Source organism: Bradyrhizobium tunisiense (assembly GCF_042263385.1).
Lineage (GTDB): Bacteria > Pseudomonadota > Alphaproteobacteria > Rhizobiales > Xanthobacteraceae > Bradyrhizobium > Bradyrhizobium tunisiense.
The window spans coordinates 799,265-911,763 of the sequence record NZ_JBHLEV010000003.1 but is presented as its reverse complement, the minus strand read 5'-3'; the positions used below and the strand labels follow the sequence as shown (position 1 = coordinate 911,763).

Genomic DNA, 112,499 nt, shown 5'->3' with positions numbered 1-112,499 from the left:
CACCCGGCATCACCACCACGCGGGTACCGACCTTGACGCGATCGAACAGGTCGGAGACGTCCTCGTTCAGCATGCCGATACAGCCCGAAGACACGAACTTGCCGATGGTCGAGGGCTGGTTGGTGCCGTGGATGCGGTAGACGGTCGCGCCGAGATACATCGCACGGGCGCCGAGCGGATTGCCCGGGCCGCCGGCCATGAAGCGCGGCAGATAGGGCTGGCGCTCGATCATCTCGGTCGGCGGATGCCAATCCGGCCACTCGGCCTTGCGGGTGATCTTCTGCACGCCGGTCCAGGTGAAGCCGTCGCGGCCGACGCGGACGCCGTAGCGGATCGCACGGCCATTGCCGAGCACGTAATAGAGGTAGGTGTTGGGCGTATCGACCACGAGCGTGCCGGCCGGCTCCTTGGTCTGGAACGCGACTTCCTGGCGGCGCAGGTTCTGCGGCAACTGCACCGGCGCAGCATCGGGCTGCTCCTCGGGCGGTAGCGCGGCCAACGTCAACGGCCGGCCATCGGCACCGACGGGCGGCTGGCCGGACTGGACCGTTCCGGTTGCGGCGGGACCACCGATGGACTCCGGCGGACGCATGCCGTCATTGGCGGGTGCCTGGCCCTGACCCGGGCGATTGGCATAGATCACCGGCGGCGGACCGGCGGGGCGGCCATAGCGGGGATCGTCGGGCGACATCACCGGGCCCTGCGGCGGAGCGGCCGAATAGACCGGGCTGCCCGCCGGGCGGCCATAACGCGGATCATCCGGCGACATCACCGGACCCTGGGGCGGCGCTGCCGAGTAGACCGGAGGCGCGCCGAGCGGACGGCCATAGCGCGGATCGTCGCCCGGGCCGGGCGGCGGCAACGATGCCTGCGGCATCGCGTCGTCGTCATCTTCGAGCGCGTCGAAACTCGGTGTGCGATCGCCGGGCCGGTATTCAGCCGGGGCGCCGTAGCTCGGCACCTGCTGGATCGGATAGCTCTGAGCCTGCGCGAGCGAGGTTCCCGCCGCAGCGACGGTTGCGGCAGCGCATATCGTCAGAAAATGTTTGATCATCATCGCTCTTGTATAGTCCTCAAGCCCGATCGGACCGTTAACGGCCAGATGGCCGAAGATAGCGGCACATTCAAGACATATCAGGCTTATTTGCGCCGGATTTGCCGATTTGTGATCCGCAAGACTACCGTTGCCCCGTTGCATCACGGGGCGGAAATCGCATCGCGCGGTGGATTGCCTGACACAACGGCCCCGAATTTAAGGAAACGGGTCGGAATCGTTGCGGTATGTTCGAATCAGCCTGATTCGCCATCAATTTGAGCTCCGATCCCCGCGTGGCGAACGCGGCAAACAGTACCGTCACCGCGTTCAGATGGCTCATGGGCCCTGGCACCTTCGCCGCCGGGGCGGAAATTCGCAATCCCTCGATGCTTCCCGGCTTTCGCTTCCTGTTTGCCGCGATCCTGCTGTCAACGTCCCTCCTGGTGTTCGGCCTGGGCGCCGCCGCGCTGCTGCGGGCGAGCCATGAGCAGTATGCCAACAACCCCTCCTGGCGGAACGGCCCGCAGGAGCAGAGGTTCGCGCAGGCGCCCGAGCCCGCCCCGCCGGTGCTCGCGGTCCTCCGTGTAGAGCCGGAGGTGACGGCCGAGCCCGAGCCTTCATTGCGCGACCAAGTGCCGACCATCGGATTGCCGGGCACCGAGCCCGAGCAGATCGCCGCGCTGACAAGCGAGGCTGACGTACCGACGCAGGCCGCTGCCCCCGCAAGCGATCCCGTGACCGCCGAACCGGCCAAGGCCGAGACGGCGACGGAAGCCACCGCACCGGCGCCCGCCGCCGACACGCTCACGCCCGCCGACACCACGGCCTCCATTCCCGAAGCCAGGCCTGACCTCGCGCCTGCCGCTGTCGCAACCGCCGGCGAGCCGGCGCCGGCTGACTCCAGCGCGGCCCTGGCCTCCTCTGCGCTCGACGTCGCCGCAGCCAAATTGGCTGCACTGAACGAGCCGGCGACGACGACTGTGAAGGATCAGCCGGTGAAGGCCAAGGCTGTGAGCAAGGCCGACGATAAGGCGGCCAAGCGCAAGGCGAAGGCGAAACACCGCGTGGTGCGCCGTCCGCCGCCTCAGCAGCTGCAGCAACAGCTCGATCCGTTCGGGCAGCCGCAGACGTTTGCGACGACGACGGCCACGAGGTCCCGGCAGTAGGCTAGGCCGGCCCGGTCGCGATGGCCGGGCCCTTTTCCTGGCCCCATTCCGACCATGAGCCGTCATAGAGCGCGGTGTCGGTGATCCCGAGGCGATAGAGCGCGAGCGTCAGCACGCCGGCCGACACGCCCGAGCCGCAGCTCGTCACGATCGGCGCGTCGAGCTTGACGCCGGCGCCCGTGAAGGCGGCGCGGAGATCGTCGAGCGGCTTCATCTCACCGGTCGCGGCATCGAACAGGAGATTGTAGGGCACGTTGCGGGCGCCGGGGATGTGGCCGGAGCGGATGCCCGGCCGCGGCTCGGGCGCGCGGCCCTCGAAGCGCTCGGCGGCGCGCGCATCGATCACCTGCTCCTTCCTGCTTTCGACGTTGGCGATCAGCTGCTGCATGCTGCGAACGCGCTTTGGATCGTAGCTCGCCTTGAAGGTTTGCGGCTTCGGCTTCACCTCGCCGCTCTCGACCGGACGTCCTTCGGCGCGCCACTTCTTCAGGCCGCCGTTGAGGATGCGCACATTGCCGTGGCCGAAGGCGAGGAACATCCACCACGCGCGGGGCGCCGCGACCCAGCCGCCGGCATCGTAGAGCACCACGGTATCGGCGTTGGAGATGCCGAGATTGCCGATGTCGTGGCCGAATTGCTCGGCGCTCGGATACATGTGCGGCAGCGGGTTGGAATGATCCGACACCGCATCGACGTCGAAGAAGGCCGCGCCGGGCAGATGCGCGGCGAGATAATCGTCCTTCGGCAGCGGCAGCACGCCCGGCAGCTTGAAGCTGGCGTCGAGGATCTTGACGTTGGCGTCGTTGATATGAGCGGCGAGCCATTCGGTGGAGACGAGGGGGTCGGGGGCGGTGGTCATGTGATCAGTCTCCGATTGGTCATTCCGGGGCGTGCGCGGGAGGTCAGAGCCTTAGCGCGTCAAACTCCACTGCCATCGCCCGGCTCGTCCGGGCGATCCAGTATTCCAGAAGCAGTTGTGATTGAGACGAGAGGGCGCGGCGTACTAGATTCCCCGCTTTCGCGGGGAATGACGGCGGAGATTGGCGCGACAGCGCAGCACACCTCACCCCTTCTTCTTCGGCTCCCACTGCTCAGTCGGCCCGCCGGCATCGCGCCAGGCGGCGTAGCCGCCGGCGATGTGGGCGACGGGCTTCAATCCCATGTCCTGCGCGGTCTTGGCCGCGAGCGCGGAGCGCAGGCCGCCGGCGCAGTGGAAGACGAACTTCTTGTCCTCCTGGAAGATCGGCTTTGCATACGGGCTCTGCGGATCGATCCAGAATTCGAGCATGCCGCGGGTGCAGGCGAACGCGCCGGGGATGCGCCCCTCACGCTCGATCTCGCGGGGGTCGCGGATGTCGACGATGACGACGTCGCCGTTCTTGGAGATCTCGATGGCGTCCTTGGCGTTGAGCGTCTCGATCTCGGCATTGGCCTCGTCGATCAGCGCCTTGATGCCGCGGGTGATGTTCTGGGGCATATCCATTCCCTTCTCTTTCGTCATTCCGGGGCGATGCGCAGAATCGAGCTACGTTGCGCAATTGCGCACCTGAGAATCCATTTGTCCACCGACGCTGCCGCCCAATGGATTCCGGGCTCTCGCTTCGCGAGCCCCGGAATGCCGACGGAAGACATCAGTGCGTCAACTCCTTCATCGCACCTTCCAGCCCCTCGATCGTGATCGGGTACATGCGGTTGGCGAAGATGCGTTTGATGATGGTGGTCGATTCCGAATAGTCCCAATGCTTCTGCGCGACCGGATTCAGCCACACCGAATGCGGATAGGTGCGGATGATGCGGTCGAGCCAGACCGAGCCGGGCTCCTCGTTGACGTGCTCGACCGAGCCGCCGGGCACCATGATCTCGTAAGGCGACATCGAGGCGTCGCCGACGAACACGACCTTGTAGTCGTGCGGGTATTTGTGCAGCACGTCCCAGGTCGGCGTGCGGTCGGTGAAGCGGCGCTTGTTCTGCTTCCACACGCCTTCGTAGAGGCAGTTGTGGAAGTAGAAATACTCCATGTGCTTGAACTCGCTCTTCGCCGCCGAGAACAGCTCCTCGACCTGCTCGATATGCGCGTCCATGGAGCCGCCGATATCGAAGAACACCAGCAGCTTCACCGCATTGCGCCGCTCGGGACGCATGTGCACGTCGAGATAGCCGTGATTGGCGGTCTCGCGGATGGTGGTGTCGAGATCGAGTTCATCCGGCGCGCCGGTGCGGGCGAATTTGCGCAGGCGCCGCAGCGCCACCTTGATGTTGCGGATGCCGAGCTCGACATTGCCGTCGAGGTCCTTGAATTCGCGTTTGTCCCATACCTTGACGGCGCGGTTGTTGCGGTTCTTCTCCTGGCCGATGCGCACGCCTTCGGGATTGTAGCCGTGGGCGCCGAACGGCGAGGTGCCGGCCGTGCCGATCCACTTGTTGCCGCCCTGGTGGCGGCCCTTCTGCTCCTCGAGGCGCTTCTTCAGGGTCTCCATGAGCTTGTCCCAGCCCATGGCCTCGATCTGCTTCTTCTCTTCTTCGGTCAGGTATTTCTCGGCGAGCTTCTTCAGCCACTCCTCGGGGATCTCCGCCTTCTCCATGGCGTCGAGCAGGTTTTCCAGCCCCTTGAACACCGTGCCGAAGACGCGGTCGAACTTGTCGAGGTTGCGCTCGTCCTTCACCAGCGCGGTGCGCGACAGATAGTAGAAATTCTCGACCGAGTAGTCCGCAAGGTCGGCGTCGAGCGCCTCCACCAATGTGAGGTATTCGCGCAGCGTCACGGGGACCTGCGCGTCGCGCAGAGAGGTGAAGAATTGCAGGAACATGGGTGACAGATTGCCCGTCGGATGGCTGACGTCAAGGGGCGGAGGCCATCCCTCTGCGCTGGACCCGGGTGCTTTTTGCTCTAGAATTGGCGCCCTCAGGGGTTTGTTTTGGGAACGTTTGCAATGGGAATTGTCGCAGCGCTCATCATCGGCGCGATCGCGGGCTGGCTTGCGGGCAAGATTGTCCACGGGGCGGGATTTGGGCTGATCGGCAACATCGTCGTCGGCATCATCGGCGCGCTGGTCGCAAGCTGGGTGCTGCCCCAGCTGCACATTCAGCTCGCCACCGGCACGATCGGCGCGATCGTGGACGCCACCATCGGCGCGGTGATTGTGCTGGTCATCCTTTCGCTGATAAAACGGGTCTGAAAGCCTGACCGAACCAGGAACGGCCGCCGCGAGCGGCCGTTCGCTTGTCGCGACGGGGCGACAGCCTTCTCGCCGACGATGACCCAAGGACACGCAATGAAATTTACCGGCACCAAGGACTATGTTGCGACCGACGATCTCAAGGTCGCCGTCAATGCCTCGATCGTGCTCGAGCGCCCGCTGCTCATCAAGGGCGAACCCGGCACCGGCAAGACGGTGCTGGCGGAAGAAGTGGCGAAGGCGCTGAACGCGCCGCTGCTGACCTGGCACATCAAGTCCACCACCAAGGCGCAGCAGGGCCTCTACGAATATGACGCGGTGTCGCGCCTGCGCGACAGCCAGCTCGGCGATAGCCGCGTCTCCGACATCAAGAACTACATCAAGCGCGGCAAGCTGTGGGAGGCCTTCACCGCCGAGCAGCGCCCGGTGCTCCTGATCGACGAGATCGACAAGGCCGACATCGAATTCCCGAACGACTTGCTGCTCGAGCTCGACCGCATGGAATTCCATGTCTACGAGACCGGCGAGACGATCAAGGCCAAGCAGCGCCCGATCATGATGATCACCTCCAACAACGAGAAGGAGCTGCCGGACGCGTTCCTGCGCCGCTGCTTCTTCCACTACATCAAATTCCCCGACGCCGACACGATGGGCCGCATCGTCGACGTCCACTTCCCCGGCATCAAGAAGCGCCTGGTCGAGGAAGCCTTGCGCATCTTCTTCGAGGTCCGCGAGGTGCCCGGCTTGAAGAAGAAGCCCTCGACCTCGGAGCTGCTCGACTGGCTCAAGCTGCTGCTCAACGAAGACATGAGCGTCGAGCAACTACGCGAGCGCGACCCCCGCAAACTGATCCCGCCGCTGCACGGCGCCCTGCTCAAGAACGAGCAGGACGTGCACCTGTTCGAGCGGCTGGCGTTTTTGAGCCGACGGGAAGTGTAGGAAGCGAGCGAGCCTGCGAGCGCGCTCCGCTGCGGCCCCAACCACCGCCGTTATTCCCCGCGAAAGCGGGGAATCCAGTACGCCGCGGCGTCTCGATTGAATCGTTCCTGTCTCGGAGTACTGGATCGCCCGGTCAAGCCGGGCGATGACAGTGAGAGTGGCGCACGTCCGCTTCCACGTCGTCATTGCGAGGAGCCTTTGGGACGAAGCAATCCAGAATCCCTCCGCGGAAAGACTCTGGATTGCTTCGCTCCGCTCGCAATGACGGAGTATGAGGCGACAACTTCGCTCTTCCCATTCGCAGCTGAATTGCAGACACACCTTCGCAGCCTCGCGGCTCATCTCGCCCGAGCTTTGTTCTCTCCGTCGCCCCAAAACAAAGAGGGCGCAGGGAAGGCCGGGTGCTGACCTCGCACCCGCGGTCTGCTGCGCGAAACGCACGCGCAGAAAAACCGCACAGCAGCATACAGGTGGTGCCGAACACACGGCCTTCCCTGCGCGATGGTCGGACGGCTTATGCCGTGCTCTCCCGGGAGCCGAACTTTCCTTCTGGCCTCCCTCGCCCTGCGAATTGACGATGCCGTCTGCCCGGTTGAGCTCGCGCACATCTCCGCAAAGGCTTGACCGTAGCAACGACGGCCAGGACCACACGGTTTTGCCGTACGCACGGCCCGCCATTCGCCGCAGTTTTTCCAGCCCTGTCGACGGAGCCGGAAACTTACACGCGAGACGAAACCTAGCAGCGCCGCTCGTCACACGCGGGGTTCAGGCTCACAGGGACTACCCGCCCTGCCCGTCCCATCTCGTGCCGACGCTGCCGCGTCCACCGCAACCCGGCCCGCGCTTCGAACGACTCGCGAACCGCCCCTCTTCGTCGGGCCGGGCTGTGTCGATCTATGCCGCAATTCCGAATTTCGGTAAAGTGGAATATTTTTGCGGGGAGGGGTTGACCGGGTGGCGGGTGTTTTGCCCGACGGGCAACGAAGGGGCGATTGTCCGGACGTCAAGCCACCGAATGGCGAGGCCAGCGCCTCTGCTTGGCCGATACGAAAAGAAGCTCCACCGTCATCGGGGCCTTGGTGCTCCGTTCGGCAATGACAGACTTGATCAGGCCAACCAGGTCAAACCCTTCTCCACCAAAATACCTGTCAAAATCGAACTCCGACATGTCGACCTTGAACTGATCCGCAAATCGACAGATGAACTCATGCGCGTCGTCTCCATCGACGCCCAAATCGCGGGCGATGTCGGTGGCGAGAGTGATTTGCCTGCGCGTCAACGTCTCTGCCCGGACAAAAGACAGCAAGCTTTCCAGAAGCCCTGCATCGCGCGTTCGCTTGATGTGATTCACGACGTCCGGATCGCTCAAGTCCGTATGCCACCAATGGTTTATGTGATCCAGCGGCTGCTCCTTTCGTCGCCTGCCGTCTGCAGCGGCGAGCAACTTGATGAGCAGCCGAAACACGCGAGGCAGCTCAAACTCCGGAAGCGTCGCAAGCTTCGCCAATTGAACGGGGAGGTTGGGCATTGCGATCAGGACGCACGGCGTGAGCGTCGGCTTCAGCTGCGATTCCGCGATTGCGGCTGCCACATCTTCAGGCTTAGGGCTTGCCTGCAATATGAAGCTATTCAAGCCACGAAGCAGCCTGCGCTTGTTGTCGTCGCTCTGCGCGCCAAACCAGGCCTCCCCCTCTGAAGCGCTTGCGATTCCCTGCGCCAATTGGTTCAACAGGATCTCTTCATCGACATTCAGCATCGTGCCCGCGATAACTCGTAGCTGGTGGGGTGGGTTAGCGTCAGTAACCCACATCTTCTGTTTCGTATCGGAAGAAGTGGTGGGTTACGCCAGCGGCCGCGCTTTGCGCAGCCGCTCGCTAACCCACCCTACCACAACCTCACGCCACCGCGGCGTCCGGAATGCGCGCGGCTTCCATCGGAAGCTTGCCGCGGATGAGATCCGAGGCGCGGTCGGCAATCATCATGGTCGACGCATTCAAATTCGCCGAGATCATGCGCGGCATGACCGAGGCGTCGATGACGCGGAGTCCTTCCAGCCCGTGGACGCGGAGATGGTCGTCGACCACTGCCCAGGTGCTGTCCGCCGGGCCCATGCGGCAGGTGCAGCCGGGGTGGAAGGTGGTGGTGCCGCGTTCAGTGGCGGCGGCCAGGAATTCGTCGTCGGTGTTGACGTTGGGGCCGGGGAAATCCTCGTAGGCGTAATAGGGCGACAGCGGTGCGGATTTCAGCAAGCGCCGCGCCAGCTTCATGCCGCCCACGATGACGCGGCGGTCGAGCTCGGCGTCGAGGTAATTGGTCTGGATGATCGGCGGCGCGAACGGATCAGAGGAGCGGATGCGGACATAGCCGCGGCTCTCCGGACGCTGCTGCCAGGAGGCCACGGTCATGCCGGGCTCGTCCTCGAGCTGACCCTGCACGCCTTCCTTGTAGGACGCCGGCGTGAAGGTGAGCTGCAGGTCGGAGCTCTCCGCGCTCTCGCCGGAATGCCAGAAGCAATAGACCATGGTCGGCGACAGCGAGAGCAGGCCCTTGCGCTGAGTCGCCCATTTCAACGCCTCGATCCACAGCGAGAAGCCGCGGCGGAGCTCGTTGATGGTCTTGATGTCCTTGACGCGCGCCACCGTGCGCGGGGCGTAATGGTCCTGCAGGCCTTCGCCGACCGGCAGCGCGTGACGCACGGCGATGCCGTGCTGCTGCAACAGATCGGGCGAGCCGATGCCGGAGAGCTGCAGGAGCTGCGGCGAATTATAGGTGCCGCCGGACAGGATCACTTCCTTGTTGGCGCGGACTTCCACCGGCGTGCCGCCGCGGCCGCCCTTGGTGTAGCGCACGCCGACGGCGCGCTTGCCTTCGAAGATGATCTCGGTCGCATGCGCGTGCGTGTGCACATGCACGTTGGGCCGCTTCATCGCGGGCTTGAGGAACGCGGTCGAGCCGGACACGCGCAGGCCCTTGTCGATGGTGCGCTGGCAGTAGGAGACGCCTTCCTGTATGGCGCCGTTGTAGTCAGGGTTGCGGGGAATGCCGAGCGAGACCGCGCCTTCCATGAAGGCTTCGCAGAGCGGATCGCGCCAGTCCATGGTGGTGACGGTGAGCTTGCCGTCGCGGCCGCGGAAGGTGTTGTCGCCCTCGCCGACCCTCTTCTCCAGCCGCTTGAAGTAAGGCAGCACGTCGGCATAGCCCCAGCCGCGATTGCCCATCTGCGCCCAGGTGTCGAAATCCATGCGCTGGCCGCGGTTGTAGATGTGGCCGTTGATCGACGACGAGCCGCCGAGCGTCTTGCCGCGCGGCGCGTAGATGCTGCGCCCGCCGGTCCAGGGCCCCGGCTCCTGCTGGTAGGCCCAGTTGATGCTCTTCATGTGGAAGGTTTTTATGAAGCCCGCCGGCAGATGGATGTAGGGGTGCCAGTCGGATGGGCCGGCTTCGAGCACGCAGACGCTGGTGTCGGGGTCTTCGCTGAGCCGGCTGGTGAGCACGCAACCGGCGGAGCCCGCGCCGACGATCACATAATCAAATCTGTCCATGGTGCCTCGGCCGCCCCTAGCGCGGTTTGTCGTTGAGCTGGAATTCGAGATGCGTTTTCACCGTCGGCCATTCGGCGGCGGTGATGCTGTAGACGACCGTGTCGCGCAGCGTGCCGTTCGGCGCGACCTGGTGGCTGCGCAGGATGCCATCCTGCTTGGCGCCCAGGCGCTCGATGGCCCGGCGGCTCTGGTGGTTGAAGAAATGCGTGCGGAATTCGACCGCGATGCAGTCCAGGGTCTCGAAGGCGTGCCGCAGCAGCAGGAGCTTGCACTGCGTGTTGAGCGGGCCGCGCTGCGCGCTCTTGCCATACCAGGTCGAGCCGATTTCGACGCGGCGGTTGGCGGCATCGATGTTCATGTAGGTGGTCATGCCGACGATGTTGCCGCCGGCATCGAACACGGTGAACGGCAGCATCGAGCCCGCGGCCTGCAGGCCGAGGCGGCGGTCGATCTCCTTGTCCATGTTCTCCGGCAGCGGAATCGCCGTGTACCAGAGTTTTGACAGCTCGCCGTCCTTCACGGCCGTCACCAGCCCGTCGAGATGCTGATGCGACAGCGGCTCGAGACGGGCGTGCTGTCCACGCAGGGTGATGGGATCAGGCCAGGGCATCGAAACTTTCTCCTTACGTCATTGCGAGCGAAGCGAAGCGACGCAATCCAGACTGCCAACTCCTCATCCTGAGGAGCGCGACTTCGCGCGTCTCGAAGGATGAAGGCCCGGCTGGTGGCCTCGCCCTTCGAGACGCGCGGAGGGCGCGCTCCTCAGGGTGAGGGTCTGGGAGTTGCCCCCGCCTCCCGTGCAATGACGGCTTGGCTCACTTATTCAAGAAATTCAACGGCAATCCGCCGCGCGGCCAGTCCATGGCGACCAACTCGCCCTTGCCCGACAGTGTGATGTACGCCGTCTTCAGCCCGGGGCCGCCGAAGGCGATGTTGGTGGTGACGCGGTCGCCGGTCGGGACCTGCTCGACCAGCGTGCCGTCGGGCGCGATCACCGAGATGCAGCCGGAGACGAGGGTGGCAACGCAGACATTGCCGCTGGCCTCGACCGCGAGCGAGTCGAACATCTGGTAGCCGCCGAGGCCGCAGATCGGCTTGCCGCGCTCGCCGCGATAGATTGGATCGCGCGGCTTAAGCGTGCCGGGCGCGGAGAGCTCGTAGGCCCACAGCCGGCCGGTCGGCGTCTCCGCAATGTAGACGGTGTTCTCGTCCGGCGACAGCCCGATGCCGTTGGCCGGCAGCACGCCGTGCACGATCTCGACGAGCTCGCTCATGCCGGGCTTGAGGTAATACATGCCGCCGACGTCCATCTCGCGGGCGCGGCGCTTGCCGAGATCGGAGAACCACAGACCGCCCTGCTTGTCGAACACGAGATCATTCGGCCCGCGCAGATCATGCGCGCCGCATTTGGTCACGACGGTCTCGATCTTGCCGGATTGCAGGTCGACGCGCTGGATCGAACCGCCGAGATAGTCGTCCGGCTGCGGGCCCGGCATGATCATGTTGCGGGTCGGAATCCAGGAGAAGCCGCCATTGTTGCAGATGTAGATCTTGCCGTCGGGGCCGAGGGCCGCGCCGTTCGGGCCGCCCGGAATTTTCGCGACGATCTCCTTGCGTCCGTCGGGATAAACGCGGGTCAGGCGCTGGCCGCGGATTTCCACCAGCACGACCGAGCCATCCGGCATCACGACCGGCCCTTCGGGAAATTCGAGGTCGGTGGCGAGAACGCGGACGTTGGACATGAGGGGACCCTCCCGGCTGCTTGTTATGGCTTGCACGGGATGTCCGGCACGGGCCCCGCAGGCAAGATTTGCCTGCGGTTATGACAAAGTCGCTCGGGCTTGCCAAGCAAGGCGGACGGTATGCCAGCGTTGCGTGCTACTCCTTCACCGGCACCCAGATCTCGAAGCCGCCAATTCCGGTCGCCGAATCGAACTTTTCGTCATAGCGCTCGAAGCTCGGTGCGTCTGCGGCCTTCAGGCCGGATGCCGGCAGCCACTGATTCCAGATCGTGTTGACGGTGCGGCGGACCGAGGCGACGTGATCGGTGTGGGTGAAGACGGCGTAGCGCTGCTCGGGGATGCGGATGCGGCCGAAGCGGCGCGGCAGGTCGGAGAAATCGGCGACCTCGACGCCGGCGATGTAGTCGAAATTGCCGGCATCATCGCCGTTGCAGCAAACACCATAGGCGACTTGATCTTTCTCCTGGCCGACACGCGCAGGAATGTCGGCGACCGCCTGATGGAAGCGCTGCCACAGGCCGGGGATCATGGCGCCGTTGTCGCAGGTGATGCGCTCGGCAGGACCGGCGACGAGAAAGGCCTTGGCGGTTTCGAAGCGCGGCGGGGCGAGATGGTCGAGCATGGTGGAGTCCATGAGGATCGGCTCCTGTAGCTTGAGCTGGCTGACGCACGTTGTCGCCCTCACCGCTTCGGGCGTGGCGCCGAACTGATCGCGGAACGCGCGGGTGAATGCTTCGTGCGAGCCGTAGTCGGCCTCCAGCGCGACGCGGAGGATGTTCGGCGCGCCGTTCGCGAGAAGACGCGCCGCTTCCGTCAGCCGCCGCGCGCGCGCGTACCGCATCACCGGAAGTCCGGTTGCCGCGGCAAACGCACGCACGATGTGGAACCGCGACACGCCCGAGATCGCAGCGATCTCGTCGAGCGTCATCGGCTCGGCCAGATGGCTCTCGATATACCAGAGCGCGCGTTGGGCCGGGTTCATGGCGGTCGTCCTCGTTCGAAGCGCCGTCATGATGCGCGGCATGCGGCCGCGTCGCTTGATCGGCGTTGCTGTCCGCGCAGGAGGATAATCCGGGAATGGCCACTGGCAACGCCCTGGCGTTCGTGGCTAAACTCCGGCGAACCGCTCACGAGAAAGGGGAACCGCGCCATGGAAATCACCGATGTGCGTGCGCACCATATCCGCATCCCCTATGACGCCGGCGTCGCGAGCTTCCGCCAGGGCGCATCCGCAATCACGGCGCTCGACATGGTGCTGGTCGAGGTCTTGACCGATGCCGGGCTGACCGGCTGGGGCGATGCCTTCGCCTATGTCTGCCCGCGCACCACGCGCAGCGCCGTCGAGGAGATGATCGCGCCGCAGGCCCGTGGGCTGAAGGTGCCCGATGCGGCCGGCATCCCGGCAATGATGGAGCAGATCCAGCGCAACCTGCATCTGTTCGGCCGCTACGGCATCACCATGTTCGCCATCTCCGGCCTCGACATCGCGCTCTGGGACCTTGCTGCGAAGATCAAGGGCGTGCCCCTGCATCGCCTGCTCGGCGAGACCAGGCGCACGGCCATTCCGGCTTACGCGAGCCTGCTGCGGATCGGCTCGCCCGAGAACATCGCAGCCGAATGCCGGAAGGCCCTCGCGCTCGGCTATGGCGCCATCAAGCTGCACGAGACCACGACGCAGGCGGTGTTCGCCGCACGCAAGGCGATCGGCCCCAGCATTCCGCTGATGGTCGACATGAACTGCCCGTTGATCCGCGAGCAGGCGATCGCGTTCGCGACGAGCTGCCGCGACGCGCAACCGATGTTCCTGGAGGAGCCGGTGTGGCCGCCGGAGGATTTCGCCGGACTCGCCGAGGTCCGCAGCAAGGGCGGGCTCGACATCGCCGCCGGTGAGAATGCCTGCACGGAGTATCAATTCCGCCAGATGATGGAAGCGGGCGCGGTGAGCCACGCCCAGCCGTCGGTGACCAAGGTCGGCGGCATCACCGAATTTCTGAAGGTCGCGGAGCTGGCCGATCGGCTCGGCGTCAAGATCGTCCCGCACTCGCCGTACTTTGGTCCAGGCCTGCTCGCGACACTGCACTTGCTCGCAACGCGCGACGACGGGCTCGTCGAGATGTTCCATCTGAATCGCGAAGCGTGTCTCTGGGGCGGACGCGCGGACAGCGACGCCACCGGCCATGTCGCGGTGCCCTCAGGCGCGGGACTCGGCTATGAGCCGGATCGCGGCGTGATGGAGCGATATCGCGTGACGTGAGCGGGAGAGGTGAAAAGCCCGCGGCGACATCGAGTCAAACGACCAGATCGTCACTGCGCAACACCGGCCTGCTGCAACGCAGCGGCATGGCGCCGCTGCGAAAGCACGAATTGACTTCGTCGAGATCGTTGCGACAGATGAGCGCGGGTCCGCGGTGATGACCGCTGGTCCAATGCAAAGCTCCGGGAGGGGACAGATGTTCGATCGGCGCGACCTGCTCAAGGGAGCGGGCTTTGCCGCGATTGCGGCCACACTGAATCCTACCAAAGCTCTGGCACGCGACACCGTCACGCTCCCATTCGCCAATGGCGAACGGCCGCTGGTGAAATACCCGCAGAAGCGGCCGCTGATCGGCCTGACCAGCCGGCCGCCACAGCTCGAGACGCCGTTCGCGATCTTCAACGACGGCCCGATCACGCCCAACAACGCGTTCTTCGTGCGCTATCACCTCTCCGACCTCCCCTACAATCTCGATCCCGACACGTTCACGCTGGAGGTGAAGGGCAAGGTCGACAAGCCGCTGAAACTTTCGCTGAAAGACATCCGGAAGATGAAGGCGACGGAGCTCGTCGCCGTCGCGCAGTGCTCCGGCAACAGCCGTGGCTTCGTCGAGCCGCGCGTCGCCGGCGGCCAGCTCGCCAACGGCGCCATGGGGAATGCGCGCTGGCGCGGTGTGCCCCTGAAGGCGGTGCTCGACATGGCCGGCGCGCAGAGCGGCGCCAGGCAGGTCACATTCAACGGCATGGATGGGCCGGTCAGCGACAAGACGCCTGACTTCGTCAAGGCACTCGATATCGATCACGCCAGGGATGGCGAGGTGATGCTGGCCTATGGCATGAACGGCGAGGATTTGCCGTTCCTCAACGGCTTCCCGCTGCGCCTGATCGTGCCCGGCTATTACGGCACCTACTGGGTCAAGCACCTCAACGAGATCACCGTCATCGACGATGTCTATAACGGCTTCTGGATGAAGTCGGCCTATCGCATTCCCGATACGCCCAACAATGCGATCGAGCCCGGCACGGCGCCGAAGGCGACGATCCCCATCAACCGCTTCACCATCCGCTCCTTCATCACCAGCCTCCCCGACGGCGCCAAGCTTAGGGCGGGGGCTGTGACGCTGCGCGGCATCGCCTTCGACGGCGGCAAGGGCATCAAGGAAGTCGCGGTCTCCACCGACGGCGGCAAGAGCTGGACCAACGCAAAACTCGGCAAGGATCTCGGCAAATATTCGTTCCGCGAGTGGAAGCTGCCGGTGAAGCTTGCGGCAGGCAGCCATGAGCTCAAGGTGCGCGCCACCGGCAATGGCGGCGAGACGCAGCCGGACACGCCGCGCTGGAACCCGGCGGGTTATCTGCGCAACGTCGTCGAAACCGTCCGCGTGACCGTGGCCTGAAGGAGCATGAGCATGCAGCGCACCATTCTTCTCGCCATCCCCCTTGCCCTCGCCATGGGTTCGGCCCCTGCAGCGCCGGTCAATTACAAGACCCCCGATGAAGTCGCCGCGTTCAAGCCCGGGCCCAACCTCGAGGTCGTGCAGGGCAATTGCAGCGCCTGCCACTCGGCGGATTACATCGCCACGCAGCCGCCGATGAAAGACAAGAAAGGCTTCTGGCAGGCCGAGGTGACCAAGATGATCAAGGTCTATGGCGCACCGATCGACGATGCCGATGTCGGCAAGATCGTCGATTATCTGGCCGCGACGTATTGACGGAGGCGCGCAGCATCGGGCCATTTGACCGCAAAACGGGCAAAACCGGTAAAAGCGCCGCGAAGTTGAGCGGAATTCGGCGAAATGCCGATGTGGTTTGAGCTACCAAGCCCGCCACATTCCGCGTATCCTGTTAGGACCGAACCGGCCGGTTGGCGGGGACTGGCGGTTCGAGATCTCGGAGGAAGACCCGCGGAGAAGTCGTGATGGCTAAAGGTACGGTCAAGTGGTTCAACCCGACGAAGGGTTATGGATTTATCCAGCCTGCGTCGGGCGGCAAGGATGTGTTCGTGCATATCTCGGCAGTGCAGAAAGCCGGTTTGTCCTCCCTCAATGAGGGGCAGACGGTGGAATACGAAGAGATCGCAAACCGGGGCAAGACCTCCGCAGAGAACCTCAAAGTCTAAGCCCGCCAGCTTTTGCTGCCTCCCGGAATTGTCCGGGAGCCGGGCCAAAAAAATTTAGAAGACGGTGAGTGCATTCGACGACAGGCGTTGCGATTGCACACGGTGAACTATTTTTCGCATGAAGACCGCTCGTTCAACGCCACAGCAATGACAATCGCGACGGCATTTCGTCAGCCCACCGGCAACGGTGCGTCGCGCTTGATCTCCTCCATCACCGCATAGGTCCGCGTCTCGCGCACGCCCGGCATCGACAGCAGGGTCTCGCCGAGGAAGCGTCGATAGGCGGTCATGTCTGCCAGCCGCGCCTTCACAAGATAGTCGAAGCCGCCGGCAACCATGTGACACTCCAGCACTTCCGGCGCGAGTTTCACCGCGCGCGCAAACCGCTCGAAATTGTCCGGCGTGGTCTTGTCGAGCAGCACCTCGACAAACACCAGGAGCCCGAGGCCGAGCCGGTGCGGATTGAGCCGCGCGCCATAACCCTCGACGAAGCCCTCCCGCTGCAACCGCTTCAGCCGCTCGCCGATCGAGGTGGGCGACAGACCGATGCGCTCCGCGAGATCGACATTGGCGATGCGCCCGTCCTCCTGCAGAATGGAGAGGATTTTCCGGTCGGTTCGGTCGAGTTCCATGATTTATCTGGTCAAGTGGCTCATACTCTTCATTTTCTAAGGCAGATTTGATAAATTGTCTATCGAGCTACGGTAACACCGGCATTATCCTGGATTTCAGCCACAGGACACGCCATGCCGAACATCCCGCCGCCCTTCACCGCCCCCTACGCACCCGATGACGCCGAGATCGCCGCACTCCTCTTGTCGACGCATCTGGCCCCGCCGCAGGAGGCGCGGATCGACCGCACCGCGACGCGGCTGATCGAGGCGATCCGCAAGCGCGACGACCGGCTTGGTGGGGTCGAGGACATGCTGCGGGAGTTCGCGCTCTCGACCAAGGAGGGGCTCGCGCTGATGGTGCTGGCCGAAGCGCTGCTGCGCGTGCCCGACGCGCGCACAGCCGACCAGTTCATCGAGGACAAGCTCGGCGAGGGCGATTTCATCCATCACGAGACCAAGTCCAGCGCCTTCCTGGTCAATGCTTCGGCCTGGGCGCTCGGCCTGTCGGCGCGGGTGATCCAGCCCGGCGAGACGCCTGACGGCACCATCGGCCGCCTCGTGAAGCGGCTCGGTGCGCCGGCGGTGCGCACCGCCACGCGCCAGGCCATGCGGCTGATGGGCAATCATTTCGTGCTGGGCGAGACCATCGAGCAGGCGCTCGAGCGGGGCCGGCCGCGCTCCGGCCAGCAGCCGCGCTATTCCTTCGACATGCTGGGCGAAGGCGCGCGCACGGCGGCGGATGCCAAACGCTATTTCGAAGCCTATGCCAGCGCCATCGAGACCATTGGCAAGGCGGCCGGCCCCCATCCCCTGCCCGGCCGGCCCGGCATCTCGGTCAAGCTCTCGGCCTTGCATCCGCGCTTCGAGGCGATCAGCCGCGAGCGGGTGATGGCCGAGCTGGTGCCGCTGCTGCTGGATCTGGCGCAGCGCGCCAGGGCGCACGACCTCAACTTCACCGTCGATGCCGAGGAGGCCGACCGGCTGGAGCTGTCGCTCGACGTGATCGCGGAGACGCTTGCCGATCCCTCGCTTGCCGGCTGGGACGGATTTGGCCTCGCGATCCAGGCCTATCAGAAACGCGCCGGCGCGGTGATCGACTATGTCGACGAACTTGCCCGCGCGCATGATCGCAAGTTGATGGTGCGCCTCGTCAAGGGCGCTTATTGGGACACCGAGATCAAGCGCGCGCAGGAGCGCGGGCTCGACGGCTATCCCGTGTTCACGCGCAAGGCGATGACGGATCTGAACTATGTCGCTTGCGCGACGAAGCTGCTGGCCTTGCGGCCCCGCATCTTCCCGCAATTCGCCACCCACAATGCGCTGACGGTCGCAACCGTGCTGGAGCTTGCCGGGACTAGCGGCGGCTTCGAATTCCAGCGCCTGCATGGCATGGGAGAAGCGCTCTACGAGCAGCTTGCCAAGGACCACCCCGAGGTCGCCTACCGCACCTATGCGCCGGTCGGCAGCCATCGCGACCTGCTGGCCTATCTGGTGCGGCGGCTGCTGGAGAACGGCGCCAATTCCTCGTTTGTGGCACAGGCCGCAGATTACCGCGTGCCGGTTCCGGCGCTGTTGCAGCGACCGGCGGATGCGATCGTCCGGCCGCAAGCGGCGGCCCATTCCAGGATTCCGCTGCCCCGCGATCTCTTTGCGCCGGAGCGGCGCAATTCGCGCGGCGTCGAATTCGGCGAACGGGCCGCGCTCGGCCAGCTTCTGGCTGACGTAAAGGCCGAAGCCGCGAACCTCGAGCCCATCGCCGACGCAACACCGGATCAGGCCAACGCGGCGGTGACGGCTGCGCGCGCCAGCTTTGCCGCCTGGAGCCGAACGCCGGCAGCCATGCGCGCAGCAGCGCTGGAACAGGCCGCGCATCTGCTGGAGAACCGCGGCGGTCATTTCATCGCGCTGCTGCAGGCCGAGGGCGGCAAGACGCTCGACGATGCGCTGTCCGAGCTGCGCGAGGCCGCCGACTTCTGCCGCTATTATGCCGCAGAGGGCCGCACGCTGTTCGGAAGCGATGCCGCCATGCCGGGCCCAACCGGCGAGAGCAATGTGCTCGCGATGCGCGGCCGCGGCGTCTTCGTTGCGATCTCGCCGTGGAATTTTCCGCTGGCGATCTTCCTGGGCCAGGTCACCGCCGCGCTGATGGCCGGCAACAGCGTGGTGGCAAAACCCGCCGAACAGACGCCGCGCATCGCGCGCGAGGCCGTAGCCCTGCTGCACGAGGCCGGCATCCCCCGAAGCGCGCTGCATCTCGTCACCGGCGACGGCCACATCGGCGCAGCCCTGACGGCACATCCCGATATTGCCGGCGTCGTCTTCACCGGCTCGACCGAGGTGGCGCGCCTGATCAACCGGACGCTCGCCGCCAAGGACGGTCCGATCGTGCCGCTGATCGCGGAGACCGGCGGCATCAATGCCATGATTGCGGATGCCACCGCGCTGCCGGAGCAGGTTGCGGACGACGTCGTGACCTCCGCCTTCCGATCCGCTGGCCAGCGCTGCTCGGCGCTGCGGCTGCTGTTCGTGCAGGAGGACGTGGCCGACCGCATGATCGAGATGATCGCGGGCGCGGCACGCGAGTTGAAGATCGGAGATCCCGCAGATGTCGCGACCCATATCGGCCCGGTGATCGACACGGAGGCCAAGCAGCGCCTCGATACGCATATTGCGCGGATGAAGAACGACGCGCGGCTGCACTTCGCCGGCCACGCACCGCAGGGGTGCTTCGTCGCACCGCACATCTTCGAGCTGAAGGAGGCCGCCCAGCTTACGGAGGAAGTCTTCGGTCCGATCCTGCACGTTGTGCGCTACCGCGCGGAAAGTCTCGAAGGCGTGTTGCAGGCCATCGCGCGCACCGGCTACGGGCTGACCCTCGGCGTCCACTCCCGCATCGACGACACCATCGAAGCCATCATCGACCGCGTCCAGGTCGGCAACATCTATGTCAACCGCAACATGATCGGCGCCGTGGTCGGCGTGCAGCCGTTCGGCGGCAACGGCCTGTCCGGAACTGGCCCCAAGGCCGGGGGCCCGCACTATCTCGCGCGCTTTGCGACCGAGCAGACGGTGACGATCAACACGGCGGCCGCGGGTGGCAATGCGGCGTTGCTTGCGGGAGAGGAGTGAGGCCCTGCGCCAGGCGCCGTTGCATCCCCGCAAAACATCGGTCTAATTGCGCCCACCACCTGCCAGCGCCAATTCCAGCGCGCGGGAAACGACAAGAGCGAGGGAGCGACGCCGCGATGGAAAAAGGCATCTTTTCAGGCCTGAAAGTTCTGGACTGCGCGAGCTTCATCGCAGCGCCCGCGGCCGCGACCGTGCTGTCGGATTTCGGCGCCGATGTGATCAAGATCGAGCCGCCTGGCACTGGGGATCCCTATCGCAACCTGCCGAACCTGCCGGGCTATCCCTCAGGCGAGCACAATTTCGCCTGGCTGCTGGAAGCCCGCAACAAGAAGAGCATCGCGCTCGATCTCTCAAAGCCGGACGCGCAGGCCGTGCTCTACAAGCTGGTCGAAGAGGCCGACGTCTTCATCACCAACATGCCGCCGCCTGTGCGCGCCAAGCTCGGCATCACTTATGACCACCTCGCCCATCTCAACGACCGGCTGATCTACGCCTCCTTCACCGGCTATGGCGAGAAGGGCGAAGAGGCCAACAAGCCCGGCTTCGACAGCAACGCCTATTGGGCGCGCTCGGGCCTGATGGACCTCGTGCGCGCCGACACCGACACGACCCCGGCCCGCTCGGTCGCGGGCATGGGCGATCATCCCTGCGCGATGGCGTTCTACGGTGCCATCGTCACCGCGCTCTATCAGCGCGAGAAGACGGGCAAGGGTTCGCATGTCGCCTCCAACCTGATGGCGAACGGGGTGTGGGCGGCGAGCGTGCTGGCGCAGGCAAAGCTCTGCGGCGCCAAGTTCGGCGAGCGGCGTCCGCGCGAGCGCGCGCTCAACGCAGTCGCCAACCACTACCAGTGCAAGGACGGCCGCTGGCTGATCCTGTCGCTGCTGAGCGAGGAGAAGCAGTTTCCGACGCTGGCCAAGTGCCTCGGGCGCGAGGACCTGATCAATGATTCTCGCTTCGCCACCAAGGCGGATCGCCACGCCCGCTCGGTGGAGCTGATCAAGATCCTGGACGACACCTTCGCCACCAAAGATCTCGCCGAGTGGCGCAAGATCCTCGACGGCAGCGGCCTCGTATTCGGCGTCGTCGCCATTCTCGACGACATCCCGAACGACAAGCAGATGCTGGACAACGAGGTGCTGGTGCCGTTCGAGAACGACACCATGCTCACCATCAACAGCCCGATCTGGATCGACGGCGCCAAGAAGGTCCAGCCGCGCAAGCCGCCCGCCGTCGGCGAGCACAGTGACGAGATTCTGCGCGGGGCGGGATACGACGAGGCGGCGATCAAGCAGCTGCGGGGATCAGGGGCGGTGGGGTAGGCCGGCGGGCCGGCGTTACTTCCGCGCGATCAAGCCGCGCACCAGCTCCAACAGCTCCGCCTTCGCCTCACGGCGGAAGCCGGCTCTGGGCGTGGCGAGTTGGCGAAAGAGCAAGCCAATCAGCACCGAGACGAACAACTCGGCGTGGCGGCGTGGGTTTGGTGACTTCGCAGCTTTCAGCGCAAGCTCCGCACTCTGCCGCCACGTGTCAAACCACTCGGCGACCACGGGCCGATAGTGCTCTTGCCTCGCGGAGGCCAGGAAGGCCTCATAGCAGGCGATATGCGTCTCGGCTTCCGTGCCGAGTTCGCGGACGTAGAAATCGACCAGCGCGTCGATCCAGGCCTCCACCTCGAACGCCTTGTCCTGAAGGCTGAGAGCCAACGCACGCAGCCTGCCGACTTCGCGCGCCAGAGCGAACTGCAGAGCCGCCTCAACCAGCGCATCACGGGTTCCGAAATGATGCGTGACCGCACCGAGCGAAACCCCGGCCTCGGCCGCGACCGCGCGGTGGGTCACGCCGTCGAGCCCATGTCGCCCGATGATGCGCAGCGTTGCCTGCATCAACGGCCGCTCGCGCTCGCCCGACTCTGTTTTTGAATCCCTGCTCATCCGGCCCAGCATCCAGCTCTTGACCCGCGACAGAACAAATGTTCTGTTATGCGGATCATATGTATTATCGTGATCCAGGCCCCCGAAGGCAAGGAGCGTTCAATGCCCAGCTACCGCCTGCACTACTTCCCCGAATCCGGCAACAGCTACAAGCTGGCGCTGATGCTGACGCTCTGCGGCGAGAGGTTCGAGCCGGTCTGGACCGACTTTGCCGGCGGGGTCACGCGCACGGCGGGGTGGCGCAAGGCCGTGAATCCCATGGGCGAGATTCCCGTGCTCGAGGTCGACGGCGTGAAGATGACGCAGACCGCGCCCCTCCTGCTCAAGCTCGCCGAGCAATACGGCCGCTTCGGCGCCGAAACAGAGGACGAGAAATTCGAGCTGCTGCGCTGGCTGTTCTGGGATAACCACAAGCTCACGGGCTACATGGCGACCTATCGCTTCATGCGCGCCTTCACAGAGACAAACGATCCGCAGGTTCTGAAGCATTTCCGCCGCCGGCTCGAGGATTTCCTCGGCATTCTCGACGGACATCTCCAGCACAACGCCTTCGCGATCGGTGCGAAGCCGACGGTCGCGGACATCTCGATGATGGCCTATCTGCATTATCCCAGCGACGAGCACGGCTTTGACTTTGCGGCGAGCCATCCCGCCATCCACACGTGGCTGGGGCGCATGGCCGCACTGCCCGGCTGGAAGCCGGCCTATGAACTGCTGCCGGGGAAGCGGATGACGAACTACGCGACGTGAGGGCTACCTCATCGACAGCCAGCCGAGCGTAAACAAGACTCCGCCGACGATGACGGCCATCGCGATCGCCCAGATGCTGACGCGGGCGCTGCCGGTGACCTGCTTGGCTTCCTCATTGCGCGCGATCTCGCGATTGCGCGCCTTGTTGGCGTTGCCTGTATCCGTCATGAACCATCCAAATCGCTTGGTTAGGCCTAACGCGTCTTGATGAAGCACATGCCGATGCGGCGTGAGGCCGCGGCAGCCTGACAAGTGAGACCGTTAGCACAGCTCCATGACGTAAAACTCGCATCTCGCGTTCCCGATCCCGCATCCTGGAGGGAACAATGCGCGCCCCAGCCGTCCTGATACTCGCTCCCGGCGAGCTCCCGGCTGCCGCGGGTCTGCGGCCGGCTGGCAAATCCGCGTGAGAAATCAGGGCGTTTGCCCGCGGCGAATGCGGCCAGGATGTCGCGCCGGCGGAGCTGGTCACCGACAAAATGCGGCGAGGCGGGCACGATGGTGGAATTCGACGGCGTGTTCGCGAGCCAGTCGACACCGGGGAAATGGAAGCCGCCGACGCCGCGGGTCTGGTGGCAGCCTGAGCAGGTGACGTCGTTGAGACGGCGCTGGAACCCTGCGATCGAACGGATGTTCTGCATCTCCCCGCGCGCGGCCGCCTGCTTGAGCGCGCCAACCACATCGTTTTCGGTGAAGACCGGGTCGTCCCGGCCCTCGCCTTTCCCTTCTCCTTGCACCATGCCGAACTCCGGCTGCAGCGCCGAGGCATCGAGACCGGCGGGTGTGGGCACCACCGCAGCCTTGGCGAGGAATTTTTCCGGGATCAGCACCGTGCCGCGATCGAATTCGCGCAAATTCCCGGGTGCGAGCAGCCAGGCCTTGAAGTCGCGCCGAAGCGCATCGTCGGAGAGGATGCGGTCGCGGTCGATCTGGTTCTCCAGCACCGTTTCGACGAAGCGTTTCGTCGCCGCATCGTACTTGAACACCTTGAGCAGATAGTCGGAGCGGAAATCGTGCAGCGCCGACTTCGCGGCGACCGAGAGCTGGATGTTGGTCTCGATGCTATCGAGCCTGGCGTCGTCTCGGCCGCGGATCAGCTCCTGCCAATCGCCATTGTCGAGCCAGCGTCGGGCGATCTCGGCACAACTGACCGGTTTGCCGTTCGTAGCCGTCTGGCGCGCATCCCTCGCCTTCATCACCAGATTGAACGTCATCGGCAGGCGCGTCGCGGTCTTGCCGCCGTCGAAACGCACGAGCCGGTAGATCAGCCGGATCTCGCCGCAGGACTCTTCGGCGACATAGGCGCGATCCATCCGGTTGACGATGCCGGCGAGCACGAAACGCGTGTTGGGAGATGTCAGCACGGTCCGGTCGAACAGTTGCACGTCAAAGCCTTCGCCGACGCCGACGGTCTCGGTGGGATATTCCGCCTTCCGCCTGATGATGTAGCGGTCGAGCTCCGCATCGATTGCCGGCGGAATATCCTTGAGCTGCGGCAGCTCCGAAAACAGCAGGTCGGTCGTCAGCGGACGGCCCGCCTCCCGTTCCGGCGACAACAGGCGCGGGATCGTGAGCGCGTCGCCCTCGTCGAGCCTGCGCAGCAACTCCGGATCGGTGATGGCCGTGCCGCGCGTCAGCGGCGCGATCTCCGCTGCCGACAGCGAGCCGGCGCCGCCAAACAACACGGCGGCAGCAACGAGAATTCGCAGCGCGCGGCTCATGCCTCAGGTAACACCGCGCGAGGACACCTATTCAAGCGAAAAGGCGCTTCACATCGCGGTGAAGCGCCTCTTTGGCGACGAATGTCGAACGCTCAGCGCCCGACGATCAGGCCCTTGCTGGTGACGACCACCCAGCGGCCGTCCTGGCGGCGGATCGCGTCGACGCGGCCAACGCCGGGGATGGGATCGCCGGGATAGACCTCGTAGAGGCCGTCGCGGCCCTCGATTAACGCGCCGCCATTGCCGGCATTGCGCAGCCTCCAGCCTTCGATCGTCGGAAGGCGACCGACCTCGGTCTTGGGCGCGGCCGGCACCGGGGCCGGTGCGGCGGCGGCGGTCGCAACCTGGGTTGGCGCGATCGAGCCGGTGGTCTCCTTGGCGGGTGCGGCGGCCGCAGCCTGCGCCGGGGCGGCAGCCGGCGTGGCACGGAGCTTGTCGACGGTCTCGGACAGTTTTGCGATCTTCGCCAGCGGCTCGGCCTGCGCCTTCTCAAGCTTGTCGAGGCGGTCGTTGGCGCGATTGAACTGGCTGACGCCGGTTTTCGAGCTTTGCTCGACATTGGCCTTCAGCGCGACGAGATCGGCATCGATCCGCGCGACCGAAGCATCCAGCGCGCTCGCGTCGACGACCTGGACCGGCGCCTGGGCCGGGGCGGCGAAACGCATCATGCTGGCGGTCGCAAGCGCGCCGCTGATCGCGCCGACGCAAGCGGCAATCACCACCACCGCGGCCATCGCCGACAAGCGCCGCTTGCCGCCGGTCTCGCGCGGCTCGTCCGCCTTCACATGCGGGGCAAAATCCTCGCGGTCCCAGCTACGCCCCGAGGGCGCCATGACGATGAGCTTGCCGGGCTTGGTCTCGGGCTGGGTTTCGACCTTGGGCTCAACCTTGGGCTCAACCCTGGCTTCGATCTTCGGCGGCTCGACCTTCACCGGGTCGGGTTTGGGCGGAGCCTCGTGGTCGGGCGCGATCGAGGGGGCATCGATCCCGGCAGCCTCGACAGCCTGCGGCGCGGTCGCTGCGGCTTCGACGACGCCGGTGTTCTGGGCAGCCTGCTCGGGCATTGGTTCGCTCACGGCTCAAATACTCCAGTCGGGGTTGACCTTTTGGTAACTTTCATTGCTTGCGAAATCCTTACTTGCGGACCCGCTTACCGAAATTTTAGGAAGTCATCAGGGGCTGAATTGAGCCGGGAAGATGGAACCGGTGTGGCGGGCGTGAAACAATTTGTAACCGGGACAAGATGAACGGCCGCGGAATGAGACGCAATGACGCTCCCTCACCGTCATTGCGAGCGCAGCGAAGCAATCCAGAGTCCCTCCGCGGAAATACTCTGGATTGCTTCGTCGCAAGAGCTCCTCGCAATGACGGAGCGCGCGACGTGCGCTCCGTCACATCACGACCGGCGCATCCGGCAGCTCGTTCGGATGCGACGCGCCCGGCGGGAAATGCCGCGCCAGCTCGCGCGACACTGCTTCGATGCCGGCGATGACGCCGCGTTCGAACTGGCCGGCAGCGAACTCGGCCTCCATGGCGCGGCAGATGCTTTCCCAACCTTCGGCACCGACCATGGCGTGGATGCCGCGGTCGGCGACGATCTCGACGTCGCGATCGGCAAGCAGGAGATAGATGAGGACGCCGTTGTTGTGCGCGGTGTCCCAGATGCGCAGCTGCGAGAACACGTCGATCGCGCGCTCGCGCGCCGGCTGGTTGCGGAAGAGCGGCGCGCCGTCGAGTGCGCCTTCGACCACGAAGCGGACCTGGCCCGAATGGGTGGCCTCGCCCCGCTTGATCGCCTGCCCGACGCGTTCCAGCACGGCTTGCGGAAAAATCTGCTTCGCCCGCCAATGATGCTGCAGGAGATGCCTGGCAATGCGCTTGATGCTCATGACCGCTACCAGCTCCCCGAGGCGCCGCCGCCGCCAAAACTGCCGCCGCCGCCGCTGAAGCTGCCGCTGTCGCTCGACGATCCGCTGCTCCAGCCGCCCGATGAACCGCTCGACCACGAGCCGCCGCGCGAGCGGCCGGTGCCCGGCGTGATCGCCGAAAACAGATCAGCGACAAATCCGATGATGAAACCGAGCACTCCGACGGCCGCGGCAAGCGCGGCGGAGCCGAGAATGAGCCAGGTGATCGCGGCGATGATGCCCCCCGTCACCAGTGATCCGAGCAGCCGTCCCAGCATGGCCCGGAAGAACCCGCCGACGCCAATCGAGGCAAACAGCGACACGGCAAGCACCGGCGCGATGTCGTCCAGATTGTGAGAGAAGTTGACGCTGCGCGAGGGGGACGGCAGCGGCTCACCATCAACCACCCGCATCATGCGATCGACGCCCGCGCCGATGCCTGCGGCGAAGTCACCGCTTCTGAACTTGGGGGTGATGTCCTCGTCGATGATCCGCCGCGAGGTGACATCGGTCAGCGCGCCCTCGAGGCCGTAGCCGACCTCGATGCGCAAATGCCGGTCGTTCTTGGCGACGACGAGGATCGCGCCGTCGTCGACCTTCTTGCGGCCGATCTTCCAGGCCTCCGCGACGCGGATCGAGAACTGCTCGATCGTCTCCGGCTGCGTGGTCGGCACGATCAGGACGGCGATCTGGCTGCCCTTGCGCGCCTCGAAGTCGCGCAGCTTTTGCGTGAGCGAGGCGACGTCGCTGCTGGAGAGCGTGCCGGTCTGATCGACCACGCGGCCCGTGAGCGGGGGCACGGCGACGTCGGCGGAGGCTGGGAAAGCGAGGGCGAGCAGGAATGCGACGGCAACTACCGCACGCCACAAGTTCGCTGTCATCGCCCGGCTTGACCGGGCGATCCAGTATTCCAGCGACGCCAGCGAAATACGGAGAAGCCGCGGCGTACTGGATTCCCCGCCTTCGCGGGGAATGACGGCGGTGGGTGGGGCGTGCATCCGGGACGAACGCTTACTTCGACGGCGCCGGTGCCGGGTTGAAGTCCACTTTCGGCGCGGTCGAGATCTCCTTCTCGTTCGCGACCGAGAAGTTCGGCTTCTCCTTGTAGCCGAACATCATCGCAGTGAGGTTGCTCGGGAAGGAGCGGATGGTGACGTTATAATCCTGTACCGCCTTGATGTAGCGGTTGCGCGCCACCGTGATGCGGTTCTCGGTGCCCTCGAGCTGCGACATCAGGTCCTTGAACAGGGCGTCCGACTTGAGCTGCGGGTAGTTCTCGGTGACGACCAGCAGCCGTGACAGCGCGCTGGAGAGTTCGCCCTGGGCCGCCTGGAATTTCTGGAACGCGGCGGGATCGTTCAGCACCTCCGGCGTCGCCTGGATGCTGCCGACCTTGGCGCGCGCATTGGTGACCCCGAGGAGCACGTCCTTCTCCTGTTGCGCAAAACCCTTCACCGAATTGACGAGGTTGGGCACGAGGTCGGCGCGGCGCTGATACTGGTTCACGACCTCGGACCAGTTGGCCTTGATCTGCTCGTCCTCGCTCTGGATCGCGTTGTAGCCGCAATTGGTGAGGCTCAGCGAGGCCAGCGCCGCCAGCACGGTCAGGATCTTGCGCATTAAATTTCTCCCGGTGGAATCTGCCGCAAACTACCAGATCGGACACGCGGAGTGTCGAGATTTGTTCCATCATTCCGGGGCACGAAGCGAACTATGGTGCGCAATTGCGCGCACCTGAGAATGTCGGGATTTCCGGGTTCGGTTCGCGTCCCGGAATGACGGCATGGATGAGCGCGTCCAGCCGGCTGACGCAAGCCTCTTGCCTATCGCAGGCCGACATAGTCAACTCCGGCAAAACATAAGCGGAAGCGCCAGGGAAAACGCGATGAGCTCGTTCGAGACCATCCTCGTGGAACGGCCGGACCCGGCAATCGTCCGGGTCGTGATGAATCGGCCTGAGGCGCGCAACGCGCAGAACCTGCAAATGACCTACGACCTCAATGCCGCCTTCGACGCGGCGGTGCAGGACGATTCGGTCAAGGTGATCATTCTCGCCGGCAATGGCCCGCACTTCTCCTCGGGCCATGATCTGCGTCCCGGCGGCAAGAATACCGCCGGCGTCGATTTTCCACCCATCGGAAATTGGGGCGGTTTTGCCGAGCCTAATGCCCATGGCCGCTTCGCCCGCGAACAGGAGATTTATCTCCAGATCACGCGGCGCTGGCGCAACCTCGCCAAGCCCACGATCGCCGAGGTCCACGGCAAATGCATCGCCGGCGGGCTGATGCTGGCCTGGGCCTGCGATCTCATCATCGCCAGCGACGACGCGCAGTTCTGCGACCCTGTCGTCACCATGGGCGTCTGCGGGGTCGAATGGTTCGTGCATCCCTGGGAGCTCGGGCCGCGCAAGGCCAAGGAGTTCCTGTTCACGGCCGACAATTGGAGCGCGCAGGAAGCGCACCAGCTCGGGATGGTCAATCAAATCGTACCGCGCGCGGAGCTGTCGTCTCGTGTGTTGGAGCTGGCCCGCAGGATCGCGGCAAAGCCGTCCTTCGCGCTGAAGATGACCAAGGAAGCCGTGAACCGCTCGGTCGACGTGATGGGCCAGCCCGCCGCGATCGACCAGGCCTTTGCGCTGCATCAGCTCTGCCACGCGCACAATCTTCAGGAGTTCGGCATGATCGTCGATCCCTCGGGCCTTCATCCCTCCGTGCGCAAGCCGCCGGCGGTGGCGGAGTAGACAACATGGACCTCAATCTCAGCGACGAGCAAAGGCTGCTGCGCGAGAGCGCGGAGCGCTTCGTGGCCGGAAGCTACGATGCCGATCACCGCCGCAGGATGGCGAACGATCCGCTCGGCTTCAGCCCTTCGGTGTGGAAACAATTCGCCGAGCTCGGCTGGCTGGCGCTGCCGCTGCCCGAAGAATTCGACGGGCTCGGCGGCGGCGCGGTCGAGATCGGCATCCTGATGGAGGCCTTCGGGCGCGGACTGGTGTCGGAGCCCTACGTCGCGACCGTGGTGCTGGGAGCCGCACTGATCGCCAGATGCGGCACCAATGAGCAGAAGCAGGCGAGCCTGCCCAAGGTCGCCGACGGATCACTGAAGCTTGCGTTTGCACATTCCGAGCGCGCCGCACGGTTCGACCTCGCCAAGGTCGCCACCAGCGCCACCAAGACCGCGCAGAGCTGGCGCCTGTCAGGCAGCAAGATCGCCGTACTCGACGGGCATGCCGCCGATGAGATCATCGTCTCCGCCCTCATCCATGATCATCACGGCCCTTCGGGGCGGATCGGCCTGTTCGTGGTGCCGGCGACGGCAGATGGCCTCGCCATCTCCGACTATGCGCGTCTGGGCGGTGGACGCGCCTGCAACATCGAGCTCTCCGACGTGCATCTGCCCGAGGACGCCCTGCTCGGCGACGGCCATGATGCGCTGCCCGCGATCGAATGGGCCGTCGATGGCGCCATGGCCGCGCTGGCTGCGGAAGCCGTCGGCATCATGCAGACGCTGCTCGACACCACGCTCGAATACACCAAGATCCGCAAGCAGTTCGGCCGGCCGCTCTCGGCCAACCAGGTGATCCGCCACCGCCTCGCCGACATGGCGATGCAGGTCGACGAGTCGCGGTCGATGGCGCTTCGGGCCGCGCTGAAAGCCGATAGCCCGCCGGTCGAGCGCGCGCGGGCCGCTTCCGGCGCGAAGGCGAAGATCGGCAGATGCGCCCGCTTCGTCGGCGAGCAGTCGATCCAGCTCCATGGCGGCATGGGCGTCACCGAGGAGCTCGAGGTCGGCGCCTATTTCAAGCGGCTCGTCGCCTTCGATACGCTGTTCGGCGGCAGCGCGCACCACTACGCCCGCCACGCCGAGCTTGGCCGCAGAGCCTGACACCCGGAGAGCCTCATGGACCTCACGTTCAATGCCGAGGAGCGCGCCTTCCAGAGCGAGGTGCGCGCTTTCATCGCGAAGAATCTCACCGAGGAGATGAAGCGCGCGACCGCGCTGACGCCGTCGGTGTTCTCCGACCCCGACATCGGCATGGCCTGGCAGCGTGCGCTGCACCGGCAGGGCTGGGGCGCGCCGGGCTGGCCGGTCGAGCATGGCGGGCCGGACTGGACGCCGGCGCAGCGCTGGATCTTCGAGACGGAGTCCGCACGCGCCGGCGTGCCCAATGTCAACGTGATGGGCGTGAAGATGGTCGGGCCCGTGATCATCGGTTTCGGCAGCCCTGAGCAGAAGAACTTCTACTTGCCGCGGATACTCTCCGGCGAAGACTATTGGTGCCAGGGCTATTCCGAGCCGGGCTCCGGCTCCGATCTGTCCTCGCTGAAGACGCGCGCCGTGCGTGACGGCGACGATTACATCATCAACGGCACCAAGATCTGGACCACGCATGCGCATCATGCCAACCGCATGTTCGCGCTGGTGCGCACAAGCGACGGGCCACGGCAGCAGGACGGCATCAGCTTCATCCTGATCGACATGAAGACCCCGGGCATCACCACGCGACCCATTCTCACCATCGGCGGCGACCACGAGGTCAACCAGGTGTTCTTCGACGACGTCCGCGTGCCCGTCGCCAACCGCGTCGGCGAGGAAGGCAAGGGCTGGACCTACGGCAAATACCTGCTCGAATTCGAGCGCGGCTCGGGCATTGCGTCGGCGAAACTTCGCGAAGGCTTGAAGGCGATCGCGGATCTCGCTGAATCCGACCTGACCGGCCGTGCCATCGACAGCCCCGACATCGCGACGCGCATCTCGGAGGTCGAGGTCGACATCGATGCGCTCGAGATGACGGAGCTGCGCGTGCTCTCGGCGCTGCAGACGGGACAAAATCCCGGCGCGGTATCGTCGATCCTGAAGCTGCGCAACAGCGAGATCCGCCAGGCCGTGACGCGGTTAGGGGCCGACGTGATCGGCCACGACGCTCTCGCGGTCGAGCCGATGCGCCCGCTCTACAAGCTCAATCACGAGCCGCCGACGCCGGAGGAGATGCTGACGGTGGTGCCGGAATATCTCAACGGCCGCGCCTACACCATCTTCGGCGGCACCTCGGAGATCCAGCGCGATATCATCGCGAAGATGATGCTGGGGATTTGAGAAACGAAGTTCATGCGAGCTGACGCGGCACTCTCCGCTGTCATCCCCCGAAGGCGGGGATCCATAACCACAGGGAGATGTGGTTACTGGGGCTCGGGGTTACCACTTTGCGCCAAACCACTTCCTGTGGTTATGGGTCCCGGGCTCGCGCTGCGCGCGCCCCGGGACGACGAGTTGAGTTTGAGGCAGCAGCCTGCACAACAACGCGCAACGCTTACCCCGCCGCCTTCGCGTCCCGGATCGCCTGCCAGATCTTCTGCGGCGTCAGCGGCGTGTTCAGCTGGCTGATGCCGAGCTCGGCGAGCGCGTCCATCACGCCGTTGGTGACGCAAGGAGGGCCGCCGATCGCGCCGGATTCGCCGCAGCCTTTTGCGCCGAGCGGATTGGTGCGGCAGGGCGCGGAATCATCCAGCGTCACCACGATCGGCGGGACGTCGTCGGCGCGCGGGATGCAATAGTCCTGGTAGCTGGCGGTGAGCAGCTGGCCGTCGGCATCGTAGGAGACGCCTTCGTAAAGCGCCTGACCGATGCCCTGCGCGACGCCGCCATGGATCTGGCCGGTGACCAGCATCGGGTTCACGGCGACACCGACGTCGTCGACCGTGGTGTAGCGCACGACCTTGGAGACGCCGGTCTCGGGATCGATCTCGACCTCGCAGATATGCGTGCCGTTCGGCCAGCTCGGACCGTCGACCTCACCCTCGGAATCGACGCTCAATTTAGCGCCGCCTTCCTTCTCGGCGAGATCGAACAGGCTGATACGGCGGTCGGTGCCGACCACGGTAAGCATGCCGCCCTGGTATTCGATGTCCTCGATCGACGTTTCCAGCACGTTCGCCGCCTTCTCGCGCGCCTTCTGGATCAGATCGTTGGACGAGACCGCAACGGCCGTGCCGCCGACGAACAGCGAGCGCGAGCCGACGCTGCCAAAGCCCTGCGCGAGATCGGTGTCGCCCTGAACCACGTCGATCTTCTCCATGGGAATGCCGAGCGTGTCGGAGATCATCTGCGTGTAGGTGGTCTGCAGCCCCTGCCCCATCGCCATGGTGCCGGAATGCAGCACGACGCGGCCTTGCGAGGTCGCATGCAGGCTGACCTTCTCGGTGTGCGCACGACCGCCGGTCCATTCGATGTAGGAAGTGAGGCCGCGGCCGTAGAGCAGGCCCTTCTTCTTCGCCGCCTTCTTGCGCGCGGCAAAGCCGTCCCAGTCCGCGAGCTTGACGGCGCGGTCGAGCATGTGGGCGAAGGCGCCGGAATCGTAGACCTGGCCTGCAGCATTGGTGTAGGGCAGCTGCGCCGACTTGATGTAGTTGGCTTTGCGGATCGCACGCGGATCCATGCCGATCTTTCGCGCGGCAGCGTCGAACAGGCGCTCGACGATGAAGACGGCTTCGGGCCGGCCGGCGCCACGATAGGCGCCGACTGGGGCGGTGTGGGTCATCACCGACTTCACCTCGAAATGCACCAGCGGCAGATCGTAGACGCCGGTCTGCACGAACGGCCCGAGCACCAGCGGAATGATGTTGGCCGCGCCCGAGGAATAAGCGCCGGTGCAGCCGATCGACTTGACGCGATAGGCCAGCACCTTGCCCTTTTCGTCCAGCGCGAACGAAGCGGTGGAGGTCAGATCGCGGCCGTGGGTGCCGCCGACGAACTCGTCGGTGCGGTCGCCGCGCCAGCGGATCTTCTTGTTCAGCTTGGTCGCCGCGTAAGCGACGATACCGTCTTCCGGATAGAGGTTGGTCTTCTGGCCGAAGCCGCCGCCGATATCGCCCACCAGCACGCGGACGCTGTCCTTGGGACGCTTCAGCACCGCCTCCGCCAGCACGTCACGGGTCGAGGCCGGGGTCTGCGACTGAACGTGCAGGAGAAGACGTCCGGTCTTCTTGTCGATCTCGGCAATGGTCGAGCGCGGCTCCATCGCGGACGGCACGAGGCGCTGGCTGACGATGTCGAGCTCGACGGTGTGCGCGGCCCTGCCGAAGGCCTCGTCGACCTTGGCCGCATCGCCATAGCTCATGGCGCCGACGATGTTGTCCGGCGCCTCGGGCCATACCACGGGCGCACCGGACTTGACGGCCTCCACCGGATCGACCACCGCGGGCTGCACGTCATATTCGACCACGATCGCCTCGGCCGCGGTCTGCGCCTCCACGCGCGACGACGCCACCACGGCAGCCACGGCTTCACCGGCGTAGCGCACGACCTCGTAGGCCAGCAGCCGGCGCGGCGGCACCGTCATCGGCTTGCCGTCGGGGCGCTTGAAGATGCTCAGCGTCGGAATTGTGCCGATATCGTCCTTGACGAGGTCGGCACCGGTGTAGATCGCGGTGACGCCGGGCATCGCGGCCGCCGCGCTGGCGTCGATCGAGACGATCTTCGCGTGGGCGTGCGGCGAGCGCAGCACATGCAACCACAGCGCGCCGTCCTGCGGCTTGTCGTCGATGAACTGTCCCTTCCCGGTGAGCAGCCGCTGGTCTTCCAAACGCTTGACGGGCTGCCCCGCACCGAAACGCAAATTGCCGGGAAGAATGTTCATTCCGCTCTATCCTCGAAATCCGGAAAACGACCGCGGGGGTTTTAGCGGATTTTACGGATGAGACAACCGAGCCGCGGCACATCTGCAATGCGCCTCAAGGCCCTTGCTGGCGCAGATTGCGGGATGTCAGGAACGCTCGATGTCGATGATGCCCACGTTCACGTCGCGGCTGTCCGAGCCCCGCTTGACCGTGATCCGAACGGTCTTCCCGGCACCGGCCTGCTCCAGCGCATCGGTCAGGTCGGCGAGGCGCCGCACCGGCTTGCCTTCGACGGCAGTGATGATGTCTCCGACCGCGCCGGTCGTCATGTTGACACCACGAATCCCCGCCCGCTCCGCGGGGCTGCCGGGGGCCGTGCGCACCACGATCACGCCCTGGACGCCAAGCCGCGTCGCAACGTCCTCGCCGGCCGCCACGATGCCGATGCCGGGCGTCGGCACCCGGCCGTTGCGGATGAGCTCGGGGACAATCCGGTTCACGACATCGACCGGCACCGCAAAACCGATGCCGGCGTTCGAACCTGAGGGCGATATGATCGCCGTCGTGACGCCGATCAACCGGCCAGCGGAATCCAGCAGCGGTCCACCCGAATTCCCCGGATTGATCGCGGCATCGGTCTGGATGACATTGGCGATCTCGCGGCCGCCATGGGTCGGAAGCCTGCGCTTGAGCGCGCTGATGATGCCGCTGGTCATCGATTGATCCAGCCCGAAGGGATTGCCGATCGCAAACGCGGACTGTCCGACCTTCAGGTCATTCGAGCTGCCGAGCGCCACCGGCTGCGGCAGCTCGCGCACACTCCGGATTCGCAGCACCGCGAGGTCGTAATTGGGAGCCGTGCCGACAAGGTCCACTTCGGCGACCTCTCCCGACGCAAAGCGTACCGCGATCTCGCCGCCATTGGCGACGACGTGATTGTTCGTCACGAGGTGGCCGTCGCGATCCCAGACGAATCCCGTGCCGGAAGAGCCGCCCTGGCCTTCCTCTCCCATGAGGGGACTGGCTGCTGATTTCGCCGCAACCTGGACCACCGAAGGCGAGACGCGTTCGAAGATGTCGATGGTCGCCTTTTCGCCATCGGACAGCGGCCCGCGCTGCTCGACCGCACGCGCGGAGGACGCCGCCCATGGGACATGTAGCATCGGGACATGCAGGATCTTCGCGGCGGTGACGGCGAGCAGCAGGGCGGCAAAGGCTGCCGCGCCGATTGCGTAGCGACGATTCATGGATGATCACCGCGATGCGTGCTGAAAATAGTGTTCGGAATGCACATGCATGGATTGCGGACCTCGCTCACGCAGCAACGTCGCAGACGGCTGGAAGTTTCCTGATCGAGGCAGATAGGGCCCGGTTTGGCTTTCCGCAGGATATTCAGGGACATATTGCCGCGTGACACTCGGCTACGCGACCTCGCGCAGCGCCCCCTCCACCACCTTGCGCGCATCCGCCGTCAGCGGGGCCTGCGGGGGAACGGGATCGCCGACGTCATAGCCCTGGATCGAAAGCCCCGCCTTGATGCATGCGGCGAGGTTGAAGCGGGCGAAAGCCTCGTTGATCCGCCATAGCCGGCGCTGCAGCGCCATGGCTTCATCCCAACGACCCGCCTTGCAGAGGTCGTAAAGCGCGACGCTCTGGCGCGGGATGATGCAGGCCGGGCCCGCCATCCAGCCGAGCCCGCCGATCAGCATCACCGCAGCCGGGATATGGGCGGAGGCCGAGAACACGCGCAAGGAATCGCCGCAGCGGTTCATGATCGAGAGCAGCCGGCCCGTGTTGGTCGAGGCGTCCTTGATGTAGCCGATGCGCGGATGCTCGGCGAGACGTGCGATGATGTCGAGGGTGAGATCGGAGCGCTGGAATTGCGGATTGGTGTAGATGACGACGGGAATGTCGACGGCATCAGCGATGGCGCGGAAATAGGTTTCGACCTGGGCGTCAGTGAGCGGGAAATAGGCCTCCAGGATCGCCAGGATGCCGTCGGCGCCGAGCTTCTGATGCGCCTTCGCCTGGGCGACTGCATCCCCTGTCGAGGTCGAGGCGACACCCGCGATCACAGGCACGCGGCCCTTCGCGGCCTCGATCGTGGTCTGCACGACCGCGGTCCGTTGCACGGCATCGAGATAAGCGAATTCGCCGGTCGAGCCCAGGGGCGTCAACCCATGCACACCGGCCCCGATCAGATCATCGCAGAGCTTGCCGAGAACTTCGGTGCGGACCGCGCCATCGGCATCGACGGGCGAGACGAGATAGGGAAAGACGCCGTGGAATTCGGACATGTCGGTGAGGACCCCGCAGCGCTGGTTTGCGCCCGACCGGTCTTACCAACGCGCGCGCCGGCGATCAAACCCTGAGCAGCCGCACCTTCGTGCCCCAGGGATCGGCGGCCTCCACGCCGCCTGCGATCGTCGCCATCTGCACACCGCCCTTGCGCAGGCGCTCCTCCTGCGCGGCGAGAATGTCCGGCTTCTCCGTCACCAGCGAGAACCAGGCAAGGCCGGTCATCTGGTCGTCGCGTTGGCCCGCGCCCTGGCTCTGCCAGACATTGATGCCGAGATGATGATGATAGCGGCCCGACGACAGGAACGCGGCACCGCTGCGGCTGCGGGTCGGATCGAGGCCGATCGTGCCATGATAGAAGTTTCCGGCCTGCGTGAGATCGCCGACACGCAGATGCATGTGGCCGATGCGCGCTCCGTCCGGCGCCTTGGCGTAATCAGGCACGCGCGTGTTGGTCAGTGACAGCAGATCGGGAATGTTGAGCTCGTCGCTCGCCATCTTCACGCTGCCCTCGCTCCATTGCCATTGCGAGGGATCGCGGTCCGCATAGACCTCGATGCCGTTGCCTTCCGGGTCGTCGAGATAAACGGACTCGCTGACGAGATGGTCGGCAAAGCCCGACAGCTTCACGCGGTGCGAAGCCGCGTGCACCAACCACCGCGCCAGGTCCTTGCGGGTCGGCATCAGGAAGGCGGTGTGATAGAGGCCGGCGGCGTTGCGCGGCTCGATTGCCGCATCGGGGCGGGCCTCCAGCACCAGCAGCGTAATGCCTGATGTGCCGAGCCTTGCGGCGGCCGCCGATCGCTCCATCACGGTGAGCCCGATCACGTCCCGGTAGTAATCCGCAACCTTGTCGAGATTCTTCACCCGGAGCGTCACCATGCCGACCCGCATCGGCGTGCGGCTGGCATAGGTCGGCCCGCTGCCCTGCGGTGTCCCCTCGGCACGCGCTGCGGCCGCGGCTGCCATTGCAAGCGAGGTGGCGCCGGCGAGTTGCAGCAAGGTGCGGCGGGTGAGATCGATGGTCATCGGTCGGGACTCGCTGAAAAGGCTCGAGGCCGTGGGGCGCAATGTTCTGCCGATTGCTACACGTTCCCGTGAAGCGCTCCCAATCACATGTTCGTCGGCCGCTCATGCGGCGAGCCGCCCTGGTCCTGGCCACCCGGCCAGTTTCGCAATCGCCCGCGACATCCCAGATTGAGGACAACTTACAGGAGCCCACCATGACTGACCTAACCGCCCTGTCCTCGCTGCTCGCGGCAATGGTGGCGCGCACCGCGCCCTCAGTCGTCGCCGTGCACTCGCATCGCTCCCGTGCGACCGGCTTCGTCTGGAAGGCAGGCCTGATCGTCACCGCCGACGAGGCGCTGGCCGACGAGGGCGAGGTCGAGATCGGCCTTCCCGACGGCAGCCGCGTGGCCGCCACGATCGCCGGCCGCGACCACACGACCGACATCGCGCTGCTCCGCGCCGACATTGCGACGACCCCGGTCAAGCTCGCCGCGACCGTCCCGCCGCTGGGCGCCTTGTCGGTGGTGGTCGCGACCCACCGCGATACGCCGAGCGCGGCGCTCGGGATGGTATCGGCGTCCGGCAATAGCTGGCGCTCGTTGCGCGGCGGCGACATCGATGCGCGGATCGAGCTCGACGTCCGCCTGCGTCCCAGCCAAGAAGGCGGCGTCGCGCTCGACGCATCCGGTGAGGCGTTCGGCATGGCCGTGCTCGGCCCGCGGCGCGTGCTGGTGATCCCGACAGCGACGATCGAGCGCGTCGCCGCGCAGCTGGAGGTGCGCGGCCGCATCGCGCGCGGCTATCTCGGCCTCGGGCTGCAGCCGGTCCGGCTCGACGACGGCATCGGCGCGATGGTGATGAATGTGGACAAGGCCGGACCTTCGGCCGCCGCCGGCATCCGCCAGGGCGATGTGATCGTCGCGGTCAACGATCAGAAGCTGTCCGGCGTGCGCGCGTTGTCGCGGACGCTGGGTCCGTCGAGCGTTGGCACCGTGGTCGATGTCGCCGCGCGCCGCGGCGGCGAACCGGTCAGCTTCAAGGTCACGGTCGGCGAGAGGCCGGAGGCGTGAGCGAGGACAAGATGCCAGAGATCGTGCTCGCCTTGGAGATCGACGACCCCGCGCTCGCCGATCGCCTGGCGGCGTTGCTCGGCAACATCGCCGGGCTTCGTCTTGCCGGGCCCGGCGAGCAGGCCGCTGCCGCGATCGTCGCCCGCGATCCGCGCCGCATGCCCGAGGACATCGCGCTGACGCAGCGCGAGCTCGACGTGCTGGCGCTGATGGCCGAGGGCGCCTCCAACAAGATGATCGCGCGCCGGCTCGGCATCTCCGTGCACACCGTCAAGTTCCACGTTGGCTCGCTGCTCGACAAGCTCGATGCCACCGGCCGCACCGATGCGGTCGCACATGCGGCGCGGCGGGGCGTGATCGAGCTCTAAGCGGGTCTTGGCATCCAGACAGTGCGATCGGATCGCATTGAGGGCTGCCTTACATCCGCTTGCCGCCGTTCTTTTCCGCCGCGCGGCGCAGCGCTTCGGCGAGTGCGCCGCCGCCTGACGATTCCTGCTTGCGCGGTGCGGACGACGTCATTCGGGCAGGGTTGCGTGAGCTGTTGTCGCGCTGCATGCCGGGGGCGTCCTTCTTGGCGCCGACCTCGTCGTCGAGGCGCAGCGTCAGCGAGATGCGCTTGCGCGCGACCTCGAAGTCCAGCACCTTCACCTTGACGATGTCGCCGGGCTTCACCACCTCGCGCGGATCCTTGATGTAGGTCTTGGACATCGCCGAGATGTGCACGAGACCGTCCTGGTGCACGCCGATGTCGACGAAGGCGCCGAAGGCAGCAACGTTGGTCACGGTGCCCTCGAGAATCATGCCCTTCTTGAGATCCTTGATCTCCTCGACGCCCTCCTTGAACACCGCGGCCTTGAACGCCGGGCGCGGGTCGCGGCCAGGCTTTTCGAGCTCTCGCAGGATGTCGGTGACGGTCGGCAGACCAAAAGTCTCGTCGACGAAATCCTTCGGCTTGAGCGTGCGCACGATCTCGCTGCTGCCGATCAGCGCCTTGATGTCGCTCTTGGTGGCGCTGAGAATGCGCCGCACCACCGGATAGGCCTCGGGATGCACGCCGGAGGCGTCGAGCGGGTCCTCGCCGCCGAGAATGCGCAGGAAGCCCGCGCACTGCTCAAACGCCTTCGGCCCGAGCCGGGGCACGTCCTTGAGCGCCTTGCGGGACTTGAACGGCCCGTTGGCATCACGATGCGCCACGATGCTCTGCGCCAGACCAGAGCCGACGCCGGACACGCGCGCAAGCAGCGGCGCCGAAGCGGTGTTGACGTCGACGCCGACCGCGTTGACGCAGTCCTCGACCACGGCATCGAGCGATTTGGCCAGCTTGGCCTGGCCGAGGTCGTGCTGATACTGGCCGACGCCGATCGCCTTGGGCTCGATCTTGACGAGTTCGGCGAGCGGATCCTGCAGACGCCGGGCGATCGAGACCGCGCCGCGCAGGGTGACGTCGAGACCCGGCAATTCCTCCGAGGCGAAAGCCGAGGCCGAATAAACCGACGCACCGGCCTCCGACACCACGATCTTGGTCATCTTCAGCTCGGCCAGACCCTTGACGAGATCGCCTGCGAGCTTGTCGGTCTCGCGCGAGGCGGTGCCGTTGCCGATCGCGATCAGCTCGACGCGATGCTTCAACGCGAGCTTGCCGAGGATCGAGAGCGACTCGTTCCACTGCCGCTGCGGCTCGTGCGGATAGATCACCGCGGTATCGACGACCTTGCCGGTGGCATCGGTGACGGCGACCTTGACGCCGGTCCGATAGCCGGGATCCAGCCCCATGGTGACGCGGGTGCCGGCCGGCGCGGCCAGCAGGAGATCGCGCAGGTTGGAAGCGAACACGCGCACGGCCTCGGTCTCGGCGGCGTTCCACAGCCGCATGCGCAGGTCGATGTTGAGATGCACCTGGATCTTGGTGCGCCAGGCCCAGCGCACGGTGTCGATCAGCCAGCGGTCGCCGGCGCGCTTGAGGTCGGCGATGCCGAACCGCTTCATGATCTTCAATTCATAGGCGCTGGGCACGCCCGGCGGCGGTGCCTCAGCCTCGGCCTGAATCTGGAGGTCGAGGATCTCTTCCTTCTCGCCGCGGAACATCGCGAGGATGCGGTGCGACGGCAATTTGGTCAGCGGCTCCGAGAACTCGAAATAGTCGGCGAATTTCTCGCCCTCGGCTTTCTTGCCGTCGCGCACCTTGGAGGCCATGCGCGCATTGGTCCACATCTCCTCGCGCAGCGCGCCGATCAAATCGGCGTCCTCGTCGAACCGCTCGACCAGAATGGCGCGGGCGCCATCCAGCGCAGCAGCGGCATCGGCAACCCCCTTCTCGGCGTTGACGAAGCTTTCGGCCACCACCTTCGGATCGTTGGTCGGCTCCGCGATCAGCTGATTGGCGAGCGGCTCGAGGCCGGCTTCCTTGGCAATCTCCGCCTTGGTGCGGCGCTTCGGCTTGAACGGCAGATAGATGTCTTCGAGACGGGCCTTGCTGTCGGCGGCGAGAATGGAGGCTTCGAGCGCGGCATCGAGCTTGCCCTGCTCGCGAACCGATTCGAGGACGGCCTTGCGGCGGTCTTCGAGCTCGCGCAGATAGACCAGGCGCTCCTCCAGGGTGCGCAATTGCGCGTCGTCTAGCGCGCCGGTCGCTTCCTTGCGGTAGCGTGCGATGAAGGGAACCGTGGCACCGCCGTCGAGCAGCGTCACCGCCGCCTCGACCTGCTCGGCGCGAACCCCAAGCTCCTGCGCAATCTTCTGGTTGATGTTTGCCACGCGCGAATTCCCCTATCCAAGCACGCAATACGGCGGCGAACCGCCGACCACGGGACGCCGCTTATGGACCAACCGGGGTTGATTCATCAAGGTGCGGCTGAGCACCGTCGACAGAGGATTTTTTGTCGGACCGATGCGATCTCGCCACATTCGTGCGGATGTCGGCGTATGCCAATGGCTTGACAGAAGGCGCTGTTCCACGGCTGGTTGGCCGGCCGGACCAGCAGACTTCCTACGAGGACACTCCATGCGCGCCACATCGGTCGGCGTCTTCAAGCTCGTTGCCAAGGGCCCCGGCGACGTCTCCGGCCTCATGGCTAGGATCGACTCCGGCGCGATCGATCCCAAATCGATCCTCGCCATCCTGGGCAAGACCGAGGGCAATGGCGGTGTCAATGATTTTACGCGCGAGTATGCGGTGGCCGCGCTGTGCGCGGCACTGGCGCCGAAGCTCGGCCTGACCGCGCAGGAGGTCGAGCAGCGGATCGCCTTCGTGATGTCAGGTGGCACCGAGGGCGTTCTCAGCCCGCACATCACCGTGTTCACGCGCCAGGACGTCCCGCAGCGGCCTGCCGCTATCGCAGGCAAGCGCCTGAGCATCGGCATGGCACACACCCGCGATTTCCTGCCCGAGGAGCTCGGCCGCTCCGCGCAGATCACGGAGACGGCCACGGCCGTGAAAGCCGCGATGGTAGATGCCGGCATCACCGATCCCGCCGACGTCCATTTCGTGCAGATCAAGTGCCCGCTGCTGACCAGCGATCGCGTCGCGGCGGCAAACGCGCGCGGCAACAAGACGGTGACGACGAGCGCCTACAGCTCGATGGCCTATTCGCGCGGTGCGTCCGCGCTCGGCGTTGCCGTTGCGCTCGGCGAGATCGCCTTTGATGTCCGCGATGAGGACGTGCTGCGGCGCTACGATCTGTTTTCGAAAGTGGCCTCGACCTCGTCCGGGATCGAGCTGATGGGCAACGTCGTCATCGTGCTCGGCAATTCGGCGGCATCAGTCAGCGACTTCGAGATCGGTCATGCCGTGATGGACGATGCCATCGACGCCGCATCGGTGATGTCGGCATTGACGAGCGTTGGACTTGGCGTCGCGCCGCAAGCGAACGCGGGCCGCAAGCTCGTCAACATCTTCGCCAAGGCGGAGGCCTCGCCCGATGGCAGCGTGCGCGGCTTCCGCCACACCATGCTGGAGGATACCGACATCAGCTCGACCCGCCACGCGCGCGCCGCCGTCGGCGGCCTGATCGCAGGCCTCGCCGGCACCGGGGCGGTCTATGTTTCCGGTGGCGCCGAGCATCAGGGGCCGGCGGGCGGCGGCCCGGTTGCGGTCATCGCACGGCTCTCGGGTTGATGCGTGCGCGTGTAGCATGGGTTTGCAGCCGACCTCTCCATCCGACGCAACCCTGCCCTTCGCCCTGAATCAGTTGATTAAAGTGTTCCTGTGCGAAACTAAGGTGGCGCCGCACGAAGGGATTGGACCACATGACTTTGCCGATGAGCTGGAACGAATGGGCGCAGCACGATGGCGTGGGCCTCGCGGCGCGCGTCCGCAAGGGCGAGCTGACGGCGAAGGAGCTCGCGCGCCAGGCGGCCGCGGGTGTCGCCAAGGTCAATCCCGCTCTGTCGGGCGTGGTCGAGCTGTTCGAGGACGTGATCGCCGATCCCGCCAAGGATGGTGCCAATCTCGCAGGTCATTTCGCCGGCCTGCCCTTCCTGATGAAGGATCTCGGGCCGACCATGAAAGGCCGGCTGCAGGAAATGGGCTCGCTGTTGATGCGCGGCAATCGCGCCGCGGCCGACACCTTCCTCACCGGTAAATTCCGCCAGGCCGGGCTCAACCTGATCGGACGGACCACGACGCCGGAATTCGGCGTGTGCTCTTCGGCCGACAATCCTGCCGTCTACGTCACCCGCAATCCCTGGAATACCGATTATACCACTTGCGGCTCGTCGGCTGGCAGCGCCGCGATGGTCGCGGCCGGCGTGGTGCCGATCGCGCATGCCACCGACGGCGGCGGCTCGATCCGCATTCCCGCCGGCGTCAACGGCAATATCGGGCTGAAGGTTTCGCGCGGCGTGTTCTCGCTGGCACCGCACATGTCCGACCTCACCGGCCTCGTCTCGATCCAGGGCTGCCAGTCGCGCTCGGTGCGCGACACCGCCGCCTTCGTCGATCATGCGAGGGGACCCGCGCCGGGCGAGTTCATGCCGTTCTGGACCACGGCGCAGCCTTATTCCGAGATGATCAAGCGCGATCCCGGCAAGCTTCGCATCGCATTGTCGCACACATGGGGCGACTACACCGCGACGCCTGAGCTCGCAGCCGAGCTGGAGAAAGCCGGCCGCTTCCTCGAAGGCCTTGGCCATCACGTCGATTACGCACTGCCGGAGATCGACCTCCCCGGCGCCTTCGAGGCGCAGACCACCTGCTACATCTCGAACTTCGCGGTGGTGATCTCCAACATGCTCGCCGCACGCGGGCTGGAGAAGCCGCCGGAGGATCTAATCGAGCCCATGAACATCCGGATCTGGGAAGCCGGCCGGCACACGACCTTTGCCGAGCGGGCGAAGATGCAGGGGGTGTTCAACACGACGTCACGCGGCTTCGGCGCTTTCTTCGAACAGTGGGACGTGATCCTGACCCCGATCACCGCGCTGCCGACGCCCAAGGTCGGCACGAAGGAGTATCTCACCATCTCCGACAATCCCGATGTGCGCGACTGGTTCGGCAATCTCTGGCGCTTCTTCGCCTTCACGCCGCTCGCCAATCTCTGCGGCATGCCGGCGATCTCGATGCCGATGGCGGCTCAAGACCACGGCCTGCCGCTCGGCATCCAGGCCATCGCCAAGCAGGCCAATGACGGCCTGCTGCTGCAACTCGCCGCCCAGATCGAGCGCGCGCTCGACGGCAAGTGGAACGGCGGCAAGACCGCGAAGGTGCATGTGACGAAGGCGTAGGCGAAGGCCACGCGCTCCTCTAGCCCTCGTCCTTGGCACTCGCTTTCGCAATGGCCTTGTCCACGCGCCAGCGTGACACACCTTGCTCGGCGAGCAGGCGCGCCGCGAGGCTTCGCGTCTCCGGAAGGAGAGCGACGAGCGCATTGGTGCCCGTCACGGCCGGATTACCAATTTCCTGAGCGTGCAATGCGGCGCGGCGGTCGACGCGCCGGAACGCGGCGGTCGGCGCCGCTGTTCCCGTCTCGATCACCGTGTGCGCGAGCCCCTTGTCGAGATGGTCAGCGAGGTTTCGCCTGAGCACGCCGAGGTCGGCGTTACTGGCCTGCAGGACAGGTGCGGCATCACCGTCTTCGGTCAGCGCCAGCAACAGGTGCTCCAGCGTCGCAAACTGATGGCGGCGCTGATCGGCAAGAGCCAGGGCCCGGCGTCGGGTCGCATCATAGGCCACGCTGAATGGGCGAGACGACACGTCCAGCAGCCCGTCGATCTTCTCCAGCCGCTTTACGGGATCGAGCATGGCCAGTAGCTCGTACTTGTCCTTGATCGGCAACTTCATGCGCATCGCCATCGTGTCGGCTATGCGGCCAACGTCGCGCGTCTGATCGAAGAACAACCAGATATCCGGCATCAGCAAGCCGTGCGCGGCTGCGTAGTCCTCAAAACGCTGAATGGCCCGGCGGATCAGTTCGGGCGAGTCGACCGGCGTCCCCTCGGGCAAGTCGGATGCCTCCGACCGATACCCGCTCGATAGCGCTGTAAAGCTGCGCAGTGCGACGCGGCGGAGGACACGCGATAGCACCCTGATCGAACCATTCTGGAGTCGTTCGAGCTCGACCAGCTGCACGAGCACGCCGACCTCGTAGAGGTCGGCAAATTGCGGCTCATCGACGGCCGCATCGCGCTGGATCGCGCAGACCATCTCGCGCTCGCCCTCGAATGCATGGTTGAGGGCCAGCACCGTGTTCTCGCGGCCAACGAACAATGGAAAGGTCGCGCCGGGAAATGGCACGAAATCGCGCAACGGGACCGCCGGATAGACCGCGGTCGAGCTCTTGAGCCTTGCGATCGGCACAGACGTGTCACGACGCCCCGTCTGGAGCATTGCCGACAACGTATTCCAGTCGGCAACGCCCAACATCCTCGACACCATGCCGAGGCTTTCGCTGTGGCTGATGATGACGGCTTTGGTGGTCAGAGATTCGCGCAGGGTCTGCGCCATAGCCTTGGCATCGCGAAAATCGCGCATCGGTTCGTCCTCTGCATGAGCGATCCAGATGTATCAGGCGGTTGCGCTGCTGACCCGGACGCTTGGGCAAAGGGGAGGGCCGATGAAGGCTCGATACGTTCACCATTCCACGAAGGGTGCAACCGGCAGGTCGTATCAACCAGCGCGGAGGGTGACGCAAAGACAAATGCCTGTCAATTCCGAACTCAGTTCTTCACCGCCGGAATCTCTTCCGCCGCCGGCTGCTGCTGGCCCTGCTTGTACATCGCCAGCGCCTTTTCGAGCGCTTCGCGCAGCGCCAGCGCCGCGGCGACGCTGCAACGCAGGTGCGCGGTCTGGACCACGTCGACCCTGACGGCGGCGCCGACCGGCATCAGGAGGTTCGCGGCGAGCTCGATCTGGATCGCGCCGTTGTGATGGCCGAAGCAGGACGCACCGTCGAAATAGATGATCGGCGCCCGCTCCGAGCTGGAGCTCGAAATGGTGACGGGCCCCTGATTGGCGGCGGGCGTTTCGGGGTCGGCCATGGGCGCTCCTTGCAGCTAAACGACGAACGAAGCGCCCACCATCGACGCTTCGGCCCGCTCTGTCGAGGCCCCTTCAGGGGTTTTGCGCGGCGCCCGACACTGGTCTAGAACGTTCCCATGAGCACCACACCGACCACGCTCCAGTTCGAGGAACTCGCCGAGGCGATCCGGGGCCGGCGTTCCGACTACGGCCATATCAGCGGGCTCCAGCTCGACCGTTTCGCGCCGGCTGAAGCATGGTCCAGCCTGCCCTACCGGCCCGTCTTCGTCGGCGACACCGAGACCGGCGTGCTGCACGGAGGCGTCGTCACCGCGATGCTGGACGAGAGCTGCGGCATGGCGGTGCAGCTCGCGCTCGACGGCACGCGCGCGATCGCGACCCTCGACCTGCGCATCGACTACCAGAAGCCGGCGACGCCGGGCCTCGACATCAAGGCGCATTCGGTCTGCTACCGCACCACGCGCTCGATCGCCTTCGTGCGCTCCACCGCCTATCAGGAGTCCGAGGACGATCCGGTGGCGACCGCGACCGCCTGCTTCATGATCGGCGCCAACCGCACCAACATGCTCGCCGATCGCAGGATGAATGCGCTGGACATACCGGCGCTGGAGACGCCGGAGGATCCGGACGGGCCGTTCGCGCGCAGCCCGTTCGCGCGTTGGCTCGGCATCCGCGTCAACGCCGACGGCACGCTGACGATGCCGTTCTCGCCAAAGATCATCGGCAACCCAATCCTGCCCGCGATCCATGGCGGCATGACCGGTGCCTTTCTCGAGACCACGGCCGTCATCGGCGTCGGGCGCGAGCTCGGCATCGCCGCACCGCCCAAGCCGATCGGGCTCACCGTCAACTACCTGCGCTCCGGCCGCGCACTCGATACGTTCGCCGATGTCTCGATCGTGAAGCAGGGCCGGCGCATCGTCGCATTCGAGGCGCGCGCCTGGCAGGACGATGCGAACAAGCCGATCGCCACCGCCTTCGGTCACTTCATGCTGCGCCCGACGCCGGGAAGTGACGAGGAATAAGCGGCTTTTGACTTGACGGCCGCAGTTCCGGCCACAACGATAGCGCGTCCCTGCGAGAGGTATTGGATTGCGGCACCCGCTCGACATCGTTGCCATGTTCGCCGCACTCTGGCTGCTGGCCTCGATGATGCTCGACGCGCTGACGCCGAAGGAGCTGACCGCGATCATGATCGGCGTTGCGATCGGCCCCGCGATGGTCGTCACCGCCGTGTTCTACTATTTGCGGTGCGCGCGAACCGACTTTGCGGTGATGTTCTCAGCACTCTGGCTGATCTCGGACATCGCCATCGCCTTTGTTTCGCCGACGCAGCTCCCGCATTTCCTGATCGTGCTCGGCTTCCTGCCGGCGCTGCTGATCGGCAGCGTGCTGCACTGGCAACGCTTCCAGCACCGCCATGAGCAACTGCCCGCGCCTTCAGTGAAGCGGGGCTAACGGGGCAAGAGGTTCGTCTTCGCGAGATCCAGCACCTCGTCGCCGCGTCCGTTCATCACTGCGCGCAAGACCCAGAGACTGAAACCCTTGACCTGTTCGGCCGTGATAGTCGGCGGCATCGACAGTTCCTGCTTGGCGGTGACGACGTCGAGCAGCGCCGGCCCGTCATGCGCGAGCATCTCCTTGACCGCACCGGGAAGCTCGCCGGGATCCTCGACGCGTTTGGCAAAGATGCCCATCGCGCGCGCCATGGCCGCGAAATCCGGATTCTCCAGGTCGACATTGGTGTCGACGAAGCCGGCCGCCTTCATTTCCAGCGCGACGAAGCCGAGCACGCCGTTGTTGAAGACGACCACCTTCACCGGCAGCTTCTCCTGCGTCAACGTGATCAGATCGCCCATCAGCATGGTGAAGCCACCGTCGCCGGAGAGCGAGATCACTTGTCGGCCGGGCTGCGACGCCTGCGCGCCGATCGCCTGCGGCATCGCGTTGGCCATCGAGCCGTGCACGAAGGAGCCGATCAGCCGTCGCCGGCCGTTCATGCCGAGATAGCGAGCGGCCCATACCGTCGGCGTGCCGACATCGGCCGTGAAGACGGCGTCGTCCGAAGCATGGTCGCTGATGACCTTTGCGAGATATTGCGGGTGGATCGGCTTGCTTCCCGGCGTACCCTTGGCGAGCGAGTCCAGACCTTCGCGCGCCTTCTTGTAATGCGTGACCGCGTCGTCGAGATGCTTGCGCTGCGTCTTTGATTTCAGCAGCGGCAGCAGCGCCTCGATGGTGAGCCTGACGTCGCCGACGAGGCCGAGATCGATCTTGCAGCGCCGCCCGAGATTTTCCGGCCGGATGTCGATCTGCGCGATCTGGCAGTCGGTCGGGAAGAATTGCTTGTAGGGAAAATCGGTGCCGAGCATCACCAGCGCGTCGCAGGCATGCATGGCCGCGTAGCCCGAGGAGAAGCCGATGAAGCCGGTCATGCCGACGTCGTAGGGATTATCGTATTCGACATGCTCCTTGCCGCCGAGCGCGTGCACGATCGGGCTCTTCAGCGCCTCCGCCAGCTGCATCAAGGGCGCGTGCGCGCCGGCGCAGCCGCGGCCGCAGAACAACGTGATGCGCTCGGCGCCGTTGAGGAAATCGGCGAGCGCCTGCAGCTCGTCCGTCTGCGGCACCACCTTCGGCGCCGGCACGTTGAGGCCGCGCGTCGTCGACAGCGCGCGCTTCGGGGGACTGCGGAACGCGACGTCGCCGGGCATGGCGACGACGGCGACGCCGCGCAGGCCCACCGCCGCGCGGATGGCGTTCTCCAGCACGAAGGGAAGCTGGCTCGGATCGGAGACCAGCTCGCAATAATGGCTGCATTCGCGGAACAGGTTTTGCGGATGGGTCTCCTGGAAATAGCCGCTGCCGATCTCGGCCGTCGGGATCTGCGCGGCGATCGCGAGCACGGAAACGCGGCTGCGATGCGCATCGAACAGCCCGTTGATCAGATGCAGATTGCCGGGGCCGCAGGAGCCCGCGCAGACCGCAAGGCTCCCGGTCATCTCCGCTTCGCCGGCGGCGGCGAACGCGGCGACCTCCTCGTGGCGGACATGGATCCATTCGATCGTGCCGCGGCGGCGCAGCGCCTCGGTCAGGGCGTTCAGGCTGTCGCCGACGATGCCATAGATGCGCTTGACACCGGCCTGTTCGAGCGTTGCCACGAACAGATCGGCCACGTTGTTGATCGCCATGTCGGTCTCCTGATCTCGCTGGTCCGGCAAGGTAGGATAACGCGCGACCGTGACGGCATCACGGCTTGTTTATTGCCGGCTCAGTCTTTCGCGATCGCCCGATCGTAAGCCGCGATCGTCACCTTTGCGCGAGCGGCTACATCCGTCGCGCTCATGCCGGGCTTGTAGAGGCTGGAGCCCAGCCCGAACGCGGTCACGCCGCCCTTGATGTATTCGGCGAAATTCTGGTCGGAGACGCCGCCGACGGCGGCGATCATCACGTCTGACGGCAGCACCGCCCTGATCGCGGCAATGCCGGAGGCACCCAACACGCTCGCCGGAAAGAACTTCAACCCCGACGCGCCGGAGCGTGCGGCAAGCAGCGCCTCGGTCGGCGAAAACACGCCGGGCAGCGTCACCATGGCGTACTGATGGGCACGCACGAGCACCTGGGTGTCCACATTCGGCGAGACCATCAGCTTGCCGCCGACGTCGTTGAGGCGATCGACATCCGCGGTGGTCAGCACCGTACCGGCGCCGATCAGCACGCCTGCCGGCGCCTGCTTCACGGCCGCCCCGATGGAGCGGAATGGATCGGGCGAGTTCAGCGGGATCTCGATCGCGGTCATGCCGGCTTCGATCAGCACGCCGACGATGGCCTCGGTCTCCTCGGGCTTGATGCCGCGCAGGATCGCGACCAGCGGCCGCTGCATCGGCGGAAAGGGAACGGTCATCTCGAGGATCCTTCTATTTCATCCAGATCGCGGCAGCCGCCATCGACAGGCCGCGGCGGACCGCTTCATCCGCATCGACCGGATGCGCGGTGACCGACAAGGCGTCGAAGGCGTGGCGGTACAGCATCGCCAGCCGCCCCGAGGCAATCAGCTTGACGCCCGCCTGCGGCACGGTGCCGGAGAGCCCGGCCGCGAGCTCGACACCGATCAACGTGCCCGACAGCGTCTCGCGCGCAGCAGCCGGCGTGCCGCCGAATAGAAGCTGGCGCGACCGCGCACCGAACAACAGATTGGCGGTGAAGGCCGGCGCCGCGTATGCGGCCTTGACCGCCGCCTTGAAGCTCGCCACGTCCTCGGCTTCGTCAGCGCCCGCAACCGCGAACGACAGGATGGTCTCGCGCGAGACCACGCTGAAAAGCTCACCGGTCATGAAGGTGGAGAAACGTTCGACAATGCCGCCTTTGACGCGCACCCATTTCGAATGCGTGCCGGGCATGCACACCAGCGCCTCGCCGGCGGCTTCAAAGCCGAGCGCGCCGAGCAGTTGCGTTTCCTCTCCGCGCATGACGTCCGGCGCGCCGGCGTCGCGCTGCGCGATGCCCGGCAGGATCCGGATGTCGCGGGCTTCGCCCGGGACGCGTACGGCCTGCTTCAAGACTGTCGGGAGCGGCGCCGGCGTGTCGACATAGCCGGCTTCGACCCAGCCGGTCTTGGCACCGGCCATGCCGCAGACGAGAACCGGCAGATGATCCGGCGCTTCGACCGCCGCAAGATGCGCTTGCAGCACGGCAGGAAAGCCGGTCTTCGCCGCCGCCAGCATGCCTTCATCGCTGCGGCGCTCGGCCAGCACCTGGCCGGCTCGATCGACCAGCCACAAGCGAAAACTGCTGGTGCCCCAATCCACCGCGACATAAGCGGGTTTGGTCATCTCAACGCGTGTCCTCGTCTCAACGCCAAATTCTTGTCTCACCGACAAGACGCCGTCTCGCGACAATGAGACGGACGCTTGGCAAATCCGCCCCGGGATATCGGCTATTGCCGCCGCAAACCAGCCTTTTCTGGCAGGCCGGAGACGCTGCCGCGCTGGCACACCGCTTGCTCATGGGTCGGCACTGACATCCGTCAACGCGCGACAAGACGCGTCAACACCAGATGAGGAAACCCATGGAGATCGGCTATTTCACGATGCCTTCGCATCCGCCGGAGTGCGGCCTGAAGGAAGGACACGACTGGGACCTGCAGGTCATGCGCTGGCTCGACGAGCTCGGCTATCAGGAGGCCTGGGTCGGCGAGCACCACACCGCGCCCTGGGAACCCAATCCCACACCGGACCTCTTGATTGCGCAGGCGCTGATGCAGACCAAGAAGCTTCGCATCGGGCCGGGCGGGTTCCTTTTGCCCTACCATCACCCGGCCGAGCTCGCCAACCGCGTCGCGATGCTCGACCATCTCTCCGAGGGCCGGCTCAATTTCGGCGTCGCAGCGTCGGGCCTGCCGAGCGACTGGGCGATGTTCAACGTCGACGGCATGAGCGGGCAGAACCGCGACATGACCCGCGAGGCGCTGGAGATCATTTTGAAGCTCTGGTCCGATCCCGCACCCTTCACCTACAAGGGCAAGTTCTGGACGGTGACCAAGCCGGACACGATGTTCGACTTCCTCAAGCCGCACATCAAGCCGTTGCAGGCGCCGCATCCGCCGATCGGCGTCGCTGGTCTCTCGAAGAACTCGGACACGCTGAAGCTCGCGGGAGAGCGCGGCTTCATCCCGATGAGCCTCAACCTCAACCCGGCTTATGTCGGCAGCCACTGGGACTCCGTCGAGATCGGCGCCGCCAAGACCGGGCGCAAGCCGAACCGCGCGGACTGGCGCCTCGTGCGCGAGGTGTTCGTCGCCGACACGGATGAAGAGGCCTGGAGGCTCTCGACCGGCGACATGATGGGCCGGATGATGAGCGAGTACTTCCTGCCGCTGCTAGGTCATTTCGGCTTCAAGGACTATCTGAAGCACGCGCCAGACGTGGCCGACAGCGACGTCACCGTCGAATATTGCGCCAAGCGGAACTGGATCGTCGGCTCGCCCGCGACCGTCGCCGAGAAGATCGAGAAGATCTACGACGAGGTCGGCGGCTTCGGCGTGCTCCTGGTGTTCGGCTTCGACTACAAGCACAAGGCCGAGGCCTGGCACCATTCACTGTCGCTGCTGAAGAACGAGGTGATGCCGCGCCTGAAGCATCTCGGCTCCGCGAAGAAGGCGGCTTGACCCGACGCGGGTGCGGCACGATCGTGCCGCACCCGCAGCAATTTCGGAGATTTCCGTGGACGCCAAACCTGTCGACGCCAAGGATTTCAAGCAGGCGATGCGCCAATGCGCCGGCGCCGTCGCGCTGGTCACGGTGGGCGCCGAACACGGCAAGCGCACGGGATTGACCGTGACCTCGGCCTGCTCGCTGTCGGACTCGCCGCCCTCGCTGATCGTCTGCGTCAACCGCAACGCCAGCGCACATGCACGCATCCGCGAGGAAGGCGCCTTCGCGATCAATTTCCTGCACGAGGATCACGCGTTGCTCGCGCTCACCTTCAGCGGCCAGAAGGGCGTCAACGGCGACGACCGCTTCACCTTCGGGCAGTGGACGCGCGGCGCGACCGGTGCCCCGATGCTGGCCGACGCCGTCGCCGCGTTCGATTGCGTTCTGGCGCGGGAGTTCGAGACCGCGACGCATTCGATTTTCGTTGGCGAGGTGCGCGGCGTGTCGCATGAGGAGGCGGCACGGGCGCTCGTGTACCTGCGCAGCAGTTTTCACACGCCGCAAGAGATGCGCGAGACCGTGACGGTCGGCGACATCGATTCGCGCCATCTGAGCTGGACAGATTTTTCGTAGGCCTTGCCCGGCATTGTAGGGTGGGCAAAGGCGCACTTGCGCCTTGCCCACCATCCGTCAGACACCACAATAAAGGTGGTGGGCACGCTTCGCTTTGCCACCTGCGATATCCGCGTTTCGCGGAAGAGACCCTGCTTCCGCAAGGGGAAAGCGTGCCGCATGCAATTGGCCGCTACTGCGCCGTCTAGATCTTCAGTTGCTTGATCTTTCGGTACAGCGTGGCGCGGCTGAGCTTCAGGGCGCGCGCCGCCTCAGTGACGCGGCCGCCATGCTGGCGCAAGGCTTCGACGATGGTGGCGCGTTCGGCACTCGCAAGATCCGGCTCCGTCGCCTGTCCGCCGAACGGCGGCAGATCGAGGTCCGCATCGGTGATGACGCCGTTCTCCGCGGTGCAGCCGGCGAGCCGCAGCACGTGGCGAAGCTGGCGCATATTGCCGGGAAAGGGATATGCCGAGAGCTGCGACCACGCTTCGTCCGAGAAGCGGCAGTTCGATGCCTCCTCGCGCGCGATCTGGCGAATGATCCCGTCCCGGTCGGCGCGCTCGCGCAGCGCCGGCAAACGCACCTCCAGGCCGCGCAGGCGAAAATAGAGATCGGCGCGGAAGGCGCCCTCCTCCGCCATGCGGCCGAGATCGCGGTGGGTGGCGCTGATCAGGCGGATGTCGACGGCGACCGGCTTGAGCGCGCCGAGCGGCCAGACCTCGCGGTTCTCCAGCACGCGCAACAGACGCGTCTGCAGTGCGATCGGCATGTCTCCGATCTCGTCGAGGAACAGCGTGCCGCCGTCGGCCTGCACGATCAGGCCCTTCGAGCCGTCGCGCCGCGCGCCGGTGAAGGCGCCGGCCTCGTAGCCGAACAGCTCGGCGTCGATCAAGCTCTCGGGCATCGCCGCGCAATTCAGCGCGACATAATGGTTGCGCGCCCGGTTGCTCGCCGCGTGAATCGCGCGCGCGAACACGTCTTTGCCGACCCCGGTCTCGCCCTGCAGCAGCACCGGCAGATTGTGATCGCCGATGCGCTTCAGCCGTCTCACGCTTCCGATCAGGCCGGGATCGCCGCCGGCGAGCCGGTGCAGCGCATCGAAGCGATCAACGGGCGGATCGCGGCGCTTGCTGAGCGGCCGCGCGCGCCGCGGCGGCGCGATCTGCCCCCGCCCCATCGGACTGCCATCGGCGCGGCGCAGCTGGACGATGTCGCCCTCGTCGCGCGCAGCGTGATGGTCGAACTTGATGTAGCGCGACAGGTCGATGCCGGAAGCGATCAAGCCGTCGGTGAGGCCCAGCAGTGCGCGGGCGGACCGGCAGGCGCCGACGACGCGGCGGTCGTCGTCATAGGCGAGCAGGCCACTGCCGCCATCACCGGGCACAGTGGCGATCCAGGCGTCACGAAAATGGTCGCGAAAGATCGCGCCCTCGATCCGGCGCGTGGCCTGCATCGTGATCGCGAGCGCGAGCTGATGCGCGGCGCGGCTGAGGTCGTCGCGACAAGAGGTGATGTTCACGGCGCCCGCGATGCGGCCGGCCTGGTCGAACAGCGGCGTCACTGCACAGGAGAAGATGCCCCACTGTTCGCGAAAATGCTCATCGCGGTGAACCAGGATCGGCTTTTGTTCTGCAAGGCAGGTGCCGAGCCCGTTGGTGCCTTCATGGGCCTCCGAGAAATTCGAGCCGGTGTAGACCTTCCAGCGCAGGAAGATCTCAGTGTCGGCCTCGCCCGGCAAGCGGCTGAACAGCATGGTCGCGTTCGCATCAGCAAGATTGACGCAATAGCCGGCCTCCCGCAGCACTCGGGCGAGATCCTCGAGCTCGGACGTGGCGAGCCGGATCGTCTGCTCCATAGGCTGGGCGACATGCCGGAACTCGGCTTCAGTCAGCGTCTGTGGCGGGCCCTGGCGGGCGGGATCGAGCTTGTGGCTGATCAAGGAGCGCCGCCAGGAATTGGCAATCCGCGAAGACGCATCGACGTCGGCCACATGATTGGCGACGGACAAGACCCGGGCGACATGGTTCGAGGCCGACAGGCTGGCCATCGCAGACGTCTCCACCCTGTATTATTGTGCAAAGTCTGGCAGCACGGGCGGGGATGTCAATCGGGAACCGGGAGGCGATACTCTCTCCTCCTCGTCATGGCCGGGCTTGTCCCGGCCATCCACGCGTTACCGCGCGTGCGAAAGAACGTGGATGCCCGGGACAAGCCCGAGCATGACGGTATGGAAGCGGCTCGCCCGGATAATTGGCGGGCGTTGCTGCACCGCCCTCACCACGTATCGATACACGGCCGCTTCTTTCCCGTCCTGGCGGGCGGCTTCGGCACGGACCGCAAGCCGGCCATGATCCAGCGCCGCGTCTCGGCGGGGTCGATGACGTTGTCGATCTCGAACACCGAGGCGATCGAGACCGCCTTGCCGTTGGCGTAGAGCTCGGCGACCTTGTTGCGGTAATAGGTCTCGCGCTCCTCGGGGTCGGCGATCGCCTCCATCTCCTTGCGGAAGCCGAGGCGGACATAGCCTTCCAAGCCCATGCCGCCGAACTCGCCGGTCGGCCAGGCCGCGGTGAAGAACGAGGCATGGAAGCCGCCGCCGATCATCGACTGCGCCCCTAACCCATAGCCCTTGCGCAGCACGATACCGAACAGCGGCACGGTGAGGCTCGCGCCCGTCACGAACATCCGCGAGACATGGCGCACGATCGCAGTCTTTTCGGCCTCCGGGCCGACCATGAAGCCGGGCGTGTCGCAGAGCGAGACGATCGGAAGATCGAAGGCATCGCAGAGCTGCAGGAAGCGCGCGGCCTTGTCGCCGGCATCCGCATCGATCGCGCCGCCGAGGTGGCGCGGGTTGTTGGCGATCAGGCCGAACGGCTTGCCCTCGATCCGGATCAGCGCAGTGACCATGCCGACGCCGTAGTCGCGCCGCAACTCCAGCACGCTGTCCTTGTCGGCGACCAGATCGATGACGCTGCGGATGTCGTAGACGCGCAGCCGGTTCTCGGGGATCGCGCGGCGGAGCAGGCGCTGATCGGCGGCCTGCCACTCCGTCACCGCACCCTGGAAATAGGACAGGTACTTCTGCGCGATGCGCGTTGCCTCCTCCTCGTCCTCGACCAGGATGTCGATGACGCCGTTCGGCGACTGGAACGTAACAGGTCCGACCTCGGCCGGATGATAGACGCCGAGCCCGCCGCCCTCGATCATGGCCGGGCCGCCCATGCCGATCGAGGCGTTCTTGGTCGCGATGATGACGTCGCAGCAGCCGAGCATCGCGGCGTTGCCGGCGAAGCAATAGCCGGAAACCACGCCCACGACCGGGACCAGGCCGGAGAGCCTCGCGAACTGCACGAAGGACGGGCCGTCGAGCCCGGTCATGCCGAGCCGATCGGTGTCGCCGGGCCGCCCGCCGCCGCCTTCGGCATAAAACACCAGCGGCACGCGCCAGTCTTCCGCAAGCGTCAGCATGCGGTCGATCTTCTTGTGGTTCATGTGGCCCTGCGTGCCCGCGAGCACGGTGTAGTCGTAGGCCACGACGATGCAACGCGCGCCTTCCGGGCCGAACTTCTCGCCATTCACCGTGGCGACGCCCATGACGAGGCCATCGGCCGGCGTGTTCTTGATGAGATCGTCGAGCTTGCGCCGGCGCCGCTGCGCCGCAATGGCGAGGCTGCCATATTCCATGAACGAGCCGTCGTCGACGAGCTGCGCGACGTTCTCGCGCGCAGTACGCTGGTTGGTGTTGCGGCGGCGCTCGACCGAAGACGGGCGGCTCGCATCCAGCGTATTGGCCTGGCGGGCGATCAGCTCGGCGAGGTCGGGACGGATGTGGTCGAGATCGACGTCGGCTTCCGCAGCCGTGCTGTCGGCCGCAACGTCGAGCGGCTCGAGATACATGATCGCCTCGCCATGCATCAGCGTGGCGCCGTCGCCGGCGACGAGCTTCATGACCCGGCCGCCCTGCTCGGCCATGACGAGATGCTCCATCTTCATGGACTCGATCACGGCGAGCTGCTGGCCCGGGCGCACGATCTCGCCCTCCTTCACCTGGATGGTGACGATGGTTCCTTGCAGGGGCGCGGCGACCATCACCGTGCCTTCGGGCACGATTTGCGCAATTTGCGCCTCCGCGCTGTGGCCACCGCTTCGCTCGGTCGCGGCGAAGTAGAGCGGCTTGGCCGCGCCGTCCGCCGCCTCGACGAGCTTGGCGATATTGCGATCGATGAAGTCGGTCGCGATGCGGTTGGTCCTGAAATCGGGATGCGCGAGCACGGCCTGGAGGAAGGCGATGTTGGTGACGACGCCGTCGATCCGGAACTCACGCAAGGCGCGCGAGGCCTTGGCAACGACGTCATGCCAGGCCTCGCCCGGGCTATGCACGATGACCTTGGCCAGCAGCGAATCGAAGGCCGCGCTGGTCTTGTAGCCGGCGTAACCAAAACTATCGACGCGAACACCGGGCCCCGACGGCGGCTCGAACACAGCGAGCACGCCGCCGGTCGGATGCGTCGCGCCCGTCTCGTCCAGCGTTTCCATGTTGACGCGAAGCTGCATGGCATGGCCGCGCGGCTTCGGGATCGCGCCTTGTGCAAGGCCGAGCGAAGCCAGCGAAGCGCCCGCGGCAACCGCGAGCTGGGCGCGGACGAGGTCGAGCCCGAGCACCTCTTCGGTGACGGTGTGCTCGACCTGAAGCCGCGGATTGGCCTCGATGAAGGCAAAACTGTCCTCGGCGGTGCCGTCGACCAGGAATTCGAAGGTGCCGAGATTGTCGTAGGACGCCGCCGTCGCGAGCTGCTTCGCAGCCTCGATGATGCGGCCGCGCAAGGGATCGCTCAGCGAGGGGCTCGGCGCCACCTCGATCAGCTTCTGGTGCCGGCGCTGGATGGTGCATTCGCGCTCCCAGAGATGGGAGATCGCGCCAAAGTGGTCGCCGATGATCTGCACCTCGATATGGCGCGCCTGCCGGATCAGCCGTTCGGCATAGACGCCGTCGAAGCCGAACGCGGCCTTCGCCTCCGACTGGCAGCGCGCATAGGCTTCCGCGAGGTCGGACGCGTTCTCCACCACGCGCATGCCGCGGCCGCCGCCGCCGGCCATCGCCTTGATCACGATTGCCGCATTGCCACCGAGCGACGTGAAGAACGCCGAAATCTCCTCCAGCGAGGACGGCCCGCTGGTGCCGGCGATGATCGGAACGCCGCAGCGCTTTGCCAGTTGCCGGGCCGCGACCTTGTCGCCAAACAGGTCCAGCGCCGCAGCTTTCGGCCCGACGAATACTATGCCTGCATCGCCGCAGGCCCTGGCGAACGCCGCGTTCTCGCTGAGAAAACCGTAGCCGGGATGCACGGCGTCGCAGCCGACGCTCTTCGCCGCCTTCACCACCGCATCGATGTCGAGATAGGCCCGGGCGCCGCGGCCGGGGATTTCGACCGCGTCATCGGCGACACGCACGTGCAGCGACAGCGCATCGTCGGCGGGATGGATCGCAACGGTCGCGATGCCGGCATCGGCCGCCGCGCGCGCGATGCGGATGGCGATCTCGCCACGATTGGCAATCAGGAGTTTCTTGAACGACATGCAGCGGTCTCCATGCCCGCGAGGCCGGGCGCGGGGCGGCAGGTTCGATGATCCTGCTTCTCCACTTTAGCCGTAGCCGTCAAGAGCGAGGTAGCCGGTCGCGATGACCGCTCCCGCAGGCCGGAATTTCCCTTCGCCGCACGTGCCGTGACGAGGCCAATAATCCACGTCACGGCAGACGGGATTGGCGTCGATCAGGCCGCGCGCACGCCAGCAACGAAAGTGCTCACCTCGTTCTCGAGCGATTGCAGCTTCTGCGTCAGCCGGCCGCTCGACTGCAGCACGAGGCCGGCGGCCTGTCCGGTCTCCGCGGTCGCATCGGTCACGCCGGAGATGTTCTGCGAGACCTGGTCGGTGCCGGACGCCGCCTCCTGCACGCTGTGGGCGATCGCCTGCGTGGCGGCGCCCTGCTCCTCGACGGCGGCGGCGATCGAGGAGGAGATCTCGTTGACCTCCATGATGGTGGCGCGGATGCTCTCGATGTTGCCGACGACCTGATTGGTCTCGGCCTGGATCGCGGTGATCTGGGCGCCGATCTCGTCGGTCGCCTTCGCGGTTTGGCTCGCCAGCGACTTCACCTCGCTCGCGACCACCGCAAAGCCCTTGCCGGCTTCGCCGGCCCGCGCCGCCTCGATGGTAGCGTTGAGTGCGAGCAGATTGGTCTGCGAGGCGATCTGGTTGATGAGGTCGATGACCTCGCCGATCTTGTGCGCGGCCGCAGCCAACCCCTGCACGGTGTCGTTGGTTCGCTGTCCGTCGGCGGCGGCCTTGTCGGCCACGGTCGCGGCCTGCGCCACGCGCTGGCTGATCTCCGAGATCGAGGACGATAATTGTCCGGCGGCGGAGGCCACCGTCTGCACGTTGGTCGAGGCCTGCTGGCAGGCGGTTGCGACGAAGCTCGCGCGGTCGCTCGCTTTGTTCGCGGTCTCCGACATGCCCTGCGCGGCCTGCTGCATCGCGCGCGCTTCGCTGAAGACCTCGCGAACGACGGCCTGGACGCTCGCCTCGAACTTGCCGGCGAGATCGGCCATCGCCTTGCGCTTCTCCTCGTCGGCCCGCTGCTTCAGCTCCTGCTGCTCGGCATGCATCCGGCCGACCGCCGACGCGTTGTCCTTGAACACGGCAAGCGCCTTGGCGAGCCCGCCGACCTCGTTGCTGCGATCGGTGTAGGGCACCTCGAAGGCGCTGTCGCCGGCGGCAAGGCGCTCGGTCAGCGCGGTGATCTTTGCAAGCGGACGGGTCACGCTGCGACCGATCACGAAGGACGCGCCGAGCACCAGGACCAGCACGGCCAGACAGACGTAGCCGAACGTCGTCGCGGCCTGGCGGAAGACGGCGTCGACGTCGTCGAGATAAATGCCGGTGCCGATGATCCAGCCCCAGGGCGCAAAGCCCTTCACGTAGGAGATTTTCCCGACCGGCTGGTCGAAGCCCGGCTTCGGCCAGAGATAGCCGTAGAAGCCCGCGCCGTGCTTTTTGACGACGTCGACGAAGCCCATGAACAGCGCGTTGCCGGCGGGATCCTTCATGCCGGAGAGATCCTTGCCGTCGAGTTCGGGCTTGATCGGATGCATGACCATCTTCGGGGTCATGTCGTTGATCCAGAAATACTCGACCTTGTCGTAACGCAGGCTCTTGATTTCAGCCATTGCGGCGGCCTGGGCCTGCTCGCGCGAGAGTTTTCCCTCGCTCTCGAGCTTCTGATAGTGGGCGAGGATGCCGTAGCCGACATCGACCATGTGCTGCGTCTTGACCTGGCGATCGGTCACCATCTGCGCACGCAGGGTCGACAGCGCGATCGGCGCCAGCGCGATCATGCCGAGGAGGCTGATGCCGACAATCAGAACCAGCTTGAAACTGATGCGGGAGAAAATCATCGGGGCTCGCAAAATTGGCGGTACAGATATGCCAATTTATCCCGATCCTCTTAGCAAAGCCTTAAGCATTCCGGTTCCCCAAGCGCCCGCCGAAGGCGCTCCGCTTCGTCCTCCTCCAGCACGGCCTCGCATCGGAGATGCGAGCTCTTCAAATCTAGAACACCTCGATATCGCCCTTCCGCGCGTTGACTTGGAGAGGGCTCTGGCAGAACGATCGATGCAGACATCAGCGCGAGCTGTGGCGTGCGCGCAGCCAAGGGCCAGAGGCTTCATGCATTCATCGACATCACAGAGGTCTCTCGACCTTCCCGCACTCAGCGCGGCGGAACGGCTCTTCATCTGGGGTTTCAGGGCGAAGGCGCGCAGCGGAGGCGCCGTTCCGACAGCCGCCGACATCCAGCAGGTGTACGACCATTTTCGCGTCGGCGATGCGGTGCTCTCGCTGGAAGCCATCATCGAGATCTTCGCCTGCACGGCCCATACGGCGATCGAAGTGCACTGCCCGACTTGCCCGCGCATGTCGGACAGCGAGCACGCCATCTTACACGCCATTGCCGCGGCACAGCAGGATCGCCTCGAAATCGTGCGCGAACGGTTCGAGAGCTGGCTGCCGCCGGTCGGTGCCGACTGGGCGCTCGCGCCCGTGCGGGGCCTGGCGACGATCTTCCGCATGGCAGGTCTCATCCTGCCCGACCGGCACGTCCGCCCCTTCGACCACGACCGGACCATGGCGATGAAGAGCTGGCTGGTCGGAAGTCCGACGTTGCATTGACGAGATCGTTCATGGTTCCAGAAGCTTGCGGTTCTGCGGCGATCCCGGACGCCGGCCAGATGCGGCTCTGTCCGCTCCAGGCCGCGCTTGCGTCGCGCCCCTGCGTCGACAGCTATGATGATTTCTGCCGCGTCGCGCTGTCGTTGTTCCGGTTCATCGGGGCGGCCTATACGACCGGCGCGTCCGATTGCTGGGAAGCTGCCTATCGCTTTGCCGACGAGGCGCCGGGCATTTCCGATAGTCCGCTGCTGGTGGCCCGGACAGCCGCGCTCGTCAGAATCCTGCGCAGCGGCCGGCCATGCGGGCTGTGCTTCATGCCGCCGTCCTGCCGCCGCCTGTCGAATGACGAGGCTGAACTGATGCGCTTGCTGGCGGTCGCGCGCCGCAAGCAGCCGGGCGAACTCGAATCCATCGTCTGCCAGCTCGTCGGCTCCGGCGAGCAGGATGCGGCGACGCGCGCGGTCAACGCGCTTGCCTTCTGCTGAGGCTTTGAGCGGTTCTAGTCGCATCCGGAGCAGCCTTGCGCTATCAACGCCCCATGGAGACGCAGAGCTCGATGCCCTCCATAAAACCTCCAGACGATCCCGGCGCAACCACCGCTGGGATCGTCGTTTTGGATGGCGGCGACCAAGGTGCGATGGAGCTGGTTCGATCCGCCGTTCGGGGGCACTTCTCCCCGGCGGGGAGAGAGTCATCCAAATCCTATCCGCCTTCAGAGCCTTTCTTGCCCGCAACGCACGCCTCCATGATTTCGTCGAGCTCCGCCTTCGAGAGCAGCCCGAGTTCGGCAATGAAGACGATCCGTGATCGCGGTACGCCTGCTGCCGGCGCATCGCCCGGGGCAAGCGTGGCGCGGCCGGCGGCAAACTGAAACACCATCTGGCGCCCGGGCTGCTCGACGGTCTCGAACAGGCCTTTTGCGCGCGCGAGCTTTGGCGCAAGCCGCCCGATCGCCTGCTGCAGGCGCGGCAGCGAGAGCGGCTGGTCCGAGGTCCAGCTCAGCGTCTCGAAGCGGTCCTCCGCCGGGCGTTTCGGCGGGGCCTCGCGCAGAGTGGGCGCGCGATCGACATGCGCGGGAAACAATAGCGCGGACGGAATCTCGCCATGTGGCGCATCGACCACCACGGCGGGAACGCGTTGTGCGCGAATGGCCGCGCGCATCCGGACATTTGCGCCCTCCTCCGCCAGATCCAGCTTGGTCAGCGCCACGATATCGGCGACGCGCAGCTGCGACCGCTGGAGGGCATCGTCCAGGGCGGCTGGCGGCGCTGCCGCGTCCATCACGCAGAGCACCGTCTCCAGCGGCGCCTCGCGCAGGATCACGGGGTCCATCAGATTGCGGACGATGTCGGCGGGATCGGCGATGCCGCTGGTCTCGATGACGATGTACTCCGGCTTCGGATCCCGCCGCAGCAGGCTTGAGAGCGTGCGCAAGAGATCGCCTTCGAGCGAGCAGCAGATGCAGCCATTGGCGAGACTGACCACGCCGTCGCTGGCGCCCGCGATCAGCTCCGCATCGATGTTGATGGCGCCGAAATCGTTGACGACGGCGGCAATGCGCCGCCCCTCCGCGTGCGCCAGCAGATGGTTCACCACCGTGGTCTTGCCCGCCCCCAGAAAGCCCGTCACCAGGAGAATGGGGACCGGCATGGTCAACCCTCGACGACGGGACGGCGCACGGGCTTTCCGGGCCGCGCCGTCACATCGAGCACGCCATCGCCGATCAGCACCTGGCCGCTGACAACGAGATGCCGCACGCCTTCCGACGGACGGTTCATCGCCGTGAAGGTCGCGCGATCCGAGAGCTTCTCGTAGTCGAACACGACGATGTCGGCGTCCGCGTCTTTCGCGAGCCTGCCCTTGGCGCGCATCGCGGGCGTGCTCTGCGACAGGATCTCTGCCGGGATCAGCGCGCATTTGCGCACGCCTTCGAGCAGCGACACGGCCTTGCGCTCGCGCACCCATTCGCGGATGAATTTCGTGAAGCAGCCGGCCGAGCGCGGATGCGAGGTGGCATCGTCAGGCAGCGGCCAGGCATCGCCGGTGTAGGTCTTGCCGTCCGAGGTCGTCCACGGCATCGCGTCGGAAGCGATGGCGCCGCCGGGATAAAGCACCGACATGTCGAGCAGGTCGCGATGATGCGCATTGTTCTCGGTGTCGAGGATGTGCCAGAGCACCAGCGAGGACGGCTCTTCGGCCTGCGCCTTCAACAGCTCCTCGCGGTCGTGGAAGCGATAGCCGTCGGTGACGCGCTGCACGGAATCGTAACCGGTACCGTTGCGCTCGACGAATTCGGGGTCGCTGAAGAAGGCGGCGGCGAGCACGGTGGAGCCGGTGCCGTAAGGATAGGCCTCGACGGTGATCGGCAGGCCCTGTCCTTGCGCCTTTGCGATCAGCGCGCGGCAACGCTCGACGTCGGTCTTGCTCGACGAGTTGAAATGGCAGATGTGCATGTGCGCACCGGTGGCGCCGGCATAGCCGATCAGGCGGATATAGGCTTCCACCGCGCTTTCGGGGTCGATACGCGACATGAAGGCGACATGGGTGAAGGTCGGCACGTCCTTGGCTGCAGCGAGCTGACACACCGCCGTCAGCTCCTGCACGCCGGCGCCCGGCGCATAGGCGTTCAGGATACCGATGCCGATGCCGCCCTCGTCGAGGCCGCGCGAAAGCCGATCGAGGATGCCGGCGACCTCCGCGTCGGTCGCGACGTTGTCCATCCAGCGGCGGTCGCGCATGGCATTGCCGAACGCTTCCAGCGAGCTCTCCGCGTTCGAGCCCGTCATCGCGCCGATGCGCGCAAAGGCCCAGTTGGTGGCCGCGCCGTAGTTCAGCACGCGTCCCTTCCGCGCCTGGAGTTCATACCAGGAGGCGACCGGCAGCACACCGGCCTCGAGATCGAGCGTCGTCGTCACGCCGTCGAAGGCCTGCATGCGGTCGGCGGGAAGCGACTGGCCGTGTGCGTGCAGATCGATGAAGCCGGGCGCAACCACGAGGCCCGCGGCGTCGATCACCCGCTCGGCGCCACCAAGGCCCGTGCCCACGGCAACGATCTTGCCGTCCGCCACCGCCACGTCCCCGACAGCATCCATCCCGCTCGCGGGATCCACCACCCGGCCGCCAGAGATCACCAAACCGCTCATATCAAGACTCCCGAAAGCAGAGATCGCATCAAGGCAGATTTTGGGAGCAGCGACTACCTTCGCCAATGCCGACGCAGCATGCTCGCAAGGGAGGTCAATTCGCAGGCACATCGCAAACACGCGTTCGCGGTCTCGCGGCATGGTCTGCCCGAGCTTTGCTTTTCTCCTTGCCCTCTCGGAAAGAAAGGGCGCAGGGAAGGCCGGGCGCCGGCTGGCACCCGTAAAGACCCCCGTGCTGAACAGATGCACACGCAATGCACAGGGGAGACACAGGGCAGCCGAAACCAGGCCTTCCCTGCGCGATGGTTTGACGGCCTATGCCGCGCTCTCCCGGGAGCCGACCTTTCCTTTGGCCTCCCTCGCCCCGCGGATTGGATGATGCAGTCTGCCCGGTTGGGCTCGCTGGCATCTCCGCTAGACTTGACCGTAGCAACGACGGCCAGGACCACACGGTTTCGCTGTACGCAGGGGCGCCGTTCGTCTTCGCAGGCCACGCATGCTCACGAGGTTCATCCCGCCCTGCACGCGCAAGCTCCGCCTTCAACGCCGCCCGCGTCCACCGCAACTCCCAGCCCGCGCTCGAAACGACGTACGACCGCCCCTTTGGTGGGCTGGGATGGCCGACACATACGACAAATCCGAATTTCGGTAAAGTGGTATATTTTTGACAGAAGGGGTTGACAGCGGATCGGGGTGTTTCGCTTGAAATCAGGAACTCCCCGTCGGTGCCGGCACGCACTCCAGGCTCGGCGAGCTTCCGAACCGGCGCGGGGCGCGGATGCCAGTCGCATGCGTCCACGACGCTCCTTCGCCGTCTTCTCGCCCCCATTGTCATTCAGGGACGAGGCGGGGCGGCGTTATAGTGGGCAAGTTCCCGAAGGTTCCGTGTGATCGTGCAAGATCTTCCGCAACGCGACCCCCGTCATTCCATGTCGCGCCGCGCTCTGCTCGGCGGACTCATGTCGGCAGGCAGTGCCCTCGCGCTCGGCGGATGCGCCGGGCTCGGTGCGACCGGCGCGCGCTACGATGCATCGTCGCTCTCCGTCGACTCCACATTGCTCGTCGCGACCACGCGCAAGCCCGTGAACGGCGCCCGCGCCAAACCCTGGTTCGGTCCGGAGCGCGCGACGAGCATGACGGTGGCGCGGGCCAAGCTGGTGGCGCCCGATGAGAGTCGCCTGTCTCTCGCCTCGGTTGGACTTGGCGGCTGGCGTCTTGATCGGATTGAAACCGCGCCGGCCGACGCCGGCGATCTTGCAACGCAGGCCGGCGGTGGCGACGTGCTGATCTATGTGCACGGCTTCAAGCAGACGTTCGAGACGGCCGTGCTGGATGGCGCCTATCTCTCCGATGCGATCAAGTTCCGCGGCCGGACCATGGTGTTCGCATGGCCCTCCAAGGCCGGACTGTTCGACTATGCCTATGACCGCGACAGCGCGATGTGGTCACGCGACGAATTCGAGCGCGTGCTCTCCGCGCTGGTGTCGGCGCCGGGAGCGGGCCGTGTGCACATCGTGGCGCACAGCATGGGAACCATGCTGACGTTGGAGAGCCTGCGTCAGCTCTATGGGCGATACGGCGACACGGTGACGAGCAAGATCGGCGCGGTGGTGTTTGCCTCGCCTGATATCGACATGGACGTGTTCTCGTCGGCGGTCCAGCGCATCGGCCCGCTGGCCGGCAAGATCACCGTGATCGCGTCGACGAACGATCGCGCACTGGCGCTGTCGGGACAGCTCGCAGGCGGCATGACCCGGGTCGGCGCCGCCGAAAAGGCCGCCATCGCGCGGCTCGGCGTGCGCGTCGTCGATGCGTCAGCGGAAGGCTGGGGCATCATCAACCACGATCTGTTCCTGTCGAATGCGGAAGTGCAGCGGGTGATCCGGCGGTCGATCGATGGGACGACGGCGTAGGGGAGCGCCAGAACCCTAGGCGATCAAGCGCTGCACCAAGGCGGACTCACTCGAATACGTCAGAAGTGCCTCGTGCGTGGCGCGGGTCACGCCGACATAGGTCAGCCGGATACATTCCTCGATGGTCTCGCCGTGGCGGCCGAGCAAACCCAGGCCGGCGATGGCGACGCAGGGAAACTCTAGCCCTTTCGCGGTGTGCATGCTCAGAAACCGCACAGCCACCCGCTTGACCGAAATTCTGTTGCGATTGTCCTTGGCCAGATCGATCGGCACGTCGTGCCTGGCGAGGATCTGCGCGACCCGCCCGCCGATCCAGTGCTCGGGGTAGAGACACGCCATCTGCGACCATTCGTACCCGGCCTTTCTCCGGTCCAGGAACCACTCGGCAACGCAGTGAGCTTCCGCATCGATGCTCACGCACCGCCGCACCGCCGGCTCCAGTCCCTGCCGGCCCGCATCTTCGGGCAACAGGATGGCGTGCTCGTCGTCGGCCGTGACGCCGGGAGCGCCAATGACGTCTGCAGCGAAGCGTCTCGCGAAGGCGACGATTTGCGCGGTGTTGCGGTAGTTGACCTTCAACACGGTCGTTCTGCCCTTGGCTTCGATTCCGAGCTGGCTCCACACCGGGCGTTCGCGTCCTTTGTAGATGGCCTGAATGTCGTCATAGACGACCATCAGCGCCCTGGTGCGCGGGTTCACCATCTTGGCCGCGAGCGCGAGCCATTGCGGCTCGAAATCGTGTGCCTCGTCGATCAGGACCGCGTCGTACTGCTCCATGGGGATATGGCCCTGATCCACGGCCTTCACGACCTCCGACACGCTTGCAGCCAGTCGCGTGGCGCAGTCCGGATAGTCTCGCTCGGACGGGGCGGGAATCCCGTAAGTCCGCAACATCCGGTAACACCATGAATGAAAGGTGAGGACCTGAACGCGGTTCTCGACGCCCCGGCTCTGCATGGCATCCTCGAGCCGCCCGGCGATGCCATTGGCGTAACACAGGATCAGCACCGGCTTCGCCGCCGCCCGCGCGAGATACTCGGCGCGGAAGGCCAGGATCAGGGTCTTGCCCGATCCGGCGACGCCGCGAATGATCCGATGCCCCTCTCCCAGACTGCGCGCGAACTGCTCCTGATGCAGGTCCATGACGGCGAGCGTCCGGTCCGAAGGATCGGCCGCAGGCGGCTCGTCCAGAGGCAGGGCAATCTGCCGGATGCGGATCTCCGGAAACAGCAGCGCCCGCAGCCGGTCGAACTGCGGCATGGACAGCGGCTCTCCGAGACGCGGATGCACCATGCGCCACAATCTGGACCGGAATTCCTCGGGATCCGCGCCCTCCGTCATTTCGTCCTTGAACAGGCAGAGCTGCTCGGAGAACACCTCCTTAAGATCGGTCTGGTCGAACTGCTTGCGGGTGATGTTCGTGAACACGGCCCCATAGCCGAACGGCACGATGGCTTTGCCCATGAAGCGATGCCCCGCCGGAAACAGCAGCTGTCCATCCCGCTCCAGCGTGCGCACGACGTCGAAGGTATATTTGCGAGCCTGCTCGAGCGGATTGCTCTCGCGCACGACGCCACGATTTGTCAGCAGCTCGACCTTGGTCTTGTCCGCCGAGACGATCGTTTCCAGACGCCAGTCCTTGACCTCGAGCACCAGCAGCCCGTTCGCGGGATGAACGATGATGAAATCCGGATGCCGGTTGAGAGGACCAACGGGCAGGTTGTGCCAGACGACGGCGTTCTCTTCGAGGAAGTCCTTGAGCCGTTCGGCGAGTCGAAGCTCCCCGCGGCTGTCGAAGCGCGCGAAGCCCAGGCTGGGGATCAGGATTGCCATTGCACGACCGATGCGGACCGCGTGAAGGGCTACCGGCGCAGCCGAGCGGTTCTCCGGGCGATATGGTTGCCCAGAGCGTACAGGTTTTCAATGGCTTGGGATGTGTCTGGCGCTCCCTAGGGGACCGGGTGTTTCGAGGTAATTCAAATCCTTAGGTCAGTGTTTGGGGAGATTCATGGCATTGTGATTCATGACATTTCAGCGCCGCGCCCCAAACCCGAGGCTACTCGCCCTGTTTGTTACCAGGCAGAACACAGCCGACGAAGAAAGCTTGCGACGCGCGCGAGCTCGTCACCTTGTCTCGTCATTCGGCTCGTTGACATTTTGACATCAGAACATATAGTGAACATCAGCGTCTAAACGGAATGATCTTCGGTCCAAGCGGCAGGACCAGCTGCTGTTGGGAACTCCCCTCGTCGGGATCGATGGCGAGGGCTGCCCGCAATTCCGCGATGACGGGAGCGATACGGACCATGGCGAGCGACGTACTGTCCGGCATATCCGTGATGTTCGTCAGCCTCATTTCGGTTTGGGTAATGCAGAGGACGTAATCGTCAGTCATCCGGAGTGGATCAATGCCGTCGAAGAGTTCGCGGGCGAAAGTGGTAAACCGCGAAATCGGGACCGAAAGATCGTGGACAGCGCGCGCGATGACCGCCATCGCCGCAAGTTCGCGGAAAGTATAACCTTCGGAACGACCGTCTCTCGCCCGGATTGGCGGAAGTGTGCGCTTCCAATGCCGCAGCGTTTCTGTTGAGATGTTGACGCCGGAAAGCACTTGAGACGTAAAAAAACGCATGGAGAGCTCTCAGAAGTGTGGTCGTCCACATTTACAAATGGGGTTAACCCCATTTAAGTATCGAATCGATAATGTATTGACGTTCATCGGGAAGAATATCATGGCCAGCCGTTTCGACTTAGCGGCCCTCATCGCAGCGCTTTGGCGATTGGGTTCCGACGGTAAGCGGATGCCGACATCTCACGGAATTCTGGATCGTGCTCTCAAAGCGTGCTTGAACGATCTCCCGGGCGCCCTTTCTTCGAATTTGACCTTCGGCAATACGGCCGTAGGCCTCCGGTGCTATGAACTACCGGACATTCTACTTGCCGCTCAGGAAGCGCTGATCACCAGCGAGCCGAATCCGACCTATTTGTCGACCGACGTGACGCTCGGAGTAAGCGAGGCACGCCAGATCGCTCTATCGTGCGGCCTCTCCACGGCTCAAGCCAAAGCCATCGGCTCCCTCCTGGTCGACGCCGCGACCGAGATAGAAACTCAGTTCGCAATCGACCCGGATCGGCCGGCCGCCGCCTAGGTAGGGCTCATGCAGCGCCAGGTCCGAACCGAACTTCGGGGACTGGCGCCAGAGCTCGCGGCCGAGGTGGACGAACTCGCGGCCGCCTGGCTTAAGACCCTGCTCGAACGGCTTGGCAGCACCAATCACTGGGAATTCCGACCTAAACAAATCAATGATCCCATCTGGGGCACGATCGAACTTGCTCCATGGGAAGTGGCGCTGCTCGATACGGCGCTGCTCCAGCGCATGCGGGGCGTGCGGCAGCTCGGTCTGGCGCAACTTGTATTTCCGGGAGCCGGCCACGATCGACTGGAGCATATCCTAGGAGTCGTCGGCGCGGTCGAGCAGTGCGTTCAGTCGCTCGCGCGTCAGATTGACCGGTGGAATCGAGATCACGCGACCACTCCTCTACCTGCGATCGAAGAAGCAGATCGCTATGCCCTGCGGCTCGCCGCTCTTCTGCACGATACGGGTCACGGACCGTTCAGCCACGCTATAGAGCCGGTAATGGAGATGACGACGCTTCTCGGGCGCGACTCGGTCGAGGCGGGCTGGCGGGTCGAGATAGGCAAGCTGCAGAGGGCGTTGAAGGGAAAATATACGCTCAACGCGCCGCCGTCCGCATCCGAGGTCGTCGCGGTGATGATAGTCCTTTCCGAGGCGATGACGCGGGTGTTGGCCCACGACAAGCTGATGATGTCCAAGGGGCGATCGGGCGACGATCTTCAGGAATTCATCGTGTCGGCGATCATCGGAGCGGTCGAAGGGCCGGGAGCCACGTATCTGTCGAGTCTCATCAGCAGCCAGATCGATGCGGACAAGCTGGACTACCTTCCGCGCGACGCGCATCACGCGGGTCTCGATATCGGATTCGACACCGACCGTCTTCTCTCGCGTCTGGAAGTGCTTCGGGTCACGCCGGCCAACGTCGATCGCGCGTCTCTGAAGGAACTGCACGAACGCGCGAGCGCGTCGAAAGAACAGATGTTCCTTCAGCTCGGCATCGCCGCTTCGGGTTTCGGATCGTTCGAGCAGATGCTCATCGGCCGGACGTTCCTGTACGATCGCCTCTACCACCATCACAAGGTCAGGTCGGCCGAAGCCATGGCGCAGCGACTGCTCCTAGTTGCTGAACGCGACCGCGGACGACGCTTTACCCTGAAGGAGATATTTCTCGGCGTCGGTGACGACACGATGCTGCGCATATTAGCCGGAGAGGTTACGCACAGCGGCTTCGCGATCGCCCCAGGAAAGGCAACCGAGCTGGCCAAGGGCGTGCTCGAGCGCAGCCTCTTCCACCGCGCGTTCGCCTTCAGGGCTAGGTTCATCGCGGATACGCCGGGCCTTTCGAAGGACACGCTCGAGCAAAACCGGCGCACTCTCTGGCGGAAGATCGAGAGCGAACTAGAAACGCTCCCTCAGCGCTATGATCTCGGTCGAGTGATCTTCGACGTCGCCACGGAATGCGCGAAGACGATCCTCGGGCAGAACGTCGAAGCCGACAGGATGCGTTGGATGATCGACGAACTCGCACGCATGGGGCCGGAGCAGATCATCGTCGACCTGCCCAAGAACAACACCCAGCGAATCAGCACGTTGGCGCGCTACCCTAACGGCGCCATCAAGATCCCCGAGTTCTCATTCAATCCGCAGAAATGGTCCGACGCGTACGAACTGCAGAAGCGCACCGGCTACGTGTTTTGTCCGCGCAGCATCGTCGAGATCGCCGGTCTCGCCTCGAAGATCGTCTTCCTGAAGCGCTTCGGGGTGATCATGGGCAACGACGCCGACGGCTATATCAAGGCCCCGTCTGAGATCCCGCCGGGTTGGATCGAAGCGCTGTGCAAGGGTGGCCTTCTCGACGAGGCTGCCGCCGAGCGCCTCGTGACGCGACGTCAAAGCCTGCTGGCCGTCGCGGCGGAAGATCTCGCGGTCCCTGAAGACTGGATCAAGGAGGACGCCGACATCCCGTACAGTCTGGCGGCGGACATCGGCAAGCATTTGCGCGGCGGGCTGACCGCAGAAGACAAGGCGAAGCTCACGACAGTCCTGCAGGGGATGTACGCGTTCGTGGACCTTTGGTTCGCCGGCCACGTTACGACGGATATCGAAGACGAGGCCGCGTTGCAGATATTGTTGCGGGACAGCCTGCGCGCTCGAGGACTAGAGGTGGATGAGGGATCCAGAGTGGGCGGCGGTAACCTTGATCTGTGGGTCGAAGATGCTGTCCTGATCGAGAACAAATTCCATGGACCGACGAAGCATCCCACACGCGTCGCCGCACCCGCCGGCATGCAGGGCCGCCGCTACGCGATTTCTCTCGGATCCCAGGTCGTCGTCGTGGTCGTGGGTCACAAGCTTTCGGGCGGCGACCTTCCCAACAAATCGGCCACGCTCAGCATCCACGGCATCAGCTCGATCGACCCCAACAGGGTCGAATTCCGTTTCAGCCTACCCTATGGCGCGCCGTTGCCGTCCCGGGAAAGCGAAGACCCGAAGGCGCGGCGATCGGAAAAATCAGACCGGCGGAAGAAGGGCTAGTGGGCAGCGGACGCTGGCTACTGGATGATCCGCAAATGTGATCCGCGCGTCTTCTCTTGGCCAGGCAGATCGATTGAATAGGTTCTTGCCACCTCCGTCTCGTTCATCATCAACACCTTCGCCAGGTCGGCTACCGAATAGCCCATGTCGTTGAGATGTAGCGAGACGAGATCAGAGAGCGTACGCGGCTCCTCGATCGGAAAGTCGAGCTCGGGCGGCTCGCGGAGCCGGATCTTGTGGATGTTGAATTGCTTCCAAATGTACTGCGCCTGGGTTTCATTCAGGAATCCGGCGCGCTTGGCGGCGAACACCAGCGAGCCCATCGAAACCTTCCACTCCGGCTTCAGCGCGGCCAGCAAACGCAGATCGACGCGGCCACGTCCGGCGAAGTACGGCTTGATATCCTCAGTTGGCATCAGGAAGCAGGAAGCAAAGGCATCGGCCTCTTCCTCCATGTTGGGCGTCGGGAAGTTGTGCATGATCACGTGTGCCAGTTCGTGGCACAGCGTGAAGCGCATGCGGTCCGCCGGCTGGGCGCGGTTCAGCACGATGATATGCGGCATCGACGGCACGGAGAACCGCACGCCGCTGACGGTCGAGCCGCCCAGGTCGGAGTGCGCGACGATGATGCCGGCGTCCTCGACGAGCCCGGTCAGGTCGTGGATTGGCCCGTCAGGTACCTGCCAAAACCGGCGCACCAGGCCGGCGATCTTCTCGGGGTCGTTTTCGTACTCATCGGCGTCAAAGCGCGGCAGCTTGTTGACTGGCTCGAGGTCGGTCGCCTCCAGCAGCTTCCGGAGGTGCATGACGCGCACATTCAGTTCGGCGACGATGCGGTGGAGCTCTGTCGCCGACACGTCGGCCTTTTTGCGCCACATCGGCGCGTGCACGCTCACGGGCGCGCCGTAGATGACGTCGGTCTGCCTGAAGAACTCCAACGGTACCGAGAACGTCTCGGCGGCGGCCTCGAGCAATTGGTCCGACGGCTCCTTCAGCCCGTTCTCGATCCTCGACAGTTCGGAGTTCTGCACACGGAGGCATTCCGCCGCCACGTTCTGCGGGAATCCTCGCAACTGCCGCGCTAGGCGCAGCATGAGACCTGGCTTCGACATTCAGTATCCTTCAACCCACCCGAGTCGGCGACGATTCTCGTTTACGTCCGGTTAACCGCCTGCGGCGGGTCAGGACGCTTCGCCGCCGTTCTTCTTCTTGGTCTTGGCCGTATCCTTCAGCTTGGCCACGCTGCGGCGACGGGGCTGAGGAGTGGCGGTCTTCTGCTGCGGAAACTCGATGATGCCCTGTTGACCTCCTGGCAGCTCGAAGCTCCACAACTGGCCTTCGCCGTTGCGGGCCGTCACATACACCGACTTGTAGCCGGTGCTGAGCTCGTTCACCTTCCAGCAGATCTCGACCTTCATCGCCGACGGTGCGTCCGCGAACGGGATGGCGGGGTCGAGAAAGTTGTCGTTGGCGCCGGTCCGGATGTTGCTGCCTTTGCCGCGCTTCACGGCCTTCTTAAACCGCACCAGCACCTTGCCGTCGAACAGGAAGCGCGCCGTCGAGCCGGTGGTGAAAACTACGGTGCCGGGCTTGCCGTTGAACTCGGCGACCGCGGCCCGGATCAGGCTGTCGAACACGTCGACCGAGTCGGTGCGCTTGTACATGTTGCCGGCGCCGCGCTTCACCAGGTAGTCCTTGAACGCCCGGTCGAGAACCTTCCGGATCCGCTTGCTGTACGGCGCCAAGACCTCGCGGACTTCCTTCTCCACCGGCAACGACATGTCTGCACTCGGCTCCATTGAATCGGGTACTCGAAACCTATCGCAAAAAATGCCAAAATAGAAGATTATTTTGCAAATATTTTGCAAAATAAACGTAAGATTTTGATTTAATTATATTTTCTTCGTTGATAGCTCAGCGTCGATGTTCACTTAGGAAGACTTTTGAAAAGCAAAGTTCACAAGTGCGGACGCAAGACCGGCGTTCCTGTCGCCTCGAGAAAGCGATATCGCTCAAGAACGCGCTCACCGCCCTGAAGCGCGTGCACTTCTGCATCATCACGACCGAGTACGGGAAGGCGTTCACGGTCGACGGGTTTGCGTAAGATGTTCGGAAGATTGCTGGCTGATGCCGGCGCGACGGCACATGAGATCATGGCCGCGATGGGCCACCTGACGCTCGCTGAAGCCGAGCGATACACGCGCGAAGCTGATCGTCGGCGTGGTGGCCGCCGTGCAATCGTGAAGCTCGAAGATCACAAGGCGAACAGAACGCCCCAAACCTCTTCTAAGGGTTTGGGGAAACCGGCAAAAAGCTGAGAGAGATCAACGCTCGATGGAGCCGGCTGGCGCTCCCTAGGGGAATCGAACCCCTGTTTCAGCCTTGAGAGGGCCGCGTCCTAACCGCTAGACGAAGGGAGCGTGAGGGCTAGCCAATAGCCTCGAAATTTGTCCGCCGCAAGGACCCCGACGGGCCTTTTACGGCTCGTTGGCGAATTTCAGCCGTCCGGCGGGCTTCAGGGTGTGGACGTCGAAGGTGCGGATCTCGATGACCCCGCCGAAATCCAGCGTGACCACGAGGCGGTCGCCGGCAACCCCGGTCGAGACGATTTTGGCACCCTTGGGCAGGATGGCGGTGACGTCGCCGGCCGCCTCGGTCGCCCTTCCCTCCGACTTGAAAAGGCGGTAGCCCACCGCGATCAGCACGGCGCAGATCGCCAGCGCCGTGGTCAACCCCGCGATCAGCATCATCCGCCGCACCCGCGCGAACAGCGCGGCCTGCTCGGGGCTCGGTTCGGGAACAGCGGTATCAGACGTCGTCATGGAAAGCTCAGGCTCTGCACAAAGGTTGGAGGTCGTGGTCGCCGGTGACGAGGGCTCGACCCGGCTCGACCGCGTGCTTGCGGCGCGCCTGCCGGAGCTGTCGCGATCGAGGCTGAAGGCCCTGATCCTGGCGGGCGCAGTACACCTGAAGGCCTCCGCGGTCCGCGACCCCGCTTATCACGTCGCATCCGGCGATACGATCATAATCGACGTGCCGGAGGCGGCTGCGCCGGAGCCGAAGGGGGAGGATATCGCCCTCGACATCGTGTTCGAGGACGACGACATCGTCGTGCTCAACAAGCCGAAGGGGCTGGTGGTGCATCCCGCCGCCGGCCACGAGACCGGCACGCTGGTGAATGCCCTGATCGCCCATTGCGGCACCTCGCTGTCCGGCATCGGCGGAGTGCGCCGGCCCGGCATCGTGCACCGGCTCGACAAGGACACCACAGGGCTGATGGTGGTCGCCAAGAACGACCTCGCCCACGCCTCGCTATCAGCGCAATTCGCCGACCACGGCCGCACCGGCGAAATGCGCCGCGGCTACATGACCTTCGCCTGGGGCGTGCCCGGCCGGCATCGCGGCACAATCGATGCGCCGATCGACCGCCATCCGCATGCGCGCGAGAAGATGGCGGTGCGCCAGGGCGGCCGCGAGGCGGTGACGCATTGGGAGATCCTGGAGAGTTTTCCGGGGCGCGACGGCAAGCCGATCGCAACGCTGCTCGCCTGCGAGCTCGAGACCGGGCGCACCCACCAGATCCGGGTCCACCTCGCCCATATCGGGCACCCTCTCATGGGGGATGCGGTCTATGGCCCGCATTTCAAGACCAAGGCGAACCAGCTTGGCCCAGAATCGCAGGCAGCTCTGGCCGCGCTGGGGCGGCAGGCCTTGCATGCCTATTTGCTGGTATTGGAGCACCCGAGGACCGGAGAATTACTCCACTGGGAGGCGCCTTTGCCGGAGGATTTGCTTCTCCTTCAAGCTGCGCTGAAAGCGGCGCTATGACGCAGGCCCGTTAGGAAAAGCGTTACATTACAAAAAGTTATAGCTGCCACACGGGGTCGTGACGTCAGCAATCCTTCCCTTTTTGACCCCCCATGGGGTATATTGCGCCTGCGTTGGAAATGACCAACGCGGAACATCGCAGCTACGGCCGGCTTTAACAAAGCGGTCGTCTGCCTGGCCCGCCGCTATCGGGGGCCTGAACCTTTGGAGGGCTTCAGTATGGCCCGTACCGCTACTTTGCCGGTGCTCAACGGAGAATCCGGCCTCTCTCGCTACCTCGCCGAGATCCGCAAGTTCCCAATGCTGGAACCCCAGCAGGAATACATGCTCGCCAAGCGTTGGCGCGAGCATGACGATCGCGACGCGGCACACCAACTCGTCACCAGCCATCTCCGGCTCGTGGCCAAGATCGCCATGGGCTATCGCGGCTACGGCCTGCCGATTTCCGAGGTCGTCTCGGAAGGCAATGTCGGCCTGATGCAGGCGGTCAAGCGTTTCGAACCCGAGAAGGGCTTTCGTCTCGCCACCTACGCGATGTGGTGGATCAAGGCGTCGATTCAAGAGTACATCCTGCGTTCCTGGTCGCTCGTGAAGATGGGCACCACCGCGAACCAGAAGAAGCTGTTCTTCAACCTGCGCAAGGCGAAGAGCAAGATCAACGCGCTGGACGAGGGCGATCTGCGCCCCGACCAGGTGAAGGTCATTGCCAAGCGTCTCGGTGTCACGGACCAGGACGTGATCGACATGAACCGCCGCCTCGGCGGCGACGCGTCGCTCAACGCACCGATCCGCGACGACGGCGAAGCCGGCGAATGGCAGGACTGGCTGGTCGACAATACGCCCAACCAGGAAGCCATGCTGGCCGAGCACGAGGAGTATGACGAACGCCGTGACGCGTTGAACGGCGCCATGGGCGTGCTCAACCCGCGCGAACGCCGCATCTTCGAGGCCCGCCGCCTCGCCGATGAGCCGATGACGCTGGAAGACCTCGCCGCCGAGTTCGGCGTGTCGCGCGAGCGCGTCCGCCAGATCGAGGTCCGCGCCTTCGAGAAGGTGCAGTCCGCGGTCAAGGGCACGATCGCAAGGGCCGAGCAGGCCGCGTTGGAAGCCGCGCACTAAGCGGGGCTTCGCCGCAGTAAGAGATTGGCGGATCGAAAAGACGAAAAAGCCGGCGGCAACGCCGGCTTTTTTTGTTGCCTGTGTGATGCTCTGTTCGAGTGAGGCACAGCGCAGCCAGCTCTCGGTGTCATGCCTGACCGGGGCATCCAGTACACCGCAGTGTCGTAGCGGCGAGATCTTCAACGCCAGCCTCTGGAATACTGGATCGCCCGGTTGAACCGGGCGATGACAGCTATGGTTGTGGCTGCAGTCGGCGCCGCAGGCGTGCCTCTCAGCTCACGCTAAGCGCACCCCGGAATGACAGGCAGCTCTACTCCCCCCACACCCGCGCCAGGGTCGCGAGCCAGCAACCTTCGCAATAGCGCGCGTCCTTGTAGTCGATCCAGTTGTGCGCGTAGACGCGATCGAGCGGGATGCCGTAGCGGGCGCGCAACACCTTCACGAGGATCTTCCACGCCGCGACCTGCGCTTCGGTCGGACCGGTCGCCACGTCCGGATAATTGCCGGCGAATTCGACGCCGATCGAGTTGTCGCGCAGCACCTGCCGGTAGGTCGCACGATTGTCGATGTATTTATTGTCGTTGCGGTTGGCGCCGTCGCCATGGGTCGGCACCAGGTTTTCGGCGACCGCCCAATAGACCGTGCCGTCGGTCTCGACCCACACCGTGACGCCGCGCCGCGTCGGGGCCTTCGCCTGCGCCTGCGCCCCGCCGCGCGCCGAGCCCGCAGGTCCCTCGGTCTGATGCACGATGATGTTGCGCCAGGGGTTTGCGTCGCGGACGTCGCCCCACGGCGCCAACCAGACGATCTTTAGACCAGGAATGTCGGGCGTGCCGGAGGCGCGCGCGAGTTTTGTCAGCTCGGCATCCTCGGCACTGGCGGGGACAATCAGAGACAGGGCGGCGAGAACGGCTACGAGCAGGCGAGACATCATCATCCGGATCCAATCACGGATGCTGGTCTAGCACGGCTCCAGGCGAATTTTGTGCGCGCCCTCGTGAGGACCGACCGGCTCGGGCGAGAGCGGCGGCGGCGGATCGTAGACGGCAAAGTCGTTCTTGCCGTTCTTCTTGGCCGCGTAGAGCGCATGGTCGGCGTTGGCCATCAAGCGATCCGGGAATGCGCCGATGCCGCGATCCCATTGCGCGACGCCGATCGAGATCGCGATCGGGATCTCGTCGCCGGTGCAGGCCTCGGCATCCTGGCGGCAAACCTCGAGCACGCGGCGGGCGATCGCGGCGGCCTCGCGCAAGGACGAGGACGGCAGCACGACGCAGAACTCGTCGCCGCCGGTGCGGGCGAGCATGTCGCCGGGCCGAAGGCGCGTCTGCGCCATCAGGGTAAAGTGCTGCAGGCAGGCATCGCCGGCGGCATGGCCGTGGGTGTCGTTGATGGTCTTGAAGCCGTCGAGGTCGATCACCAGCAGCGAGAACGGCGAGCCGTTGCGCGCGGAGCGGGCGCATTCCTCGGTCAGGCGCTGCAGCAGATGCCGCCGGTTGGCGACGCCGGTGAGATCGTCGAGCAGCGCGAGATCGGCAACCTCGCCGCGCAGGCGGTCCATCGCCATCAGCAGGAAGCCGAAATTGAGCGTCATCGACAGAAACAGCAGAACCAGCACCAGCAAGCCGTGGACCTGACCACCGCTCTGCGCCGAGAAATCGTAGCCGATCAAATGGCCCGCGGTGCGCACCACGAACATCCCTATGATGGTGAGGATGACGATGGCGGACAGCCGAGCCCCCGGACTGACGCGGCCCTCGGGCCGCGACAGCAACAAGGGTAACGCCAGCACCAGCGGCACCGCTTGGCCGAGCGTGTAGCTCACCATGCGCAACTGGACCTGATCGAAGCCGAGCAGGAAGACCACGATGGCGGCAATGCTCAGCATCGTGGTCGCGGACATGAGGCGCCATGACACCGGCCGGTCGTAGAAGCGCTGGATGCCCATCGCCGCCAAGCAGCAGGCCGCGATGATACCGGCCGCGCCGACGACGGTCGGTATGGGCGAGGCGATGAACAGGCGAAGCAGCGCGGCCATCGCGCCGGCGGCGCCGACGAAGGCCGATCCCGTCCAGAACCGCGCCGCCGCGAATTTCGGATACGAACGCGCCACGTAGGCCCAGATCAGGCCAAGCGCGAGGAAGTTGGCGACGAATACCGTCCAGAGTGTCGACACGCTCAGCATGGCGACTGCGGGACGCGCATGGTCCCGCCCTCTTCGCTTGGTAAACGTCCGTACATACCCGCTCCCGTGTTCTTGCGGGCGAGCATGCGCGCGACGCGCTTAATGGAGTCTCACTGCGACCCTCGAAAGTTCCGCCTTGGTTTTGGATTCATGAAGGGCGCGGGTCGTTGGCGGATCGTTAAGCTTGTCGCCGGCGACGGCATCGCCGAAGCCTCGATGCGGATTCGCGCACCAAAATCACCCGAAAATGCATCTGAGCTGTGGATAACGCGATGACATCGATGTGACAGCGCGGGGCAGAGACCTGCGAATCTGCTGAGTTCGTCATCGAGGATGTTGCGAGGCTGGCCCTCCGCCGAGCATCCCTCGTGTCGCGTTCCACCATTAACCCTTAAGAGGATCCTATGGCTAAGAAAGCGAAGAAGGCGGCGAAGAAGAAGGCGAAGAAGGCCAAGAAGGCGAAGAAGAAGTAACGAGGCTTCTTTTTCTTTGCCCGGGTGGAGCCTTGCTCCGCCCGGGCGTCGGGTAAGGATCGAACGAGTTTGAAGACGGCGGGCACAAGGCCCGCTTTTTTATTGGCTTGTTGGCTTACGCTGCTCTTTCACTCCCCCGCCCCACTCTTGTGGGGAAAGGTAAGAACGAAAGCTACCTCTCCGCGAAAGCCAGCTTGGCGCCGAGCGCGGCAAAGCCCGCCGCAAAACTGCGGCGCAGCCACGTCATGACGCCGGGACGGGAGATGACGCGCTCGCGCACGGAGGCGGCGCAGAGGCCGTAGACGGCGAACACCGCAAACGTCATCGCCATGAAGGCGCCGCTCAATTCAAGCATGCGCGCCAGCACATGGGCCTCGTCCGCGGCGATGAACTGCGGCAGGAAGGCGAGAAAGAAGATCGACAGTTTTGGATTGAGGATGTTGATGAGGAAGCCGGTGACGATGACGCGGCCGCTTGAACGCTCCCTGATGTCACCGTCGACCGCCAGCGCTCCGCTCTCGCGCAGCGCCTGCCAGGACATGTAGAGCAGATAGGCGACACCGCACCATTTCAACGCGGCGAAGGCGAGCGCGCTGGTATGGAGCACGGCGGCAAGGCCCAGCATCGCAGCACACATGTGCGGCACGATCCCGAGCGTGCAGCCGAAGGCCGCGGCAATGCTGGCGCGTGAGCCCCGGGTGAGCGCCGCGGCCAGCGTGTAGAGCACGCCGGTGCCGGGCGAGGCGACGACGATCAGCGAGGTGAGCAGGAAGGACCAGGTCATGGGCGGACTTTATCAGGCCGCCTCGCGATGAGAAAGACGGGCCGGCCCGGCGCCCCTCAAGACAGCTGCGCGATCTCGGCCTCGCGTAGGACGTCGAGCGGCGCCCAGGGTTTGGCCCAGAACTTGGCGCCTGCGGGCAAGGCCTGCATCAGGGGGCGGCCGGAGGTGACGACGATGTCGAGTCTGGGATTGCGGTCCTTGGCGACATGGGCGAGCTCGACCCCGTTCATGCGGCCGGCAAGCTGGACGTCGGTCAGCATCAGGCAGAGCGCGCCGGCGCTCTTGTCGAGCACGCGCTCGGCGGCCTCGGCGCTTTCGCACTGGATGACCTGGTAGCCGCTCTCCTCCAGCAGCAGGCACAGCATCTCCCGCTGCATGACGTCGTCCTCGACGATCAGCGCCGTCGCACGAAATGGCTGTGCCTGTCCCATCAGCGTCTCCCAATGCTTGCTTGCGTAACGTAGGTTAAGGGGCCAATTCGCTCTCGGTTCGGTTCCATTCTGAAAAAATGTAAATCATAGTTCCACGACCGAGGGCTTGACGGGGGAACATCATGACTGCGATTCGCGGCGCCGCCGCCATCACGGGAGCCGCCAGCGGCATCGGCCGCGCGCTGGCCATCGCGCTTGCGCAGCGCGGCTGCGATCTCGCGCTGGCCGATCGCGACGAGGCGGGGCTGAAGAGCCTCGCTGCGGAGATCGGCGCAACGTGCAAGGTCAGCCTGCACCGCGTCGATGTCGGCGAGGCCGACGACGTCATGCAGTTCGCGAGCGAGGCGATCACGGCGCATCCCGCGCTCGGCATCGTCGTCAACAATGCCGGCGTGGCGCTGATGGGCTCGTTCGAGGAGGTCGACCAGGCGCAGATGGACTGGCTGTTCGACATCAATTTCTGGGGCGTGGTGCACGGCACACGCGCCTTCCTGCCGCATCTGAAGACGAGGCCTGAAGCGCATATCGTCAACCTCTCCTCGATCTTCGGCATCATCGCGCCGCCGGGCCAAGCGGCCTATGCGGCGGCGAAATTCGCGGTGCGCGGCTTTTCCGAGAGCGTGCGGCATGAACTTGCGGTGGCGGGCAGCCCCGTCAGACTGTCGGTCGTGCATCCCGGCGGCGTCGCCACCGCGATCGCGCGCAACTCCCGCACCGGCGTCGGCGTCACCGACAATGCCCGCCGCGCACAGTCGATCGAGCGGTTCGAGAACGCGGCGAAGACGACGCCGAAAGATGCCGCGCTGCGCATCATCAAGGGCATCGAGAAGAACGAGCCGCGCATCCTGATCGGCAACGACGCCCGCTTCATGGACCTCTTGCAGCGCTTCCGCCCGGGGACGTACTGGGCGCCGCTGCAACGGAAGCTGGAGCGCATGGCGAAGGGGAAGTGAGTCAGGGGCGCGACAGCGCGACCTCACACACCGCTATCGTTGCGTGCGCAAAGCGAAAGCGTGCTCACGCGTCTTCGCGATCGAGAGAGATGGTGGGCACGGCGCAAAGGCGCCTTTGCCCACCCTACGAATTCAGTGCCCGCCCCTACTGCCCTGCCAGCCGGTCCGCGAAATAGCCGATCGTCTTCCTGTAGACCACCGCCCTGTTCCACTCGCGCATGGCCTCGAAGTTCGGCGTGCCTTCGCCGTAGGGCTGGCCCATCTTGAAGCCGCTGGTGTGGAGCAGGTTCGCGGTGGAGGCGAGCACGTCGGGGATGCTGTGGCGGAGATCGACATGGCCGTCGCCGTCGAAATCGACGCCGTATTTGATGTAGGACGACGGCAGGAACTGGGTCTGGCCGATCTCGCCGGCAAAGGCGCCGACGAGGTCGCGCAGCGGCAGGTCGCCGCGCTGCACGATCTTGAGCGCGGCCAGCAGCTCGCCCTGGAACAGGTCGGTGCGGCGGCAATCATGCGCCAGGGTCGCCAGCGTGCGGACCACCGGCATCTTGCCGATGTCGCCCTTGCCGAAATCGCTCTCCAGGCCCCAGATCGCGACCAGGATGTGGCGGGGCACGCCGAACTTCTGCTCGACGCGCGAGAGCAGCGCAGCGTGGCGCTGGAGCATTGCGCGGCCGCCATTGATGCGGCCCGGGCCGACGCGGGTCGAGACATATTGCTCGAACGTCTTGTTGAACGTGTGGCGCTGGCGCCGGTCGAAGGCAAGCACCGCGCCATCGGGCGTGACGCCGGAGAGCGCCGCGTTGGTCACGCTCGCCGAGACGCCGGCCGCTTGTGCTTCCTGGGCCATGCTGGCGACGAAGCTGTTGAAGTCGCCGCCGCAGCGCGCGGCCTGCGCCGCCCCGCCGGTCAGACCCATGACGAACGCGGCGGCCAGAAGCAGTCTCAGCATGCGGAGCAATCCCCCAAAAACCTTGCGCGAAGCAGTGCGCGGATCATGCCCGGGAACGAAGCGAGCGTCAAAGCGCAAAGCTCGACGCGCAACGCTTGATCCGCATCAAACTGTCTCGCGGCCCGCTGCCTAGATTGCGGCGACCAGGAGAGCAGTCGGGGAGAAGCGTCCATGACCGGAATTACACTGACCACCGAGCAGATCCGCAATGCGCCCGCAGCGGTGCGGCAATGGATCGAGCAGGAGGTCATCAGCTCGCTGGGCCTTGCGCCGCGCGCGCCCGTGACGATCCCGCCGCAGGCGTCCCATCTCGTTGCCTGCAGCGTGGAGGACGTCGCCGGCGTGCTCGAGCACATCAGGGGCGTGCTTCCGGCGGTCAACGTGCTGCTCGAGCTCGGCCGTCCCGGCATCAGCTTCGGCAAACCCGCGGTGATGACGTTCCGCCTGATGGACATCCTGCATCACACCCGCCTGCCCGACATCAATGGCGTCATCACCTGCCTGGAGATGATCAACCAGGCGCTGATCGAGGTGAAGAAGGACCCATCGGTGCGGTTCTGCGGCTTCGATCATGAAGGCCACTGCCTGATCGCGCCGCAGACGCAAGCGAGCATCGCGACGCTGTGGCAGACCATGATGGAGCATCAACAGGCGGCGCAGAAGAGCGAGGCGAGCGGCCGGGCCGCGCCGGCGGCGTGAGATGGGGCGACACTCTCTCCTCGTCATTCCGGGGCGCGACGAGGTCGCGAGCCCGGAATCCATTTTGCCACAATTTCTGCCGCCTGATGGATTCCGGGTTCGCGCTTCGCGCGCCCCGGAATGACGACGGGAGAGAGATCGCGCTATGATATTGATACTTGCGCGGCGATAGCGCTCCAAGCCAGCATGAAGCAACCAGCATGCCCAACCATCAGCCCACTCGAACTCCGCGCCTCACTCTCCTCCGCATCCCGCTATTCCGCTTGCTTGCCATCAACCTCGCGATCGGCGCCTGCGCCGCGACGCTACTCGTCGGCGGACTGCTCTGGCTCAACCCCGGACATCTGCGCGATCTGATCTTCGCCGATCGCTCGCCCGGCATCGCGCTGGCTCTGCTGCTCGCCTCCTTCCTCATCACGTTCGGCTCGGCCGCGATGGGCAGCGCGATCATGGCGCAGGGACGCAAGGAGGACAGCGGCAAAGGCGGCGGACACGGAGCGCGGCTCGCCGCACAGGAGGTGGTGCAGCGCACGCGCTCGCATTGAGATACGCGCGGAACACATTTGGCGCACATTCGATCACAGTATCTGCACGCGGCCGGGAATATTTGCAGGCTCGCGCACCTTCCAGCACAGCGTGCGCCATGCGCTGCATCGCCGGGCCGCGCGGATGAACAAAGTGGTTCGAGAATCCAAACATCTGCGTCGATGCGGTTCCACATCGCACATCGCAACCAATGCATATCAGGCGCGCACGCTGCGACATCGGCGCCACCATGATTTGCCTTGCCATCGCAGAGCGCAGGTTATAGCATTCTATTCTAGGTTGTCGCCCCGCCAGCCCCGGGTGACACTGAAGACCAAAATAAACGGCGGGCTTTGCGGCCCGCCGTTTATTGAGGGGCCCGCATCGGACCCGAAGCGCCAGGGCGCTTCCATCCCCCAACGTGCTTTTTCGATCGATTGCTCGGTGAAAACCGCGGCTCCTGGCATGCGCAACGCGCAAAGTCATTTGACTGCGGCGCCCTGATCGACGACAAGCCGCCATGGCCAAAAAACCCGGGACCAATCCCAAAGGCGAATTCGCCTTCTTCAACGTCTTCTATGAAGACGATTCCCAACGCTCCAACCGCCGCGTGCCCTCAGAGCTGCTCGGCGGCCTCGACGGCGACGAACCCGCGCGCGGCTTCATCATGGAGCAGGACCGCGAGATCGCCGAAAAGAGCGGCCGCCCGGCGCTGGAGATCAAGCGGCTCGAAAGGGTCGGCGCGAAGAAGAAGTAAGACGACATGAGCAGGCGCTCACCAGCGCCCGCTCCTCTTATTCCAGGCAAACAGCAGATCGGCAAAGCGGTCGTAGACAAACCGCGTGAACGGCAGCGCCACGCGATTGCCGAACAGCGCAGCAAGCCCCCTCCCCCGGCGTCAACTTCCACAGCGCAATCGCGACATCCGCGCCGACGATGAGCCGACCAGCCTCGTCGGTGGCATGCAGGCGGCGCCTGATGTCGTCGAGCGAATCGCCGAAATGCATGAGCGCATCGGGCTACTCGTTGAAACCTCTGAAGTCGACCTTACCCGCACGCACGAGCTCCAACAGCTTATTGCGCCGCCAATCGATGCCGGTCGTAGACGGCGCAGCGGATGTTGCGCCAGACAGTGAGGCGAGATCGCAAATGATCTGACACGATTGTACGCTACACTTAAACGACGCTTGCGGTTTACTACCGCCTCGACGAAATTCCCGTACCAACATAAAAAACGGCGGGCTTTCCGCCCGCCGTTTTCGTTTGAATGGACGCCCAGTCAAACCTGGGCATGAGGATCCGAATTAATTATCCAAGAAGCTCCGCAGCTTCCTCGACCGCGACGGATGCTTCAGCTTCCGCAGCGCCTTCGCCTCGATCTGGCGAATACGCTCGCGCGTCACGCTGAACTGCTGGCCCACTTCCTCCAGCGTATGATCCGTGTTCATGCCGATGCCGAAGCGCATGCGGAGCACGCGTTCTTCGCGCGGGGTGAGCGAGGCCAAGACGCGCGTGGTGGTCTCGCGCAAATTGGACTGGATCGCGGCGTCGATCGGGAGGATCGCGTTCTTGTCCTCGATGAAATCGCCGAGATGTGAATCCTCTTCGTCACCGACGGGCGTCTCCAGCGAAAGCGGCTCTTTCGCAATCTTGAGGACCTTGCGGACCTTCTCCAGGGGCATGCCGAGCTTCTCGGCGAGCTCTTCCGGGGTCGGCTCGCGGCCGATCTCGTTGAGCATCTGGCGGCTCGTGCGCACGATCTTGTTGATCGTCTCGATCATGTGCACGGGGATGCGGATGGTGCGGGCCTGGTCGGCGATCGAGCGCGTGATCGCCTGCCGGATCCACCACGTGGCGTAGGTCGAGAACTTGTAGCCGCGGCGGTACTCGAACTTGTCGACCGCCTTCATCAGGCCGATGTTGCCTTCCTGGATCAGGTCGAGGAACTGCAGGCCGCGATTGGTGTACTTCTTGGCGATCGAGATCACGAGACGGAGGTTGGCTTCCACCATCTCCTTCTTGGCCTGGCGCGCTTCGCGCTCGCCTTTCTGCACGGAGTGCACGATCTTGCGGAACTCGACGATCTCGAGGCCGGTCAGGGCGGCGAGCTGATGCACCTCGTGGCGCAGGTCCTTGATGCGATCCTTCTCGTGATGGACGAAGTTCTTCCAGCCCTTGGCCGAGAGTTTTGAGACGCGGTTGAGCCAGCGCGGGTCCAGTTCAGAACCCGTGTAGTTGCGCAGAAAATCCTCGCGCGCGACACCGTGGCTGTCGGCGAGGCGCATCAGGCGGCCCTCGTGCGAGACGAGGCGCTTGTTGATGTCGTAGAGCTGCTCGACGAGGCTGTCGATACGCGCCTGGTTGAGGCGCAGCGACTTCACCTCGACGATGATCTCGTCCTTCAGCTTGCGGTACTTGCGCTCCTGCGGCGGCGAGAGCGAGGGACCATGCGTGCTGCTATCGAGCTGGTTCTGGATGTCCTGCTCCTGCAGCTTGCGCAGCTTCTTGTAGCTCTCGGCGATCTTGTCGAAGATCTCGACGACCTTCGGCTTGAGCTCGGCCTCGATCGCCGCCAGCGACATCTGGTTCTCGAACTCGTCGTCCTCGTCCATGTCGGCTTCGGCGGCGGATTCGCCCGGATCCTTCGCGCCTTCACCGACATTGCCGGCGGCAGGCGCGGCGCGGAACGGGGTCGGCGACGGCGGCGCGGCGGGCGGGGCGACATGCGCGGGGGCGCCGACTGCCGCAACGGCCGGACCACCCTCGGCGGGCGCTTCGCCGTTCTCGCCGGCGGGACCTGATATCATCGCATTGTTCATGCCGGCCTTGGCGTCGGGACCGGCATAGGTGGCTTCGAGATCGATGATGTCGCGGAGGAAGATCTTGCCTTCGTTGAGCTCGTCGCGCCAGATGATGATGGCCTGGAAGGTCAGCGGGCTTTCGCACAGGCCTGCGATCATCGCCTCGCGGCCGGCCTCGATGCGCTTGGCGATCGCGATTTCGCCTTCGCGGGAGAGCAGCTCGACCGTGCCCATCTCGCGCAGATACATGCGAACGGGATCGTCGGTGCGCTCGCCCGGCTCGCTCTTCTTGACCTCGGTGACGGCCTTCTGGGTGACTTCGACGAGCTCGTTGTCGGTCTCGTCCTCGCCGCCCTCGTCCTTCTCTTCCTCGCCTTCGCTGTCGTCGGCTTCGGTGACGTTGATGCCCATGTCGGAGAGCATCGACATGATGTCCTCGATCTGTTCGGGCGAGGTCTGGTCGGACGGCAAGACTTCGTTGAGCTGATCGAAGGTCACGAAGCCGCGCTTCTTGGCCTGCTTGATCATCTTCTTCACGGCGGCGTCGGACAGGTCGAGCAACGGCGAGGGCGCGTCCTGGGAGTCCTTCTCCGGCGCATCCGCTGCCTTGTCGTCCTTTTCCTTGTCCTTCGCCTGCAGCGTCTTTGCCTTGGTGGCCATCCATTGCTCCTAAACGCGCTTCATGCGAGACGCTGCGCCGCGTCCGCGTGAATTCACATGAACCTGTTGCCCGACGCTCTCGCTTCGGCAGCTCTCGACACGGAAAGGGCGGCGCGCATGTCTCTCGCCACCCCCAACTCTCTCTCGCCGGAATTGCCTAACGCTTCGTCAGCTTCTTTGTCGCAGCGGTTGCAGGTGTAGTGCCAACAGCGATTGCGCGGATTCATCCTGACGCGTCTGTTCTGCCTGCGGCCGCCTCTGGGCCAAAGTGCTACAAGACCGTTAAGCCTCGATTAACCCTGTTTTTGTCGCCAAACCCACGATTTGGCGAGTCTTTTAGCGGTTCCGGCCCCGGCCGTCCGCATGATTCTTTCATCACATGCTCTTCTGGAGCCGGCCCGACAGCTCGCCAAAACCCTCGATCAGGGCTTCGGTGCCGTCGACCTCGGCCAGACGCGCCTTGACGTCACGCAGCCACGCCAAATTGGCCTCGCTGGGGTCTTCCCCCAAGGCCAGCTCGGCGTCCTTCAGCTCTCTAAGTAGTGAATGGTATTGCCGATGCAAGGCAACGAGCTGGTGCCAGGTGGAGAGAACGTCGTCCCTGGCCGCGCCTTCGCGGGCACCCCACACCGCCGCGGTCGTGATACAGGCCTCAACCCGTTGAAGGACTTGTGAAAATCCGCCCTTCTCGAGATCGCTGCGCATCTTCTCGGCGAGCTCGCCGGGGTCCGGGGAATGGTGATGATCGTTGGCGAAGGCGGCGATGATGCCGGCCCTGAGCTTGTGAGCCTCGGGGTGGGCGAGCTCCAGGGCCGCGACCTCCTCGAGATGGTCGTGCAGCAGCCAGGGGTGGTTGATCAGGCTTTGCAGAATCAGGGCCTCCCGGCGGGAGATGGCGCTGCGCTGGCCCTTCATGATCGGGCTGGCCGCCAGTTGGGGGCTCGCCGCCTGATAGGGGCCAGAAGGTAGCGGGGTAGGGCCAGACGGACCGCGGCGCCCTCCGTATCCCTGGCCACCGAAGCCCTGACCACCGAATCGATTCGCGCCTCCCCCGCCTCTGGGCTGGAATTGGCGGCCGCCGCCACCCTGGCGGAAATTGCCCCGGCCGCCGAAGCCGCCGCGCCCGCCTTCCGGGGCAAAGGCGCGCTGCAGCCGCTCGACGAATTCGTCGCGGTAATAGCGCCGCACCACCTCGTCACGGATGCCGTTGGTCAGCTCCCTGATGCGCGCTTCCAGCGCGGCGCGGCGTTCGGGGGTGGCGAAATTGCCGCCTTCGAGCTCACGCGACCAGATCATGTCGGCGAGCGGACGGGCAGCTCCGATCACCTCCTCCATCGCGCCGCGCCCCCCGGAGCGGACGAGATCGTCGGGGTCCTGTCCCTCCGGCAACAGCGCAAAGCGCAGGCTCTTGCCGGGTGCGAGGAAGGGCAGCGCGAGATCGGCAGCACGATACGCGGCCTTCTGGCCGGCGCGGTCGCCGTCGAAGCAGAGGATCGGCTCGTCCGCCATCTTCCAGAGCAGTGCGAGCTGGCTTTCGGTGAGCGCGGTGCCGAGCGGCGCGACGCTGCCGGCAAAGCCCGCGGTCACCATCGCGATGACGTCGACATAGCCCTCGACCACGACCAGCACGCTGCCGTCATGGGTGGCTTTGCGCGCGGTCTGGTGGTTGTAGAGATTGTCCCCCTTGTGGAAGAGCGGCGTCTCCGGCGAGTTCAGATATTTGGCCGGAACGTCCTTCTCCAGCGCCCGCCCGCCAAAGGCGATGACGCGGCCGCGCAGATCCGTGATCGGAAACATCACGCGGTCGCGGAAGCGGTCGTAAGGCACGGGAATGTCGTCACCGGCCACCAAGAGCCCGGTCTCGACCATGTCCTCGACGGGAACGCCGAGCTTGCCGAGATGCTCCTTCAGCGCGAAGCGATCGGGCGAGGCATAGCCGAGCCGGAACTGCAATTGCGTCGCCGGCGAGATGGCGCGGTCGGCGAGATAGCCACGCGCTTTCGCCCCGACGCGCGAGGCCAGCGTCTCCGCGAAATAGGTCGCGGCAAGATCCATGACGTCGTGCAGCGTGCGGCGCCGCCGCTCCTGCCGCGCCGCATCCGGCGTCACCGCCGGCAGCGCCAGACCGGCCATGCTCGCCAGCCGCTCGACGGCCTCGGCGAACGGCAGGCCGTCGGTCTCCATCACGAAGCTGATGATGTCGCCGTGCTTGCCGGAGGAGAAGTCGTGGTAAAATCCCTTCTGGTCGTTGACGTAGAAGGACGGCGTCTTTTCCTGCTGGAACGGCGACAGCCCCTTCCACTCCCGCCCCGCCTTCTTCAACTTCACGCGCTTGCCCACGACTTCGGAGACCGAAAGCCGGGCACGAAGCTCGTCGAGGAATTGGGGCGTGAAGCGCATTATGCTGATTTCTGGGCTGAGTCGGACGTTATGGCCAACCGGATAGGCATATAGGGACGGCCCCGGGAAATACGAAGCATGTGTGGCTTCTCCCGGCTATTCACAGGTGAAAGTTTCGACGGAAAGCTTGAACCGCGCCCGGTTCCACGCTTCCATGGGCCATGTTCAGGACGTTTCGCGGCGGCCAGAGCGGGGGCTGGCGGGTGACCTCGGTTGCAGCAGTGATGGGCGAGCCCCTGCCCTTCGTACCGGCGCTGTCGGTGACCGACAGCGAGGCGGTCTCGTTGCCGCTTGTGCCCTCGCGCAATGCGTGGCGGCTGGTCGGCGTGGCCAGCAGCTTGCGCTACACCGAAAGGCCCGAGAAGCAGCAGCTCGTGGCCGTGCAGGCGGGGCTCGGCCGGATCGAGGCGACCTCCGCGGCGCTGATCCCGATCCGCAAGTCGCAGGCCTGGTGGGACCTGACGCAGGAAGAGCGCCCCAAGATCTTCGAGGACAGATCGCACCACATCGCGAGCAGCATGCGCTACCTGCCCGCCATCGCGCGCCAGCTCTACCATTGCCGCGACCTCGGCGGCCCCTTCGACTTCCTGACCTGGTTCGAATTCGCCCCCGCGGATGCCTCGCTGTTCGAGGAGCTGGTCGCGATGCTCAGGCGGACCGAGGAGTGGAATTACGTCGAGCACGAAGTGGACGTGCGCGTGGTGAAGGAGGTGCTGTCGGCCTAGTGCTCCAGAAAGCGCCCGGACTCGATGATCGGCAGGCCGGTGGCGGGCCAGTTGTAGACATAAGTCCAGGCCTTCTCGACGGCGCCGTCGGCGCGCGTCACGTCGACCAGCCGGCGCAGATATTCGGTCGGCTCCGGAAAGCCTTCGCCGCAGGCCTCGTACATGTCGAGCTCGCCCAGCAGCTCGCCCGGCACGTGCATCCGAAAGAGTTCGCCATGGACGATGTCGCAGGCCGCTTCCGACAGCAGCAATCCCGGATAATGCTTCACCAGAACGAGCCGGCCGCGGCAGGTCGCTTCGCCCAGGAAATCCGCATGCCCCGCCAGCAGCCGCGCCATCGGATGGTCGAAGCCGCGCATCAAGGTGCCGTAGACGAAGAGGCGATCGGAGGTCATGCTGTTCTAACGTTGCGACGTCGGTGCAATATCGATACTCCGTTTAGACACGTAATCGTTTCATAGGCAATCAGGATGGACCAGCACACGGCCGAGGCGACCGATCAACTGCTCGGCGAGGGCGACATTCCGCCCGTGCATGAGGTGAATGCGCAAGCGACATCGCCCTTTCTGCTCACCGCGGATCATTACGGGCGGACGCTGCCGCGCGCGCTCGGCGGCCTCGGCGTCACCGAGGCCGAGCTGACGCGGCACATCGGCTGGGACATCGGCATCGCCGGCGTCGCCGAGCGGCTGGCCCAACTGCTCGATGCGCATCTGATCGCGCAGCGCTATTCGCGGCTCGTGATCGACTGCAACCGCCCGCCCGAAGCGGCGAGTTCGATCCCGGTCGTCTCCGAGGCCACCGCGATCCCGGGCAACGAAGGGATTTCGGAATGGCAACGCGAGGCGCGGCGTCGCGAAATTTTCGAGCCCTATCATGATCGCATCGATGCCGCGATCAGCCGCCGCCTGCACCGGCAGCAGCCGACGGTGCTGGTGTCGCTGCACAGCTTCACGCCCGTCTATGCCGGCGTCACGCGGCCCTGGCACATCGGCGCGCTGTACAACCGCGACACCGTGCTGCCGCAGCTGCTGTTGAGACATCTTCGCGCGGAAGGCGATCTCGTCGTCGGCGACAACGAGCCCTATGCGGTGAACGACCTCACCGACTACACGATTCCCGTGCACGGCGAGGCGCGCGGCCTCGTCAACACCGGCATCGAGATTCGGCAGGATCTCATCGCCGACCAGTCCGGCCAGCAGCAATGGGCCGAACGGCTGGCGAGGATCCTCAGCGAGATCGCGGCGGAGTTGAAGCCGGTGCAACTGGCCTAGGCGTCATTTCGCCCGCGTCAGCGCCAGCCAGATGCCGCCGCCGATCATGAAGCCGCCGGAGATGCGCGACATCATCCGAGTGCGGCGCGCCGAGAAGAATTTTCGCGCACGGCCTGCGGCAATGGCATAGAGCGCATCAGTCACCACGGCGGTGATCATGAAGGTCGCGCCCAGCAGCGCGACTTGCGGAAAGTGCGGCTGGTTCATGTCCATGAACTGCGGGATGAAGGCGCCAAAGAACACAAGCACTTTCGGGTTCGACAGCAGCACCAGGAACCCTTGCAGGAAGAAGCCGCCGCGCGGCGGCGGTGGCGGCGCGTCGACATCGACGCCCTCGACCGGCGTCCAGATCAGCTTGATGCCGAGCCAGATCAAATAGGCGGCGCCGGCAAAGCGCACCCAGTCGAACCAGTAGCCCATGGTGGACATCAGCGAGGTCAGGCCGACCGCGACGATGCCGATGACGATGGCAAGCCCGGCCTGCGCACCGGCAACGTTGGTCAGCGCGGCGCGCGTGCCGTGACGCAGGCCGTTGGCGATGACGAGGGTGACGATCGGCCCCGGCAGCAGCGCCAGCGCGATGCAGGCGGCGACGAAGGCGAGATAGGCTTGCATGGACATGATGGGGGACCCGCTGCGGTTTGCGCGCATTAATGCATGGCCGCGGCGGGAACGGAAGCCGCGCGTTGCTGCCCGCCAAGCGACACTTGACATGCAACCATATGGTTGCATAATGTCACTGCCATGGATGAGGTCTTCAAAGCGCTCGCCGACGCATCACGCCGGTCGCTGCTGGACCGGCTTCACGCCAGGAACGGCCAGACGCTGAACGAGCTCTGCGAGGGCCTTGCGATGACGCGTCAGGCCGTGACCAAGCACCTTGCGATTCTGGAGGAGGCCAATCTCGTCACCACGATCAGGCATGGCCGCGAGAAACTGCACTATCTCAACCCCGTGCCGATCCATCAGATCGGCGAACGATGGATCAAGAAATTCGAGCGCGGCAAGCTGGCAGCGCTCGGCGAGTTGAAACGTCAGTTGGAGAAGCGCGATGAGTGAGTCCGCTCAACGAAGGATTTGATGCACGATGAACCTCGACCAATTCAAGCCGCTCACCGTCTACACCATCTACATCGTCTCTACGCCGGATAAGGTATGGGAGGCACTGACCTCGGCCGAGTTCAGCCGCGAGTACTTTTCCGGCTTCGCGGTGGAGATGGAGCCGAAGCTCGGCGGCACCTTCATCGTGCGCGCGCCAGACGGTTCGGAGCACATCTCCGGCGAGGTGTTCGAATACGATCCACCCAGGAAACTGACGGTGACGTGGAACGTGAACTGGCCCGGCCTCGTCGAGAAACTTGGCATCACCGTCGTCACCTATGAGATCGAGCCGGCCGGCGAAGCCGTCCGCGTCACCCTGAGCCAGCGCCATGATCGCCCGCTCAGCGAAGACATCCTGTCCGGCGGCCGCACCGGCTGGCCCGCGATCCTGTCGGGGCTGAAAAGTCTGCTGGAGACCGGCAAGGCGCCGCAGATCGCGATGTCGCCTCCAGTGAAGCTACTGGAAGCGCTGAAGGCGATGGGGATCAAGATACCTTAGGCGCTGCAAATCTATGCATCACACGTATTCGTCCGGCCTTCGTCCGCACCACGTCAGAGTTGCGGCAGCGGCACCACCAGCCGCCGATACAAATGCCACGTCGCATGCCCGAGCACCGGCAGCGTCACGATCAGCCCCAGAAAATACGGCAGCGCCGAGACGACCAGCAGCATCACGATCACGGCGGCCCACGAGATCATCGGCAGCGGGCTCGTCACCACCGCGCGCACGCTCGTCACCATCGCCGTGACGAAATCGACGTCGCGATCGAGCAGCAGCGGAAACGACACCACGGTCAGCGAGAACAGGAGCAGCGACAGCACGGCACCGACCGCATTGCCGATGCCGAGGAACAGCAGGCCTTCATTCGTGGTCAGAACCACGGTCATGAATTCCTGAAGGCTGGAGAAGGAGGCGTTGAGGCCGAGCAGTAGCGCGATCAGAAGCCGCACCTGGTACATCCAGACCACGAATACGAACAGCGTGACGAACGCCATCCAGCCGATCTCGCTGCGCGAGCGCACGGCGGACCAGATCGCGCCGAAGGACACCGGCTCGCCCCGCTCGCGGCGGCGGCTGACCTCATAGAGGCCGATCGCCACGAACGGTCCGATCAGCGCGAAGCCGGCCGCCAGGGGATAGACCAGATAGATCATGCCGTAGGCGGTGAGGCACAGCATGATGCCGATGCCGCCGGCGGCGTAGAGCGCGCCGAAGCAGAGGCCGTAAAGCGGTAGCGCCTGGAAATCGCGCAGGCCTTCGACCAGCGCCTCGGCGATGTCGGTCGCCGCGATGGGACGCACCACCGGATCAATCTTGCCCGAGATGGACATCAGCTTCCTCCACACATCGGCGCGATCTTTCGGCGCGCACGGATCGACCACGATCTTAACGCCGCGGCGCGCCGGCGCAACTTGATGCCGGATGACGGGAAAGCGGCCAGGCTCCTCTTGGCCACCGCAACGCTCGCGGCTCGAAATCTTTGTTGCTTGGTCTGGTTTTCGAGCCGATTGCTATGGACTGGGCCAACGACGGTGCCGCAAATTGTACCTTCGGGCCAGCACACGCTACGACCAGAGCGGACCACCCATCGATGAGCCTGCGTACCCGGTTACTGATCCTCGTCATCGCGGCCATGCTGGTGCCGGCGACCCTCGTCGGGCTGCGCTTCGTGCAGAACAGGTCCAGCGAGATCAACGCCGCCCTGGCCAATCTGGCCGCAGCCGCCGACGACATCGCGAGCGATCTGGACGAGAAGATTCAGGGCACCACCCAGCTTCACTATGGTCTCGCCCGTGCCCGCGACCTCGACACGCGCGACAAGGCGGCGTGCTCGGCGTTTCTGTCGGAAGTGCGCGAAGAATACCCGCAGTTCACGGGCATCCTGACCATCGATCCCGACGGCAGACTGTTCTGCGACTCGCTGCGGACCAACCGCACGCTCGACCTGAACGACCGCGGCTATTTCAAAGAGGTCAAGAATCTTCGAGGCGTCGCCGCGGTGGAGCCGGTGTTCGGCCGTCTCACCGGGCTCTCGGTACTGCAGATCGCCTATTCCGTGCGATCGGAGGCGGGCGCGCTGAAATTCGTGCTGCTCGCGTCCTTCAACCTGAACAAATTCGCGGAATTCCACGACAAGCGGCTGCTCGCCGAGAAGGACATCCTGTTAGTCGACGCCAAGGGAACGGTCCTGGCCGCCCCCAAAGGCGGCGGCTGGAGCGTGCCCGTCGGCGGATCCATTGCGGGCTCCGACCTGTTCCGCTTCGCGGCAGCACCCGATGGCGAGCCGTTTCGGGAGATCACTGACAGCGCGGGCCGCACGCACATCTGGGGCGTCGCCCGCTCGCCCTCGATCCGCAAGGCCGGCCTCACCATCATGGTCGGACGATCCAAGGATGGACTGGTCGCGGCGGCAAACCGCCGGCTCTACGAGGACATGGCAATTCTTGCGGTGGCCTTGCTGCTGCTTCTGGCCGGCCTATTGATGCTCGCGACCGTAAGCGTCGGACGCCAGATCGGACGACTCGCAGCCATGGCAAAAAGGCTCGGTCGCGGCGATCTCAGCGCACGCATTCCAGAACCCCATCCAGGCGGCGAGCTCGGCGGATTGATGACGCTGCTCAACAGCACGGCCGAATCGCTCGAGCAACAGCGCGCCGCCATCGCCGATCTCAGCCAAAAGCTCAGCCAGTCCCAGAAGATGGAAGCCATGGGCCAACTCACCGGCGGCGTGGCGCATGACTTCAATAATCTCCTGACCGTCATTCTCGGCAATTCGGAGCACCTCGCCGACAGGCTCGCGGGCAACACGGAACTGCACCGGATCGCCAACGACATTGCGACCGCCGCCGAGCGCGGCTCCGACCTGACGCGAAGCCTGCTCGCCTTCGCGCGCAAGCAGCCGCTGCGGCCGCGGGAGGTCGACATCGCCGAGCAGGTGACCGGCATGAAGCAGCTTCTGCGGCGGACGCTAGGCGAGCATATCGAGTCCAGCTTCACGTTCGCGCCGGACCTATGGCTCGCCAGCGTCGATCCCGGCCAATTGGCGACCGCCGTCCTCAACCTCGTGCTCAACGCGCGCGATGCAATGCCTGACGGCGGCAAGCTGATGGTCGAAGTGCGCAACGCATCGCTCGGCGAAACCGACCTCGACGTCAACGGCGAACCGCGGCCGGGCGACTACGTCATGGTCGCCGTCACGGACACCGGCAGCGGCATGAGCAGCGAGGTCTTGGGGCGCGCGTTCGAGCCGTTTTTCACCACCAAGGAGGTCGGCAAGGGGACAGGCCTCGGCCTCAGCATGGTCTACGGGTTTGCCCAACAATCCGGCGGGCTGGTGCAGATGCAGTCCGAACTCGGCCAAGGCAGCGTCGTCAGGCTGTTCTTTCCCCGCCTCGCGACGGCGCCGACCGAGGAGCCGCCGCCGCCGGAGCGGGTCACCGCAGCCGACGGACACGAGACCATTCTCGTCGTCGAGGACGACGACATGGTCTGCGCCTATGTCGAGAGTGAATTGAAGGCGCTCGGCTACCGCGTCATCACGAGGTCGAACGGACCCGCGGCGCTCGACGTGCTGCGCCAGACCGAAGGCATCGACCTGCTGTTCACCGACGTCGTCATGCCCGGCGGCATGTTCGGGCCGGAGCTGGCGAGGCAGGCGACCGAGCTGCGGCCCGGGCTCAAGGTGCTCTTCACCTCCGGTTACAGCCAGGATCCCGTCAAGACGCCCGACGGGGTCGGCGAGGCCCGCATTCTGACCAAGCCGTTCCGGCGAAAGGACCTTGCCGCGATGCTGCGCTCCGCCCTCTCGGAGCCAACGCGCTAGATCAGGACGCCATCGCGAGCCGGAGAGCCACCGCGAAATTGGCCGCGAACAGGCCTGCGTCTATCACGAAGATCCGGAGCATCGGACCCTTCAGCACCGGCCAGTACGCAACTCCGACCCGGCCTCCGCGCATCAGCACCGGGAGATTGTAGGCGAACTGGCCGAAATGGCAGGCGGCAAAGAACAGGAACAGCGCGAGCTGCGCCTCGACCGGCTGGAAGAAGGTCGGACGCGCGACCAGAAGATAGAACGACAAGAGCCCGATGGGCAGATTCATCGCGCCGAGGAACGCAACGCTGGCCGCAAGGGTCGGCGCGATCGGATTGCCGCGCTCTTCCCGCGGCAGCAATATCTTCAGCGTGTTGCGCTGGGCAATGCTGAACTGGACGAATGCGCCGACGAACCAGAGCGTGTTGAGCAGCAGAACGATATCCGAAAGGCGCATCATCATTTTCCGTAGAAGGCTTCGCTGCGGACGACGCGGCCGACATCGTCGAAATCCATGAACTCGCTGGCGCGGGTGTCGCCGAGCTGCCACCACACCGTCAGCCGCGCGATCGCATCGTCCCAGCTCCAGCTCAGAATTCTGAGGTCGGCACTTTCGATGTGGCCATAGGCTTTGCGCCAATAGTCGCGGATATTCTCGATGCCGGTGATGACGGGAGAACCGGTCAGCGTCAGCGCCAAGGGGCTCCGCATTTGCGCATTCTCGGCAAAATGCGCCACGACCGCGTCGATATCGACCTTGCACCAGCTCGCGCACCATGCCGCGACGAAACGTTCGGCGGCTGCGCGGTTCATTTTCTGTGCGCTCATGACACGACCCTCCCTGGCTCGCGGCGAGGAAGGTGGCAAAGCCAGCCGCTCATGTCAACCATGTTGACTTGAGGTTTCGTCAATTGTGGTCGGCGATCGCCCCCATGACCGCCATCCATGCCGCCGCCCCCGACGCGCCGGCGCGATCGAACGCCTCGCGCAGGACCTTGCGCTCGTGATCCGAGGCCCGCTGCTCGATGCGACGCCCGGCCTCCGTCAAGCGCAGCAGCTTGGAGCGATGCTGCTCGGGCGAGCGCTTCGAAGTCAGCAGCTTGCGTTCCAGCAGCAGGTTGAGCGGCCGGCTAAGTGCCTGCTTGGAAATGCCGAGAACCTCGAGCAGCGAGCCGATCGCGATATCGGGCCGCCTCGCCACCACGTAGAGGATGCGGTGGTGCGGACGCGACAGGCCCTGCTTCGCAAGATATGCGTCGGCCTCCAGCGTCATGCCGCGCCAGCCGTAATACATGAGCTCGAGCGCCGCATCGAGCTCATGCAGCTTCGTCAGCGAGGCGCGGTGAAGCCCCGCGGCTTGAGGCGTCTTTGCCATTGTCGCAGTTAACCCTTCGCCCGCAGCTCGCGCCGCAGCACCTTCCCGGTCGCCGTCATCGGCAGCGTCTCGGCGAACTCCACAAAGCGTGGATACTCGTGCGCGGCGAGCTGCACCTTGACGAACTCCTGGATCTCGCGCGCGAGCGCGTCGGTGCCGGTGAAGCCGGGGCGCAGCACGATCCAGGCCTTGATCGATTCGGTACGGATCGGATCGGGGATGCCGACCACCGCGGCCATGGCCACCGAGGGATGCTTCATCAGCGTATGCTCGATCTCGGACGGGCCGACGCGATAACCGGCGGTGGTGATGACGTCGTCCTCGCGGCTGACATACCAGAAATAGCCGTCCTCGTCCTGCACGCCGAGATCCCCGGTGAGCAGGAATTCGCCGGCATATTTCTTCGCCGTCGCCTCAGGATTGCGCCAATATTCGAGCATGGTGACGGGGCATGGCTGGCGCACGCCGATGATGCCGCGCTGACCGCGCGGCAATTCTTCGCCCTTGTCGTTGACGATGCGAACGTCGAAGCCCGGCGTCGCCTTGCCCATCGAACCCGGGCGGATCGGAAACAGGTTGGAGTTGCTGCCGATCACGAGATTGCACTCGGTCTGGCCGAACACCTCGTGCGCGTCGATGCCGAAGGTCTCGCGCACCCAGCCCAGCAATTCGCCGCCGAGAGATTCGCCGCCGGTGAAGATGCTGCGCAGCTTGACGCCCGGATGCTTCACGCCGGCCTGCCGCATCAGCTTCAGCGCCGTCGGCGGCAGGAAGACGTTGCGGATTCCGAGATCGGCCATCATCTGCATCGCCACCTGCGGCTCGAATTTGCGCGCGCGGTGACCGACCAGCGGGATGCCGTGATACCAGAACGCGAGCAGGCCGTTGACGAGGCCGCCGATCCACGCCCAATCTGCCGGCGTCCACATGAGATCGCCGGGGCGCGGCAGGAAGTTGTGACACATCTCCACGTTCGGCAGATGGCCGAGAACGACGCGGTGCGCGTGCAGCGCGCCCTTCGGGTTGCCTGTGGTGCCCGAGGTGTAGATGATGAGCGCCGGATCGTCCGCGGAGGTGTCGACCCGCGCGAAGTCGGGCGAAGCGGCTTTCACCGCATCCCAGAACGACGTCGCGCCTGCCGGCGCCCGCTCGCCGACGACATAGACGGTCTTCAGATCAGGCAGGCGGTCGCGGATCTTCGCGAGCTTCTCCCAGCCGCCTTCATCGGTGACGATGGCCTTGGCCTCGGAGTTCGACAGGCGGAATTCCAGCGCGTCCTCGCCGAACAGCGCGAACAGCGGGATCGAGATCATCCCGGAGCGGAACGCCGCCATATGCGCGATCGGTAGCTCCAACGACTGCGACAGAAACACCGCGACACGGTCGCCGCGCGAAAGCCCGCCCGCCTTCAGTACATTGGCGAAGCGGCGCGACATCCCGGCGACGTCGTCGAAGGAGGTGCGGCTGGTCGCGCCGTTCTCGTCGACATAGATCAGCGCGAGCCGGCCGGTGCCGTCGGCATGGCGATCGCAGCACGCTTCCGCCATGTTGAAGCGCGCGGGAATGTCCCAGCGGAAGTTGCGCGCGAGTTCGTCGTAAGACTTGGCTTCGGTGAGCATGGCTTGGCGTTTCCCAGCAACTCCGTCATGGCCGGGCTTGTCCCGGCCATCCACGTTCTTCTTGCTTGGTCCGTCAGTTTAAGGCCGTGGATGCCCGGGACAAGCCCGGGCATGACGACTAAGTGGTGGCTACCTCACCGTCGCAAAGAATTTCCGGACATCGCGCACGAACAGCTCCGGCTGCTCGAACGCGGCGAAATGGCCCCCCTTCTCCATCTCGCTCCAATGCGTGATGTTGTGGAAGTTCGGCTCCATCCAGCGCCGCACCGGCGTGATGATCTCCTTGGGGAAGGCAGCGACGCCCGTCGGCACCTTGACGACCGGCGTGGTGCGGCGCTTGCCAAAACTCTCCCAGTAGAGCCGCGCCGAGGAGGTTGCCGTCTCCGTCGCCCAATAGAGCATGACGTTGTCGAGCAGTTCGTCCCGGCTGAAGATGTTCTCCGGGTGGCCGTCGCAATCGGTCCAGGCCCAGAATTTTTCCAGGATCCAGGCCGCCTGCCCGCTCGGCGAATCCGTCAGGCCATAGCCGAGCGTCTGCGGTCGCGTCGACTGCTGCTTGGAGTAGCCGGAGTCGAGATCGACATAGTGCTTGAGGCCGGCAAGCGCGCGCTTCTCTTCGGCCGTCGGCTCGCCCTCGACCTTTGGTGCCGCATTGAAGGCGAGCGTGATGTGGATGCCGGCGCAGCGCGCCGCATCCTGCGCGCCGAGCGAGGTCGTCACCGCAGAGCCCCAGTCGCCGCCTTGCGCGCCGTAGCTGATATAGCCGAGCCGCTCCATGAGCTTGGCCCAGGCCGCGGCGATGCGATCGATGCCCCAGCCGGTAGTCTTCGGCTTGGCGGAGAAACCGAAGCCCGGCAGCGAGGGACAAACGACGTGAAACGCATCCGCTTGATTGCCGCCATGCGCGGCGGGATCGACCAGCGGCGCGATCACCTTCTGGAATTCGACGATCGAGCCGGGCCAGCCATGGGTGATGATCAGCGGCAGTGCGGAGGGCTCTTTCGAGCGGGCGTGAATGAAGTGGATGTCGAGCCCGTCGATCTCGGTGGTGAACTGCTCGAAGCGATTGAGCTTGGCTTCGCGCGCCCGCCAATCGTAGCCATCAGCCCAATAAGTGCAGATCTCCCGGATCCATTTCAGCGGCGCGCCCTGGCTCCAATCATCGACGAGCTCGGCTTCCGGCCAGCGGGTGCGGGCGAGGCGCGACTTGAGGTCCGAGAGGATGTCGTCGCTGATGGCGATGCGGAACGGTTTGATCGCGGTCATCGTGCCTCCCAGTTTCCTTTTGTCATTCCGGGGCGTGCGAAGCACGAACCCGGAATCCATTGAGCGACAGAGCTGGCGGCCTGATGGATTTTCTGATGCGCAATTGCGCATCATGGCTCGACGCTTCGCGTCGCCCCGGAATGACGGCCTAGCCCGACAACGCCGCCTTCACCAAGCCGCTGGCCTTCCCAAAATCCATCTGGCCCGCGTACTTCGCGCGCAGCACGGCGATCACCTTGCCCATGTCCTTCATGCCGCTCGCACCGGTCTCGCCGATCGCATCCGCGATCGCCTTCTTCACCTCGTCGTCGGCCATCTGCTTCGGCAGGTACGCCGAGATCACCGCGATCTCCTCGCGCTCCTGGGCTGCGAGCTCGGCGCGGCCGCCTTTTTCGTAGAGCTCGACCGACTCCTGGCGCTGCTTGATCATCTTCTGAAAGACGCCGAGCAGGTCGGCGTCCGACAGCGGCGGCTTGCCCTGCCCGCGGGCGTCGATGTCGGCATTCTTGATGGTCGAGTTGACCATGCGCAGCGTGGACAGCTTGCGCTCGTCCTTGGCCTTCATGGCCTCCTTGACCGCATTGTTGATGTCGTCGCGCAGCATGGTCGTGCTCTCCTGCAATATCCGAGGCCTGATCTAGGCCGTTCGCGCCCCTGAGACAACCTCGGTTCCGAGCCATTGGGTCAGCGCTCGTGCTGTCGCTTCCGGCTGCTCGGCTTGCGGCAGGTGCCCGCAGCGCTGGAGCACCACCAGCCTTGCGCCGGCGATGGCCTCCGCCATCTCCTTCGAGAACGCATTCGGGATGGTGTTGTCGGCATCGCCCGTCAGCACCAATGTCGGACACCTGATGGCCGGCAGTGTCGGTCGCGAATCCACCCGTGCGATGATTGCGGTCTGCTGCCGCAGATAACCCTCGACGCCGACATCCTCATCCTGCGCATGCACGAGCTCGAGAATATCGGCGTCGCCGCGCCGCGACGGATGCACGAGCTCCGGAAAACTCTCCTCGCGGACGGCGCGGAGCTCGCCGCGCCTCGCGCGCTCCATGAGGCCGCGGCGGCGCGCTGTCGCCTCCGGCGTATCGGGCCGCGCCTGGGTGTTGATCAGCGCGAGCTTGGCCACACGCTCGGGTGCCTGACGCATGATCTCGAGTGCGATGTAGCCGCCCATGGAATGGCCGGCGAGCGCGAAGCGCGGCGGCGCCTCGGCCAACACCCGGGCGGCGATCGCCGCCATGCTGTCGTCGCGGATATGGTTGGCAATCATCACCGGGCCGAACCGCCACAGCGCCGGGATCACCGGGACATAGATCCGGGCCGATGAGGCCAGCCCCGGAACCAGCAGAAGTGGGGTGGTCTGGTCCATTATTGCCTCGCAAGCCCCTCAAATTGCCGGAAATTGTGCGGCCGAGCTTAAGTGCGGGAGACGGGCTGTCAAATATGCAAAAACGCATGTGAATCCGCCCTCTCCCGCTTTGACGGCGGCGTCCGCGGGGACTATGAAACGCGCTCATGACACAACATGACAACGATCCCGCCTGGCCGGACCATAAACCGACCGCGCTCCTCGTGCTCGCCGACGGCACGGTGCTCGAAGGCTTCGGTCTCGGCGCCGAAGGCCACGCCGTCGGTGAAGTCTGCTTCAACACCGCGATGACCGGCTATGAGGAGATCCTCACCGATCCCTCCTATGCCGGCCAGCTCATCACATTCACCTTCCCGCATATCGGCAATGTCGGCACCAACGATGACGACATCGAGACGGTGAACATGGCCGCGACGCCGGGGGCGCGCGGCGTGATCCTGCGCACCGCGATCACCGATCCCTCGAACTACCGTGCCACCAAGCATCTCGACCAGTGGCTGAAGGCGCGCGGCATCATCGGCCTCTCCGGCATCGACACCCGTGCCCTGACCGCGCTGATCCGCAGCAAGGGCATGCCCAATGCCGTGATCGCGCATTCCAGGACCGGCGAGTTCGACCTGCATGGCCTGAAGGAAGAAGCACGCGAATGGCCGGGCCTCGAGGGCATGGACCTCGTGCCGATGGTCACTTCGGGCCAGCGCTTCACCTGGGACGAAACGCCCTGGCTGTGGGACAAGGGCTTCGGCCGGCAGGACAAGCCGGAATTCAACGTCGTCGCCATCGACTACGGCATCAAGCGCAACATCCTGCGCCTGCTCGCCGGCGTCGGCTGCAAGGTGACGGTGGTGCCGGCGACGACCTCGTCCGAAGATATTCTGGCGATGAAGCCGGACGGCGTGTTCCTGTCCAACGGTCCGGGCGATCCGGCCGCAACAGGCAAATATGCCGTGCCTGTGATCCAGGACGTGATCAAGTCGGGCACGCCGACCTTCGGCATCTGTCTCGGTCACCAGATGCTGGGCCTTGCCGTCGGCGCCAAGACGAAGAAGATGCATCAGGGCCATCACGGTGCAAACCACCCCGTGAAGGACGAGACTACCGGCAAGGTCGAGATCACCTCGATGAACCACGGCTTTGCCGTGGACGAGACCACGCTGCCGAAGGGCGCGACGCAGACTCACATCTCGCTGTTCGACGGATCCAATTGCGGCATCCAGCTCGACGGCAAGCCGGTGTTCTCGGTGCAGTACCATCCCGAGGCCTCACCAGGTCCGCGCGACTCGCACTATCTGTTCCAGCGCTTTGCGGACCTGATGCGGCAGAAGAAGAGCGCGTAGGGCGCGCTCTTCCGCAACTGCTTTGACGACATCGAGCCCGGGCCTTGTCCCGGGCTCTTGTCATTCCGGGCTCACGCGTCGCCCCGGATTGACGGAGGAGCGAGGAACGCCGCCTCACGCCCCTCGTTGATCCCTGCTAGATTCGCGCAGGAGCCCCGCCATGTCCGTCGTCCGCGACAACGCCGAGCCAATCGCCATCGTGTTCGGGGACGACGGCCTTACGCCGAACAACATCCGTCCGTTCCTGGTCTACCAAGCCGCGGTGAAGCTTGATCCGAAGCAGCCGGAAGCGACCATCGAAGATCTGTTCGAGGCGAACGGCTGGGGCCGCACCTGGCGCAACGGCGTCTACGATTATCTGCATTATCACGCGACGGTGCACGAGGTGCTCGGCGTCGCGCGCGGCAGCGCACGGGTCCGCTTCGGCGGCGACCACGGCCAGGAGCTGGACATCAAGGCCGGCGACGTCGCGATCCTGCCTGCCGGCACCGGGCATCAATGCATCAAGGCGAGCCACGATTTCTGCGTGATCGGCGCCTATCCGCCAGGCGCGAAGATGGAGATCACGAGGGCAACGCCGGAGAACCACGCCAAGGCGCTGAAGACGATTCCGCACGTCGCGCTGCCGCCGGCCGATCCCGTGACGGGGAAGGACGGGGCGCTGATGCGGTTGTGGAGCCAGCCATAAGCGCGATGCCGTGGGGCGGGCAAAGGCGCGCTCTAGCGCGCCGTGCCCACCACTTCCAGCTGGTGGGCACGCTTCCGCCTTCGCTCTTCGAGCCACGGCGGACAAGTCGCTTCGCTCACCCTACAAAGAGCTACGACATCCGGGTTACGCCTCGTTGCCGCCCTCCTGGCGGGTGGCTTCGAACAGGAACCAGGTGCGGCGCTCGGTCTCGTCGATGAAGTTTTCCAAGATGCTGGCGCTGGCGACATCGCCGGCCTCGTCGCAGACATCATGGGCCTTCCGCATCGCGGCGGCGACATGCTTGTTGTCCTGCATCAGCTCGCGCAGCATCTCGCGCGGCGGGACGTAGTCCTCGTTGTTGTCCTTGATGGTTTGGAGCTTTGCGACCTGGCCGATCGACTTCAGCGTGGTGCCGCCGATCTTGCGGACGCGCTCGGCGAGCTGGTCGGTGGTGGCGAAGATCTGGTCCGACTGCTCGTCGAGCAGCAGATGGTAGTCCCGGAAGTGGCGCCCGCTGATGTGCCAGTGGAAATTCTTGGTCTTCAGATATAGCGCGAAGGCGTCGGCCAGAAGCACGTTGAGCGCCTCCGAAACCTTCTTCACTCCGTCGGGCGACAAATCGGTGGGGGTATCGAGATCGGGGGAGATCTTATTGTTGGTTTTGCTCACGGGAGACCTTCCTGTTAGGACGCGGACATTGACGGCGCGCCGTCGCACCCCTAACGCAAGGCGGACAGCGCCGGTTCCTCCAGCGGAACCGTTTGGCCGGGGCCCTCGAATACCATGGACGATTGGATCGATTATTACGACTCCACGCATACGATCTATGTCAGCAAGCTGCATCGCGACTTGCACTTCCAGATCATCGCGCGGGACATCATCGGCTACATCTCCTCGCCGGACGCGACCGTGCTGGATTATGCGTGCGGCGAAGCCCTGTCGGCGAGCCAGGTGGCCGCTCGCTGCGGCAAGCTGATCCTCGCCGAGCCGGCGCCCGGCGTCCGCGGCCGGCTGATCGCGCGGTTTGCCCCGAACACCAGGATCCGCGTCCGCTCGCTCGACGACGTCCGCAACATGCAGGACCAGTCGATCGACCTCGTGGTGATGAACTCGGTCGCGCAATACATGGCGCCGGACGAGCTCGACGCCGCGCTCCTGAATGTCCACCGCATCCTGAAGCCCTCCGGAAAGCTGGTGCTGGGGGACATCCTGCAGCCCAATGTCGGCATGCTCAGGGACGTCATGGCGCTGCTCGGCTTCGGCCTGCGGCACGGCTTCCTGAAGGACGCGCTGATCGGGCTGATCAGCACCGCGCTGTCGGATTACCGTCAGCTGCGCACGCGGATCGGGCTGCAACGCTACAGCGAGGACGAGATCACCGCCAAGCTGAGGGCGGCCGGGTTCGCGGTCCAGCGCGCCCACACCAATATCGGCCACAATCGCTGGCGCATGACCTTCATCGCGCGGCCGCCGCTGGTTCGTTAAGCATAACAATTAGCCGTTGTGGCTTGTCGCGCTGCAATCAGACATGATCGCCGCGGCCCGGTGGCGGAAGCGTCTACGCGAGGGCGGTGCAACGCTCTACATCCTGGTTCAAATCCAGGCCGGGTCTCCAGCCTTCGCTGGCTCCGCCAGCTTCGGCTCGGCAAGCCGTATCGTTCGAAGGCTGCCGCGGCGAAGCCCGAAGGGCGAAGCCGGGCGTGGTTCGGTACGCCTGAAGCGCAGCGGAAGCGAAGACGGGCGTTCCCCCCACTGATCGCATCCGGGGCTACGCGTGGCGCGGCCACGCCCCCCAAGCAGCCCACCCCTCCCCTAACCGGTCAAAATTGGCGGTTGATGGGCGTTTTTCGGGGTTTCGCCGCCCCAAAAACTGGTCTAAGACCCACCCGCGCGCGAGGGAGACCACCGCGCTCTCGGCCACAGGGACGCGCAGCCGCGCGCCCTTTTTTTGTGCCCAAATTCCAGTCCGGCGAGAGTTGATGCCCAAACGTACAGACATCACCACCATCCTGATCATCGGCGCCGGTCCCATCGTGATCGGACAGGCCTGCGAGTTCGACTATTCGGGCACCCAGGCGGTGAAGACGCTGAAGGAAGAGGGCTATCGCATCGTCCTCGTCAATTCCAACCCGGCCACGATCATGACCGACCCGGAATTGGCCGATGCGACCTATATCGAGCCGATCACGCCCGAGATCGTCGCCAAGATCATCGAGAAGGAACGTCACGTCATTCCCGGCGGCTTCGCGCTGCTGCCGACCATGGGCGGACAGACCGCGCTGAACTGCGCGTTGTCGCTGCGGCGGCAGGGCACGCTGGAGAAGTTCGACGTCGAGATGATCGGCGCCACCGCTGACGCCATCGACAAGGCCGAGGACCGCCAGCTCTTCCGCGAGGCCATGACCAAGATCGGGCTCGAGACGCCGAAGTCGCGGCTCGCCAACGCGTCCGAGCTGAAGAAGTCGTTCCGCGACAAGCACCAGGCCGAACGTGCGAAGCTGTCGGGCGCAGCTCTCGATGAGCACGACCGGCAGTGGACGCTGGGCGAGAGCGAGCGTCGCAAGCGCTACCAGGAATACGCGTTCGGCCAGGCCATGATGGCGCTGTCCGAGATCGGCCTGCCCGCGATCATCCGCCCCTCCTTCACGATGGGCGGCACTGGCGGCGGCATCGCCTACAACAAGGAAGAGTTCCTCGACATCATCGAGCGCGGCCTCGATGCGTCTCCGACCAACGAAGTGCTGATCGAAGAATCCGTGCTCGGCTGGAAAGAGTACGAGATGGAGGTGGTGCGCGACAAGAAGGATAATTGCATCATCGTCTGCTCGATCGAGAACCTCGATCCGATGGGCGTGCACACCGGCGATTCCATCACGGTGGCGCCGGCGCTGACGCTGACCGACAAGGAATACCAGATCATGCGCGACGCCTCGCTGGCGGTGCTGCGCGAGATCGGGGTGGAGACCGGCGGCTCCAACGTGCAGTTCGGCGTCAATCCCGAGGACGGCCGCATGGTCGTGATCGAGATGAATCCGCGCGTGTCGCGCTCCTCCGCGCTGGCGTCGAAGGCCACCGGCTTTCCGATCGCCAAGGTCGCTGCCAAGCTCGCGGTCGGCTACACCCTGGACGAGATCGCCAACGACATCACCGGCGGCGCCACGCCGGCCTCTTTCGAGCCGACCATCGACTACGTCGTCACCAAGGTGCCGCGCTTCGCCTTCGAGAAATTCCCGGGCGCCTCGACCACGTTGACGACCTCGATGAAATCGGTCGGCGAAGTCATGGCGATCGGCCGCACCTTCCAGGAGAGCCTGCAGAAGGCGCTGCGCGGACTCGAGACCGGATTGACCGGCCTCGACGAGATCGAGATCGAGGGGCTCGGCCGCGACGACGACAAGAACGCGATCCGTGCCGCGCTCGGCACGCCGACGCCGAACCGGCTGCTCCAGGTCGCCCAGGCCATGCGGCTCGGCTGGTCGAACGAGGACATCTTCAACTCCTGCAAGATCGATCCGTGGTTCCTGGGCGAGATGCGCGGCATCGTCGACATGGAGGAGAAGGTCCGCAGGAACGGCCTGCCCGGCAACGCCTTCGGCATGCGCACCCTCAAGGCCATGGGCTTCTCCGACGCGCGGCTCGCGGTGCTCGCCGAGACGACGGAGGCCGAGGTGACCGCAAAGCGCCACGCACTCGGCGTTCGCCCGGTGTACAAGCGCATCGACACCTGCGCAGCCGAGTTCGCCTCGCCCACCGCCTATATGTATTCGACCTACGAGGCGCCGTTTGCGGGCGCGCCGGCGGACGAGAGCACGCCGTCCGACAAGAAGAAGGTCATCATTCTCGGCGGCGGTCCCAACCGCATCGGCCAGGGCATCGAGTTCGACTATTGCTGCTGCCACGCCTGTTTCGCGCTGCACGATGCCGGCTACGAATCCATCATGGTCAACTGCAATCCGGAGACGGTGTCGACCGACTACGACACCGCCGACCGGCTCTATTTCGAGCCGCTCACCGCCGAGGACGTGCTGGAGATCATCGCCAAGGAACGCAGTAAGGGCACGCTGCACGGCGTGATCGTGCAGTTCGGCGGCCAGACGCCGCTGAAGCTGGCACGCGCGCTGGAGGCTGCCGAGGTGCCGATCCTCGGCACCTCGCCTGATGCCATCGACCTTGCCGAGGACCGCGACCGTTTCAAGCGCGTGCTCGACAAGCTGCGGCTGAAGCAGCCGAAGAACGGCATCGCCTACTCGGTCGAGCAGGCGCGCCTGGTCGCAACCGATCTCGGCCTGCCGCTGGTGGTGCGTCCCTCCTACGTGCTCGGCGGCCGCGCGATGCAGATCATCCGCGAGGAGAACCAGCTCAGCGACTATCTGCTCGGCACGCTGCCGGAGCTGGTGCCGGCGGACGTGAAGGCGCGCTATCCGAACGACAAGACCGGGCAGATCAACACCGTGCTCGGCAAGAACCCGCTGCTGTTCGACCGTTATCTGTCCGATGCCACCGAGATCGACGTGGATTGCCTCTGCGACGGCAAGGACACCTTCATCGTTGGCATCATGGAGCACATCGAGGAAGCCGGCATCCATTCCGGCGACAGCGCCTGCTCGCTGCCGCCGCACTCGCTCGAGCCTGAGATGATCGAGGAGCTGGAGCGGCAGACCCGCGAGCTCGCGCTCGGCCTCGACGTGGTCGGCCTGATGAACGTGCAATACGCCATCAAGGATGGCGAGATCTACGTGCTGGAGGTCAATCCGCGCGCCTCGCGTACCGTGCCCTTTGTTGCCAAGGTGGTCGGCACGCCGGTCGCGAAGATCGCTGCGCGCGTCATGGCCGGCGAGAAGCTCGCCGATTTCAAGCTGAAGAAGGCGCAGCTCAAGCACGTCGGCGTCAAGGAATCGGTCTTCCCGTTTGCGCGCTTCCCAGGCGTCGACACGGTGCTCGGCCCCGAGATGCGCTCGACCGGCGAGGTCATGGGCATCGACCGGTCGTTCGCGGTGGCGTTCGCCAAGAGCCAGCTCGGCGGCGGCACGCGAGTACCGCGCAAGGGCACGGTGTTCGTCTCGGTGCGCGAGAGCGACAAGACGCGTATTGCCGAGGCGGTTCGCGAATTGCATTCACTCGGCTTCAAGGTGCTGGCGACCTCGGGCACCCAGCGCTTCCTGACCGATCAGGGCATCCCGACCGAGAAGGTGAACAAGGTGCTGGAGGGCCGTCCGCACATCGTCGATGCCATCACCAACGGCGACGTTCAGCTCGTCTTCAACACCACCGAAGGCCCGCAGGCGCTGGCCGACAGCCGATCGCTGCGGCGCGCGGCCCTCTTGCATAAAGTGCCGTATTACACCACTCTTTCCGGGGCCGTGGCGGCCGCGCAGGGCATCCGCGCCTATCTTGGCGGGGACCTTGAGGTTCGTACCCTGCAGAGCTACTTTTCGGAAACCTGATCGCTAGCGGCGGCAACGCTTCCGCTAAGTGATTGGCAATGAAGCCACAATGGCCGGAGGAACTGATCCGGCCAGGTGGCGGTTCTGTTCCGGCGCCAGAGCCCACATAACATCCCGGCGGGCGCGTGTTCAGCCCCGGGAATACCGACCAATCAAGGTTGCCGCGCCCTCGGTCTTTGGGGGCGCGCAGCTGAAGGACGAGAGAAGAGATGGAAAAGGTTCCGATGACCCAGGCCGGCTTTGTCGCGCTCGGGGAAGAATTGAAGAAGCGCCAGTCGGAAGATCGTCCGCGGATCATCGAGCATATCGCCGAGGCGCGCTCGCACGGAGACCTGTCGGAAAACGCGGAATATCATGCCGCGAAGGAAGAACAGTCCCACAATGAAGGCCGCATCGCCGAGCTCGAGGACAAGCTCGCGCGCGCCGACATCATCGACATCTCGAAACTGTCCGGCGACACCATCAAGTTCGGCGCCACCGTGACCTTGGTCGACGAGGACACCGAGAAGAAGACGGTGTGGCAGATCGTCGGCGAGGTCGAGGCCGATGCCAAGAAGGGCCGCATCTCCATCACCTCGCCGCTCGCGCGCGCGCTGATCGGCAAGAAGAAGGGCTCGACCGTCGAGGTCAATGCACCCGGCGGCGCCAAGGCGTATGAGATCACCAAGGTGGAGTGGCGGTAACGATCTGCCGCCGCACGTGATGAGATTTCGAAAGGGCCGCGCACTGCGCGGCCTTTTTTGTTGCCGCCTGTTGCCTGCGTGAGTGGACACGCATTCTCACCGCGCGTCATTGCGAGCGCAGCGAAGCAATCCGGAATCCCTCCGCGGAGACAGTCTGGATTGCTTCGTCGCAAGGGCTCCTCGCAATGACGGTGTTGATGCAGCAAGCTGCCCGTCCCGGACACGCTGCAATGCTTCAGCGTTGCGGCGCGGAGCCGGAGCACGAGACCGGCGAATCTACCGCCGCCCCTTCACATCAAGCGGCACGGCGGCTTCATACTTCGAATTGTGGAGCACCAGCGAGGTCCTGACATTGCGCACGTGGGGCGCGGCAGTGAGGTGGGTGACGAAATCCTGGAAGGTCGCCATGTCTGGCGCGACGCATTTGAGGATGAAATCGACCTCGCCCGACAGCATCCAGCATTCCCGCACCAGGGGCTCGGCGCGGACGAACGCCTCGAACGCGCGCAAATCCGCCTCGGCCTGGCTGGAGAGGTGCACCGCGGCGAACACGGTGACGTCGAAACCGAGCTTGCGGGCGTCCAGCAGGCCCCGATAGCCGTGGATGTAGCCCTCCTCCTCCAGCGCCCGAACGCGGCGCAGGCAGGGTGGCGGCGAGATGCCGACTCGCTTGGCCAGCTCGACATTCGTGATTCGACCGTCGGCCTGAATCTCGGTGAGAATCTTCAGGTCGATCTCGTCTAGGTTCCGCGACACGTGATTGGAACTCCTGGCCTTTACGGCGGTACTGGTGGGTTTTCGCAATCCTCATAGCCCAGTCCGCAACCTTAGCGCAATTTTATTGCGCGCGCACCGCAAGGGACTTTTGTTCCCTGTTGGAAAAATCCGCCGATAGGGAATGCAATTCTTGCATAGCTCACCAGAAGGCTTAGATTAGCTCTGATATTTCAGCGCCTCGGCGAGGCCTCCCGGCATGTTCCGCGCCCGCGCTGCAAATCCCCCGTGAAAGGCGTCCATCGAAATGTCCGCTCCTGTTCATGCAAAGGTCGTCATTATCGGCTCCGGTCCCGCCGGTTACACCGCGGCGATCTACGCCGCGCGGGCCATGCTCGAGCCGATCCTGATCCAAGGCATCCAGGCCGGCGGCCAGCTCACCATCACCACTGATGTCGAGAACTATCCGGGCTTTGCCGACGTGATCCAGGGCCCCTGGCTGATGGAGCAGATGGAGAAGCAGGCGGTCCATGTCGGCACCAGGATCGTCTCCGACCTCGTGATCAAGCTCGACACCTCGCAGCGGCCGTTCCGCCTCACCTGCGATTCGGGCGACGTCTATCTCGCCGACACCGTCATTCTCGCCACCGGCGCGCAAGCGCGCTGGCTCGGGCTGCCGTCCGAGACGAAGTTCCAGGGCGGCGGCGTATCGGCCTGCGCCACCTGCGACGGCTTCTTCTACCGCAACAAGAACGTCGTGGTGGTCGGCGGCGGCAATACCGCGGTCGAGGAAGCCCTGTACCTCACCAATCATGCGTCGCAGGTCACCATCGTGCATCGTCGCGATCACTTCCGCGCCGAGCGCATCCTGCAGGAGCGGCTGTTCAAGCATCCGAAGATCAAGGTGATCTGGGACAGCGCGGTCGACGAGATCTGCGGCACCGAGAACCCGAACAAGGTCACCCATGTCCGTCTGAAGAACGTCAAGACCGGCGCGCTCACCGACGTGAAGAGCGACGGCGTTTTCATCGCCATCGGCCATGCGCCGGCGACCGAGCTCGTCAAGGACCAGGTCAAGCTGAAACCCTCGGGCTATGTCGAGGTCGCCCCGAACTCGACCGCCACCTCGGTGCCCGGACTGTTCGCCGCCGGTGACGTCGCCGACGAGACTTATCGCCAGGCCGTGACGGCCGCAGGCCTCGGCTGCATGGCAGCGCTCGAGGCCGAACGTTTCTTGGCCCTGCGCGCCAGCGAGCGCGCGGCAGCGGAATAAAGATCATGCCTCGAACACGCGACGGATTTACGGATATGGACTGGGACAAGCTGAAGGTGTTTCACGCGGCAGCGGAAGCGGGCAGCTTCACGCATGCGGGCGAGCAGCTCGGCCTGTCGCAATCGGCGGTGTCGCGCCAGGTCTCGGCGCTGGAGCAGGAGCTTTCGGTCTCGCTGTTCCACCGCCACGCCCGCGGCCTGATCCTCACCGAGCAGGGCGACCTGTTGTTCCGCACCGCGCATGACGTCTTCATGCAGCTCCAGGCGGCGCGCGCCAAGCTGACCGACAGCCGCGAGCGGCCGAGCGGCGACCTCAAGATCACCACCACCCCCGGCGTCGGCATCAACTGGCTGATCCCGCGGCTCGGCGAGTTCACCGCGCTGTATCCGGAGATCCGCATCTCGCTGATCGTCACCGACGAGGAGCTCGATCTGTCGATGCGCGAGGCGGACGTCGCGATCCGCACCCGCAAGCCGACGCAGCCGGATCTGATCCAGCGCAAGCTTTTCGCGATGGGCTTCCACGCCTATTGCTCGCCGGAATACATCAAGCGCTTCGGTACGCCGCGCACGCTGGAGGAGCTCGACTCCCACCGCATCATCACGCTCGCCGACGGCAACTTCGCGCCGCACTTGCAGAACCGCAACTGGCTCGTCGAAGCCGGCCGCAACGGCTCCGGTCCACGCGAGGCCTATTTCAGGGTGAACAACATCCTCGGTCTCGTGCGCGCCTGTCAGCAGGGCCTCGGCATCGCCGCGCTGCCCGACTACCTCGTGGAGGAACAGAGCAAA

Annotated in this window: 102 protein-coding genes, 2 tRNA genes and 1 pseudogene (2 of these 105 running past the window's edge); 47 read left to right on the top strand and 58 right to left on the bottom strand. The window is 65.1% G+C overall.

Annotated features, from left to right (window positions below; translation table 11 throughout):
- Window positions 1–1,054 carry the 5' portion of a L,D-transpeptidase gene (locus ACFDR6_RS17640; protein WP_212080537.1) on the bottom strand. 146 nt of this gene lie to the left of the window's left edge, so the window shows 1,054 of its 1,200 coding nt (coding positions 1–1,054); the start codon lies at window positions 1,052–1,054; the stop codon falls past the left edge of the window.
- Window positions 1,055–1,374: 320 nt separating this feature from the next.
- Between ACFDR6_RS17640 and ACFDR6_RS17635 the strand changes: the two genes are divergently transcribed.
- Window positions 1,375–2,202 carry a hypothetical protein gene (locus ACFDR6_RS17635; RefSeq protein WP_375858993.1) on the top strand — a complete coding sequence of 276 codons (828 nt, stop codon included), beginning with the start codon at window positions 1,375–1,377 and terminating at the stop codon, window positions 2,200–2,202.
- Window position 2,203: 1 nt separating this feature from the next.
- Here the strand turns inward: ACFDR6_RS17635 and sseA are convergent, their stop codons facing one another.
- The 3 genes from sseA to ACFDR6_RS17620 form a co-directional block, all read right to left on the bottom strand.
- Entirely contained in the window at window positions 2,204–3,061 is an 858-nt protein-coding gene (sseA, locus tag ACFDR6_RS17630) for a 3-mercaptopyruvate sulfurtransferase (protein WP_375858992.1), read from the bottom strand.
- Between the two features lie 204 nt (window positions 3,062–3,265).
- Window positions 3,266–3,679: a rhodanese-like domain-containing protein gene (locus tag ACFDR6_RS17625; RefSeq protein WP_212080784.1), complete on the bottom strand. Its 414-nt coding sequence runs from the start codon at window positions 3,677–3,679 to the stop codon at window positions 3,266–3,268.
- Window positions 3,680–3,833: 154 nt separating this feature from the next.
- On the bottom strand, window positions 3,834–5,009 hold the full coding sequence (locus tag ACFDR6_RS17620) for a vWA domain-containing protein (RefSeq protein ID WP_212080534.1): 1,176 nt from the start codon (window positions 5,007–5,009) through the stop codon (window positions 3,834–3,836).
- Window positions 5,010–5,132: 123 nt separating this feature from the next.
- On the opposite strand from ACFDR6_RS17620, the gene ACFDR6_RS17615 reads away from it, so the two are divergent.
- Together ACFDR6_RS17615 and ACFDR6_RS17610 are read left to right on the top strand one after the other, a co-directional pair.
- Window positions 5,133–5,378 carry a GlsB/YeaQ/YmgE family stress response membrane protein gene (locus ACFDR6_RS17615; RefSeq protein ID WP_212080783.1) on the top strand — a complete coding sequence of 82 codons (246 nt, stop codon included), beginning with the start codon at window positions 5,133–5,135 and terminating at the stop codon, window positions 5,376–5,378.
- Window positions 5,379–5,474: 96 nt separating this feature from the next.
- On the top strand, window positions 5,475–6,317 hold the full coding sequence (locus ACFDR6_RS17610; RefSeq protein ID WP_063201884.1) for an AAA family ATPase: 843 nt from the start codon (window positions 5,475–5,477) through the stop codon (window positions 6,315–6,317).
- A gap of 1,003 nt (window positions 6,318–7,320) precedes the next feature.
- Here ACFDR6_RS17610 and ACFDR6_RS17605 read toward each other — a convergent pair.
- The 5 genes from ACFDR6_RS17605 to ACFDR6_RS17585 form a co-directional block, all read right to left on the bottom strand.
- Complete coding sequence (locus ACFDR6_RS17605; RefSeq protein ID WP_375858991.1) at window positions 7,321–8,073, bottom strand: DUF5958 family protein; 753 nt, start codon at window positions 8,071–8,073, stop codon at window positions 7,321–7,323.
- A 139-nt stretch (window positions 8,074–8,212) separates the two neighbouring features.
- Window positions 8,213–9,859: a GMC family oxidoreductase gene (locus ACFDR6_RS17600; RefSeq protein WP_375858990.1), complete on the bottom strand. Its 1,647-nt coding sequence runs from the start codon at window positions 9,857–9,859 to the stop codon at window positions 8,213–8,215.
- 16 nt (window positions 9,860–9,875) lie between these two features.
- Window positions 9,876–10,469: a GNAT family N-acetyltransferase gene (locus tag ACFDR6_RS17595; protein ID WP_375858989.1), complete on the bottom strand. Its 594-nt coding sequence runs from the start codon at window positions 10,467–10,469 to the stop codon at window positions 9,876–9,878.
- Between the two features lie 205 nt (window positions 10,470–10,674).
- Window positions 10,675–11,601, bottom strand: coding sequence for an SMP-30/gluconolactonase/LRE family protein (locus ACFDR6_RS17590; RefSeq protein WP_375858988.1), 927 nt, complete (start codon window positions 11,599–11,601; stop codon window positions 10,675–10,677).
- 136 nt (window positions 11,602–11,737) lie between these two features.
- Window positions 11,738–12,583, bottom strand: a complete 846-nt coding sequence (locus tag ACFDR6_RS17585) for an AraC family transcriptional regulator (protein WP_317242467.1) — start codon at window positions 12,581–12,583, stop codon at window positions 11,738–11,740.
- A gap of 168 nt (window positions 12,584–12,751) precedes the next feature.
- On the opposite strand from ACFDR6_RS17585, the gene ACFDR6_RS17580 reads away from it, so the two are divergent.
- The 4 genes from ACFDR6_RS17580 (at window position 12,752) to ACFDR6_RS17565 (ending at window position 15,973) form a co-directional block, all read left to right on the top strand.
- Complete coding sequence (locus ACFDR6_RS17580) at window positions 12,752–13,855, top strand: mandelate racemase/muconate lactonizing enzyme family protein (RefSeq protein ID WP_375858986.1); 1,104 nt, start codon at window positions 12,752–12,754, stop codon at window positions 13,853–13,855.
- A gap of 196 nt (window positions 13,856–14,051) precedes the next feature.
- Window positions 14,052–15,251: a SorA family sulfite dehydrogenase catalytic subunit gene (gene sorA / locus ACFDR6_RS17575; RefSeq protein WP_375858985.1), complete on the top strand. Its 1,200-nt coding sequence runs from the start codon at window positions 14,052–14,054 to the stop codon at window positions 15,249–15,251.
- 12 nt (window positions 15,252–15,263) lie between these two features.
- Window positions 15,264–15,566 (top strand): SorB family sulfite dehydrogenase c-type cytochrome subunit, encoded by a 303-nt coding sequence (gene sorB, locus ACFDR6_RS17570; RefSeq protein WP_375858984.1) that lies wholly within the window; start codon window positions 15,264–15,266, stop codon window positions 15,564–15,566.
- 206 nt (window positions 15,567–15,772) lie between these two features.
- On the top strand, window positions 15,773–15,973 hold the full coding sequence (locus ACFDR6_RS17565; protein ID WP_008134691.1) for a cold-shock protein: 201 nt from the start codon (window positions 15,773–15,775) through the stop codon (window positions 15,971–15,973).
- A gap of 170 nt (window positions 15,974–16,143) precedes the next feature.
- Here the strand turns inward: ACFDR6_RS17565 and ACFDR6_RS17560 are convergent, their stop codons facing one another.
- Window positions 16,144–16,605 carry an Lrp/AsnC ligand binding domain-containing protein gene (locus tag ACFDR6_RS17560; protein WP_212080526.1) on the bottom strand — a complete coding sequence of 154 codons (462 nt, stop codon included), beginning with the start codon at window positions 16,603–16,605 and terminating at the stop codon, window positions 16,144–16,146.
- A gap of 114 nt (window positions 16,606–16,719) precedes the next feature.
- Here ACFDR6_RS17560 and putA point away from each other — a divergent pair, with 114 nt between their 5' ends.
- The gene (putA, locus tag ACFDR6_RS17555; RefSeq protein WP_375858983.1) at window positions 16,720–19,716 is read left to right on the top strand and encodes a bifunctional proline dehydrogenase/L-glutamate gamma-semialdehyde dehydrogenase PutA; all 2,997 of its coding nucleotides are present in this window, start codon (window positions 16,720–16,722) and stop codon (window positions 19,714–19,716) included.
- 116 nt (window positions 19,717–19,832) lie between these two features.
- On the top strand, window positions 19,833–21,038 hold the full coding sequence (locus ACFDR6_RS17550) for a CaiB/BaiF CoA transferase family protein (RefSeq protein WP_375858982.1): 1,206 nt from the start codon (window positions 19,833–19,835) through the stop codon (window positions 21,036–21,038).
- A 15-nt stretch (window positions 21,039–21,053) separates the two neighbouring features.
- Here the strand turns inward: ACFDR6_RS17550 and ACFDR6_RS17545 are convergent, their stop codons facing one another.
- Complete coding sequence (locus tag ACFDR6_RS17545) at window positions 21,054–21,662, bottom strand: TetR/AcrR family transcriptional regulator (protein ID WP_375858981.1); 609 nt, start codon at window positions 21,660–21,662, stop codon at window positions 21,054–21,056.
- A 90-nt stretch (window positions 21,663–21,752) separates the two neighbouring features.
- Here ACFDR6_RS17545 and ACFDR6_RS17540 point away from each other — a divergent pair, with 90 nt between their 5' ends.
- The gene (locus ACFDR6_RS17540; protein WP_375858980.1) at window positions 21,753–22,400 is read left to right on the top strand and encodes a glutathione S-transferase family protein; all 648 of its coding nucleotides are present in this window, start codon (window positions 21,753–21,755) and stop codon (window positions 22,398–22,400) included.
- Window positions 22,401–22,403: 3 nt separating this feature from the next.
- On the opposite strand, the gene ACFDR6_RS17535 is transcribed toward ACFDR6_RS17540, so the two are convergent.
- From ACFDR6_RS17535 to ACFDR6_RS17510, 6 genes are all read right to left on the bottom strand, one after another.
- A complete protein-coding gene (locus ACFDR6_RS17535) occupies window positions 22,404–22,568 on the bottom strand; it encodes a hypothetical protein (protein WP_212080522.1) in 165 nt (54 codons plus the stop codon).
- 26 nt (window positions 22,569–22,594) lie between these two features.
- A complete protein-coding gene (locus ACFDR6_RS17530; protein ID WP_375858979.1) occupies window positions 22,595–24,121 on the bottom strand; it encodes a hypothetical protein in 1,527 nt (508 codons plus the stop codon).
- 92 nt (window positions 24,122–24,213) lie between these two features.
- Complete coding sequence (locus ACFDR6_RS17525; protein WP_375859128.1) at window positions 24,214–25,185, bottom strand: hypothetical protein; 972 nt, start codon at window positions 25,183–25,185, stop codon at window positions 24,214–24,216.
- A gap of 327 nt (window positions 25,186–25,512) precedes the next feature.
- Complete coding sequence (locus ACFDR6_RS17520; RefSeq protein ID WP_317242459.1) at window positions 25,513–26,010, bottom strand: TPM domain-containing protein; 498 nt, start codon at window positions 26,008–26,010, stop codon at window positions 25,513–25,515.
- Window positions 26,011–26,015: 5 nt separating this feature from the next.
- Complete coding sequence (locus ACFDR6_RS17515; RefSeq protein WP_375858978.1) at window positions 26,016–26,909, bottom strand: TPM domain-containing protein; 894 nt, start codon at window positions 26,907–26,909, stop codon at window positions 26,016–26,018.
- Between the two features lie 130 nt (window positions 26,910–27,039).
- Window positions 27,040–27,648, bottom strand: coding sequence for a LemA family protein (locus tag ACFDR6_RS17510; protein ID WP_375858977.1), 609 nt, complete (start codon window positions 27,646–27,648; stop codon window positions 27,040–27,042).
- 265 nt (window positions 27,649–27,913) lie between these two features.
- Between ACFDR6_RS17510 and ACFDR6_RS17505 the strand changes: the two genes are divergently transcribed.
- From ACFDR6_RS17505 to ACFDR6_RS17495, 3 genes are read left to right on the top strand one after another with little or no spacing between them, the layout of a single operon-like run.
- Window positions 27,914–28,768, top strand: coding sequence for an enoyl-CoA hydratase (locus tag ACFDR6_RS17505; protein WP_375858976.1), 855 nt, complete (start codon window positions 27,914–27,916; stop codon window positions 28,766–28,768).
- 5 nt (window positions 28,769–28,773) lie between these two features.
- Window positions 28,774–29,913, top strand: coding sequence for an acyl-CoA dehydrogenase family protein (locus ACFDR6_RS17500; protein WP_375858975.1), 1,140 nt, complete (start codon window positions 28,774–28,776; stop codon window positions 29,911–29,913).
- A gap of 15 nt (window positions 29,914–29,928) precedes the next feature.
- Window positions 29,929–31,125 (top strand): acyl-CoA dehydrogenase family protein, encoded by a 1,197-nt coding sequence (locus ACFDR6_RS17495; protein WP_212080515.1) that lies wholly within the window; start codon window positions 29,929–29,931, stop codon window positions 31,123–31,125.
- A gap of 214 nt (window positions 31,126–31,339) precedes the next feature.
- On the opposite strand, the gene ACFDR6_RS17490 is transcribed toward ACFDR6_RS17495, so the two are convergent.
- On the bottom strand, window positions 31,340–33,664 hold the full coding sequence (locus tag ACFDR6_RS17490; RefSeq protein WP_375858974.1) for a xanthine dehydrogenase family protein molybdopterin-binding subunit: 2,325 nt from the start codon (window positions 33,662–33,664) through the stop codon (window positions 31,340–31,342).
- A 126-nt stretch (window positions 33,665–33,790) separates the two neighbouring features.
- Window positions 33,791–34,891: a S1C family serine protease gene (locus ACFDR6_RS17485; RefSeq protein WP_317242454.1), complete on the bottom strand. Its 1,101-nt coding sequence runs from the start codon at window positions 34,889–34,891 to the stop codon at window positions 33,791–33,793.
- A gap of 2 nt (window positions 34,892–34,893) precedes the next feature.
- On the opposite strand from ACFDR6_RS17485, the gene ACFDR6_RS17480 reads away from it, so the two are divergent.
- Window positions 34,894–35,058 carry a hypothetical protein gene (locus ACFDR6_RS17480; protein ID WP_212080512.1) on the top strand — a complete coding sequence of 55 codons (165 nt, stop codon included), beginning with the start codon at window positions 34,894–34,896 and terminating at the stop codon, window positions 35,056–35,058.
- 7 nt (window positions 35,059–35,065) lie between these two features.
- Here the strand turns inward: ACFDR6_RS17480 and ACFDR6_RS17475 are convergent, their stop codons facing one another.
- Window positions 35,066–35,941 (bottom strand): dihydrodipicolinate synthase family protein, encoded by an 876-nt coding sequence (locus ACFDR6_RS17475; protein WP_375858973.1) that lies wholly within the window; start codon window positions 35,939–35,941, stop codon window positions 35,066–35,068.
- A 64-nt stretch (window positions 35,942–36,005) separates the two neighbouring features.
- The gene (locus ACFDR6_RS17470) at window positions 36,006–36,971 is read right to left on the bottom strand and encodes a VOC family protein (protein ID WP_375858972.1); all 966 of its coding nucleotides are present in this window, start codon (window positions 36,969–36,971) and stop codon (window positions 36,006–36,008) included.
- A gap of 194 nt (window positions 36,972–37,165) precedes the next feature.
- Here ACFDR6_RS17470 and ACFDR6_RS17465 point away from each other — a divergent pair, with 194 nt between their 5' ends.
- Window positions 37,166–38,023 carry a S1C family serine protease gene (locus ACFDR6_RS17465; RefSeq protein WP_212080509.1) on the top strand — a complete coding sequence of 286 codons (858 nt, stop codon included), beginning with the start codon at window positions 37,166–37,168 and terminating at the stop codon, window positions 38,021–38,023.
- Window positions 38,020–38,391 carry a response regulator transcription factor gene (locus ACFDR6_RS17460; protein ID WP_212080508.1) on the top strand — a complete coding sequence of 124 codons (372 nt, stop codon included), beginning with the start codon at window positions 38,020–38,022 and terminating at the stop codon, window positions 38,389–38,391. The genes ACFDR6_RS17465 and ACFDR6_RS17460 overlap by 4 nt, the downstream gene beginning before the upstream one ends.
- A gap of 49 nt (window positions 38,392–38,440) precedes the next feature.
- Here the strand turns inward: ACFDR6_RS17460 and ACFDR6_RS17455 are convergent, their stop codons facing one another.
- Window positions 38,441–40,777 carry a Tex family protein gene (locus ACFDR6_RS17455; RefSeq protein WP_375858971.1) on the bottom strand — a complete coding sequence of 779 codons (2,337 nt, stop codon included), beginning with the start codon at window positions 40,775–40,777 and terminating at the stop codon, window positions 38,441–38,443.
- A 247-nt stretch (window positions 40,778–41,024) separates the two neighbouring features.
- On the opposite strand from ACFDR6_RS17455, the gene atzD reads away from it, so the two are divergent.
- Both atzD and ACFDR6_RS17445 read left to right on the top strand, forming a co-directional pair.
- Window positions 41,025–42,137, top strand: coding sequence for a cyanuric acid amidohydrolase (gene atzD / locus ACFDR6_RS17450; RefSeq protein WP_375858970.1), 1,113 nt, complete (start codon window positions 41,025–41,027; stop codon window positions 42,135–42,137).
- 131 nt (window positions 42,138–42,268) lie between these two features.
- Entirely contained in the window at window positions 42,269–43,744 is a 1,476-nt protein-coding gene (locus tag ACFDR6_RS17445) for an amidase (protein WP_375858969.1), read from the top strand.
- A 19-nt stretch (window positions 43,745–43,763) separates the two neighbouring features.
- Here ACFDR6_RS17445 and ACFDR6_RS17440 read toward each other — a convergent pair whose 3' ends face one another.
- Window positions 43,764–44,990 carry an LON peptidase substrate-binding domain-containing protein gene (locus ACFDR6_RS17440; protein WP_375858968.1) on the bottom strand — a complete coding sequence of 409 codons (1,227 nt, stop codon included), beginning with the start codon at window positions 44,988–44,990 and terminating at the stop codon, window positions 43,764–43,766.
- 185 nt (window positions 44,991–45,175) lie between these two features.
- Window positions 45,176–45,496, bottom strand: a complete 321-nt coding sequence (locus ACFDR6_RS17435; RefSeq protein WP_212068073.1) for a hypothetical protein — start codon at window positions 45,494–45,496, stop codon at window positions 45,176–45,178.
- 117 nt (window positions 45,497–45,613) lie between these two features.
- Between ACFDR6_RS17435 and ACFDR6_RS17430 the strand changes: the two genes are divergently transcribed.
- Window positions 45,614–46,522, top strand: coding sequence for a PaaI family thioesterase (locus ACFDR6_RS17430; RefSeq protein ID WP_375858967.1), 909 nt, complete (start codon window positions 45,614–45,616; stop codon window positions 46,520–46,522).
- Window positions 46,523–46,589: 67 nt separating this feature from the next.
- Entirely contained in the window at window positions 46,590–46,955 is a 366-nt protein-coding gene (locus ACFDR6_RS17425; protein ID WP_317242448.1) for a hypothetical protein, read from the top strand.
- On the opposite strand, the gene poxB is transcribed toward ACFDR6_RS17425, so the two are convergent.
- The 3 genes from poxB to ACFDR6_RS17410 all read right to left on the bottom strand — a co-directional run bounded on the left by poxB (window position 46,952) and on the right by ACFDR6_RS17410 (window position 50,329).
- On the bottom strand, window positions 46,952–48,688 hold the full coding sequence (gene poxB, locus ACFDR6_RS17420) for a ubiquinone-dependent pyruvate dehydrogenase (protein ID WP_375858966.1): 1,737 nt from the start codon (window positions 48,686–48,688) through the stop codon (window positions 46,952–46,954). The genes ACFDR6_RS17425 and poxB overlap by 4 nt on opposite strands.
- Window positions 48,689–48,768: 80 nt before the next feature.
- Window positions 48,769–49,401, bottom strand: a complete 633-nt coding sequence (locus tag ACFDR6_RS17415; RefSeq protein WP_375858965.1) for a 2-dehydro-3-deoxy-6-phosphogalactonate aldolase — start codon at window positions 49,399–49,401, stop codon at window positions 48,769–48,771.
- 13 nt (window positions 49,402–49,414) lie between these two features.
- Window positions 49,415–50,329, bottom strand: a complete 915-nt coding sequence (locus ACFDR6_RS17410) for a 2-dehydro-3-deoxygalactonokinase (RefSeq protein WP_375858964.1) — start codon at window positions 50,327–50,329, stop codon at window positions 49,415–49,417.
- 236 nt (window positions 50,330–50,565) lie between these two features.
- On the opposite strand from ACFDR6_RS17410, the gene ACFDR6_RS17405 reads away from it, so the two are divergent.
- Window positions 50,566–51,663 carry an LLM class flavin-dependent oxidoreductase gene (locus ACFDR6_RS17405; RefSeq protein WP_317243850.1) on the top strand — a complete coding sequence of 366 codons (1,098 nt, stop codon included), beginning with the start codon at window positions 50,566–50,568 and terminating at the stop codon, window positions 51,661–51,663.
- 49 nt (window positions 51,664–51,712) lie between these two features.
- On the top strand, window positions 51,713–52,282 hold the full coding sequence (locus tag ACFDR6_RS17400) for a flavin reductase family protein (RefSeq protein ID WP_317243849.1): 570 nt from the start codon (window positions 51,713–51,715) through the stop codon (window positions 52,280–52,282).
- Window positions 52,283–52,466: 184 nt separating this feature from the next.
- Here ACFDR6_RS17400 and ACFDR6_RS17395 read toward each other — a convergent pair whose 3' ends face one another.
- The 3 genes from ACFDR6_RS17395 to ACFDR6_RS17385 all read right to left on the bottom strand — a co-directional run bounded on the left by ACFDR6_RS17395 (window position 52,467) and on the right by ACFDR6_RS17385 (window position 59,721).
- Entirely contained in the window at window positions 52,467–54,311 is a 1,845-nt protein-coding gene (locus ACFDR6_RS17395) for a sigma-54-dependent Fis family transcriptional regulator (RefSeq protein ID WP_375858963.1), read from the bottom strand.
- Between the two features lie 227 nt (window positions 54,312–54,538).
- Complete coding sequence (locus ACFDR6_RS17390) at window positions 54,539–57,844, bottom strand: acetyl-CoA carboxylase family protein (RefSeq protein ID WP_375858962.1); 3,306 nt, start codon at window positions 57,842–57,844, stop codon at window positions 54,539–54,541.
- Window positions 57,845–58,038: 194 nt separating this feature from the next.
- Window positions 58,039–59,721 carry a methyl-accepting chemotaxis protein gene (locus tag ACFDR6_RS17385; RefSeq protein ID WP_317242443.1) on the bottom strand — a complete coding sequence of 561 codons (1,683 nt, stop codon included), beginning with the start codon at window positions 59,719–59,721 and terminating at the stop codon, window positions 58,039–58,041.
- A 271-nt stretch (window positions 59,722–59,992) separates the two neighbouring features.
- Between ACFDR6_RS17385 and ACFDR6_RS17380 the strand changes: the two genes are divergently transcribed.
- Together ACFDR6_RS17380 and ACFDR6_RS17375 are read left to right on the top strand one after the other, a co-directional pair.
- The gene (locus ACFDR6_RS17380) at window positions 59,993–60,493 is read left to right on the top strand and encodes a hypothetical protein (protein WP_375858961.1); all 501 of its coding nucleotides are present in this window, start codon (window positions 59,993–59,995) and stop codon (window positions 60,491–60,493) included.
- Window positions 60,494–60,504: 11 nt separating this feature from the next.
- Window positions 60,505–60,978 carry a hypothetical protein gene (locus ACFDR6_RS17375; RefSeq protein ID WP_212080494.1) on the top strand — a complete coding sequence of 158 codons (474 nt, stop codon included), beginning with the start codon at window positions 60,505–60,507 and terminating at the stop codon, window positions 60,976–60,978.
- Window positions 60,979–61,195: 217 nt separating this feature from the next.
- On the opposite strand, the gene ACFDR6_RS17370 is transcribed toward ACFDR6_RS17375, so the two are convergent.
- Window positions 61,196–62,143, bottom strand: a complete 948-nt coding sequence (locus ACFDR6_RS17370) for a CobW family GTP-binding protein (protein WP_212080493.1) — start codon at window positions 62,141–62,143, stop codon at window positions 61,196–61,198.
- A 2-nt stretch (window positions 62,144–62,145) separates the two neighbouring features.
- A complete protein-coding gene (locus ACFDR6_RS17365; RefSeq protein ID WP_494516628.1) occupies window positions 62,146–63,747 on the bottom strand; it encodes an amidohydrolase family protein in 1,602 nt (533 codons plus the stop codon).
- An 848-nt stretch (window positions 63,748–64,595) separates the two neighbouring features.
- Here ACFDR6_RS17365 and ACFDR6_RS17360 point away from each other — a divergent pair.
- Window positions 64,596–65,549 (top strand): alpha/beta hydrolase, encoded by a 954-nt coding sequence (locus ACFDR6_RS17360; protein WP_375858959.1) that lies wholly within the window; start codon window positions 64,596–64,598, stop codon window positions 65,547–65,549.
- A gap of 15 nt (window positions 65,550–65,564) precedes the next feature.
- Here ACFDR6_RS17360 and ACFDR6_RS17355 read toward each other — a convergent pair whose 3' ends face one another.
- Both ACFDR6_RS17355 and ACFDR6_RS17350 read right to left on the bottom strand, forming a co-directional pair.
- A complete protein-coding gene (locus ACFDR6_RS17355; protein WP_375858958.1) occupies window positions 65,565–67,382 on the bottom strand; it encodes a DEAD/DEAH box helicase in 1,818 nt (605 codons plus the stop codon).
- Window positions 67,383–67,731: 349 nt separating this feature from the next.
- On the bottom strand, window positions 67,732–68,181 hold the full coding sequence (locus ACFDR6_RS17350; RefSeq protein ID WP_375858957.1) for a hypothetical protein: 450 nt from the start codon (window positions 68,179–68,181) through the stop codon (window positions 67,732–67,734).
- 100 nt (window positions 68,182–68,281) lie between these two features.
- Between ACFDR6_RS17350 and ACFDR6_RS17345 the strand changes: the two genes are divergently transcribed.
- Together ACFDR6_RS17345 and ACFDR6_RS17340 are read left to right on the top strand one after the other, a co-directional pair.
- Complete coding sequence (locus ACFDR6_RS17345; RefSeq protein ID WP_375858956.1) at window positions 68,282–68,698, top strand: hypothetical protein; 417 nt, start codon at window positions 68,282–68,284, stop codon at window positions 68,696–68,698.
- 9 nt (window positions 68,699–68,707) lie between these two features.
- A complete protein-coding gene (locus ACFDR6_RS17340; RefSeq protein WP_375858955.1) occupies window positions 68,708–71,221 on the top strand; it encodes an HD domain-containing protein in 2,514 nt (837 codons plus the stop codon).
- A 17-nt stretch (window positions 71,222–71,238) separates the two neighbouring features.
- Here the strand turns inward: ACFDR6_RS17340 and ACFDR6_RS17335 are convergent, their stop codons facing one another.
- Together ACFDR6_RS17335 and ACFDR6_RS17330 are read right to left on the bottom strand one after the other, a co-directional pair.
- The gene (locus tag ACFDR6_RS17335) at window positions 71,239–72,315 is read right to left on the bottom strand and encodes an ImmA/IrrE family metallo-endopeptidase (protein WP_375859127.1); all 1,077 of its coding nucleotides are present in this window, start codon (window positions 72,313–72,315) and stop codon (window positions 71,239–71,241) included.
- Window positions 72,316–72,402: 87 nt separating this feature from the next.
- Window positions 72,403–73,002 carry a hypothetical protein gene (locus ACFDR6_RS17330; protein ID WP_375858954.1) on the bottom strand — a complete coding sequence of 200 codons (600 nt, stop codon included), beginning with the start codon at window positions 73,000–73,002 and terminating at the stop codon, window positions 72,403–72,405.
- A gap of 324 nt (window positions 73,003–73,326) precedes the next feature.
- Here ACFDR6_RS17330 and ACFDR6_RS17325 point away from each other — a divergent pair, with 324 nt between their 5' ends.
- Window positions 73,327–73,539 (top strand): hypothetical protein, encoded by a 213-nt coding sequence (locus ACFDR6_RS17325; RefSeq protein ID WP_375858953.1) that lies wholly within the window; start codon window positions 73,327–73,329, stop codon window positions 73,537–73,539.
- 27 nt (window positions 73,540–73,566) lie between these two features.
- Here ACFDR6_RS17325 and ACFDR6_RS17320 read toward each other — a convergent pair.
- Together ACFDR6_RS17320 and ACFDR6_RS17315 are read right to left on the bottom strand one after the other, a co-directional pair.
- Window positions 73,567–73,641: transfer RNA gene (locus ACFDR6_RS17320), tRNA-Glu, on the bottom strand.
- Between the two features lie 57 nt (window positions 73,642–73,698).
- Window positions 73,699–74,043: a hypothetical protein gene (locus tag ACFDR6_RS17315; RefSeq protein ID WP_375858952.1), complete on the bottom strand. Its 345-nt coding sequence runs from the start codon at window positions 74,041–74,043 to the stop codon at window positions 73,699–73,701.
- Between ACFDR6_RS17315 and ACFDR6_RS17310 the strand changes: the two genes are divergently transcribed.
- Together ACFDR6_RS17310 and rpoH are read left to right on the top strand one after the other, a co-directional pair.
- A complete protein-coding gene (locus ACFDR6_RS17310; RefSeq protein WP_375858951.1) occupies window positions 74,042–75,049 on the top strand; it encodes an RluA family pseudouridine synthase in 1,008 nt (335 codons plus the stop codon). The two genes, ACFDR6_RS17315 and ACFDR6_RS17310, sit on opposite strands and share 2 nt — an antisense overlap.
- A gap of 219 nt (window positions 75,050–75,268) precedes the next feature.
- Window positions 75,269–76,168, top strand: coding sequence for an RNA polymerase sigma factor RpoH (gene rpoH / locus ACFDR6_RS17305; protein WP_212080488.1), 900 nt, complete (start codon window positions 75,269–75,271; stop codon window positions 76,166–76,168).
- A 310-nt stretch (window positions 76,169–76,478) separates the two neighbouring features.
- Here rpoH and ACFDR6_RS17300 read toward each other — a convergent pair whose 3' ends face one another.
- The 4 genes from ACFDR6_RS17300 to ACFDR6_RS17285 all read right to left on the bottom strand — a co-directional run bounded on the left by ACFDR6_RS17300 (window position 76,479) and on the right by ACFDR6_RS17285 (window position 80,041).
- Complete coding sequence (locus ACFDR6_RS17300; protein ID WP_375858950.1) at window positions 76,479–77,105, bottom strand: peptidoglycan recognition protein family protein; 627 nt, start codon at window positions 77,103–77,105, stop codon at window positions 76,479–76,481.
- A 24-nt stretch (window positions 77,106–77,129) separates the two neighbouring features.
- On the bottom strand, window positions 77,130–78,353 hold the full coding sequence (locus ACFDR6_RS17295; RefSeq protein WP_375858949.1) for a GGDEF domain-containing protein: 1,224 nt from the start codon (window positions 78,351–78,353) through the stop codon (window positions 77,130–77,132).
- Window positions 78,354–78,998: 645 nt separating this feature from the next.
- Window positions 78,999–79,610 carry a LysE family translocator gene (locus ACFDR6_RS17290; protein ID WP_317242434.1) on the bottom strand — a complete coding sequence of 204 codons (612 nt, stop codon included), beginning with the start codon at window positions 79,608–79,610 and terminating at the stop codon, window positions 78,999–79,001.
- 56 nt (window positions 79,611–79,666) lie between these two features.
- Window positions 79,667–80,041, bottom strand: a complete 375-nt coding sequence (locus ACFDR6_RS17285) for a response regulator (RefSeq protein ID WP_317242433.1) — start codon at window positions 80,039–80,041, stop codon at window positions 79,667–79,669.
- Between the two features lie 122 nt (window positions 80,042–80,163).
- Between ACFDR6_RS17285 and ACFDR6_RS17280 the strand changes: the two genes are divergently transcribed.
- Window positions 80,164–80,994: an SDR family NAD(P)-dependent oxidoreductase gene (locus tag ACFDR6_RS17280; protein ID WP_375858948.1), complete on the top strand. Its 831-nt coding sequence runs from the start codon at window positions 80,164–80,166 to the stop codon at window positions 80,992–80,994.
- Between the two features lie 145 nt (window positions 80,995–81,139).
- On the opposite strand, the gene ACFDR6_RS17275 is transcribed toward ACFDR6_RS17280, so the two are convergent.
- Complete coding sequence (locus tag ACFDR6_RS17275) at window positions 81,140–81,946, bottom strand: lytic murein transglycosylase (RefSeq protein WP_375858947.1); 807 nt, start codon at window positions 81,944–81,946, stop codon at window positions 81,140–81,142.
- Window positions 81,947–82,117: 171 nt separating this feature from the next.
- On the opposite strand from ACFDR6_RS17275, the gene ACFDR6_RS17270 reads away from it, so the two are divergent.
- The 3 genes from ACFDR6_RS17270 to ACFDR6_RS17260 all read left to right on the top strand — a co-directional run bounded on the left by ACFDR6_RS17270 (window position 82,118) and on the right by ACFDR6_RS17260 (window position 83,927).
- Window positions 82,118–82,645, top strand: coding sequence for a hypothetical protein (locus ACFDR6_RS17270; protein WP_375858946.1), 528 nt, complete (start codon window positions 82,118–82,120; stop codon window positions 82,643–82,645).
- Window positions 82,646–82,845: 200 nt separating this feature from the next.
- Window positions 82,846–83,190 carry a hypothetical protein gene (locus ACFDR6_RS17265; RefSeq protein ID WP_317242429.1) on the top strand — a complete coding sequence of 115 codons (345 nt, stop codon included), beginning with the start codon at window positions 82,846–82,848 and terminating at the stop codon, window positions 83,188–83,190.
- 500 nt (window positions 83,191–83,690) lie between these two features.
- The gene (locus ACFDR6_RS17260; RefSeq protein ID WP_317242428.1) at window positions 83,691–83,927 is read left to right on the top strand and encodes a hypothetical protein; all 237 of its coding nucleotides are present in this window, start codon (window positions 83,691–83,693) and stop codon (window positions 83,925–83,927) included.
- Between the two features lie 18 nt (window positions 83,928–83,945).
- Here the strand turns inward: ACFDR6_RS17260 and ACFDR6_RS17255 are convergent.
- The 3 genes and pseudogenes from ACFDR6_RS17255 to dnaG all read right to left on the bottom strand — a co-directional run bounded on the left by ACFDR6_RS17255 (window position 83,946) and on the right by dnaG (window position 89,031).
- A pseudogene (locus ACFDR6_RS17255) lies at window positions 83,946–84,334 on the bottom strand (DCC1-like thiol-disulfide oxidoreductase family protein).
- 140 nt (window positions 84,335–84,474) lie between these two features.
- Window positions 84,475–86,631: an RNA polymerase sigma factor RpoD gene (gene rpoD, locus ACFDR6_RS17250; protein ID WP_375858945.1), complete on the bottom strand. Its 2,157-nt coding sequence runs from the start codon at window positions 86,629–86,631 to the stop codon at window positions 84,475–84,477.
- Window positions 86,632–87,006: 375 nt separating this feature from the next.
- The gene (dnaG, locus tag ACFDR6_RS17245; protein WP_375858944.1) at window positions 87,007–89,031 is read right to left on the bottom strand and encodes a DNA primase; all 2,025 of its coding nucleotides are present in this window, start codon (window positions 89,029–89,031) and stop codon (window positions 87,007–87,009) included.
- A 161-nt stretch (window positions 89,032–89,192) separates the two neighbouring features.
- On the opposite strand from dnaG, the gene ACFDR6_RS17240 reads away from it, so the two are divergent.
- Window positions 89,193–89,756 carry a chlorite dismutase family protein gene (locus tag ACFDR6_RS17240; protein WP_375858943.1) on the top strand — a complete coding sequence of 188 codons (564 nt, stop codon included), beginning with the start codon at window positions 89,193–89,195 and terminating at the stop codon, window positions 89,754–89,756.
- Here the strand turns inward: ACFDR6_RS17240 and ACFDR6_RS17235 are convergent.
- Window positions 89,753–90,151, bottom strand: coding sequence for a gamma-glutamylcyclotransferase family protein (locus ACFDR6_RS17235; protein WP_375858942.1), 399 nt, complete (start codon window positions 90,149–90,151; stop codon window positions 89,753–89,755). The genes ACFDR6_RS17240 and ACFDR6_RS17235 overlap by 4 nt on opposite strands.
- Window positions 90,152–90,226: 75 nt before the next feature.
- On the opposite strand from ACFDR6_RS17235, the gene ACFDR6_RS17230 reads away from it, so the two are divergent.
- Entirely contained in the window at window positions 90,227–91,030 is an 804-nt protein-coding gene (locus ACFDR6_RS17230) for an N-formylglutamate amidohydrolase (protein ID WP_375858941.1), read from the top strand.
- A 3-nt stretch (window positions 91,031–91,033) separates the two neighbouring features.
- Here the strand turns inward: ACFDR6_RS17230 and ACFDR6_RS17225 are convergent, their stop codons facing one another.
- Window positions 91,034–91,651, bottom strand: a complete 618-nt coding sequence (locus tag ACFDR6_RS17225) for a LysE family translocator (RefSeq protein ID WP_212080471.1) — start codon at window positions 91,649–91,651, stop codon at window positions 91,034–91,036.
- A gap of 123 nt (window positions 91,652–91,774) precedes the next feature.
- Between ACFDR6_RS17225 and ACFDR6_RS17220 the strand changes: the two genes are divergently transcribed.
- Both ACFDR6_RS17220 and ACFDR6_RS17215 read left to right on the top strand, forming a co-directional pair.
- The gene (locus ACFDR6_RS17220; protein WP_007614659.1) at window positions 91,775–92,089 is read left to right on the top strand and encodes an ArsR/SmtB family transcription factor; all 315 of its coding nucleotides are present in this window, start codon (window positions 91,775–91,777) and stop codon (window positions 92,087–92,089) included.
- Between the two features lie 28 nt (window positions 92,090–92,117).
- On the top strand, window positions 92,118–92,630 hold the full coding sequence (locus tag ACFDR6_RS17215) for an SRPBCC family protein (RefSeq protein WP_212080470.1): 513 nt from the start codon (window positions 92,118–92,120) through the stop codon (window positions 92,628–92,630).
- A 53-nt stretch (window positions 92,631–92,683) separates the two neighbouring features.
- Here ACFDR6_RS17215 and ACFDR6_RS17210 read toward each other — a convergent pair whose 3' ends face one another.
- A complete protein-coding gene (locus ACFDR6_RS17210) occupies window positions 92,684–93,463 on the bottom strand; it encodes a DUF2189 domain-containing protein (protein ID WP_375858940.1) in 780 nt (259 codons plus the stop codon).
- A gap of 260 nt (window positions 93,464–93,723) precedes the next feature.
- Here ACFDR6_RS17210 and ACFDR6_RS17205 point away from each other — a divergent pair, with 260 nt between their 5' ends.
- Window positions 93,724–95,955 carry an ATP-binding protein gene (locus ACFDR6_RS17205; protein WP_375858939.1) on the top strand — a complete coding sequence of 744 codons (2,232 nt, stop codon included), beginning with the start codon at window positions 93,724–93,726 and terminating at the stop codon, window positions 95,953–95,955.
- A gap of 1 nt (window position 95,956) precedes the next feature.
- Here the strand turns inward: ACFDR6_RS17205 and ACFDR6_RS17200 are convergent, their stop codons facing one another.
- The 7 genes from ACFDR6_RS17200 to ACFDR6_RS17170 all read right to left on the bottom strand — a co-directional run bounded on the left by ACFDR6_RS17200 (window position 95,957) and on the right by ACFDR6_RS17170 (window position 101,569).
- A complete protein-coding gene (locus ACFDR6_RS17200; RefSeq protein ID WP_375858938.1) occupies window positions 95,957–96,400 on the bottom strand; it encodes a hypothetical protein in 444 nt (147 codons plus the stop codon).
- A 2-nt stretch (window positions 96,401–96,402) separates the two neighbouring features.
- Window positions 96,403–96,771, bottom strand: a complete 369-nt coding sequence (locus tag ACFDR6_RS17195; RefSeq protein WP_375858937.1) for a nuclear transport factor 2 family protein — start codon at window positions 96,769–96,771, stop codon at window positions 96,403–96,405.
- 79 nt (window positions 96,772–96,850) lie between these two features.
- Window positions 96,851–97,318: a MarR family transcriptional regulator gene (locus tag ACFDR6_RS17190; RefSeq protein WP_317242415.1), complete on the bottom strand. Its 468-nt coding sequence runs from the start codon at window positions 97,316–97,318 to the stop codon at window positions 96,851–96,853.
- A gap of 8 nt (window positions 97,319–97,326) precedes the next feature.
- On the bottom strand, window positions 97,327–98,937 hold the full coding sequence (locus ACFDR6_RS17185; protein WP_375858936.1) for an acyl-CoA synthetase: 1,611 nt from the start codon (window positions 98,935–98,937) through the stop codon (window positions 97,327–97,329).
- Window positions 98,938–99,066: 129 nt separating this feature from the next.
- The gene (locus ACFDR6_RS17180) at window positions 99,067–100,203 is read right to left on the bottom strand and encodes an epoxide hydrolase family protein (protein WP_375858935.1); all 1,137 of its coding nucleotides are present in this window, start codon (window positions 100,201–100,203) and stop codon (window positions 99,067–99,069) included.
- Window positions 100,204–100,351: 148 nt separating this feature from the next.
- Window positions 100,352–100,807 (bottom strand): GatB/YqeY domain-containing protein, encoded by a 456-nt coding sequence (locus ACFDR6_RS17175; protein ID WP_142250284.1) that lies wholly within the window; start codon window positions 100,805–100,807, stop codon window positions 100,352–100,354.
- Between the two features lie 33 nt (window positions 100,808–100,840).
- Complete coding sequence (locus tag ACFDR6_RS17170; protein ID WP_375858934.1) at window positions 100,841–101,569, bottom strand: alpha/beta fold hydrolase; 729 nt, start codon at window positions 101,567–101,569, stop codon at window positions 100,841–100,843.
- 146 nt (window positions 101,570–101,715) lie between these two features.
- Between ACFDR6_RS17170 and carA the strand changes: the two genes are divergently transcribed.
- Complete coding sequence (gene carA, locus ACFDR6_RS17165; RefSeq protein WP_212080459.1) at window positions 101,716–102,906, top strand: glutamine-hydrolyzing carbamoyl-phosphate synthase small subunit; 1,191 nt, start codon at window positions 101,716–101,718, stop codon at window positions 102,904–102,906.
- Between the two features lie 160 nt (window positions 102,907–103,066).
- Window positions 103,067–103,594, top strand: a complete 528-nt coding sequence (locus ACFDR6_RS17160; protein WP_375858933.1) for a hypothetical protein — start codon at window positions 103,067–103,069, stop codon at window positions 103,592–103,594.
- A 144-nt stretch (window positions 103,595–103,738) separates the two neighbouring features.
- On the opposite strand, the gene ACFDR6_RS17155 is transcribed toward ACFDR6_RS17160, so the two are convergent.
- Window positions 103,739–104,263 carry a Dps family protein gene (locus tag ACFDR6_RS17155; RefSeq protein WP_212080457.1) on the bottom strand — a complete coding sequence of 175 codons (525 nt, stop codon included), beginning with the start codon at window positions 104,261–104,263 and terminating at the stop codon, window positions 103,739–103,741.
- 114 nt (window positions 104,264–104,377) lie between these two features.
- On the opposite strand from ACFDR6_RS17155, the gene ACFDR6_RS17150 reads away from it, so the two are divergent.
- From ACFDR6_RS17150 to greA, 4 genes are all read left to right on the top strand, one after another.
- Complete coding sequence (locus ACFDR6_RS17150) at window positions 104,378–105,079, top strand: class I SAM-dependent methyltransferase (protein ID WP_375858932.1); 702 nt, start codon at window positions 104,378–104,380, stop codon at window positions 105,077–105,079.
- A 54-nt stretch (window positions 105,080–105,133) separates the two neighbouring features.
- Window positions 105,134–105,209 (top strand) — tRNA-OTHER (locus ACFDR6_RS17145).
- Between the two features lie 364 nt (window positions 105,210–105,573).
- Window positions 105,574–109,038 carry a carbamoyl-phosphate synthase large subunit gene (gene carB / locus ACFDR6_RS17140; RefSeq protein WP_375858931.1) on the top strand — a complete coding sequence of 1,155 codons (3,465 nt, stop codon included), beginning with the start codon at window positions 105,574–105,576 and terminating at the stop codon, window positions 109,036–109,038.
- 209 nt (window positions 109,039–109,247) lie between these two features.
- Complete coding sequence (gene greA, locus ACFDR6_RS17135) at window positions 109,248–109,721, top strand: transcription elongation factor GreA (RefSeq protein WP_018643807.1); 474 nt, start codon at window positions 109,248–109,250, stop codon at window positions 109,719–109,721.
- Window positions 109,722–109,997: 276 nt separating this feature from the next.
- Here the strand turns inward: greA and ACFDR6_RS17130 are convergent, their stop codons facing one another.
- Window positions 109,998–110,477, bottom strand: a complete 480-nt coding sequence (locus tag ACFDR6_RS17130) for an Lrp/AsnC family transcriptional regulator (RefSeq protein ID WP_212080454.1) — start codon at window positions 110,475–110,477, stop codon at window positions 109,998–110,000.
- 265 nt (window positions 110,478–110,742) lie between these two features.
- Here ACFDR6_RS17130 and trxB point away from each other — a divergent pair, with 265 nt between their 5' ends.
- Window positions 110,743–111,708 carry a thioredoxin-disulfide reductase gene (trxB, locus tag ACFDR6_RS17125; protein ID WP_375858930.1) on the top strand — a complete coding sequence of 322 codons (966 nt, stop codon included), beginning with the start codon at window positions 110,743–110,745 and terminating at the stop codon, window positions 111,706–111,708.
- 5 nt (window positions 111,709–111,713) lie between these two features.
- Window positions 111,714–112,499: the 5' portion of a LysR family transcriptional regulator gene (locus ACFDR6_RS17120; protein WP_063197141.1), read on the top strand. 138 nt of this gene lie beyond the right edge of the window; only the first 786 of its 924 coding nucleotides appear in the window; its start codon is at window positions 111,714–111,716; its stop codon lies beyond the right edge, outside the window.

Coding starts and splice junctions, on each gene's coding strand:
- ACFDR6_RS17635 (WP_375858993.1), top strand. CDS start 1,375: ATGGGCCCTGGCACCTTCGCCGCCGGGGCGGAAATTCGCAATCCCTCG.
- sseA (WP_375858992.1), bottom strand. CDS start 3,061: ATGACCACCGCCCCCGACCCCCTCGTCTCCACCGAATGGCTCGCCGCT.
- ACFDR6_RS17625 (WP_212080784.1), bottom strand. CDS start 3,679: ATGCCCCAGAACATCACCCGCGGCATCAAGGCGCTGATCGACGAGGCC.
- ACFDR6_RS17620 (WP_212080534.1), bottom strand. CDS start 5,009: ATGTTCCTGCAATTCTTCACCTCTCTGCGCGACGCGCAGGTCCCCGTG.
- ACFDR6_RS17615 (WP_212080783.1), top strand. CDS start 5,133: ATGGGAATTGTCGCAGCGCTCATCATCGGCGCGATCGCGGGCTGGCTT.
- ACFDR6_RS17610 (WP_063201884.1), top strand. CDS start 5,475: ATGAAATTTACCGGCACCAAGGACTATGTTGCGACCGACGATCTCAAG.
- ACFDR6_RS17605 (WP_375858991.1), bottom strand. CDS start 8,073: ATGCTGAATGTCGATGAAGAGATCCTGTTGAACCAATTGGCGCAGGGA.
- ACFDR6_RS17600 (WP_375858990.1), bottom strand. CDS start 9,859: ATGGACAGATTTGATTATGTGATCGTCGGCGCGGGCTCCGCCGGTTGC.
- ACFDR6_RS17595 (WP_375858989.1), bottom strand. CDS start 10,469: ATGCCCTGGCCTGATCCCATCACCCTGCGTGGACAGCACGCCCGTCTC.
- ACFDR6_RS17590 (WP_375858988.1), bottom strand. CDS start 11,601: ATGTCCAACGTCCGCGTTCTCGCCACCGACCTCGAATTTCCCGAAGGG.
- ACFDR6_RS17585 (WP_317242467.1), bottom strand. CDS start 12,583: ATGAACCCGGCCCAACGCGCGCTCTGGTATATCGAGAGCCATCTGGCC.
- ACFDR6_RS17580 (WP_375858986.1), top strand. CDS start 12,752: ATGGAAATCACCGATGTGCGTGCGCACCATATCCGCATCCCCTATGAC.
- sorA (WP_375858985.1), top strand. CDS start 14,052: ATGTTCGATCGGCGCGACCTGCTCAAGGGAGCGGGCTTTGCCGCGATT.
- sorB (WP_375858984.1), top strand. CDS start 15,264: ATGCAGCGCACCATTCTTCTCGCCATCCCCCTTGCCCTCGCCATGGGT.
- ACFDR6_RS17565 (WP_008134691.1), top strand. CDS start 15,773: ATGGCTAAAGGTACGGTCAAGTGGTTCAACCCGACGAAGGGTTATGGA.
- ACFDR6_RS17560 (WP_212080526.1), bottom strand. CDS start 16,605: ATGGAACTCGACCGAACCGACCGGAAAATCCTCTCCATTCTGCAGGAG.
- putA (WP_375858983.1), top strand. CDS start 16,720: ATGCCGAACATCCCGCCGCCCTTCACCGCCCCCTACGCACCCGATGAC.
- ACFDR6_RS17550 (WP_375858982.1), top strand. CDS start 19,833: ATGGAAAAAGGCATCTTTTCAGGCCTGAAAGTTCTGGACTGCGCGAGC.
- ACFDR6_RS17545 (WP_375858981.1), bottom strand. CDS start 21,662: ATGCTGGGCCGGATGAGCAGGGATTCAAAAACAGAGTCGGGCGAGCGC.
- ACFDR6_RS17540 (WP_375858980.1), top strand. CDS start 21,753: ATGCCCAGCTACCGCCTGCACTACTTCCCCGAATCCGGCAACAGCTAC.
- ACFDR6_RS17535 (WP_212080522.1), bottom strand. CDS start 22,568: ATGACGGATACAGGCAACGCCAACAAGGCGCGCAATCGCGAGATCGCG.
- ACFDR6_RS17530 (WP_375858979.1), bottom strand. CDS start 24,121: ATGAGCCGCGCGCTGCGAATTCTCGTTGCTGCCGCCGTGTTGTTTGGC.
- ACFDR6_RS17525 (WP_375859128.1), bottom strand. CDS start 25,185: ATGCCCGAGCAGGCTGCCCAGAACACCGGCGTCGTCGAAGCCGCAGCG.
- ACFDR6_RS17520 (WP_317242459.1), bottom strand. CDS start 26,010: ATGAGCATCAAGCGCATTGCCAGGCATCTCCTGCAGCATCATTGGCGG.
- ACFDR6_RS17515 (WP_375858978.1), bottom strand. CDS start 26,909: ATGACAGCGAACTTGTGGCGTGCGGTAGTTGCCGTCGCATTCCTGCTC.
- ACFDR6_RS17510 (WP_375858977.1), bottom strand. CDS start 27,648: ATGCGCAAGATCCTGACCGTGCTGGCGGCGCTGGCCTCGCTGAGCCTC.
- ACFDR6_RS17505 (WP_375858976.1), top strand. CDS start 27,914: ATGAGCTCGTTCGAGACCATCCTCGTGGAACGGCCGGACCCGGCAATC.
- ACFDR6_RS17500 (WP_375858975.1), top strand. CDS start 28,774: ATGGACCTCAATCTCAGCGACGAGCAAAGGCTGCTGCGCGAGAGCGCG.
- ACFDR6_RS17495 (WP_212080515.1), top strand. CDS start 29,929: ATGGACCTCACGTTCAATGCCGAGGAGCGCGCCTTCCAGAGCGAGGTG.
- ACFDR6_RS17490 (WP_375858974.1), bottom strand. CDS start 33,664: ATGAACATTCTTCCCGGCAATTTGCGTTTCGGTGCGGGGCAGCCCGTC.
- ACFDR6_RS17485 (WP_317242454.1), bottom strand. CDS start 34,891: ATGAATCGTCGCTACGCAATCGGCGCGGCAGCCTTTGCCGCCCTGCTG.
- ACFDR6_RS17480 (WP_212080512.1), top strand. CDS start 34,894: ATGATCACCGCGATGCGTGCTGAAAATAGTGTTCGGAATGCACATGCA.
- ACFDR6_RS17475 (WP_375858973.1), bottom strand. CDS start 35,941: ATGTCCGAATTCCACGGCGTCTTTCCCTATCTCGTCTCGCCCGTCGAT.
- ACFDR6_RS17470 (WP_375858972.1), bottom strand. CDS start 36,971: ATGACCATCGATCTCACCCGCCGCACCTTGCTGCAACTCGCCGGCGCC.
- ACFDR6_RS17465 (WP_212080509.1), top strand. CDS start 37,166: ATGACTGACCTAACCGCCCTGTCCTCGCTGCTCGCGGCAATGGTGGCG.
- atzD (WP_375858970.1), top strand. CDS start 41,025: ATGCGCGCCACATCGGTCGGCGTCTTCAAGCTCGTTGCCAAGGGCCCC.
- ACFDR6_RS17445 (WP_375858969.1), top strand. CDS start 42,269: ATGACTTTGCCGATGAGCTGGAACGAATGGGCGCAGCACGATGGCGTG.
- ACFDR6_RS17440 (WP_375858968.1), bottom strand. CDS start 44,990: ATGCGCGATTTTCGCGATGCCAAGGCTATGGCGCAGACCCTGCGCGAA.
- ACFDR6_RS17435 (WP_212068073.1), bottom strand. CDS start 45,496: ATGGCCGACCCCGAAACGCCCGCCGCCAATCAGGGGCCCGTCACCATT.
- ACFDR6_RS17430 (WP_375858967.1), top strand. CDS start 45,614: ATGAGCACCACACCGACCACGCTCCAGTTCGAGGAACTCGCCGAGGCG.
- poxB (WP_375858966.1), bottom strand. CDS start 48,688: ATGGCGATCAACAACGTGGCCGATCTGTTCGTGGCAACGCTCGAACAG.
- ACFDR6_RS17415 (WP_375858965.1), bottom strand. CDS start 49,401: ATGACCGTTCCCTTTCCGCCGATGCAGCGGCCGCTGGTCGCGATCCTG.
- ACFDR6_RS17410 (WP_375858964.1), bottom strand. CDS start 50,329: ATGACCAAACCCGCTTATGTCGCGGTGGATTGGGGCACCAGCAGTTTT.
- ACFDR6_RS17405 (WP_317243850.1), top strand. CDS start 50,566: ATGGAGATCGGCTATTTCACGATGCCTTCGCATCCGCCGGAGTGCGGC.
- ACFDR6_RS17395 (WP_375858963.1), bottom strand. CDS start 54,311: ATGGCCAGCCTGTCGGCCTCGAACCATGTCGCCCGGGTCTTGTCCGTC.
- ACFDR6_RS17390 (WP_375858962.1), bottom strand. CDS start 57,844: ATGTCGTTCAAGAAACTCCTGATTGCCAATCGTGGCGAGATCGCCATC.
- ACFDR6_RS17385 (WP_317242443.1), bottom strand. CDS start 59,721: ATGATTTTCTCCCGCATCAGTTTCAAGCTGGTTCTGATTGTCGGCATC.
- ACFDR6_RS17380 (WP_375858961.1), top strand. CDS start 59,993: ATGCATTCATCGACATCACAGAGGTCTCTCGACCTTCCCGCACTCAGC.
- ACFDR6_RS17375 (WP_212080494.1), top strand. CDS start 60,505: ATGGTTCCAGAAGCTTGCGGTTCTGCGGCGATCCCGGACGCCGGCCAG.
- ACFDR6_RS17370 (WP_212080493.1), bottom strand. CDS start 62,143: ATGCCGGTCCCCATTCTCCTGGTGACGGGCTTTCTGGGGGCGGGCAAG.
- ACFDR6_RS17365 (WP_494516628.1), bottom strand. CDS start 63,747: ATGTGCCTGCGAATTGACCTCCCTTGCGAGCATGCTGCGTCGGCATTG.
- ACFDR6_RS17360 (WP_375858959.1), top strand. CDS start 64,596: ATGTCGGCAGGCAGTGCCCTCGCGCTCGGCGGATGCGCCGGGCTCGGT.
- ACFDR6_RS17355 (WP_375858958.1), bottom strand. CDS start 67,382: ATGGCAATCCTGATCCCCAGCCTGGGCTTCGCGCGCTTCGACAGCCGC.
- ACFDR6_RS17350 (WP_375858957.1), bottom strand. CDS start 68,181: ATGCGTTTTTTTACGTCTCAAGTGCTTTCCGGCGTCAACATCTCAACA.
- ACFDR6_RS17345 (WP_375858956.1), top strand. CDS start 68,282: ATGGCCAGCCGTTTCGACTTAGCGGCCCTCATCGCAGCGCTTTGGCGA.
- ACFDR6_RS17340 (WP_375858955.1), top strand. CDS start 68,708: ATGCAGCGCCAGGTCCGAACCGAACTTCGGGGACTGGCGCCAGAGCTC.
- ACFDR6_RS17335 (WP_375859127.1), bottom strand. CDS start 72,315: ATGCTGCGCCTAGCGCGGCAGTTGCGAGGATTCCCGCAGAACGTGGCG.
- ACFDR6_RS17330 (WP_375858954.1), bottom strand. CDS start 73,002: ATGTCGTTGCCGGTGGAGAAGGAAGTCCGCGAGGTCTTGGCGCCGTAC.
- ACFDR6_RS17325 (WP_375858953.1), top strand. CDS start 73,327: ATGTTCGGAAGATTGCTGGCTGATGCCGGCGCGACGGCACATGAGATC.
- ACFDR6_RS17310 (WP_375858951.1), top strand. CDS start 74,042: ATGGAAAGCTCAGGCTCTGCACAAAGGTTGGAGGTCGTGGTCGCCGGT.
- ACFDR6_RS17315 (WP_375858952.1), bottom strand. CDS start 74,043: ATGACGACGTCTGATACCGCTGTTCCCGAACCGAGCCCCGAGCAGGCC.
- rpoH (WP_212080488.1), top strand. CDS start 75,269: ATGGCCCGTACCGCTACTTTGCCGGTGCTCAACGGAGAATCCGGCCTC.
- ACFDR6_RS17300 (WP_375858950.1), bottom strand. CDS start 77,105: ATGATGATGTCTCGCCTGCTCGTAGCCGTTCTCGCCGCCCTGTCTCTG.
- ACFDR6_RS17295 (WP_375858949.1), bottom strand. CDS start 78,353: ATGCTGAGCGTGTCGACACTCTGGACGGTATTCGTCGCCAACTTCCTC.
- ACFDR6_RS17290 (WP_317242434.1), bottom strand. CDS start 79,610: ATGACCTGGTCCTTCCTGCTCACCTCGCTGATCGTCGTCGCCTCGCCC.
- ACFDR6_RS17285 (WP_317242433.1), bottom strand. CDS start 80,041: ATGGGACAGGCACAGCCATTTCGTGCGACGGCGCTGATCGTCGAGGAC.
- ACFDR6_RS17280 (WP_375858948.1), top strand. CDS start 80,164: ATGACTGCGATTCGCGGCGCCGCCGCCATCACGGGAGCCGCCAGCGGC.
- ACFDR6_RS17275 (WP_375858947.1), bottom strand. CDS start 81,946: ATGCTGAGACTGCTTCTGGCCGCCGCGTTCGTCATGGGTCTGACCGGC.
- ACFDR6_RS17270 (WP_375858946.1), top strand. CDS start 82,118: ATGACCGGAATTACACTGACCACCGAGCAGATCCGCAATGCGCCCGCA.
- ACFDR6_RS17265 (WP_317242429.1), top strand. CDS start 82,846: ATGCCCAACCATCAGCCCACTCGAACTCCGCGCCTCACTCTCCTCCGC.
- ACFDR6_RS17260 (WP_317242428.1), top strand. CDS start 83,691: ATGGCCAAAAAACCCGGGACCAATCCCAAAGGCGAATTCGCCTTCTTC.
- rpoD (WP_375858945.1), bottom strand. CDS start 86,631: ATGGCCACCAAGGCAAAGACGCTGCAGGCGAAGGACAAGGAAAAGGAC.
- dnaG (WP_375858944.1), bottom strand. CDS start 89,031: ATGCGCTTCACGCCCCAATTCCTCGACGAGCTTCGTGCCCGGCTTTCG.
- ACFDR6_RS17240 (WP_375858943.1), top strand. CDS start 89,193: ATGTTCAGGACGTTTCGCGGCGGCCAGAGCGGGGGCTGGCGGGTGACC.
- ACFDR6_RS17235 (WP_375858942.1), bottom strand. CDS start 90,151: ATGACCTCCGATCGCCTCTTCGTCTACGGCACCTTGATGCGCGGCTTC.
- ACFDR6_RS17230 (WP_375858941.1), top strand. CDS start 90,227: ATGGACCAGCACACGGCCGAGGCGACCGATCAACTGCTCGGCGAGGGC.
- ACFDR6_RS17225 (WP_212080471.1), bottom strand. CDS start 91,651: ATGTCCATGCAAGCCTATCTCGCCTTCGTCGCCGCCTGCATCGCGCTG.
- ACFDR6_RS17220 (WP_007614659.1), top strand. CDS start 91,775: ATGGATGAGGTCTTCAAAGCGCTCGCCGACGCATCACGCCGGTCGCTG.
- ACFDR6_RS17215 (WP_212080470.1), top strand. CDS start 92,118: ATGAACCTCGACCAATTCAAGCCGCTCACCGTCTACACCATCTACATC.
- ACFDR6_RS17210 (WP_375858940.1), bottom strand. CDS start 93,463: ATGTCCATCTCGGGCAAGATTGATCCGGTGGTGCGTCCCATCGCGGCG.
- ACFDR6_RS17205 (WP_375858939.1), top strand. CDS start 93,724: ATGAGCCTGCGTACCCGGTTACTGATCCTCGTCATCGCGGCCATGCTG.
- ACFDR6_RS17200 (WP_375858938.1), bottom strand. CDS start 96,400: ATGCGCCTTTCGGATATCGTTCTGCTGCTCAACACGCTCTGGTTCGTC.
- ACFDR6_RS17195 (WP_375858937.1), bottom strand. CDS start 96,771: ATGAGCGCACAGAAAATGAACCGCGCAGCCGCCGAACGTTTCGTCGCG.
- ACFDR6_RS17190 (WP_317242415.1), bottom strand. CDS start 97,318: ATGGCAAAGACGCCTCAAGCCGCGGGGCTTCACCGCGCCTCGCTGACG.
- ACFDR6_RS17185 (WP_375858936.1), bottom strand. CDS start 98,937: ATGCTCACCGAAGCCAAGTCTTACGACGAACTCGCGCGCAACTTCCGC.
- ACFDR6_RS17180 (WP_375858935.1), bottom strand. CDS start 100,203: ATGACCGCGATCAAACCGTTCCGCATCGCCATCAGCGACGACATCCTC.
- ACFDR6_RS17175 (WP_142250284.1), bottom strand. CDS start 100,807: ATGCTGCGCGACGACATCAACAATGCGGTCAAGGAGGCCATGAAGGCC.
- ACFDR6_RS17170 (WP_375858934.1), bottom strand. CDS start 101,569: ATGGACCAGACCACCCCACTTCTGCTGGTTCCGGGGCTGGCCTCATCG.
- carA (WP_212080459.1), top strand. CDS start 101,716: ATGACACAACATGACAACGATCCCGCCTGGCCGGACCATAAACCGACC.
- ACFDR6_RS17160 (WP_375858933.1), top strand. CDS start 103,067: ATGTCCGTCGTCCGCGACAACGCCGAGCCAATCGCCATCGTGTTCGGG.
- ACFDR6_RS17150 (WP_375858932.1), top strand. CDS start 104,378: ATGGACGATTGGATCGATTATTACGACTCCACGCATACGATCTATGTC.
- carB (WP_375858931.1), top strand. CDS start 105,574: ATGCCCAAACGTACAGACATCACCACCATCCTGATCATCGGCGCCGGT.
- greA (WP_018643807.1), top strand. CDS start 109,248: ATGGAAAAGGTTCCGATGACCCAGGCCGGCTTTGTCGCGCTCGGGGAA.
- trxB (WP_375858930.1), top strand. CDS start 110,743: ATGTCCGCTCCTGTTCATGCAAAGGTCGTCATTATCGGCTCCGGTCCC.